We start from the raw sequence: 115343 nt of genomic DNA on the forward strand, positions 1-115343 counted from the left end.
ACCTTAGAAATAGATTTTAAAACATAAACAACCTTAATTAGCCAATAAGCCTTATTTATCTTCAATAATCAATTTTAACCGGACAACAGTGAATTTATTTCAGCATCTGTTAATTAAGATCCTGAAACAAGTTCAGGATGACGAGTTTAATTTATTAAATAGCCGAATAAAAATAATCGTAATGCACCAGGGCTTTTTGCTTTTTTTGCCCAATGCGTTCCCGGGCCTTATCTGATCCATATTCCGCGATACCCAATCCGATCAGGCTATTTTTTTCGTCAATGATTTTAATAATATCGCCTTTTAAAAAGTCGGTTTGTATTTCGATAATCCCTACCGGCAATAAGCTGGTTGCTTTGCCAGAGGTTAATACCGTTTTTGCGCCATCGTTTAACTTCACCACACCAGTTGCTGCAGTTTCAGAATGGGCAATCCATTTTTTCTTGCCCGATTTACTTTTTTCCGGCACAAAACGGGTGTGTACCAGATCATTATTCAACAAAGAAATCAGTACATTATCTTTCGTTCCATTGGCAATATGCACAGAAATGCCCAATTTAGCCACCTTTTGTGCCATGGTCGATTTGGTAATCATTCCGCCACGGCCAAATTGCGATTTACCCGTTTGTATAAAAGAAGCCAGATTAGCAACCGAGCCATTAATTTCCTCAATAACGGCCGAACCTGCAACTTTCGGATCTCCATTATAAATGCCATTTACATTCGATAAAATAATCAACGCATCAGCATTTAACATCGAGGCAATTAGCCCTGCAAGTTCATCATTATCCGTAAACATCAGCTCAGTAACCGAAACTACATCATTTTCATTCACCACAGGAATTACCTCATTTTGAAGCAAAATCTGTAAGCAGTTTTTCATATTTAAATAATGCGCCCGATCACGAAAATCTTCTTTTGTAACCAAAACCTGTGCGCACTGAATTTCATGGGTGGCAAAAAAATTAGCGTAGGTATTGATCAGTTTAACCTGACCAATGGCCGCCAATAGTTGTCGGGTAGTTACGGCATCTTGTTTTTCCGATACTTTGATCAAACTTCTGCCTGATGCTACTGCACCTGAAGACACTAAAATAACTTCAACACCCTGCTTTTTAATGTCTGACAATTGATTTACAAGGTGTTTTATCCTTGTTTCATCAGGCAAACCATTCGCCTGCGTAATTACATTCGAACCAACTTTAACAACTATTTTTTTGTACCCTAATTTCATTATTATTTTCAAGCAATTTGATGTGGCAATTTACCATCAATTTTTCTAATTCAGATGATTATCTATAGGCATAATGGATTTTTGCTAAAATGGCAATTGGTGTGGAGTTGGGGGTTTGGCGTTCAGAGCCGATTAACCGATTTAAACAGTTTATACCATTAACCATCTCACCACTAATGACTAATGACCACTGAACTATTGAACTAAATTATTTAAATTGCATTCAACCTAATTCAAACCACTATGAAACGTATCTTAACTGGCTTAATTGTACTTAGTACAGTTATGGCTTGCAACAACCCTCAAAAAAAAGAAATGAAAGCAATAAAGTGGCCTGATGCCAAAGCACCAGTAGCAGAAATTATTCCGCACCAACGAGTTATACACGGCGATACCGTGGTAGATAACTACTATTGGATGATTGATTACTTTAAAAAAGGTCCTGACAGTACAAAAGTTGTCGATTATTTAAAAGCCGAAAACAGCTACCTCAACACGATGATGAAAAGTACTGATCAATTTCAGGCTGATCTGTTTAAAGAAATGAAAGGTAGGATTAAAGAAAAAGATGAGTCTGTCCCTGTTTTCAAAAATGGCTATTTTTATTACACCAGAACCGAAGACGGGCAGCAATATTTTAAGTATTGCCGTAAAAAGGGGCGTTTATCAGCTTCGGAAGAGATATTATTAGATGTAGATAAACTGGCAAAAGGCCATGCCTATTACAGCGCAACCGGATTTAGTGTTAGTCCCGACAATAAACTTTTAGCCTTTGGTGTAGATCAGGTTTCTCGCCGCCAATATACCATCAATGTTAAAAATTTAGAAACTGGCGAAATGCTGAAAGATGCCATTACCAACACCGAGGGCGGGGTAGCATGGGCGAATGATAATAAAACACTTTTTTATACCTCAAAAAACCCAGTTACACTATTAAGCGAAAAAATCAAAAAACACACGCTTGGTACCGATGCTAAAACGGATATGGTTGTTTATGATGAAAAAGACAACAGTAATTATATCGGTGTAATGAAATCGAAAAATGGCCGTTTTATTTTCATTGCATCACAAGGGACATTAACTACCGAATATAGGATGATTGATGCCGACCATCCAGAAGCTGCTTTTAAAGTATTTTCGCCCCGCTCAAAAGATGTACTATACGATATTTTAACCGTAGATGATAAGTTTTACATCATAACCAACTGGAATGCCAAAAATTTCCGTTTGATGCAATGCCCGCTGGATAAAACAGAAAAAGAAAACTGGAAAGAGGTTATTCCGAACCGAAAAGATGTATTATTGGAATACGGAGAAGAATTTAAAGATCATCTGGTATTATCTGAACGTAAAAATGGCTTAACCGAGCTGCGCGTACTGAAAAAAGATGGTAGCGATTATTATATCAAGTTTGATGAACCTGTTTATGCTGTCGGTGTTGGCGCAAACCCAGAGTATAACAGCAAAACACTGCGTTATTCGTACACCTCTTTAACCACACCAAACTCAGTTTACGATTACGACCTGGAGAAAAAGGATAAAAAACTAATGAAACAGCAGGAAGTTGTTGGCGGTTACGATCCTAAAGATTACGCAACAGAACGTGTTTTCGCTACGGCAAAAGACGGTACAAAAATACCGATTGCCCTAGTTTACAAAAAGGGCTTCAAAAAGAGCAGCAACGCTCCATTATTACTTTATGCGTATGGATCTTACGGATCGAGCACGGATGCAAATTTCTCTTCACCTAGGCTGAGTTTGTTAAACCGCGGCTTTGTTTTCGCTATTGCCAACATCCGCGGTGGGCAGGAAATGGGGCGTCAGTGGTATGAAGATGGTAAACTGATGAAAAAGAAAAACACTTTCACCGATTTTATTTCGGCAGGGGAATATCTCGTTGATCAGAAATACACGTCAAAAGGCCATTTATATGCACATGGAGGTAGCGCAGGTGGTTTATTGATGGGCGCGGTTGCTAATATGGCACCCGATTTATGGAATGGTATTATTGCTGATGTTCCTTTTGTAGATGTAATTAATACCATGCTGGATGAAAGCATTCCACTAACCACCAACGAGTTCGATGAGTGGGGCAACCCAAAACAAAAAGCGGCTTACGATTATATGAAAAGCTATTCCCCTTATGAAAATGTAGAGAAAAAAGCTTACCCAAATATGTTAGTTACTACAGGCTTACATGATAGCCAGGTACAGTATTTCGAACCTGCCAAATGGGTAGCTAAATTAAGGGCTACAAAAACCGACAAAAATGTTTTACTGCTTAAAACTAATATGGAATTTGGTCATGGCGGGGCATCTGGTCGTTTTGACTACTTAAAAGATGTTTCTTTAAGATGGGCATTTTTGTTTGCGCTCGAGGGGATAACTAAATAAAATTTTAATCGGCTCGTCATTCCCAACCTGATTGGGAATCTTAATGCATAAACGCTTTAGGATTCCCACCTGCAGGGGAATGACACCCGTTTTTTTAAAACCATTAATCAATTATATATCACCCCATAATGAACACCAAACTAAAAACACTTCAAATTATCCACCTTGCTTTATGCTCTGGTGTTTTCCTCTTTGCATTAGTAACCATCTTTCTCAACCGTGAGATCATGTTTTTTGATGCGAACCCCAAAACCACTTCACCTTTTAATCCGATATTTCCAATCATGGGATTGATTACCATTTCGGCAAGCATCTTTTTTCACAGAAATTTAATGGCTAAAATCGACAAAAGCGCAACAGCTGAGACCAAGATCAATATGTATCAAAGTGCATTTATCATTAGCGCAGCTATGCTAGAAGGCGGAGCGCTCTTCAACATTGTTGGTTTCTTTATGACACATAATTCATTCTTTTTAATATTTGGTGCTGTTAATTTTATTTTTTTGATACTGAAGCGGCCAACTAAAGATAAATTGATTTCCGCTTTACAATTGCAATACCCGGATACAGAGTCATTGTAAGCAATTAGCCTTATCTTTGCCCCTCAATGGAATACAATGTTCACACTTTGCCAAACGGCATACGCTTATTGCACGTACCTTCAGCATCCGCCATATCTCATGCATGCATCATCGTTAATACAGGATCGCGGGATGAGCCTGAAGGCAAAGCGGGTTTAGCACACTTTATTGAGCATTTGATTTTTAAGCGTACCGAAAAACGGAGCACCAACCAGATTTTAAATCGTTTGGAAAGTGTTGGGGCAGATTTAAATGCCTATACCACGAAAGAATATACTTGTGTGCACGCTTCTTTCTTAAATCCATATTTAGATAGAACCTTAGATCTTTTCAATGATATACTCTTCCATTCTACTTTTCCTGAAGAGGAAATGGAAAAAGAGAAAAGTGTAATCCTGGATGAAATTTCTTCTTATCTCGATCAGCCCGAAGAAGCCATTAATGATGATTTTGAAGATATGCTTTTCGCTGGCCATGCTTTGGGCAACAATATTTTAGGCACAACAGCATCTGTTCAGCATTTTACCAGGGAGGATGTAATTAATTTTAGAAAAGCGAATTATCGTACCAACGAAATTGTGGTGGCCGTTTTAGGCAATTATACTTTAAATAGTGTTATAAATAAAGGAAGTAAACATTTTGCTGGCGTAGAAGAAAACAACCCAGATAAAGTAAGGGTAAAACCTAATATACTTCCGCAAAGCAATACGACTATTTATAAGCCGATTATGCAGGCACACTGCATTTTAGGTGCGCAGGCATATTCTACGCACCAATTGCAAAAGGTACCTTTAATGCTGTTAAATAATTACTTTGGCGGCAATGGTATGAGTTCGGTATTAAATCTGCAGATCAGAGAAAAATATGGCATTGCTTATACCATCGAATCTAATTTTTCGCCCTTAAGTGATACTGGTATTTTTTCTATTTATTTCGGAACAGATAAAGAAAAACAGACCAAAGCACTCGCTTTAATTTTTAAGGAGATCAAAAAGCTCAGAGAACACCCTTTAAATGACATACAGCTTCAAAAAGCCAAAAACAAATTTATCGGACAGATTGCTTTGGGTGAAGAAAACAGGATCGGTTTAATCATTTCAATGGCAAAAAGCCTGATCGATCACAACAAAATCGATTCTCTGGAAACTGTTTTTGAGAAAATAAATGCAGTTACAACCAAGCAAATGGCTGAAGTTACCGATGAGATTTTAAATATCGAGCAACTGAATATCTTTACTTTCTGCCCAATAGAGGAATAATTCTTATTTTTGTAAGTCAAATCTTCTTATTTGTCTTCCTGAGCTTATCGAAGGACTTAATAATGGGTCTTCGACAAGCTCAGACTGACACCATTTTACAATAATTAATGAGTTCAGGTTCGCACCTGAAAAAAATATAATACAATGAAATTACCAATAGTAGCTTACGGTGATCCTGTTTTAAAAAAAGTAGGAACCGATATTGATAAAGATTATCCAGAATTAAAACAATTAATCAGCGACATGTTCGACACCATGTATTATGCAAACGGTGTGGGCTTAGCTGCCCCTCAAATTGGTTTACCCATCCGTTTGTTTATTGTAGATACAGGTGATGACGAAGACGGTAAACCAGGCTATAAAAAAGTATTTATCAATGCCGAAATTCTGGAAGAAACCGGCGAAGCATGGAGCTTCAACGAAGGTTGTTTAAGTATTCCTGATATCCGCGAAAACATTATGCGCAAGCCGAACATCAAGATTACCTATTTCGACGAAAACTGGGTAGAACATACCGACGATGTTGACGGAATGCCAGCACGCGTAATTCAGCACGAATACGACCACATCGAAGGCAAGTTATTTACCGATAAAGTAAGTGTATTACGTAAAACCATGCTTAAAAGTAAATTGGATGCGATTTCGAAAGGAAATATCAAAACAGATTACAAAATGAAGTTTCCGAACAAGAGCAAAAAAAGATAATGTAATGAACCATTGTTGGCGGTTATTAAGTAAAGGTTGCCTCGTTATTTTGATGGGCATTAGCCTGATTAGCTGCCAACAAATTACTCCCTCAAAAATCCATTACAGTTATGATAATGGACCTGAAATCGATACCTCCTATATTGCTATATTTCCTTTCGAAAAAAAATCTGCTTTTCGAAAACCTGCGCAGTTGACCAGGACTGACCTAATAGAAATAGATAAAATCTTATTAAAATTTGCCGAAGATTATAATAAGCATATGTTAAGTTTTATTTCGCCTAAAGACGATAAAAGTAACTACCTCATAGATCTTAAAGATTACAAACGGCAATATACTCCAACAACTAATAGTAAGGGCGAAAAAGAGGTATTAATTTACTGCATTTGTAACAACTCTAACGCCAATTGGAAAAAGGAACGCATAGTTGTTCGTGATGGGGGCAAATGTTACTTCATGGTAAAAGTTAATCTCGTAACAAAGGGTTTCGAAAGCGCTGTTAACGGCAATGCATAGTTTTGATTAAAAAAGCAGTGCCTTGGCCGTGTATCCAAGATCCACTATCATAATGACAAAACTATTTATTCCGCCGCCAGTCTTTCCCCTTAAAGATCAGTTGCGGCTCAACCTTAAAAACAACATTTAGCGCTTTTCTGCATTCCTCACAATCAGATTTGAAACCAACAGTTACAATTAAATAACAAAACCCAAGCATGCCCAATGCGACTAATGAACCAAACGCCAGATTCGGCTCATGTTTCTTTATTGCCCCAAAAAGAAATATAATGCAAAAACTGTAGCAAGTGAACACCAAATCATTAAAAAACCTTTCACAAGTGGCATTAAACTTAGTTGAACATCTACTTTACAACCATTACCCTCTGTAAATATTTCTCCTGAAATCTCTGCCTGAAAAGAGTTTCTGTATGATAAATTTCTCTGAATGGTGAATGTAGACTGATAGATATAACCCTTAAACAGTTCAACCTCGGGATTTTTAGGAAAAAGAGTTGCAAAGATATTTTGATCTTTTGATATCGCTTTTGATAAATTATTCCAGGCTTCGGCAACTGAAATATCCGAATGTAATATAAATGATTGAGAGGGAAAAAATTTCATGTTATGATAGCACTATATTCTGAAATAATTTCGATAGCTATCGGATCAGGATGATGATTGTAGGGCCGCGTTCACAAGACTAAGGACTCGGGACTTAAGACTCCAGACTAATTATTCCGGCTCTTATCGCCATCAAAAATCTGCTGCATCAGCTTGCCCCAGGCGAAAGGATTAAGTAGGGGATTGGTTTGCACCATATTCTTATTAATCATCCTGTCAAAATTATACCGATAATTCTGACTTCCGATTTCCTGCCCATCACGCGGTAACGTTTGGATCAAGCCATCAATTGATGAACGCGAAAGGTTCTTTTTGGCAATAGCCATATCATCATCCGCCAGTTTCATGGATAAAAACTCGCGGGTAAACTCTTCTGTTGTCGCCCAAGGGAAAACACGCACCGATGGCAAATCGATTACATTGGCTTTCAACTTAACCATAATTGTGTACTTGCTGTCTGGCGTACTTTCTGGAATCACTGTAGAAAACTTCTTGTAACCAATGGCCGTGAACAAAATGGTATCGCCAGGATTAACAATAAATGTAAAATATCCTCTGTAATCCGCACCAACCCTTTTACTCTTGGCAGAAAGATTGGTGATAGTAACGTAAGGTATGACGTTTGAGCTATCGATATCGGTAATAATCCCAGAAAATTGGATGAGTTTATCCTGTGCCGGCTTTTGTTGTGCAAAAGCGGTAACAGAAAAAATTAAGCAAATCAGGGCAATACAATATCTCATTAAGACAAAAGTAATTTTATTAATAAAACTTCCTTGTTAAATAGTGTTAAAGCTTAATCTTGCTCGGCCATGTTAACGGCAACTACAGAAGTGATCTGTGGAACAGCTTTCATAATGGCTTGTTCGATACCAGATTTCATAGTCATGAAACTCATCGGGCAAGAACCGCAGTTGCCTAAAAGTTTAAGCTTTACTGTTCCTTCAGATGTAATTTCTTCAACAGAAACATCACCTCCATCAGCCTTTAAATACGGCCTGATAGTTTCCAATGCCTGTTCTACTTGTTCTGTTAAATTCATTATATATATTTTAATTTATAAAAATAGTAATTTTTTAGCAATTCACCATTTGCGCGTTATTGATGGATATCTGTTGTGCAATTTTACTTGCAATATCTCCAAATATAACATCCAGCAAAGGATTTTGATTCAGTGCCACCGGCTTCCCTTTATCTCCTGCCTCCGAAATACTTTGGATAATTGGAATTTCACCTAAAAATGGTACTTCAAAACGTGCCGCAAGTTCGGTGCCGCCACCTTTTCCGAAAATATAATATTTATTCTCCGGCAATTCTGCTGGCGTAAAATACGACATGTTTTCTATAACACCTAAAATCGGGATATTGATTCCTGGCATTCTGAACATTGCCAAACCCTTATGTGTATCGGCCAGTGCAACCTGTTGCGGTGTAGTAACCACAACCGCCCCTGAAATTGGGAAACTCTGCGTAATAGTGATGTGTATATCGCCCGTTCCCGGTGGAAGATCGACGATCAGATAATCCAGTTCTCCCCAATTGGTATCATTAAACAACTGTTTTACTGCATTCGAAGCCATTGGGCCACGCCATGGCACTGGCTGACCAGGATCTGCAAAAAAACCTAATGACAATAGTTTTATTCCGTATTTTTCGATCGGTAAAATTTTCGTTTTACCATCAGCAGTTTCTTCTGCGCCTGGCTTGGCATCAACCAGATCGAACATGGTTGGTACAGATGGGCCATAAATATCCGCATCAATAAGGCCAACTTTGGCACCATCTTTAGCCAATACAACGGCCAGATTACTCGCCACAGTAGATTTACCAACCCCTCCTTTTCCAGATGAAACCAAAATGATGTTTTTGATGTTATCTAATGATGATGAATTACTTGGTTGAGTAACCCTCGAAGTTACATTGATCATTACTTCTGCCGTTGGCGATACAAAATGCTTAATGGCATTTGTACAGGCATTTTTTAGCATTTCCTTCATCGGACATGCCGGCGTAGTAAGCTCTAATGTAAAATTGACCTGGTTATCTGTTATCTGTAAATCTTTAATCATGTTTAAAGTAACCAGATCTTTTTTAAGATCGGGATCTTCAACATTTTTAAGCGCATCTAAAACTTGTTGCGGGCTAATCTGCATGGTATTAATTTAAATTCAAAATTAACAAAACATAGCCACAAATACTTTTATTTAGGCTTTTTAACTGTAATTTTAACACGAAATAAACATTTAATTGTTACGTTTAAGCAATTAACCATTTTAACGACTATATGCAAATACCAAAAATTAAGATCCCCAAAAAATATTTAAAAATCGGAGCCTGGGTTTTAGGTGTTTTTTTAGTTGTTTGTATTGCTTTAGGTACGGTAGCCTATAGCAAAAGGGAAGCTCTTCTTAAAAAAATGGTGGCTAAAGCAATTGCCAAGGCCGATAAAGATTATGACTTGGAGGTTAAAATCGGATCGGTTGGTTTTACCGGGCTCAGCACCGTTAAAATGACCAACATTTCTGTTGTCCCGAAAGATCGGGACACACTTTCTAACATCGGTGAACTCAGCGTAGGCGTAAAACTTTTTCCGCTCATTTTTGGCAAAGTAAAACTCTCTGAAGTAAAACTGAACAATGGTTTTGTAGGCGTAGTGCTTAAAGATTCGACAACAAATATCGATTTCATCTTAAAACGTAAGAAAAAAGACAGCACTCAGACCAACCAAAAAGCCAACTTGCCAGAAATAGCGAGCAACATCTTAAATCAGGTTTTATATAAAATCCCTGACGATATGGATGTGAAAAACATGGTTTTTAAACTAAACGATCACGATACGGCCAAATTGAGTTTTGCAACGACAGCCACAATAGATGGCGGCGATTTAAAATCGACCATTGATGTGAACAATAACGAATCTACCTGGCATGTTAATGGTTATGTTAATCCAGGCAGTAAAGAGTTAAACTTTATGGCATATGCCGATGGAAAAAAGCTGGAATTACCCTACCTCAACAATAAACTGCATGCCAAGCTGAGCTTTGATACTTTGCAAACCGAATTAAAAAATGCCAAATACAGTGGCGATGATTATAAGATATCTGGCTCCTGGTCAGTTAAAAACATGCTGATTAATCAACCTCGCATTGCTTCAAACGATATTATTATCCAAAGCGCAAAACTGGACGCAGATATTTTAGTCGGACCTAATTACATTGCTTTAGACAGTACCTCAACCGCTTATCTAAAAAATGCACAGATCCACCCGTTTGTTAAATATACTTTAGGAAAAAATAAAATATACGAGTTAAAGCTAAGTGCCGAAGAGCAGGATGCTCAAGGGGTTTTAGATGCTTTTCCACAAGGCCTGTTTGAATCCCTGGAGGGCTTAAAAGTACAAGGCAAGGTTAAATACAACCTTAATTTTTACCTGGATACCAAAGTGCCAGATAGCGTGCGTTTCAACTCCACACTTACACCGGTTAACTTCAAAATTGTGCAGTGGGGCAAAACCAACCTGCAAAAAATCAATAATACTTTTGTATATACACCTTACGAGTACGGCAAACCGATGCGCGATATTACTATTGGCCCATCTAACCCGAACTTTACACCATTATCGGCCATTTCAAAGAATTTTATCAATGCCGTTTTAACTGCAGAAGATCCTTCGTTTTTTACGCACAATGGTTTTGTTGAAGAATCGATCCGCAAATCAATCGCCGTAAATTTTAAGGAAAAGAAATTTAAGCGTGGAGGCAGTACTATCAGCATGCAGTTGGTTAAAAATGTGTATTTGAGCCGTCAGAAAACGCTGGCCCGTAAAGCCGAAGAGATTTTGATTGTTTGGCTTATTGAACATAACCACCTGATTAGCAAACAGCGGATGCTGGAGGTATATTTCAACATTATGGAACTGGGACAGAATATTTATGGGATAGGGGAAGCATCAAGGTATTATTTTGGAAAACAACCTGCCGATTTAACCATTGGAGACGGATTGTTCCTGGCCAGTATTGTACCTAAACCAAAAGCATCGATGTATAAATTCATGGCTGATGGTAGCCTGAAGCCTTATATGTTCAACTACTTCAGGTTTATGGGTAATATTATGGCCAGAAAAGGCTTAACACCTAGCGATACCGCTGGTTATGGCTTTTACAATGTTCGCCTGAGAGAAGGACTCCGCCGTTATTTGGCGCCTGATACTGCTGTGGTTGATACCTCTGCATTTGACGACGATGGAGATGGCCTGCCGGTAGTAATTGTACACGATAAAAATAAGAATTTCTTCGAACGCCTTTTTGGTGGCGGATCTAAAAAAGACACAACAACCAAACAGACCACCACGCCTGCCGATACCACTAAAACCAAAAAACAATTGAGGCAGGAGCGAAGAGAAGAACGAAGACGCCAAAAGGAATTGGAGAAAAGTCAACAGTAGGCAGTTTTCAATTGACAGTTTACAGTTTTTAGTTAACCCAACGATTAACCAGTTAAAAAATTTATACAATTAACCGAAATCCGTTTTTAATTGGCGGTTAGCCGTTTACAACTTTCCAACATTTAAAATATTTAACATCAAAATGCACAAAATAAAAGTAGAGGACAAAGAGTTCGAGATATTTTTAGAGAATGATACCCTAAACAAAAGGATCCGTTTGCTGGGCATTCAGATGAACGTGGACTATGAGGGTAAATGCCCGCTATTTATTGGTATATTAAATGGAAGTTTCCTATTTATGGCTGATTTGATTAAAGAGATTAATGTACCTTGTGAAGTTGCCTTTATGCGTGTGGCTTCTTACCAGGGAACAGCAAGTTCTGGAAATATAAAAGAACTGATCGGATTACCAGATAACATCGAAGGCAGAGATATTATCATTGTGGAAGATATTGTTGATACAGGCTTAACCTTAACGCATATTTTAAAAACAATAACTGAAAAAAATCCGGCTTCAGTTAAAGTAGCGTCTCTTTTACTTAAGCCAAGTGCATTAAAACACGAAATTAAAGCGCTAGAGTACGTTGGTTTTGAAATACCTAACGAGTTTGTGGTGGGCTATGGCCTGGACTATAACGGCCTTGGCAGAAACCTGACAGATATTTACAGGGCAACTGGCGCATAATTTTTAGATTGGATTAATTTATTTTTCGCACCTTTGCCCAATAATTTCTAAAACAATGACCATACATAAAGAAGGCTACACCACCATTGCCTTAAGCATCTTGTTTATTTTCGTAATCAACGCCGTAGTCGATTATAAATACCATGATATTACCTGGTTACGCTGGTTCATTTATCTCTTTTCAGCTGCATTATTTATCATTGTATTGCAGTTTTTCCGCAACCCGAGCCGTAGCTTTTCTTCAGGCGAAAACCTAGTTATTTGCCCTGCAGATGGTAAAGTAGTGGTAATTGAAGAAACAGAAGAAGGCGAATACTTTAAGGATAAACGTTTACAGGTTTCAATTTTTATGTCACCTATAAATGTTCACATTAACCGCAACCCGATTTCGGGAGTGGTAAAGTTCTTCAAATATCACCCAGGAAAATATCTTGCTGCGTGGAATCCAAAATCTTCAACAGAAAACGAACGTACTACAACCGTTGTTGAACATAAAAATGGCACTCCTATATTGTTCCGTCAAATTGCGGGGGCCTTGGCGCGTAGAATTGTATGGTACGTAAAAGAAGGCGATCAAGTTGTACAAACAGAACAATTTGGTTTTATTAAATTCGGATCAAGGGTTGATGTATTTTTACCGGTAGGCACAAAAGTGAATGTAGAACTTAACCAGGTTGTAAAAGGTGGGATAACTACCCTGGCTACCTTGAGTTAAAAGAAAAATACAATTATAATAAAAGCCGATTTAGTTTATACTAAGTCGGCTTTTTCATTATAGTATACTTCTTTTCGAGATATCTTAGTTGTCTGCGAGGGCACGTACTACGGAAGATGAAATATTTTGAAACACAAAAAGGCGCCATATAAACCTCCTATGATAGTAACGAAAAGTCCGCATCCCAATTTTTCACCGGGAGGACTTGAAGTGGATAGCAGGAACAAACTTTAATCATTCCCACAGACTTTGATTTCCAAAAAAAGCAACCTTTTTACTTATCTAACGCACTTTCTTTATGGTACTTTCTTTAATTAACACTCACTCTTTGTCAGTCTGAGCTTGTCGAAGACCTTAAATGCGAAAAACCTAAAAAAGATTGTCCTTCAACAGGCTTAGGATGACATCCTTTTTGTTTTTCTACTAATAAAGTATTGAGCAACGTATAGACTGCATGACCACGGCACTTAACCGCTTTAATCCATACTGTCATTACCTACCTCTTCATGATTACCTGCCGAAGTAGGCTTATCGCTAATTAAACGTTGCGTTGGGTAAGCAAAATCTGATTTATTGCGAATAACGATATCCATAATTTCGAGATTGATTTCCTGCCTGATTTTAAGGAATTCAGCATATTCAAGTACGGTTACAAAATAGTTAACTTCTACATTTAGACCAGAATCTCCAAAGCTTTTAAAAGAGGCATTTCCATCGTTACTGGTACCCTGGTGTTGGTTAATATAATCCTGTATTTCGGAAATAATTTTTCTTAATGAATCAGAATTGGTTTCGTAGGTAAGCCCAATCACAAACGACACCTTACGCGAATTTCGCAAGGAAAGGTTTTCTAAAACCCCATCTATCATACCCCTATTAGGTAGGGTAGCCATGGTTTTTTCGGAAGTTCTGATCCTTGTACTCCTAAAACCAACCTTTTCAACCGTACCTTCCACGCCATCAACCTTTACCAGGTCGCCAACAGTAAAAGGTTTATCTAAAAAGATGGTGAATGATCCTATTAGGTTCTCTAAGCTCTCTTTAGCAGCCAAAGCAATGGCAATACCACCAATACCCAATCCGGTAATCAGCGTTAATACATTAACTTCGAAAACAAAACCAAGCAGAGTGAAAAAACCGATAAAGATTACGATCGTTTTAAACAGTTCTTTTAAAAAGGGTACCAATTGATCGTCGGCCTTATTATCCGTAAGCGAAGCTTTATACAGAAGCACATGGCTAATGAAGTCGATTATCCTTAAAATAATCCAAAAAATAGATAAGATGATCCCAAATAAAAATATCCGGTCTATACAATCGCCGATGGTTACCGGTATCAGCTCTTTAACTTTGCCTATTAATTTGCTGTAATGAAATACAGCCACCTCTAACGGGTGTTTTAACTGATTAATGGAAAGGTAAAGCGTAGTTAATAGAATAAAAACCTCAATGGGTTTTAGCAATAAGGCAACAAAAGCATCGTTATGCGATTGATTTGAAAAGTTTCTGAAAAGCTTAAACAGCAGCCTGCTTAGCAGCTTAGAAACGATATTCTTAAAAACTAAGCCTAAAAAAAGTATCCCTCCGAAAAGGAAATAGGCTTTTACGGTGTTGCCCCAAAAAACTTGGTCGAAAAAAGCAGAATTTAACATTTGATAAAGGTACAAACAAAAAAACCTCCACGAAATTAATCGTGAAGGCTATATCTTATAATAAAGAATATTATTTTCTCAAAGATTTGATACGAGCAGCTTTACCAGTTAAAGCACGTAAATAGAACAATTTTGCTCTACGAACTTTACCATAGCTATTCACTTCTACTTTCTCAATGTTTGGAGAACTAAAAGGGAAAATACGCTCAACACCAACGCCGTTGCTCATTTTACGAACGGTGAAGGTTTCGTTAGCACCTGCACTGTTACGTTGTATTACAACACCTTGGTAAATTTGAACACGTTCTTTATTACCTTCGCGAATTTTATAGTGTACGCTCACTGTATCGCCAGACTTGAACGCAGGAAAATCTTTTTTCGCGATGGCCTGCTCTTCAACAAATTTTACTAAATCCATGATTTTAAGCTATTAAACCAACTTTCTTTACCTTGAAAATCGGATTGCAATATTAGGGATTTTTTTTCATATAAAAAAACCTATTTTAATTTTTTCCACAATCTTTATGAATTCCACATTCGATTGGGCTAAATGCTTCTATTCCAAAAGATCAGGGCGGCGTGTTTTAGTTCGTTCTAAGGCCTGTTCATGCCTCCATTCGTTCACTTTAGCCTCATGGCCGCTTAATAAAACATCGGGCACTTTATGTCCACGCCAGTCTGCCGGGCGGGTATAAACCGGTGCATCAAGCAGCTCTCCCTGAAAACTATCGGATAGGGCCGAAGTTTCATCATTTAAAACCCCCGGGATTAAACGCACAACAGCATCCACCACAATTGCAGCAGGCAGCTCGCCTCCACTCAAAACATAATCTCCAACCGATATTTCCCTCGTTACAAAGATATCCCGTATGCGCTGATCTATACCCTTGTAATGGCCGCATAAAATAATGATATTCTTTTTAATAGAGAGTTCGTTAGCCGTGCTCTGGTTTAAAGTAACGCCATCGGGACTCATGAAAATAACTTCATCATATTCTCTCTCGGCTTGAAGTTTTTCGATACAGGTCGCAAAAGGCTCAATACTCATTACCATACCGCTACCACCACCATACTGGTAATCGTCTACACTTTTTTGTTTGTTGGTAGCATAATCCCTCAGGTTATGCACAACAATTTCGGCAATGCCTTTTTTTTGCGCACGTTGCAAAATAGAATGGGCAAACGGACTTTCTAATAAGGCGGGCAAAACTGTTATAATATCGAAACGCATGGTGCAAAGGTAAGTCTTTAGTCTGAAGTCTTTAGCCTGAAGGCAAACTTTTGGGGGAGATCACCAGTCTCCTTCTTCTAAATTGAATATTTCTTCTACCGGTTTATCAAAAACTTTGGCCATTTTTAACGCCAAAACCGTTGATGGAACATACTTGCCTGATTCGATGGTGTTAATGGTCTGCCGCGAAACCTGAATAAGATCTGCAAGTTCTGCCTGTGTAATGTTTTTTATGGCGCGTTGAACACGGATATTATTTTTCATCAGAAACCCCTTCTGTCCTTAAACGGTACAAACTAAAATTAAACTTTATAATGAAAACCAACAGCACAGTTAACATATTGTAAATCATAAAAGCCAAAAACATACCTCCGTAAATGGTCCACGTTGCAATAAATAAAACACCATAGGATATTAAAACCGACCATTGCCAGCTTTTTAACCGCAACAACGAAATATATTCGTCTTCGTTCTTTTCTTTCGAAAATGAAATTAATAAAAGTCCGATTATTACAAAACTCAAAATAATCTCATCCCACAAATTCCCATCCGACCAATTGAGTACCCTGGGTATTAACGTGAGCATAATTTTAGGAACTGGTAAATCGAAATAACTAATTACCCAGTAAGTACCTGAAGATAAAACAAAAACGATCCAACCAATTACTTTGAATTTGTTTGAGATCAAAAGCGAATTTTTCATATATCAAATATTTTTTACCAAATGTAAAGTATTTTTGATATTAATGTCAAGTATTTTTTACTAAAAGATTGTTTTATTTTACAAAAACAACCTGGATTAGACTAAAAATCAAGAAAATATTTTTAGCTTTCGAGATAAACATCCAGCAAACCTTCGGGTAAATCGAGGGTTAATGTTTTTTCATCCTCATCGTATTCTACAATAAAATCTTCGTTTAGCGGGAACAGGATTTCGGTTTCTTTATGCATCACGGTAGCCACAAATTGTTGCGGATATTCGTTTACTTCCAAAATTTCGCCTAATTCGCCCAAAGTTTCATCTATTGCTAAATAACCTTTAAAATCGGTATAGAAAAATTCTCCTTCTTCGCGTTCGGGCATTTGCGATAGGGGCAGGTATAATTTCTTTTTTAATAACGGTTGCACTTTATCGATGTGATCAGCATCATCAAAATTAAAGTAGCCCGTTTTATTGGCCTGTAGTTTTGCCGAGGCCACAAAATACGGAACAAGTTTACCATTCATATCGGCAAATACCACATCATATTCGAGTTGCTCGTATTCATCAAATTCGAAAAATACCTGAACTTCTCCCTTTAAACCCCTCGTTTTGGTAACGTAACCTATATAAAATGCTTCTTCGTGTTTCATAATCATCCCTAAATGTGCCTTTAAAAGTGTCATCCTGAATTTATTTCAGGATCTATGATAAGAAAGATGCTGAAATAAATTCAGCATGACGAACTGTAAATAAAAATAGCGTTCCGAAATTCGAAACGCTATTTTATGAGACCAAATAATTAAAATTATTCTGCTCCTTCTTCTTTAGTAGCTTCTGCTGCAGGAGCCTCTTCAGTTGCTTCAGCTTCAACAGCCGGTGCTTCTTCAGTAGCCTCTTCTTCAACAACTGGTGCATTTTTAGCTGCGATAGCTGCTGCTTTATCTTCTTTTTTCTTAGCTTCTGCTGCTAATGCTGCTTTACGCGCATCTGCTTTAGAAGTAGCTAAACTTTCTGATTTACCAGAAATTTTACCTGCTTTAGCATCTAACCAAGCTGCAAATTTTTCATCTGCTTGTTCTTGAGTTAAAGCTCCTTTTTTAACACCACCTTCTAAGTGTTTTTTGTATAAAACACCTTTGTAAGAAAGGATAGCGCGAGCAGTATCAGTTGGTTCTGCACCACTGTTAACCCAAGCTAAAGTTTTTTCGAAGTTAATTTCGATGGTAGCAGGATTGGTGTTTGGGTTATAAGAACCTAAACGCTCAATAAATTTACCATCACGTGGAGCGCGAGAATCTGCTACCACAACGTGGAAAAAAGGTTTTCCTTTTTTACCAAATCTTTGCAATCTGATTTTAGTTGCCATTTCTTTTTGTATTTATGTATTCAACATAGTTCCCGGAGCTTCATGCTGCGGGGCTGCAAAGATAACTAAAATACTGTAAATTAAAAACATAGTTTAATTTCTTTGTTTTCAGGATATTTACGCCAAAATATTTGCGGATACAAAATGGAGAGAATTGCGATTGATATGGACGAGGTGATTGCCGATGCCCTTGGAAAATTTATTAAACTATATAATCGAGACTTTAACATTCCTTTAGATTTAAAAATTGATGCCGGAAACGAAATCTACCACCATGTTCCACAAGCTGTTAACCAGAAGTGGTTCGAATATATAAATGAACCCGGTTTTTTTCGAGATCTCGAAGTTATTGCAGATAGCCAACGGGTAATTAAAGCTTTACAGGAAAAATATGATGTTTACATTGTTTCGGCAGCGATGGAGTTCCGTAACTCATTGGTTGATAAGTACGATTGGATGGCCGAACATTTTCCTTTCATCGATTGGCAACATATCATGTTCTGCGGAAATAAAATTGTGAATGTTGATATTATAATAGACGACCGCATTAAAAACTTTGTGAATTTTGCTGGCAGGCCACTATTATTTACCTCTCCTCATAATTTACTGATAACTGAATACGAGCGCGTTAATAACTGGGAGGAAGTAGCGGGATTATTGCTTTAAAGAACATAATAGAGATACCGTCATTCCCCTGCAGACGAGAATCTTAAAGCCATTGCATTAGGATTCCCAATCAAGTTGGGAATGACGATATTTCGCGCTATCACATCCTAAAAATTAAATTCTCCAACAAAATTTCCACCACCACTTCCGGCAGCCAATGGCAGTACAATTACTTTTCTTTGTTGTTTATGTGTTGCATATCGGGTATATATCTCAGCGGTAACAGTTGTTGGTCCACTAATATTAATCTGCCTATCACCATAATAATTCACTTCGATTTTATATTTTCCTTTAATAGCTTTTTTGATCATAAACTGTTCGGGGCCATAACCTGAAGTAAAATCGTTGCTAATCCTCCCGCCTATTTTTGTCCGTGAGTTTCCATAAAATCCTTTTTCGCCTGTCGGATCGGTTAACCACAGGTCTATATCAGTATCATTTTTATTCCAGTTTAGCACTACGCGCACGTCTACAGGCAATGGTTGAATTAGTCTTTTATCAATTCCCTTGGTACTTAAGTTATGGCCATGTTTTGCAATCAGGTTATTGATTTCGGATATCACAATCTCCTCAATTCCCTCGTCACGATCGGCAATCTGCGCATTATAACTTTGGGTGAGCACCTTATATAGATTATCTAATGCATTTTGATATTGCCCATTATCGGCCAAAGCTAAGGCATAATCGCGGTAACTTTGAGCATCCATTGGTCGCCATTGCAAAATCTTCTGAGTAATAAAAATTTCATCTTTATAATTACCGGTCTGTTTTAATTTATAAGCTAAAGTTTTATATAAATCGGCATTTTCGAGATCCAGATCGGCAATATTACTTAAAATAGTTAATGCTCTAACGCTATCTTTCTGCTGATAAAACCAATTGGCTACATCAAAATAAAACATTGGCGTACTCATGTAGCCAGAACGCATTTTTAAATAAGCCTGATAAGCACTATCTGTTTTTCCAACCAGATTTTTCATATAATCCTTATCACTTTTAAATTCAGGGATCACGATAGCTGGTTGTTGTGGTACTGCAGACGGCATTTTCATGGCATCTACATTTGCTACCTGAACACCCGCAACCCTTCCTTCAAGAGCGCTTGAAGCATTACCCCTAATGGTCTCGACCGATCCCGTTACAGAAGCCTTCCGCTGTGAAGCATAACCTACAACCACCACTTCATTTAATTGATTCGTTTCTTTATCCCTGCTTGCAGCCCCAGTAGCTGGAGTCAGCGTTGCCGCTTGTGGCATAGGTGGAACGACCATTTCAGCCACTTTCTCAACTTCTCTTCTCCGGCTCTCCCTGGCTGATTCAGCCATTACAATATTAGCACCAGGGTCTCCATGTACATCCCTTTGTCCCGGATCAGGGTATCTCTCTTTCGTCTTTCCTTGTTCTTTATAGTAAAAATCTGTATTCCACCAGGTTTTTAAATCTTTGGTCATAACTACTGCCGCATTGATCAAATCTTGCTTACGTTCTAAAATAGCGGCTCTTCGTTGCTTTAAACCCGCATTATAGGCCTGTTGCAATTCAATAGGAGGTACAATATCATAACGCAAATAATCATCAAGGTTTTCTAATACAATGAGGCTGGTATTGCGGGTAACAATGCCAAACTGTTTGCTCAGAACGCTAATATCATCTTTATTATCTTCATATTGAATATCCATTTCGGCAATTTTCTTCTGTGCCCAAACACGGCTAACATTAATACTGCTTAAAGTATGTTCAGTAGCATTTAACCGTACAACTTGTTCTGAAATAACCGTATTTCCAAAACCAAACTGTAAGGTAAATTGGGTATTAAACTCATTCATAATACCGGCCAAAGAGAAGTGTCCGTTTACATTCACCCTCATTGAAGGATAAGTCTGCCTTACATCTGCTCCGTTTTTAATCCCTAAAAACTGAAGATTTTGCTGGTTCAATTGTTTAAATGCTTCGGCAACTGAAGTGGAATTGAGGTTTACAAATTGCCCCCCAGTTTTCATACTGATAACTTTCAGCGTACTATAATCTGCCTTAAGGGCCGAATTGATACAATGAACTGGTTTATTTAAGCCTACCGTATTTTTCCCGAATGTAGATAACCCATCAGTAAACAAAATATATTCATCGGCCTGCAGGCTTTTAGTATTTATGGCACTGAAGTTTGTCCCTCCATCATATACAAGATTCTTCAGTTTATCTTTTAATTGAGTCCAATTACCATTCGAGATGACAAAAGTTCCTGCGTTTTTAAACCCATTATTAACTAAACCCAACTGTACGGTTAAATTTTGTTTTTGTTTAATAATCAAATCTAGCAGCTCCATTTCTTTCTCAGTATTGCGCTGAAGACCACTTAAAGAAACATCCCATATTAAACCTATTTGATTACTCCACTGTTTTCTGCGGCTTTCTGTTTTAGGGAAAACATTCACCAGAAAATAATACCCTGTTGATGCTTTTTGCATTTGCACCTCAGTCAGATCATTTCGTTTTGGCAGATTAATAGTCAGGCCGTTTTTAGGCAGGTAATTAGTTTTATTAATCTCTCCAACATAGGTATTCCCATTGGCCTTTAAATCAAAACTGCCATCGGGTTGTTCGCCAAGCTCTGGCTTGATAACGCTCTCGAAAACAGTAGTTTTTAGCGTAAAGTTTTCAATTGCCTGGTTGTAATCGAGTGGTAAATGGTATTTTAAAGCATGGTTATTATTAAATCCCAGTTCTTCTTCATAACCAACAATTATGGTTCTGCTACCATTGGCCGGCAACGGATAAATTCTGGTGCGGAAATTATTTCCTTCTACTTTCTCCAGCAAACCTGGATCAATTCTTCTCCGCTCTATACTTTCGAAAACCTCGATTGCTTTGGTTTTTTCTACCGGAACGGCTTCGCGCATTTTCCCATTAATATCTAAAGCATAACGGCTTATGCTAACGCCTTCTGGCATTGGAAATGTGAGTTCACCTTCTAAAATACGATTACTGCTATTGTGAAAAGTCATCGTCATCACTGTTGTGGCCACATTTCCTGTAATCTGCACATCAATATTTAACTTTTTAAGTTTAACAACATCTTTTTGATCAGTGCTTACCGCCTGTTGTACTTTTAGCACGGGCATTTGCGCATGAACAAAAAATACAATCAGTAATAAGGAGAAAAGGAGTAAGGTTTTAGATGGTTTCATAATCGTAATTTTAAATATTGATGCAAAAGCATAACCGATTACATAAATTTATTCGGGCAAAATGTATTTTACTTGATTTAACATGGGCCATTGGTTAGCATAAAAGCGAACTGGCTTTGGTAAAAAATGTAACATTTCGAAAAAAATTTGTTCTAATTATTAAAACTGAAGCTATGTTAGTAACCACAACGCCCACGGTTGAGGGCAGAAAAATTGTAAAATATATTGGTCTTGTTACCGGAGAAACGATTATTGGAGCAAATATTTTTAAAGATTTATTTGCCGGAATAACAGATATAGTAGGGGGTAGATCCAGTTCTTACGAACGCGTTTTAAGAGAGGGAAAAGATACTGCGGTTAATGAAATGCAGCAATATGCGGCCGCGCTTGGCGCAAATGCTATTGTTGGTGTTGATTTAGATTACGAAACCGTAGGCAGCGGAGGAAGCATGCTTATGGTAAGTGCAAATGGCACAGCTGTTATTTTAGAAGATTAAGAAATTTGCTTATAGCGAAACTAAGCAAAAACAAGAAAGTCTTTCCGGTGCGGGAAAGACTTTTCTTTTATATGCTATATTCGTTTAAAACGAAAGAATGTCGATTAGCTTTAACCATTTAGAGCTTACCTTCTCGGCATTGATGTGCTTTATCGCATGATCAAAAGGGGTAAAAATGATTTCCCGGTTAATCTGCCCAACCATTACGCCGCTTTCGCCATTAATTAATCCCTCTACCGCAGCTACACCTAAGCGGCTGGCCAGTACACGGTCCATACAGGTGGGTTTTCCCCCGCGTTGAATATGGCCCAAAACCGAAACCTTAGTGTCGTAATGCGGATATTTTTCCTGCAAAATTTCGCCAACCTTAAATGCGCCCCCTGTATCATCGCCTTCAGCAACAATAATAATTTTCGATGCTTTATCTTTACGGCTATGCTCTAACTTATGCAAGATATCGTCTGCATTCATATTTGCTTCGGGGATCATGATGGCTTCGGCGCCAACGCCAATTCCACTTCTTAAAGCAATTAACCCAGAGTCGCGGCCCATTACCTCTACAATAAAAAGCCTGTCGTGTGATTCAGCCGTATCTCTGATTTTATCTACGGCATCGATAACCGTATTAATGGCAGAGTCATACCCAATAGTAAAATCAGTACCCGCTAAATCGTTATCAATGGTACCTGGTAAGCCCACAATCGGAAAATCGAACTCTTTAGAAAAAATATTGGCACCGGTAAATGTGCCATCACCACCAATTACAACCAGGGCATCAATTCCATTGGCTTTTAGGTTTTCGTAAGCTGTTTTTCTACCCGCTACGGTTTTGAATGCTTCGCTGCGGGCCGTTTTTAAGATAGTACCTCCACGCTGGATGATATTCGCTACAGATTTGCGGTCCATAGGGATAAAATCATTGTGGATTAAGCCTTCATACCCACGGAGAAATCCGGTTACTTCAATGTCATAATAAATAGAGCCCCTAACTACAGCTCTGATTGCAGCGTTCATGCCTGGCGAATCGCCGCCAGAGGTTAAAACACCAATGTTCTTAATCTTATTCATTTGTTTGTTTCTTAGCAAATTCTGATAATCCATTATCCAGATATTGCAAATATTTATCTATATCAAATTCTACTCCAATAGGAGGCGAAACTAATTCTTTTTCATCAGTACCCAAAAGTACATAATATGGTTGCGAAATGGTATTAAATCTTTCGGCCTGCAAATGTTTGAACTTTTTACCAACAGTGTTCACTTTTGTGCCTAAAATTTTAGAGTCAAATTGTTCTGCGGCAGGTAAACTTGTTTTATCGTCTGTATAAAGCGATACCACAATATAATCTTCTTTCAATTTTTTAAGTACTCTTGGGTCAGACCAAACCCTGGCTTCCATTTCTCTGCAATTTACACATCCATGCCCAGTGAAATCTAAAAACAATGGTTTTTTTACCTCTTTAGCATAAGCGAGTGCTTCCTGATAATCGAAAAACCCATCAATATTATGGGGAATATGCAAGAAATCAGCATATTTACGTTTAGCGTGACTAGTTGTCGCAGTTTGGTTTGATCCACCACCACTATCCTGTCCGATTATAAAATCCTGGGTAGAAAGCGGAGGTACCAGTGCACTTACTGCTTTTAAAGGGGCTCCCCATAAGCCCGGGATGAGATAAATGGCAAATACAAAAGTAGCTGTTGCAATAAATAACCTAGGTACCGATACATAAGGAAGGTCGCTATCATGAGAGAACTTAATTTTTCCCAATAAATAAACGCCCAAAATTAAGGCAAGTACAATCCATATAGCTAAGAATATCTCACGGTCCAGTATTCCCCAGTGATAAGCAAGATCAGCTGTTGAAAGGAACTTTAATGATAACCCTAATTCTAGGAAACCAAGGAAAACCTTAATGGAGTTTAACCATCCGCCAGATTTTGGCAAACCTGTCATTAAACTAGGGAAAATAGCAAACATCGTGAAAATTACGGCTAACGATAAGGAGAAGCCGAACATTACCACCACTGGTGTTAGCAAATCGGTATTAATAGCAACCAATGAGGTTCCAATCAACGGTCCGGTACATGAGAAGGAAACAACAGCTAAAGTTGCAGCCATAAAAAATATTCCGCTTAAGCCTTTAGCATCTGATTTAGCATCAAGTTTATTTACAAATGAACTCGGCAACGTAATTTCGAAAGCACCCAAAAAAGATACGCCGAAAACAATTAATATAAGGAAGATGAAAATATTAAAAAATCCATCGGTCGATATTTCATTTAATGCACTAGCACCCCAAATTAAGGTAATAATTACACCTAGGCCCACGTAAATAACAATGATCGATAAACCATAAATAACCGCACTCCTGATTCCTTTAGCCCTGCTTTCTGCTCTTTTAGTAAAAAAGCCAACGGTAAGCGGAACCATTGGGAAAATACAGGGAAGGAAAAAAGCGGCAATACCTGCCAGAAGGCCTAAACCAAAGGTTACCCAAAGCGATTGCTTTGGAGCATCTTTGCCAGCTACCTTAGCTTTTTCTGCTTTAACTGTATCCTTTTTAAGGGTATCTTTTTCCGTTTTTACCTGCTTATTCGCAGCACTATCCTGTGCCGAACCTACTTCGGTAAAGACAATATCATCGGGAGGAGCGGTTGCCGTGGTATCTTGTGTTACAATGGCGTAACTTTTAACGGCCGGCAATGCAATAAACATTGTAGCCATTAACAACAATAATAAAACCTTTTTCATTTGTGCGTTTTGTGTGTGTATTTTGAAACCGTGAAATTAAGAATAATTTTAGAAACGATTTTTTTTTAACCACTACACCACGTAGATTTTACTTTAAAAAGAAACAGTCCCGAAAATTCGGGACTGTTTGTAAATATTTTGCTGTCAACTATTTAACCGGAATGCTAAACTCAACTTCTTCTGGTGGAAGACACTGTTTATCATTACAAACCATAAACTCTACTACACCTTTAACTGCCGTAGTTGCTTTGTTTAGTTTAATTTTTTGCTGAAAAATGACCACTTTTTCGAAATAACTTACATTCATTTTAAAAGTGCTTTCATATTTAACAATTGCTTTTGGCTCAATTGTTTTGCCTACCATGCTGAAATCTTTAGAAGGCGCGAAAGTAAAAGTAGTTTTTACCGGTCCTCCGTCTTTTACATTCTGAGAATAAATATGCCATCTGTCATCAATTGTAGCTTTTAAATAGACAATAGCTTCCGTTTTACTTACTTTCTTTGCAGAGTAGGCCCAAGTAACAGGCTTTTCAATTTGAGCAAATGCACCAGCGATGGTAAAAAGTACCATCGAAAGCACCAGGGTGATTTTTTTCATTATGTGTTTATTTTGTGTGTGTAAATTCTATTTCTTTAAAGTTAAAGACTTTTAAACCGTTTTTTGTATCAACGCTTAGTCTACCGTTATCTTCAACTCCTTTAATGATTCCTTCAAAAAACGCTCCATTTTGTACATATAACGCTGGAATGTTAAAGTTGTAAAGCCTTGAAAGGTAATCATTTTGTAAAATGCTATATTTTCCGGCCCTCAAAATTAAGTAGTATTTTTCCATAAATATGAACAATTTCTCCATAATATCCATTAAAGGCACATCTCTTTGTAAAATTTGAATGACGGAAGTAGCACGTTGGCTAATGTTATCTGAAAATTCTGATTGATTTATATTTAAACCAATGCCAATTACTGATGATTTAATAAAACTGCCTGTCAGTGTATTTTCGATTAATACCCCCCCTAATTTCTTATGATGGTAATACATATCATTAGGCCATTTTACTTTTATCCCCTCTGGTACAAAACAGGATAAAGCATCACTAACAGCCAAACTAACGGCAATATTTAAATAAAACTGTTTATCTAGCGGCAAAAAAGACGGCTTTAAATAAATACTTGTACTAATGTTTTTCCCTGCCTCGGTTTGCCAAACGCTTTCTTGCTGTCCTCTTCCGGCAAACTGATTATCTGCCATAATTACAGTCCCTTCGGCTAATGGCTCGGATTTTGACACCAAATTTTTTAAAAAGTTATTAGTAGAATCAACTTCTTTTAATTTGATTAAATTTTGACCAACAAATAATGTCGAAAAAGTGTTATTTTGCAAGTGTTGAATTTATAATATTGTAATTCCAAAATTAAAGCATTTTAATGGTAAAAAAGAAAATAGTAGCCCTTTCTACATACCTTTCGGAGTTAGCCGTTCACGGCATACAGGAGAAAAAAGGAGAAGATATAGTGCGGTTAGATCTCAGGAATATTCATACTTCAGTGGCTGATTACTTTATTATTGCGAGCGCCAACTCTGGTACTCAGGTAAAAGCTATTGCCGATAGTGTAGAAAAAGAAATATATAAAGCTACTCAGGCCGATCCAAGACATAAGGAAGGTTACGAATCAGCGGATTGGATCATTCTTGATTATTTCGATGTGGTTGTGCACATTTTTAAAACCGAAAAGCGCCACTTTTATGGCATAGAAGAACTTTGGGGGGATGCAGAAAGCACAAATTATCAAAGCGCATAACCTAATAGAACCATTTTGACAAAGACAAATGAACGACAATCAAAATACCAACGAAAAACAGGGTAAAAGAATTCCAAACATCCCTAAAAAACCACAAAAAGGATCAAAATTTAATATTTTCTGGGTGTATGCGGCCATTATTATAGCCATTATTGCTGCACAGTTTTTATTTACTACTGATGGCGGTAAAGAAGTAACCTACCAAACATTTGAACAACAGATGTTGCTGAAAGGTGACGTACAGAAGGTGGTTGCCTATAAATCAGACGATTTAGTTCGTGTAGAGGTTTATATTAAAAAAGATAGTTTAGATAAAAAGAAATTGTATGATGCATACAAGAGCAAAAGTACTTTTAATGTAAACAACGCAGGAAGCCCTGTTGTATATTTCAACGCTGGAACGATGGATGGGCTTGATAAACAACTTGCCGATTCGCAAAAGGATCTTCCTACTAACCAACCAAGGGTACTGGCAGAGAAAACCAGTCGCAGCAACCCGTTGGCTAGCTGGTTCTTAAGCATTATTTTACCTGTATTGCTCTTAATCGGTTTCTGGATTTTTATGATGCGCAGAATGGGCGGAGGTGCTGGCGGCGGCGGTCAGATCTTCAGTATCGGAAAATCAAAAGCAACTTTGTTTGATAAAGAAAGCCAGGTAAACATTACTTTCAACGATGTTGCCGGTTTAGAAGAAGCAAAAACAGAGGTAATGGAAATTGTAGATTTCCTTAAAAACCCTAAAAAATATACCGATCTGGGTGGAAAAATCCCTAAAGGCGCTTTACTTGTAGGTTCGCCTGGTACCGGTAAAACCTTATTGGCTAAAGCTGTTGCAGGCGAGGCCCAGGTTCCTTTCTTCTCTCTGTCAGGATCTGATTTTGTAGAGATGTTTGTTGGGGTGGGTGCATCTCGTGTACGCGACTTATTTAAACAAGCAAAAGATAAATCGCCTTGTATTATCTTTATTGATGAAATCGATGCTATTGGCCGTGCCCGTGGTAAAAACGGTGTAATGGGTGGAAATGATGAACGCGAAAACACCTTAAACCAGCTTTTGGTTGAAATGGATGGTTTTGGCACCAATACTCATGTTATTATCTTAGCCGCTACGAACCGTGCCGATGTTTTAGATAAGGCATTATTAAGAGCAGGTAGATTCGACAGACAGATTTATGTTGATTTACCAGATGTTATAGAGCGTAAACAAATTTTCGAAGTCCATATCACGCCGCTTAAAAAATCAGAAGAGCTTGATACCGAATTTTTAGCAAAACAAACCCCAGGATTCTCTGGAGCGGATATTGCAAATGTTTGTAACGAAGCGGCATTAATTGCAGCCCGTAAAAATAAATCGGCAGTTGATAAGCAAGATTTCTTAGACGCTGTAGATAGAATCGTAGGTGGATTGGAAAAGAAAAACAAAATCATTACACCAAGCGAAAAACGTGCTATTGCGATTCACGAGGCTGGTCACGCCACGGTAAGCTGGTTATTAGAACATGCGGCGCCTTTAGTTAAGGTTACTATTGTTCCGCGCGGCCAGAGTTTAGGTGCCGCCTGGTATCTGCCAGAAGAACGCTTAATTGTTCGTCCTCATCAAATGCTCGATGAAATGTGTGCAACTATGGGTGGTAGGGCAGCTGAAAAAGTGATGTTCGATACCATTTCTACCGGTGCACTTAGCGATTTAGAAAAGGTGAATAAACAAGCTAGAGCAATGGTTACTATTTATGGCTTGAACGATAAATTAGGAAACATTACTTATTACGACTCATCTGGTCAGAACGAGTATAATTTCTCTAAACCATATTCAGAAGATACTGCTTTAACGATTGATAAAGAAATTTCGGCTTTAATTGAAGGCCAATACCAAAGGGCAATTACTTTATTAGAAGAAAATAAAGATAAATTGATCCAATTGGCAGATATCTTGATTGAAAAAGAAGTTTTATTTAAAGACGATTTAGAAGTAATTTTTGGTAAACGATTATTCGAAAACCAAGGAGAAAGCGGCACTCCCGGACATATTACTCCGGTAGAAGCATAAATAAATAATTTCTATTATTACATTTGCTACCCTAGTTTAATTATTAGGGTAGCTTTTTTTTATAATGAAGGATAATACGACAGCGAAAGAACAAATACTAAAAAAGATAAGGAAAGCACTATTAGAGAAGCGCGAAAACCCTTATCCTAATTTAGAAGAGGGTCAACTGTATAAAAAAAATACAGATGAGCTAGAGGTATTATTTGCCGAACAGCTTACGGCTATATCCGGGAACTTTATCTTCTGCGAAGACGGGATCGATTTTTTTGAAAATATGCTGCAGCTGGCCGACAAATTTAAATGGCGGAAAATATATTGCTGGGAACCAGAACTTCAGCAGTTTTTAAGCAAATACGAATTTCCTTTTTACCAAACCGATAAAGATTTTGAACAGGCAGAAGTAGGTATTACGCTTTGCGAAGCCCTAATTGCCCGTAATGGAAGCGTAATGGTAACTAATCAAGGTGCTGCAGGAAGAAGGCTCAGCATCTTCCCACATCATCACATTGTAATTGCAAAAACAAGCCAACTGGTTCTGGATCTTAAAGATGCCTTTCATTTGTTGAAAAACAAGTATGGCAACCAGATCCCATCCATGATCAGCAATATTACCGGACCGAGCAGAACCGCCGATATTGAAAAAACATTAGTTTTAGGTGCACATGGGCCAAAAGAACTTTTTGTGTTTTTGATTGATGATTTTAGTTAATTGTAACGTGTCAATCATTTAAGTGCGTATGCACCTAAAATTGGACAACCATTTGCCGTTTTACAATGAAATTGACTTAATCTCTCCAAAGGTTCAATGCCTGTTTGGGTCCCATTAAAAAATTCATCATAATAACCATTACTGCTATATACAGCATGCGGGGCATTGTATAAAACAAGATTTGAATATTTTTTAATATTGCTAATGCTCAGATCATTAACAATAACCTTTTGCAAACCCAATATTTTATGTATTTCAGAGGCATTTTGTCCCTTGTTAAGTTTATCCACTCCTCGGTAAAAATAATTTGCATCATATCCCATTTCCAATTGTTTGGCCCTGCACATTACAGCAAAACAAAATGCAGCATAATCACTAATTTTTTTTGAAATAGCATCAGTTTGCGTTTTAATAAAAAAATGTTTTTTTGCGAAATTCAACCTATCAAAAGAAAGCACAATAATTTTATCATCTCTTCTTTTAATGTAAACCATTTTTGCTGTCGAGTCGGTTTTTACTTCTTTAAAAACACCATTAATTCCAAAAGTTCCAATTGATGCCTTTATGAGCGCCACCGAGGCGCAGTTACCTCCACCACCAAACCTGCTCAATATACCGGCAAAATGAACACGGTCTTGTTTAAATGCTTTATAAAGTTCTTGTGTGGTTACTTTTGTTATCTGGGCATTTGCCATCTGTATTATAAACAGGAGCAAAAAAGTAGTGAAGAAATTTTTCATTTTAAGTCGTTTAGTTTGATATAAAAGTAATTGATAGCAAAAGAGGTTTATATACCCTATACTCGGTATATTTAGTGTTTATTTTATATCTTATATTTATGAAATATTGATTGGTAGTTAAAGCAGCCACTAATTCTCTCATCAATGAATAAAGTTTTCTTGCTATTCTTATTTTTTATAAATCCACTGCGGGTGTGCTTTGCTCAACAGGGTAATCCAATTTTGATCGATACCGCCAAAAAATTTAACATCAGCAAGCATGGATATTTCTATGAAGACAAAAATTTAAACCTGAATATCGATTCCATCATAAAATATAAGCAGGCTCGTAAACTTACCCCACTAATACCAGGAAAAGTTTTTAGTAAAGGTTACACCCAATCTTATTACTGGGTTGCTTTTGATATCGAAAATACCCTAAATCAATCTGTGCACCTCATGTTTAAGGAGCAGAGCTCAAGCATTAACCAGCTCCAGCTGTTTAAAGTAGATCAGCAAGGAAAGATTTACCCCTTAGGCTTAACAGGCGATCATTTCCCTTTTAAACAACGCCCTTATCGCAATAGAAGCTTTATCTACCCAATGGTTCTTTTGCCTCATGAAAAGGCCACTTTTTATTTGTGGGCAGACAAACGCGGACAGAACATGTACATGCCAATATCTATCGGACGGGATGTTGATATTATTCAGGCGGAGATTCCGCAGCATACCCTATTTGGATTTTACACAGGCATTTTTGTTTTCGCAGTGATTTTTAACCTATTACTATTTGCCTCGGTTAGGGATAACATCCACCTATATTACGCGATTTACATTTTTTGCACCCTAATTTTTATCCTGGAAGAAGAGGGGTTGGCCTTTCAATGGTTCTACCCAAATTTACCTGGTCTTCAGGATTACATGCGGTTGATTATGGCATCACTGAGCTGTGGGCTGCTAATTCAGGTAATGCAGCTATTTGTTAACCAAAACAGCACCAACAGTCGATTATATCGTTTTACCAACTATTATAAAAGATTCTGCTGGGCCATGTCCATCATTCCGGTATTTATGCTTTTCAAATCGTTTATCCTCTTAGAAAAAACGGTTTTTTACATCAACAATTTTCTTGCACTCCTTACGGTAATCATTATAATTATCTGTGTAGTGGAAAGAATCAGAGCAGGCTACAAGTTGGGGTGGTATTATTTTATTGCGACCGTCATGTTGTTATTTGGGGTTTTTAACTATGTTTTTAACACATTAGGGCTTACCAATTTTAATTTATTAAAGCCAAATGGTTTAGTGGTAGGTTTAACAGCCGAAATCATTTTTCTTTCATTTGCATTAACACAGCGTTATAATTTTCTAAAAAAAGAAAAAGAAATCCTGTTGGAAGAAAAAAGTAAACACCAGGTAGACCTCGCCGATGGCATTTTTAATGCACAGGAAGATGAACGGACACGTTTGGCCCGCGATCTTCATGATGACCTCGGCGGCACACTTTCGATTATAAAACTAAACATCACCGCTTTTCAGCACAAAGTTTTAAAGCTTACTGAAAACGACCGTATATTTTACGACCAAACCATCAGTATGATCGAAAAGGCATGCGCCGATTTAAGGGAAATATCACACAATTTAATGCCAAAAAACTTTGAGCAACTGGGTTTAATTGAAACATTAAATGAGCATTTTAAAACCCTGAACCATTCAGGTAAAATCGCATTCGAATTTGTTTTTCAGGTAGAACACCCCATTGAAAGCGGAATGGAGATTACCATATACCGGATTGTTAACGAACTGGTAAATAACATCATCAGGCATTCTTTTGCATCGAAGGCAACCATACAGATTTTATCTTTCGATGAAAGAATTAGCATTATGGCCGAAGATAACGGCATAGGTTTTAATCCCGATATAGATAAAAAGGGTTTAGGTACACAAAATATTCTATCAAGGGTAAATTATCTTAACGGTAAAATCCAGGTAGACAGTAATCAAAACGGTACAACAACAGTAATTGATATCCCCTTAAAATAATGGACACGATTCAACAGAAACCCACCACGCTGATGATCGCTGATGATCATAAACTTTTTGCCGAAGGATTATCGGCCATTCTCTCTGAACAGCCCAATTTTAAAATAATCGGTATGGCATCGAATGGGAAGGAAATTTTGCACCTCTTGAACACCCAGACACCTGATATTTTAATTCTTGATCTGAACATGCCGGTTTTAGACGGTGAAATTGCCGCCGAAAAAATCAGGCAATTATTTCCCGCGGTTAAAATAATGGTCTTATCGATGTACTATACTGCTACCCTAGCCGCAAAACTCGAGGGCATAGGGGTAATGGCTTTTATTCAAAAGGATACCGATGCTGAAACACTATTCAAAATTATCTCCGGCCTACAGAACGGAGAAAAATATTTCCAAAAAATAAAATCCGATGTTCAACCGTCCTCTGTTTTTAATGACAGTGATCATTTCCAAAAAAGCCATAACTTAACAGCCCGGGAAATGGAAATATTGAAATTGATCAGTGACGACTATACTTCCCAGCAAATTGCTCAAAAATTATTTATAGCTTTAAACACTGTTGATACGCACCGTAAAAATATGGCGCAGAAGCTCAACGTAACAGGAAAAGCAGGATTATTAAAATTCGCACTTGAAAATAAGCTCCGCTAATATTTAATTTATTTTCGTTTATCGAATATAATTGATATTTTTATACTACATACCGTTTTAGTATGCGGTATTATAATTATGAGCAGAGCAATAAATACGGTAATAACCGGTACTGGAAGTTATATTCCACAGAATATCATTTCTGGTAATGAATTCTTAAATTCTACGTTTTTTGAGAATGGGAATCTATTGGAGAAAGAGAATTCAGAGATCATTGATAAATTCTCTGAGATTACGGAGATCGTAGAAAGACGTTACGCATGTCCCGATCAACTAAGCAATCATATTGGCGCAAAGGCGGCAGAAAAAGCCATTGAAAATGCTGGCATTGATAAAGAAACCCTAGACTATATTATATTCTGTCATAATTTTGGTGACATCCCTTCGGGTAGCAACCGCATTGACATTTTGCCATCTTTAGCCTCAAAGGTAAAACAACAATTGGGCATTGAAAATCCAGACTGCGTTGCCTATGATATCATTTTTGGTTGCCCAGGATGGGTTCAAGGTGCAATACAGGCAGACTACTATATTAAAAGCGGTGATGCGAAACGTGTTATGGTTATTGGTGCAGAAACCTTAAGCCGCATTATCGATCCACATGACCGTGATAGCATGATCTTTTCGGATGGTGCAGGTGCCGTAATTTTCGAGGCAGAAGAATCAGAAGAAAAAAGAGGAATACTAGCACATAAAACAGAAACGCATGCTGTAAACCATGGCAGTTTATTAACCATGGGCAAGAGCTCCCATCCTGATGAAACCAATGGAAACCTTTATTTAAAAATGAATGGTCGTAAGCTGTACGAGTTTGCGGTAGTTCAGGTGCCTCAGGTGATTAAAAAGGCCATTGATAAAGCAGGCTTAAGCGTTGAAGATGTAAATATTGTATTCGTCCACCAGGCCAACGGGAAAATGGATACGGCTATCATGAAACGTTTGTTTAAACTTTATGGTAAAGATACAGTCCCGGAAAACTTAGTCCCAATGACGATTTCATGGTTAGGGAACAGTTCGGTAGCCACTGTGCCAACCTTATTGGATCTGGTATTAAAAGGCGAAGTTAAAGACTATAAGGTTAAACCTGGTGATGTCGCTGTTTTTGCTTCAGTAGGAGCAGGGATGCATATTAATGCTTTTATACACCGTTTCTAATTTGCTAACCGCTTTAATCCGGCCTTAGCCTGGCTTTCAATACTGCTTTCAAATTCATGATTTTTCATGGCAATCGCCGTATTGAAAGCCTCTTTCGCTTTCGCGTTATTTTTCCTTCTTTCGTAAACCTTACCCATCTGCACCGCTGCATTGGCAGCAAAATAATATTTTAGATTTTTGCCTTCATTAATTGTCTCCTGATAAGCTGTTAATGCTTGATCGTCTTTCCCTAAATCATCATAAATCCTACCTAACCGGTAGTTCAGTTCTGTTTTGTCTTTATCGTTAGTGTAATCCGTTACTTTCTTGTCATCAAGTAGCTGTAAGGCCCTGCTTAAATAACCACCATCAAACAGTAACCGGGCTTTTAACAGGTCAATTGTTGGCGTTCCTGAGGCAGCTTCGGCTTTCGCCTGTTTATCTTTTTCCATGTAAGTGTATCCGTTTTTAACAGCCTTGGCTGCAAATGCCGTGTAAGCCGCTTTATCTCCCTTCAGAAGAGAGATCCAGCCCAAATGAAGGTAAGCGTCCTTCACAAAGTTTACGCCCTTGGTTGCCTGCAAAAAGCGGTTAAAATAGATTCCTGAATTAAGGTCCAATTTATTCAGGTGCGCAATACCTTCCAGATAATCTAAATAAGGGAAAGGCTGGTAAACCCCTCCTTCAGGCCGCTTGGCCAAAATAGCGATGGCTTCTTCGCTATGCCCGTTTTTAATGCATACATAACTCTGCAAATAACTTTTTAACAAACTGGTATCGGCAATCCGCTCGGTATATTTTATGGTTTTTGCATAGGCCTGCGGGCTATGCGCCACATCGGTTAATACATAGGCATAATAAAACACCACTTCTTCGTAAAAAGGCTCGTAGGACGATTTTGGCAGATTATCGGCCAGTTTTTCGAACATATTTAATCCGTTCTGAAGGTTGCCTTTTATTCCAAAAGTAGATAATGCCGTTTTTAATGCCCCATCCGGAAGATTGCCCAAAACCGCATTAATCAACCCTAAGCCTTTTAAGTTAAGATGAAAATTAGGAAACTTCTTATTGTTCTCCTGCAAAAGGCTATTGGCCTTTTTAACCTCCATTGCAGCATTAAAATATTCACCAAACCGCCCACGGATGAGTGCCCATTGCAAATTTATTTCGGCCTGTGCGTATAGATAATAGGGGGAATTTTTATCATCGTCACTTATTTGATCTAACCGTGTAGATTTATTTTCCTTCAGGCGGTCAAAATCAGCTTTGCTCTCAGATGTTAGGACTGTAAAATAATCTACATAGTTTTCTAAAAGTGGAATAATGGAATTATTGGGGTGCTGTTTTTTTTCGGTAGAGATATAAGCTCTTGCATTGCCTAATTTAAGTTCGAATATACTTTTATAGGCATTTAAGCAATTGTTGTTAAAATCGAAATTTGCAAATAAAGATGCCGGAAGCAGGAGAAGAGCAGAAAACGCAAAAACAGGGAATATTTTAGTCATTCGGGAATATATTTCAGTTTGATTCTGCGCTATAGCAACAGTAGTTCACATTAAACAAATATCTACAATAAACGCTAAAATCATATTCTTGTTTTGTGTAAACACCAGAAAATAGGTCTAAACAAAAAACGTCCCGATTAAATCGGGACGTTCTAATAATTTTATGATGCGGATTAAGCTTCTGCTACTTCGTGAGTTAAAGCTTCATCAACCAAAATACGACCGCAGTGCTCGCAAACGATAATTTTTTTACGTTGGCGGATATCTAACTGACGTTGAGGTGGAATCTGGTTAAAGCAACCCGAGCAAGAATCGCGGTCGATTGTTACTACAGCTAAACCATTTACAGCATTTTTGCGTAAACGTTTGTAGGCAACCAATAAACGCTCTTCGATTTGAGGCTCAGCTTTATCAGCTTTCTTTTGTAAATCCTGCTCTTCTTTTTCAGTTTCAGCAGTAATTACATCAAGCTCGCCTTTTTTAACTTCTAAATCTTTCTTTCTGCCATCTAACTCCGCTTTAGCAGCTTCGTAGATTTCAGTTTTAGAAGTGATTTCGAAACCGTGTTCTTTAATTTTCTTTTCAGAAACCTGAATATCTAAACCTTGAATCTCAATTTCTTTCGTTAAAGCATCGTATTCACGGTTGTTTTTAACTTCTTTTAATTGAGTATCGTATCTTTTGATGGCTGCTTGCGCATCTTTAATTGTATTTTTACGGGTTACGATTGCATCCTCAAGATCATCAAGTTCGCCTTTGATCTTTGCAATTCTAGTTTCTAATCCTAAAACGTCATCCTCAAGATCGGCAACTTCCATTGGTAATTCACCACGTACCTGGCGGATCTTATCAATTTTTGTGTGGATATTTTGTAATTCGTATAAAGCCTTTAGCTTTTGTTCTACGGTTTGTTCCATTAAAACAAGTAATTTATGGGGTTTGTATTTTGCTCCGTTAAACGGATTGCAAAGTTAGTAAATTTTTTCTGAATAATTTCAAGCAATAAATTTGAGGTAAATTGTTCAGTTTCAAAGTGTCCGATGTCGGCAATGATCAATTTTTCCTCTGCATCAAAAAACTCGTGATATTTAAAATCTGCGGTAATAAAAGCATCTGCTCCAGCCGCAATGGCCTCTTTCAACAGGAAGCTTCCTGAACCGCCACAAACCGCTACTTTTTTGATCCTTTTGCCAATTACCTCGGTGTGCCTAACCACTTTGGCCTGCATCCTATCTTTTACTAAATGTAAAAAATCATAGGCATCCATATCGTATTCCAGCCAACCTACCATACCCGAACCCACCAATTGATGTTTGTTTTCGAGTTTGTAAATATCGTAGGCCACTTCTTCGTAAGGATGGTTCTCGAACAAAGCAACCAGAATTTTGCGTTCGGCTTGTGTTGGGTACACCATTTCAATCCGCACCTCGGCCTCACGGTGGCGAACACCTCTTTCACCTACAAAAGGATCAGCATCTTCATTGCCTTTAAAGGTGCCGAACCCATCGGCATTAAAACTGCACTCGCTGTAATTGCCAATGTTTCCTGCTCCGGCATAAAACAATGCCGACCGCAATTGCTCAGCTTGTGCCTGCGGGCAATAGGTAACCAGTTTTTTTAGCAAACCCGTTTTTGGCGAAAGTACTTTGGTTCCTGTTAAACCCAAGCGCTCGCAAATCCTTGCATTTACACCAGTATGAATGCTATCAAGATTCGTATGAATGGCATAAAGTGCAATATTATTCTTAATTGCCTTAAGCACTACCCGCTCTACATAATTTTTACCGTTTAGCTTTTTTAAGCCTTTAAAAACAATGGGGTGGTGGGTAATAATCAGGTTGCAACCCGTTGAAATTGCTTCATCTACAATCTTTTCTACACAATCTAAAGCCACCAAAGCACCGTGGATTTCCATATTCGGATTACCTACAATTAAACCAGAATTATCATAATCTTCCTGATAATTAAGTGGCGCTATGCTTTCTAAATAGTTCGTTATTTCGGCTAATTTCATTTGATAAATATAGTTAAACCTCGCAGGTTTTAAAAACCTGCGAGGTTGGAATGTCAAACAAAAAGCCCGTCTCGATATAAAATCGGGACGGACTTGTCGTGTATGGCGGGACGAAGATTAATAATTGCGCTGTCTTTGCTTTCCAAAAAAATTATTAAGGATTCTAAAAATGAAAGGTTTACTGAAAACCGCCCATTCTTACCATCTGTAAGCTTTCGAAAACCATTTTCTGGTTATGTTCAAAGGCAAGAGTCTTGTGGTTTACCACATCAATGATCGATCCGATAAAACATAAACCTGCGGTTAAGAGGTATAAAATACCCATCCCGATCTGCCCGATGATAAACCTTTGCAATCCTGGTACAGCAAATAAACCGATTAAACAGAAAATGAGCATGTCTGATGGATTTTTCCTTTTGCTGCTGTAAACCATTAAGAAGTTACGCAACTGTTGCTCGGTTAATCCGGTGGTAGCCTGTTGTAAGTATGAAAATTCTTCTGGCGTTATGCCTGGTAACGACATTAGAGGTGATTGATATATATCCATGGTTTCTATGTATTTGTTGTTGAAATTTTAAACTTATTTTTATTTTTTATCAATGTGTAAATTCTATAAACTATAATCAAAAGTGCCGGAAACCCAAACCAATGTTCGGAAAAGCTTTCGGTAAACTCGCCATGTAAAATATGACTGATTGACCTGCCTATACCGCATCCCGGACACCAGTCTTTAAAGCCCAAATTAGCCAGCGGACAAAGTGTGAAGTGATGCTCGTGGCTATTCGCTGTTGCCAGTAATACTAAAGCTGCTACCCAGAAAAAAAGTTCTAGTGGAAAGCTTTTAATGTATTTCATTGTTTCACTTTTTATATGGTTTAGAGGTTATAGCGTACCCTTTGTTACATCAATTTGCCCCCTAATCGACGAATGGGGGATATATTTCGACAAAACGAGTAATGGAATCTAAGAATAAGATCTTATTTTTTTCCTTTTTTGATTTTTACCTGCAACCCAGCCAAAAATAGTTAAAAAAACCTTTACACAAATTGCAGGTTAATATTAAAAGATAAGCTTATTTTTGTGCCTTGAACATTCGCGATTTAATAAACAGATACAGAACCGACGATAGGGTAACCCAATTTACCAAAGCGTTGAACAGCAGCAAAAACCCAAAGATACAATTAAAGGGATTGGTGGGCTCGGCCGATGCTATTGTTGCCCTGTCTTCTTATTTTATATTACATAAACCCATAATGTTCGTTCTACCGGATAGGGAGGAAGCTGCTTATTTTCAGTCTGACCTGGAGAGCGTTTTGGATAAACAGGTTTTATTGTTTCCTTCCTCTTACCGTAAATCATTTGATTTTACGCAGGTAGATACCGCAAACGTTTTGGCCCGTGCAGAGGTTTTGAACGAACTGAACCACGATTCGGAATACGGAAAGATTGTGGTTTCTTATCCCGAAGCCATCGCCGAAAAGGTGATTGACCGATCTGCCTTAGAAAAAAACACATTAGAAATTAGTTTAGGCGCCAAGTTGGGTATCGATTTTATCAACGAATTTTTAATTGATTACGATTTCGACAGAAGAGATTTTGTTTACGAACCCGGCCAATTTTCTATCCGTGGCGGTATTGTAGATATATTTTCTTTCTCGTCCGATCTTCCTTACCGTATCGAGTTTTTTGGTGATGAAGTAGAAAGTATCAGGAGTTTTGAAATTGAAAGTCAGCTTTCCGTTGCCGATGTTAAGTCGCTTACCATTGTCCCAAATGTTCAGGCGAAATTTTTAACGGAAAGCAATATCAGTATCCTTGATTATATCGATCAGGATACACAGCTCTGGTTTAAGGATGTAGAGTTTACCCTCGATATTATCAAAGCGGGCTTTAAAAAAGCCGTTGAACTTTGGAAAGCTTTATCCATAACAGATAAAACTCAAAACCCCGAATGGATTGATCCGAAATTTGCCTTTACTGACGAAAAGTTACTGGGCGATCATCTTCAGGATTTTCCTTTGATAGAATTCGGAAAGCAGTTTTTTTATAAAACGGATAACCGTTTTGAGTTTGAAACCAAACCACAGCCATCGTTCAATAAAGATTTCAACCTACTCATTCACAACCTTAAGGAAAATGAAAAAGGAGGCATTGTTAATTTTATTTTTACCGATTCGCCAAAACAGATCGAGCGTTTATATGCCATTTTAGAGGATATTGATAAAACGGCCAAGTTTACGCCAATTAATAGCATGCTGCGCGAGGGTTTTATAGATCCGCAGATCCAGACGGCATTTTATACCGATCATCAGATTTTCGATCGATATTATAAATACAAGCTTAAAAAAGGTTATCAGAAAAGCCAGGCCATTACCCTGAAAGATCTTCGGGAACTAAAATCCGGCGATTACGTTACCCACATTGATCATGGCATCGGCAAATATGCCGGGCTTGAAAAGGTTGAGGTAAATGGCAAAACACAGGAAATGATCCGTTTAATCTATGCAGATAACGACCTGCTTTATGTAAACATCAACTCCTTAAACCGCATTGCGAAATACAGTGGCAAAGAAAGCGGAGTACCCAAGATGAATAAGCTGGGCACCGATGCCTGGGATAAGCTAAAAAAAACTACTAAAAAAAAAGTTAAAGATATCGCCCGGGACCTGATCAAGCTTTATGCTCTGCGCAAAACCCAGGCTGGAACGGCATTTTCACCAGACAGCTATTTACAAACTGAACTGGAGGCTTCTTTTATTTACGAAGATACCCCCGATCAGTTAAAGGCTACCCAGGATGTGAAAAAGGATATGGAATCACCGCATCCAATGGACCGTTTAGTCTGTGGTGATGTTGGCTTCGGAAAAACAGAGATCGCCGTGCGTGCTGCATTTAAAGCGGTAGCAGAAGGCAAACAGGCGGCGATCCTGGTGCCTACAACCATTTTGGCTTTACAGCATTTCAAAACTTTTTCGTCTCGTTTAAAAGATTTCCCGGTTACGGTTGATTATATTAACCGTTTTAAAACCAGTAAACAGATTAAAGATACCCTTGCCGAGGCCGCTGCCGGTAAGGTTGATATATTAATCGGCACACACCGTTTGCTGAGCAAGGATGTAAAGTTTAAGGATCTCGGCATCATGATTATTGATGAAGAGCAGAAATTTGGCGTTACCGCAAAAGAACGGTTAAAAGCCGTTAGGGTAAATGTTGATACTTTAACGCTTACGGCAACTCCTATTCCGAGGACGCTGCATTTTTCTTTAATGGGCGCAAGAGATTTATCCATCATCAGTACCCCTCCGCCAAACCGGCAACCGGTTAGCACCGAATTACATGTTTTTAATGATAAACTGATTCAGGAGGCCGTTCAGTTCGAATTAGACCGTGGCGGACAGGTTTTCTTTATCCATAACCGGGTAAACGACCTGATGCAATTGGGTGGACTGATCCAGAAACTGGTTCCAAAAGCCAGGATTGGGATTGCCCATGGGCAGTTAGATGGCGATCAACTGGAAGATGTAATGCTCGATTTTATTAATGGAGAAAAAGATGTTCTGGTTGCCACAACTATTATAGAAGCGGGTTTAGATATCCCCAATGCCAATACCATCATTATTAACCATGCACACATGTTTGGTTTAAGCGATCTGCACCAGATGCGTGGCCGGGTAGGCAGGAGCAACAAAAAAGCTTTCTGTTATTTACTTTCACCCCCATTATCTACTTTAACTTCTGAAGCCCGGAAGCGTTTAAGCGCCATTGAAGAATTTTCTGACCTGGGAAGCGGATTTAATGTGGCCATGCGGGATTTAGATATCCGTGGAAGTGGAAATTTACTCGGTGCCGAACAGAGTGGTTTTATTGCGGAGATCGGGTTTGAGATGTATCACAAGATATTGGATGAAGCTATTCAGGAATTAAAAGAAGCAGAATTTAAAGGCTTGTTCGAAAATGAACCTGCCCGTCCGTTTGTGGGCTTTACACAAGTAGATACCGATCTGGAATTGTACATTCCGGATGCTTACATCACCAACATTACCGAGCGTTATAACTTATACACAGAGCTTTCCAAACTTAATAACGAGGCTGAACTTGCCGTTTTTGAAAAACATTTGGCCGACCGTTTCGGCCCGGTTCCGCCGCAAGTAAAAACGATGTTAAGTGTGGTACGCTTGCAGTGGCTGGGCAAAAAATTGGGCTTTGAGAAAATTAGCTTCAAGAAAAACAGCTTAAGAGGATATTTCTTAAGTGATAAACAATCTGCTTATTTCGATTCGAATACCTTTACCAAGATTTTAACTTTTGCACAGAACCATCCACGTATGTGTAATTTAAAAGAGGTAAAAAACACCTTAAGGATTGCTTTCGATAACATAAGTACTGTTGAAGAAGCAATCGAAACTTTAGAGCTCATCGACTAAAAACCCAACCCTAAAACTAAATGTTAGATCCAACCTTATTGCTCGATTTAGTGAAAATGCAAATGCCTTACGGAAAATATAAAGGTTATCTGATCTGCAATATCCCTGAAAGTTATTTGCTTTGGTATAAGGATAAAGGCTTCCCCAAGGGTAAATTAGGCGATTTAATGGCTACGATGTTTGAAATACGGGTAAATGGATTAGAATATCTGTTAACGCCATTGAAGAATCAAAATCGGTAATTAAGTTCGGGGGTAAATCTGGTCATCTAATCCCTGCGATTGTCATCCTGAGCGGAGTCGAAGGACCTAAAACGATCGTATTCCTGAACTTGTTTCAGGATCTAATTCATCATTAACGTAATCGATGCTGAAATAAATTCAGCATGACGAATCGGATAAAAATCCCCGCAGATCAAATGATTTTCGCAGAAAAAATCTGCGTTGATCACCGTAATCTGCGGAAAATAAATCTATATCTCACAACCATTCTCATCACAAACTGCATCATCATTTTTATTTAATGAAGTCAGCGTAGTTTTTGGCTGAGTCTCTTTCCATTCCGTAAAACTTTGGGTAAGCGCATCGGTAAATGCCTGAACAGGCTGAGCGCCAGAAACACCGTACTTGCGGTCCATTACAAAATAAGGTACACCCCGGATTCCTAAATTCTGGCTTTCATAAATATCATAACGAACAGCTTCAGCAAACTCATTTCCATTCAAAACCGATTCAGCCTCGTCCTTATCTAAACCAATTTCTACGGCAAGATCTATCAAAACGCTTGTTTCACCGATATTTTTACTGTTTACGAAATGCGCTTCAAACAGTTTTTCTTCGGCTAAATCCTGAAGATTATGTTTTGCCGCCAAATGGATCAAACGGTGTGCATTAAAGGTATTGGCAGGGATATTCGTGTCAAAATCGATACTTAAACCTGCATTCGCAGCCATATCAACCACCTGTTTTGTCATTTGTTTAGCTTGCTCAATGGGCATTCCCTTGCTTCGCGAAAGGTAATCGTAAACGCTTTCGTTATTGGTATTGTGATATTCAGGATTGAGCTGATAGCTCTTCCAATCCACTTCAATTTCGTTTTTGAACGGCAATTTCTCTATCGCCTGCTCAAAATGTCTTTTCCCGATATAGCAAAACGGACACATTACGTCCGACCAGATTTCTACTTTCATAATACAAAATTAAGGTGATTACAGTTGGCTAAAGTAAGGCCAAAGTAAAAAGCCGCTATCGTTAAGGATAGTGGCTTTGATATTATTATAAAATTGTCATCCTGAGCCTGTCGAAGGATAAAACTAGTGCGCTTTTGAGCGTTTCGACAAGCTCAACGTGACAAATTCGAGTAATTATAGATCGGATGATTTGTACAACTGATTAAATATCAGCTTAAAAGTGCCATGCGTTTGTGCCCTGAAAGCAATTTCTGGTCCGAAAGCAAGCAGTTTTCCTTTACCAACCTTCGCTTCGAAGGCCGTTATACCATCTTGCAGGTAAGCCTGCCCCCAGGCCCAGCCGCTGCGCAGCGGTGTGGCATTTTCGAACCACATTAAGAGTTTAATCTTTCCTGCTGCAATAGCGTCGCCTGTGAGCTTAAAAACAGGGCTGTTATCAAAGTATACATCAGCCTCCTTTTCCATGCCCCAATTACTTGGCAAAGTTGTATCTACGCCAACATTTAAAACACTTCCCGGGACATAATATTTTTCAGCTGGCAATCTCTTTTCCTCTCCATTTACGATTTCAACCATTGCATTGCGAACAGGGAGATTTAAATGATAGGCTAAATTGGTACTGCTGCCAATAGTTACAATATTACCTCCAGCTTCTAAGAATTTCTTTAACTCAGGGATCGATTTATCAGCGGTAATCCTGCCCAAACGATTTCTAAATTCTTGAGGGATTTCTTCTGCTTTTGGTCCGAAAGATCTGTTTCCAAATCCTCCGCCCTGTACCGATGGTATGGCACCACCCACAAAAACAATTACATCGTATTTAGATTTTAAGTTCCCGGCATCGATATCCTGCGGATAAATTACTGTTGCATTATAGTGGTATTGCTCCATTAAAAAGCGCACCCACCCTGACGCCATAGAGCCTCCATAGGTATCCCAAAGCGCAATTCTGCCAGCGGAGACTTTAATTTTATTCTTTGGAGCGGATGCACTTTTGAGTTTGATGTTCGCTTTTTCCAGTATCGCTTTCCCCGCTGACGAAACATAAAAATCACCATTTTCAGTCGACCGGTAAACCTCAACCTTGTTTTTCAATAAGTCATTTACTGCGGTATAGGAATCATTTTGTGCCGCACTTAGCACATAAGCCGATCCTGAAGGCAATTTATGCTCAAACTTCAATAAAGCACCGTACGGATTTTTCTCAAACGGACCAGAAAAATCATCTAGAATCCGATCGAATTTCACATCCATTAAATAGGCTAACGTCCATCCGGCAGCGTCGTAGGGCGGAATTGGCGCACCTCCTTCATATTTAAAATCATTTGGGTGATCCTGAGGCTCGAACATATCCAAAACATGCGGACGGAAAGCCTGATCGGTTTTTACGACATAACTTCCGGCAGGATAATTTTTCCCTGCAACGGCAAATGAAGCTGTTGCTTTTTGAACCACAATACCCGTTCTGATCAAAGCGTTTAAAAATTTAACAGCAGAGTTAAAATCCGGCTGATCGGCACTTAAAATGTATCCGCGGGGATCTCTGTTCGCCGGAGCCTTCATCACCGTATCAAAAGCTTTCATACTGATCTGCCTCCTTGGCCCAAAATCTGCATCTCCTCCGGCAATTGGTGCACCTTTTTCACCTTTAGCAGCGTTATTAATGGCTTCTATTTTTTTAGGAGAAAAAGACCAGGTATCTTTTTTACCACGTTCTATCGAATTTCTGCCCATCTGGTAAATGTTGTACAACAATTCGTCGCGATAACGTTGTGCATAGTTTAAAACGGCATAGTTTAACGATACCGAATAGTCGATCGAGTTTTTAAAATACCACTTCCTCGGGGTAATCGGGTTTGGTGAATCGCCGTTAGGCAATAATCTCGAAGGAACTAACGGAATTTCGGAAGGTGTAGGGTTCCCGATAATTTCGGTCAGGAGCCCAATCATATTATGAAAATAAGTAGTGGTTCTTAAACCGCCATTGTACCAGGTAGAGTAAACCGATCCTCCACGTTGAGTATAACCAGGTTTGTTTTCTACATTCATGCGGTTGTGCATGGCCGCACCAACGGCATCTAAACTGGTTAATAATGTTGGGTCAAAAACATAATTGAAAGGATCGCGGTAGGGAGGCCCGGCAACAACGGTTCCTGCCGGGCCAGCCTGATGATGGTTATACATAATCTGCGGAATCCATTCTACAAAAAGCTGACGGCCGATATTCTGCGTTTCTTTAAGGTTTAACATAAAGAAATCGCGATTGTTATCATGACCTGCATATTTTTCATACAAAACAGGCAAACCTGAGGTTGTTCTTTTCTTTGGGTCTTTCTCCCTCATGTACCAATTGCCCACCAGTTCTTGCCCATCAGGGTTGGCATGGGTAAACAAAATGATTACGTTATCCAAAATGCGCAGGGTTTCAGGGTCTTTTCTGGAGGCAAACTCATAAGCGGTTTCGATCAGCTGATGTGCACCCACCACCTCGTTGGCATGCAGGCCACCATCAATCCAAACTACTGCTTTACCTTCCTGGGCCAATGCTTTTGCCTGCTCCGCTGTAATTTCTGCGTGTGCCAGCTGTTGCGAAATTTCCTTGTAACGATCTAATTTCTTGAGGTTTTCTGGCGAAGAAACGATTAACATGTATTGACTTCTGCCTTCTTCGGTTTTGCCAATATCAACCAGTTTAATGCGGTCAGAACTTGCCGCGAGTTTCTTAAAATAAGCTTCTGTCTGGGTATAATTGGCCAATTGGTAATCGTCGCCAATGTCGAAACCAAAATGCGATTTTGGCGTTGGTACATCCTGCGCCAGCACTGCACAGCTATTTACCATTAAAAAAGCAACACAAAGCCTTTTAAAGTAGATTTTTATCATAATAGTTTAGTTAGGTAATCAAATATAATAGAGAATAAGCGCCAAAAACAGCTTGCTGTAAATTTGTTACAAGTAATTCTATGAGCATAATGTTAACCACAGATAAAAAGGATACACACAGATATAGGTATTTGTATATGCTCAACCTAATTTATTAAAATGTTCTGAGGCACCATGCTGGCTTGCTTTGAAAAAATGAACAGGTTATACCGAAGAACGTGGTCAATCCCAAGTGGCGGAAGAATCAAAAAAACAGCTGCAGAACAGCAAAAACAGCACGACCTAACCTGAAGCGAAGTGGTTTTGTGTTCAAAAACGATAGTTCAAAAGCTATAAAGGAATTGAACACAAAACAAAGTGCCGCTGTTTTTTGATGAGCGTGAGACAGTGAGAAGCCACATTGCTGGATTGACAAAGCGCTTTGGGTACTTTGGCGCGTCAAAGTACCATGCCTCCGTGGCATAGAGCGGAAAAATAATTTATCATATATAACATAGTCATCTAACTAATGGGCGCTTGTATGGGAGTGATAAAATCAATGCTTACAAAAATACCTTAATCTTTAAATCCTAATCCATACATTTGTCCTGATGTAAGTTCTTAACTTTATTTTTCATCAACCGATACAGGTTCCCGGAATTACAACCGGGATTAATAGGGAATCGTGTGCAAATCACGAGCTGTCGCGCAACTGTAAATTCTGTCTTTAAAAAGACAACGGTCTTATCATTCATGCCACTGTGCCGTTTACCAGTATGGGAAGGCGATAAGATCGGGAATAAGTCAGGAGACCTGCCTATATTGAATTGACGGTGCTTTCGCGTTATAAAGTAATTGGTCAGGTCTGATTGTACACGGTAAAATTAATCATTTTATATGCTTGCTTTAAGCTTTTTGCTGATGAGTAGGCTGCTTGTGCGCGAACCTTTCCTTTTTATTTTTAACAGAAAACATTATAAAATATTGCTATGAGCTTTTAAACGATTTATTTACTTAATCTTTAAAAGAGATGCTAACGCAAAATCTGGGCTATCCGCGAATAGGTAGCCAAAGGGAATTAAAGAAAATCTGCGAAAATTACTGGGCAGATAAAACTGGGTACAAAAATGTGCTTCAGGTGGGAAAAAACATTCGCCACGAAAACTGGAACCTTCAAAAAGAAGCTGGAATTGATGTCATTCCTTCGAACGACTTTTCTTTTTATGATCATGTGCTTGATCATTCTTTAACTTTTGGGGCCATCCCGAAAAGGTACAACGAGGTGATCCTGAAAAAAGGAAATTCAGAGCTTGATCTCTATTTTGCTATGGCAAGAGGTTATCAAAAAGAGGGATTAGATGTAGTAGCGATGGAAATGACCAAATGGTTTGATACCAATTACCATTACATCGTTCCTGAATTTTACAAAGACCAGCCTTTTAAACTTTTCTCTACCAAAATTATCGATGAGTTTTACGAGGCAAAACAATTGGGCATTACTACAAAACCTGTTTTAATCGGCCCGGTTTCTTACCTTTTATTGGGAAAAGAAAAAGAAGCCGGCTTTGAAAAGATCGACCTGATCAAAAATCTCCTTCCGGTTTATATCGAGATTTTATCGCGCTTAGATGCTTTGGATGTAGAATATATCCAGTTTGATGAACCTTTTTTGACTTTAGACCTTACCGAAAAAGACAAGAAAGCTTACGAATATGCCTATAAAGAGATCAGAAAAGCTTTTCCTGGGTTAAAAATTGTTTTGGCTACCTATTTTGAAGGCTTGGGTAATAATTTAGCACTAACTACCTCATTACCGGTCAATGTTTTACATATCGACCTGGTACGTGCTGAGGGTCAATTGACGGATATTTTAGCTTCGTTAAAGGAAGATACCACTCTTTCGTTAGGTTTGGTAGACGGAAGAAACATCTGGAAAAATGATTTCGAAAAATCCGTTTCAATCATTAATCAAGTTGTAGAAAAAAGAGGCCCGGATAAAGTATGGATCGCCCCATCCTGTTCCTTAATCCACTCACCAGTTGATTTAGACAATGAAACCAATGAGCAAAATCTTTCGGCTGAAATTAAACAGTGGCTGGCTTATGCGAAACAAAAAATTGCGGAGGTAGCTACCTTAAAAAAGCTGATCACCAACGAAAGCCCTGCATCTACCCTGCAAAAACTTGAGGAAAATAAGATCGCGATTGCTAACCGTAAAGTTTCTAAAATCATCCATAATCCTGAAGTTAAACAACGTGTTTTAGGATTAAAAGAGCAGGATGCAGAACGGTTAAGTCCATTTCCGAGCAGAAAAATTAAACAACAGGAACTCAATCTGCCAAATTACGCCACTACTACCATCGGATCGTTTCCGCAAACTGCAGAAGTAAGAAGTTGGAGAGCAAAGCTTAAAAACGGAACTTTTACCATTGAAGAATATAATGACCTCATTGCAAAAGAAACCGCAAAAGCCGTAAACTGGCAGGAAGAAATCGATCTGGATGTTTTGGTTCATGGCGAATTTGAGCGTAACGATATGGTTGAATACTTCGGTGAGCAGCTAGATGGTTTTGCTTTCTCCAAAAATGGCTGGGTACAGAGTTATGGCTCACGCTGTGTAAAACCACCGATCATTTTTGGTGATGTTTCGCGTCCGAAACCCATGACTGTAAAGTGGACCGCCTATGCACAATCGCTTACCTCAAAATACATGAAGGGCATGTTAACAGGACCGGTAACGATTTTACAATGGTCGTTCGTACGCAATGATCAACCACGATCAGAAACCTGTACTCAAATTGCCCTGGCTATCCGCGATGAGGTTTGTGATCTGGAAAATGCAGGTATAAAAATCATTCAGATTGATGAACCAGCCATTAGAGAAGGTTTACCCTTGCGCAAAGCTGATTGGCAAAACTATTTGAACTGGGCGGTTAAAGCCTTTAAAATTTCGGCAAGTGGTGTGAAAGACGACACGCAGATCCACACGCACATGTGCTACTCGGAGTTTAACGATATCATCCAAAACATTGCCGATATGGATGCAGATGTAATCACCATCGAAACTTCACGTTCGCAGATGGAATTATTAGACGCATTTGCCGATTTTAAATATCCAAACGAAATTGGCCCGGGTGTATACGATATTCACTCTCCAAGGGTGCCTAAGCGGGAGGAAATGGTTCAGCTACTCAAAAAAGCAAAAGCTGTTATTCCCTCCGGGCAACTCTGGGTAAACCCTGATTGTGGTTTAAAAACCCGCGGATGGGATGAAACCAAAAAGGCACTAATAGAAATGGTCGAAGCCGCAAAAGAAATGCGTAAAGCCGAAGAGGTACTTGCTGCAGATCTTCAGGTGAATTAATTTTAATTTTGTCATAGAGAAAACCAATACTATTAAATTAAGAATTCGATTGTTGTCAGTCTGAGCTTGTCGAAGACCCTTATCGTGAAATAACTAAAAAGATTGTCCTTCGACAAGCTCAGGATGACATCTTTTTAGTTATTTCACTACTTAATAGCATTACCAAAATTACTGAGAGCACATTTTTTTACATTTTCAGTATCCATTTCTCAAGGGCAAATCTTTTACTTTGGCAATTTTCTACTAAAAATAACCAGAAAGCTGCCAAAGCTTTTTACAGCACCTATATTTAACCCATGACCCTAGAAGAAAGAATAGAAAATTCTAAAACCAGCATTTTTAAAGCCGTTTTCCCCAATACAACCAATCATTATGATACCCTTTTCGGCGGAACAGCCATGCATTTAATGGATGAGGTTGCTTTTATTACTGCAACGCGCTTTAGCCGCCAGATTATGGTTACTGTAAGCAGCGACAGGATAGATTTTAAAAAACCAATCCCCGCAGGTACAATTGTAGAGCTTATCGGCAAGGTTAACCATGTAGGGAATACCAGTTTAAAGGTTAATGTAGAAATTTATATCGAGCAGATGTATGCCGAAGGAAGAGAATTGGCCGTACATGGCGATTTTACCTTTGTGGCCATTGATGAAAATAAAAAACCTGTTCAGGTGATTAAATAATCATATAAGCTTTGGCCAAAAAGATGTAAAAATCATAACGCCTAAATCTTTAAATTTGATTATGGAACAGCAACTTTCCGAAGAAGACTTAAAAAATATTGCCAAACAATTGGCTTGTCCTGAAGGCGAACACGGCATTAAAACAGGTGAAATGATGCATGCCAATAATATCGGCATGACTACTTCTGCAATTGCAGCATTAGACCTTAAAAATAATGAAACTGTTTTAGAAATCGGCCATGGTAACGGCGGGCATATTGCCCAACTCTTATCAAAAGCCGAAAACCTCCATTATTTCGGTGCTGATATTTCTGCAACCATTATTGCCGAGGCCGAAAAGATCAATCAGGATTTCATAACAAAAGGAAAGGTTCACCTTCAGCTAACAGATGGCATTACATTGCCATTTGAGGATGGTCTATTTGATAAAATTTTTACAGTTAATACGATATACTTTTGGACAAATCCAAGCGAATACCTCAACGAAATTAAGCGGATATTAAAACCTAAGGGAACTTTGGCTATATGTTTTGCCGATAAAACTTTCATGCAAAACCTGCCTTTTACGCCTTATGGTTTTACACTTTACAATATAGAAACCGTAACAGAACGATTAGAAAAAGCGGGGTTTGCCATTAAAAATACGCTTAAAAAAATAGAGCAGATACAAAGTAAAACCGGCGAACAGATAGAACGAGAATATTACGTTGTAACGGCTACTGCTTAAGAAACAACATCATAATCCTCTTGTGCGTTCGTGTCTTTGTGGCTAAACGATTAATATAAAATCAAATACAGATAAGCATAAACTACTGGAGCAGACAATAACAATCCATCAAAACGATCTAACAAACCACCATGTCCCGGTAATAAACCACCACTATCTTTCGTATCCAAACTGCGTTTAAGCATCGATTCTACTAAATCGCCCAGTGTACCAAAACTAGCAATCAATACAGCCATACCGATCCAAACCCAGGCTGGACTTTCGGTAAACAGAAATGATAAACCAAAAGCGACCAAAACACTGGTGAACATGCCTCCGAAAAATCCTTCCCAGCTTTTCTTTGGCGAGTGGCGTTCGAACAACTTACGTTTACCGTATTTTACACCAAAAAGGTAAGCGCCTGTATCGTTTGCCCAAAGCATCAGTAAAAATGCCAGGGGAAGATGAAAGTTATATTCGTTCCAGTTTTTCAAAAAACCCAGGGCATGAAAAAAACAGAAAGGAATAGTTACATACACGAAACCAACAAAGGTGTACGAGATGTTGGCGAATGGAATTTTGTTCTTTTTATATAGCTCAGTAATAAAAACCGAGAAAATTAGCGGAATACAAAGCAGCAAATACTTCACATCATATTTGAGGTAGTGTAAGCCAGCCGCCATCAAAAATATTAATGAACCGGCTACCAAACCGATATTACGGTGTGGTCTTATTCCGGAGTTTTTAATCAGCTTGTAAAATTCAAACAATGCCAAAACACTTAAAACAAGATAAAAGATGGTAAAAGTGTAGCTCCCCAGAAGGATAGAGCCAAGCATTACAATGGTAAAAAAGAAAGCGGTTATTGCCCTGGTTTTCATTTAAGGTAAGCGATAAAGGGTGTAAGGTTTAAGATCATTTCTACTATTCAATTTCGTTTTCTACAATGTATTCTATGGCTTTATCGAAATCTACCTTATTCACCAAAACATTTATTTCGCCAATATTATATGCCGAGAGCTGTTTATTTATCGTTACTGCCAGAATTCCGGCTTCTGTTAATCCCTGTTTTAATACCTCGGCCGCAAAGGCATCGCTGGTGGTATATACTTTAACCCAATTTTCGCTCACGTGCTGCGTTATCTTTAAAAATTTTAAACAAAGCTATGGTAATTATTGCACTAATTAAATAGCCATACCATGGAAAACCGATCGGTTCATCCGCTTTATCAAGTGGCATATGGTGTTTTTGCATATAAAAAGCGGCACAAACTGCATAGGCATTGTTTATAAAGTGCGCGAGCATGGCATACCAGATGCTTCCGCTATAATAGTATAAATAGCCAAAACCCGCACCCAATAACATACGTGGCACAAAACCATAAAACTGAACATGGATAGCACTGAAAATAATCGCAGATAGCCAAATCGCAACATGGGGATTTTCAAAAGCCCTGTTTAACGATCGCTGTACCCCTCCACGGAACATCAACTCTTCGCCAATTGCAGGTATAACAGCAATCATGAGGAGGTTTACAATAAAATCGAAATTACTGCGTACGGTGATCAATTGAATTGTTATTTTCATTGCAATAGCCTCCTTTTCCTTCATCCACTGTTCTATCTTATGCAAAAAATCAGGCAAAACCATTTTTTGGTTCCATATCACGGTCCATTCCATAAATGGCATACTCAATATCATAATAGCGAGAACGAGCACAACCAATAAGAATTTTGGCTGTCTGAAAAGATAAAATTCTGTTACTTTCTTTCTTTCTGTTAAGGCCAGGGCAATTGGTGGTAAAATAAATGTTCCGATCGAACTTAGTATTTGTATCACTTTAAAACCTCCAATATACTTAGGGTCGCCTGCCAAGAGTAGATCTAAATTACTTACTATCCCCAAGCCATATATCATTAAAACGATAGCAACAGCCAGAAGTCCAAACACAAGTCCGCCTGCAACTGCGTAAAATAAAAGTAAAAGTAATTGTAAGAAAGGATTGATTTCCTCCTTGTTAGGTGTTACAAAATTCATTATTTGTACCTTTGTATGTTTTTATTAATCGTTGAAGATAGAAAATGTCTGTTAAGATAGGAAATATAGATTTAGGTGAGTTCCCGTTATTACTGGCTCCAATGGAAGATGTAAGCGATCCGCCGTTCCGTTATGTGTGCAAAAAAAACGGGGCCGATATGATGTACACTGAATTTATTTCTTCGGAGGGTTTGATCCGCGATGCTGCAAAAAGCATACAAAAGCTTGATATTTTCGAATACGAAAGGCCAATTGGCATCCAGATTTTTGGTGGCGATATCGATCACATGCGCGAAGCCTCAGAAATTGCTTCTGCAGCAGGGCCCGACCTGGTTGACATTAATTATGGCTGTCCGGTTAAAAACGTAGTGTGTAAAGGTGCAGGCTCCAGCCTGTTACAGGATATCGATAAAATGGTAAAAATGACAGAAGCCGTAGTTAAAGCTTCACATTTGCCTGTTACCGTTAAAACCCGCCTTGGTTGGGATGATAATACCAAAAATGTTTACGAAGTGGCCGAGCGGCTTCAGGACGTAGGCATTCAGGCACTTACCATTCATGGCAGAACAAGAGCACAGTTATATAAAGGCGAGGCCGACTGGTCACTTATCCGGGAGATTAAACGCAATCCACGCATTAAAATACCGATTTTTGGAAACGGTGATGTAGATAGCCCCGAAAAAGCAGCCAACTGGCGCATGGAATACGAGGTAGATGGCATTATGATCGGTCGTGCTGCCATTGGTTATCCCTGGATTTTCCGCGAAGTAAAACACTTTTTTAAAACGGGTGAACACCTTGCCGGACCAACTATTGAAGAACGTATTGAAGTTTGCCGTACACATTTAGATAAATCGCTTGAATGGAAAGGCCCTAAAACCGGAATTTTCGAAATGCGCCGCCATTATGCAAACTATTTTAAAGGCCTGCCAGATTTTAAACCTTACCGTATGCGGTTGGTGGCCGAGCCAGATATTAACAACATTTACAGCATTTTAGAAGAAGTGGCAGAGAAATTTGCCGACTATGATGCCACTAAAGTACTGGCTTGATTTTTGAAAGCTTTTTTATACATTAGTAAATCATCATGGTTACAGCTATTACAGACGGAGTTAAAGTTTCAGTAGAAACAGTATACCAGCCAGAATATTCAAATCCGGCCAACGAACATTATATGTTCGCTTATCGCGTAGAAATTTCTAATCTTTCTGATTATGCTGTGCAATTGATGCGCCGCCAATGGTTTATTTTCGATTCGAACAGTAGCAAAAGAGAGGTAGAAGGCGAGGGTGTGGTTGGTTTACAACCCATTATCCAGCCTGGCGAAACACATGTATATGTTTCTGGCTGTAATCTGAAAACCGATATGGGCAGCATGAAAGGTGCGTATTTAATGAAACGCGACATTGATGGATCTGAGTTCGAGGTTGATATTCCAGAGTTTCAGTTAATCGCGCCTTACAAACTGAATTAATTCTTTGAAAAATCGTCATTTCGACTGAAGTGAAACGAAATGGAGAAATCTCTGAAGCAAATTAAGTCTATATGTGCCTCAACAATGCTGTAAACAGCAACCAATCTCTTTTATCTATTCTTTAGAAAAGCAATTGCAGCATTCCATTTTAGTGTTAGTCCTGCTTTTTGTTTCAAGTCCTCGCTGCGCTGTGGGCTTTTCACGTCAATCAGGTTTAAAAAGCAGTGACATTGCAATTAAAGGTTAACTCATCATATAGGTAAAATCCTTTTTCTGCACCCGGCAACCTCAAATAGTACAACTAACCTACCTATCTAAACCCGATAGGAGCGAACACGAAGTAAAGCGGATAGCGGGACTGCATCAAACCGAAAAGCTTCCAAACCTGCTTTCCAAAAAAGAGAAAATAATTATTCTATTTTCCAAACCGATACAAACCAAAAACGGCCAGGATTAACCCGGCCGCTCTGTGTTTTTCATATTTAGATATCTCTTTAATCTCTGCTTCTTCCAAAAAGCATTGATGCATAATACAATAAGTTGGCTAATGCACCAACAGCTGCTACCACATAAGTCATGGCTGCCCACCAAAGTGCATCTTTAGCCTGTGCATTTTCTTCTTGCGTTTGCATTACACCATTATTGTTTTTTAGCCAGGCCAATGCGCGGTTACTGGCATCAAATTCGACTGGTAGGGTAATGATACTAAATATGGTTACCAGTGCTAAACCTACCACACCAATTGCCAAAACAATTGGATTTCCGGTAAAGCCTATTAACAATACACCAATTAATAATACCCATTGTAAAAGATTAGATGATATACTTACCACCGGAACCATGCTGCTTCTTAACTGTAACCAGTTATACGATTTCGCCTGTTGCACGGCATGGCCACATTCGTGTGCCGCTACGGCTGCTGCTGCTACGCTTCGGCTATAATATACATCTGTACTTAAATTAACGGTTTTATCTGATGGATTGTAATGATCTGTTAGTTGTCCTTCGGTACTCATCACCTTCACGTCGTATATCCCATTATCATGTAGCATTCTTTCTGCCACCTCTTTGCCCGATAAACCTGAGCTAAGTTGCATTTCGGCATACTTAGAAAATTTATTTCTAAACCGCCATTGTACAAACATGCTCAGCAGTAATACCGGGATGATTAATATTAAATAAACTCCCATTTTCTTCTGTATGTTTTTCGTGTAACACATATCAAAAAGCGTTCCCATATTATTTGACTGTTAAAAAATGCTACATTTATACTATGCCAACAGCGTTTTCATATTGGGAGAAGGAGTCGTTTTTTACTTACGATATCATTATTATCGGCAGTGGAATTGTGGGTTTAAATGCTGCCATCCGGCTTATAAAAACTGCTCCGGCTTTAAAAATTGCCATACTCGAAAGGGGCTTTTTACCAACAGGTGCCAGCACCAAAAATGCGGGTTTTGCATGCTTCGGAAGCATTTCTGAACTCATTGAGCAAGAAGAATGTGCCGGCTTGGATGGTCTGGCACTAATTATAGAAAAGCGCTGGAAGGGCCTACTTAAACTACGCAATTTATTAAGCGATAAAACCATTGATTACCAATGTTTAGGCGGGTACGAATTATTTAAAAATGATGAGGTTTTTCTGGCCGACACATGTGTATCCAAAATTGAACATTATAACCGTCTCATTAACGATATTGTTGGTGCCAATGCTTTTGCCCTTGCCAATAATAAAATTAGTTTATTTGGCTTTGAAGGTATCGGCACATTAATCGAAAACCGCTACGAAGCACAGATTGACAGTGGTAAAATGATGTTTGCTTTAATTCAATATGCGCAAAAACTCGGCATTAGTATATTTAATAATTGTGCGGTAGATCAGATCCGGGAAGAAAACAGGGGTACACAACTGGTAACCAAAAACGGACACTTTTTTTGTAAACAGTTAATTGTAACCACCAATGCTTTTGTAAAAGATTTATTCCCAGCTATTGACGTTAGTCCCGGCCGTGGTCAGGTTTTAATCACCAAACCCATTAAAGAACTAAAAATAGCAGGTACTTTCCATTACAATAAAGGTTATTATTACTTTAGAAATATAAATAACAGAGTTTTATTAGGTGGTGGCAGAAATATCGATTTTAAAGCCGAAGAAACCACCAAATTTGGCCAAACAGAGGCCGTTCAGCTAGCGTTAGAAGATTTATTAAAAAACGTAATCCTCCCTAAAGTAAATTATGAAATCGATTACCGCTGGAGCGGCATTATGGCTTTTGGAAAAAATCTGGAACCACTTATAGAAGAGATTAAGCCAAATATTTTTTGCGCCACCAGGTGTAACGGCATGGGTATAGCAATTGGTGCACAAACAGGAGAAGATGTGGCGAATCTGCTGCTGAAAAGCTTATAGTTTTTTTACCACAAAGAACACAGAGAAAAAACAACCACGCACGTTGAGTTCACTGAGTTGGTTTTAATTTAAAAGATCCTTCTAACGGTTACGTCATCTCGACTGAAGCACAGTCCCGACGTTAAGTCGGGAGAGAGATCTGTAAAATAGATTTAGCTTCGCTGAGCACTTCGTGGTTCTCGACTTCGTTGCACCCGATAGCTATCGGGTTCGCTCGAAATGACGATTTGTGGAATAACTCCTATCAGTTATTTAAACACAATCGTCTTATTCCCACTCACAAAAACGCGGTCTTCGAAAATAAGCTCCAGGGCTTCTAACAATACTTTTTTCTCTATTTCTTTGCCTGCCCGAACCATTTCCTTCACGCCAAAATTATGATCAATATGATTAGTATGCTGCGTAATAATCGGGCCTTCATCCAGGTTATCAGTAACAAAATGGGCAGTAGCACCAATAATTTTCACCCCACGTTCAAAAGCCTGGCGATAGGGGTTGGCACCTATAAAGGCCGGTAAAAAGGAATGATGGATATTAATAATTTTTCCTGCATAATCTTTTACAAAATCAGCAGAGAGGATTCGCATAAATTTAGCCAAAACTAAATAATCTACCTCAAACCGGTTTATAATCGCTTTAACTTCAGCCTCAAATTCACTTTTATCCTTATTGGTATGATCAACGTAAAAATAAGGAATACCCAATTTTTCGGTAAAATCTCTCAGGCTTTCATAGTTGCCTATTACACATTGTACATTGGCCCCTAAGGTTTTAAATTGGTTTTTGATCAGTATTTCTGCCAGGCAATGGTACTCCTTGGTCACCAAAACAGCAATCTGTTTTTCCTGTTGGGTAATTAAATTTACCGCTGCTGCATTTGGCAGGTTTTCTAAAAGTTTTTCCTTTAATTTTTCAGCATCCCCCAGATTTCCGGTACAGGCAATACGGGTAAAAAACGATTTATTCGCTTCGTCTACAAACTCGCGCATGGCAACAATATTCAATTGATGTGCAGCCAGTACACGGGTAATATTTGTAACTAAACCAACTTGATCGGGACAGGATATGAGGACTGTTAATGCGTTCATTTATAAAATACTAATGCCCAATTATAAAAATTTTTTTCCGTTATTTTCTGTTCATAATAACTAAAATTTTTTGGTATATCTATTTTAAATCTTCATTTTTGCTAAAATTTTTATCATTATGGAGATTGTGGGTATTGCTTTACTAATCGTTATTTTAATAGTCCTGGTTATTTTATTATTGAAGAAACCGCAGGCTGCTCTTTCTATTATCTCGGTAGAAGACTTCGAAAGAGCAAAAAGTGAAAATGAATCATTAAAAATCAGCCTGGCCAAAGCTGATGAACGTGTTTCTAATTTATCTGCCGAAAAAGAGCACATTACCACCTTACTTAAACAAGAGCAGCAACGCCTAATTGATGAATTACAGACGGAGCGCGACCAGCTTGCTGATGCCAACAGAGCGTTGGAAAGTACCAGGTCTTTTTACCTGGCCGAAAAAGAAAAACTTGCTGAACAAAAGCTAAGTTTTGAGCAGTCGCAAGAAAAATTAAACAAAGACTTTGAGTTAATTGCCAATAAAATACTGGAAGAAAAATCGAGCAGATTTATTGAACAGAACCGGACTAATCTGGATATCATCTTAAATCCTTTGAAAGAAAATATTAAAGCTTTTGAAGATAAAGTAGAAAAGGTTTACAAAGCCGAATCAGATGAAAGAAATACATTGAAAGGTGTAATTTCGCTATTAATGGATCAAAGTAAACAGATTCAGGAAGATGCCAACAATTTAACCAAAGCTTTAAAAGGCGATAGCAAAAAGCAGGGAAATTGGGGGGAAGTGATTTTGGAAAAGGTTTTGGAACGCTCGGGTTTAGTGCGCGATCAGGAATACCGCATTCAAGCCTCGCATATATCCGCCGAAGGCGGTCGGTACCAGCCCGATGTGGTAATTGACCTACCAGATAATAAACATCTTGTGGTCGACGCTAAAGTATCGTTGGTTGCTTATGAGCGTTCGGTATCTGCAGAAACGGATGAAGAGCGTGAAGGCTACGTAAAACAGCATCTCGCCTCAATCAAGAATCACATATTAGAGCTCTCTTCTAAAAACTACCAGGATTTATATAAAATAAATTCTCCTGACTTTGTTTTATTGTTTGTTCCGATCGAATCTTCTTTCAGTATTGCCGTACAAAAAGATGCCGAACTTTTCAATTTTGCATGGGATAGAAGAGTAGTAATTGTGAGTCCTTCAACCTTACTAGCTACCTTGCGTACCATTGCCAGCATGTGGAAACAGGAACGCCAAAACCGGAATGTAATGGAAATTGCCCGTTTAAGTGGAAGCATGTACGATAAGTTTGTAGGTTTTGTTGCTGACATGGAAAACATTGGTAAACACATCAAAAACGGACAGGATGCTTACGATAAAGCCATAAATAAACTATCAGTCGGCACGGGAAATTTAACCAACACTTCAGAAAAGATTAAAAAACTGGGTGCAAAAACCACCAAACAGATTGATATAAAATATTTGGATGCCAATGAGGATTAGTGTTTAAAGAGGTTTTTAAAATTTTGAAGTGAAGCCCCCGATTTTTAGAAAAGGTATTACTTAAAAAGTGATTGCAAAAACTTGTAAAGTTAGTGATTTTTTGTGAGACCCTTTGAACGATTTTTTATTTCTCAGTGAATACAGTAGTTGTTTTGATTGTTGGTAGCTACTAATATAGCCGACTAAAAATAAAAAAGTCGATCTTGCTAGAATACTTCATTTTTCTTAGCAAGGTCGACTGCAAAGTAAAATCGTCATCTCGACTGAAACGCAGTGGAATGGAGAGATCTGCCTACAAAGATTTCTCGACTACGTTGCACTTCGCTCGAAATGACGACCTATTTTTATTTCTTAAAAGCATTCCAGCCCTGGGCTTTCAGCTCGTGTACTTTTTCTGATTTTGAAACCATTTTACAGCCCGAGTTTTTATCAGTAACATGGCCGATCACTGTGATATCTACATCATGTTTCAGTTTTTTATAATCTTCCTGGCTAATGGTAAACAATAACTCATAATCTTCTCCACCACTCAAAGCACAAACCGTTGGATCTAAACCTAATTCACGGGCGGTTTCATAAGTCATTGGATCTAAAGGTATTTTCTCTTCATAAATGGTTATTCCTTTATCAGATTGTTCTGCCAAATGCAAAATTTCGGAAGCTAAACCATCCGAAACATCAATCATAGAAGTTGGTTTAATATTCATTTCATCTAAAAGCGCAACAATATCCATCCTTGCTTCTGGTTTCAATTGCCTTTCAATGATATAATCCTTACCTTCTAAATCTGGTTGGATCTGTGGGTTTTCCAGATAAATTAATTTCTCTCTTTCCAAAATCTGCAGGCCTAAATAAGCACCACCCAAATCGCCCGAAACACATAATAAATCATGTTCTTGAGCACCATTTCTGTACACTACTTTATCGGCATCGGCATAACCAATACTGGTAATACTAATCACCAAACCCTGCTTGCTTGATGAAGTATCTCCACCAATTAAATCGATGTTGTATTTGTTGCAGGCCAGTTCAATTCCTTTATAAATTTCTTCAACAGCTTCTAAAGGGAATTTGCTCGACAAACCCAGCGAAACTGTAATCTGACTTGCTTTCCCGTTCATGGCATAAATGTCACTCAAATTTACCTGAACAGCTTTGTAACCTAGGTGCATTAAAGGCACATAAGCCAAATCAAAGTGAATCCCTTCCAACAATAAATCGGTCGAAATTAAGATCTGCTTTCCTTTAGCATCTAAAACAGCAGCATCATCGCCAACACCTTTTACCGAATAATCGTTTTTAATTTTAAAATTAGTAGTGAGGTGTTTAATCAACCCAAATTCACCTAATTCATTAATATCTGTACGCTCTTTATTTTCAAACATATGCAATAGTTAGGGGCGAAGCCCCAGATTTTTATTTTTTAAAATCAACTGTCATTCTGAGCATAGCGAAGAATCTTTAACTACACCAGCTGGTATTTCATAGCTAACAGATCCTTCCTGCGTCAGGATGACAAATTATTATTCTCCATCCAATTTTTACCTTCCGTAAACCTGGCAATTAACATGGCCGCTACATTATCGCCAGTTGCATTTAACAAAGTAGCCATCGGATCAACCAAAGTTCCTATAATCATAGCTGGCGGTAGCGCTTCAGGTGGCAATTGGTAAGCCGAAATCATTAATAACTCGCCAATATAACCTCCATTTGGTATTCCTCCCTCCACTATACTCACTAAAATAGTAATGCCTAAGGCCAAAATAATGGTATCAACATGTACTAAATCCTTTCCAAAAATGGCAAAAACAACCGCAATTTTAACAATAGAACTGATACTCGAACCATCCTTATGCAAGGTTGAACCTAATGGAATGGTCACGTTGGTAATGTAATCGGGTACGCCCATTTTTCGCGCGCCATCTAAATTTGCAGGAATGGTGGCAATACTGCTACAGGTTCCGATTGAAGTTAAAGACGGCACAATGTTATTTTTCCAAAATACTTTTATTGCTTTAAACCCACCTGCAACAAAAGCATATAAGGTAAAAAAAACGATAAAATAAAATGCGCCTACACCGTAGTACAAACCTAAAGCTTTTGCATAGGTTCCGAAAAGCTGTGGACCGAAAACCCCAACCTGATAGGCAAAATATGCACCTAAACCAATCGGTCCTAGTTTCATAATCAAAATGATGAGTTTTTTCATCACTTCATTACCCGAAACCAAGAAGTTCTTGAATCCATCGCCTTCTTTACCAGCATATAGCGTAGAAAAACCAACCAGTACCGAAAAAATAATTAGTGCAAGCATGTTTTTTCTGCTCCCGATCTCGAAAAATTCTCCAACGGTTAAAAGTTGGGTCATTTGTTCGCCAAACGACTGTATTTTTTCAGGTTCAGTTGGTAAAGGCGCATTTCCTAATTGCTGATGAATCGGAAAAACCCATGTAGCTACCAAGGTTAAAACCGCAGAAATGAGTATGGTAGAAAGAAAAACCAAAACCATAATGGTTAATAATCTTCCTAACTTTTTGGTTCTGTCTATATTCGCAATTGCTGATGAAACCGCAAAAAATACCAATGGAATAACTGCAGTAAACAACAGGTTTAAAAATATATCTCCTAACGGCTTTATACTTTCAACGTTTTTCCCAAAAATTAAGCCTACAATACTTCCAACAGTTATTCCTGCCAAAAGCCATAATAAGCCCGAGTAATTTTTAAGAATGTTGTTTTTTTTCATAAATATTTAAATAAACCTTACAGGTTTTAAAAACCTGTAAGGTTTGATCTATTTTATAACCCCAGCTCCGCTGAAATATCCAGCATTCTTTGAATCGGTTTACGGGCAAGCTCAATAATATGCTCAGGTACAGTTACTTCTGGCAAACCATTTTTAATACATAAATATAGTTTTTCTAAAGTATTTCTTTTCATGTATGGGCAATCGTTACAAGCACAGCTGTTATTCGGCGGTGCCGGAATAAATGTTTTTGTTGGATTTGCCTTCTCCATCTGGTGGATAATGCCACTTTCGGTTGCTACAATAAATTCCGTTGCCGGGTTGGTAATGGTATATTTTAAAAGTCCGGTTGTTGAACCGATATAATCGGCCATTTTCAAAACCACTTCTTCACATTCCGGGTGTGCAATAAACTTAGCATTCGGATGGCGTTCTTTTAGCTTTGTAATTTTCTCCTGCGAAAAAATTTCATGTACCATACAGGCACCATTCCACAATACCAAATCGCGTCCGGTTTTCTTTGCTACATAAGCACCTAGATTTCGATCGGGACCGAATATTATTTTTTGGTCTTTAGGTAAACTCTCTACAATTTGAACCGCATTCGTACTTGTACAAACAATATCACTTAAAGCTTTTAATTCGGCCGTACAGTTTACATAAGTGATAACCAGGTGATCTGGATATTTTTCTTTAAACTTTCTAAACAGATGGGGCGGACAACTATCTGCTAATGAGCATCCTGCTTTTACATCCGGTAATAAAACAGTTTTATCAGGCGATAAAATCTTTGCTGTTTCGGCCATAAAATGCACGCCGGCAAACACAATTACATCAGCATCTGTTTTTGCCGCTTCTTGCGATAATCCTAAACTATCGCCAATATAATCTGCAATATCTTGAATGTCAGGCTCTTGGTAGTAATGTGCAAGAATAATGGCATTCTTTTCCTTTTTTAATTTCTCAATCTCGGCAAAAAGATCAAGCGTAGGATCAATTTCTTCTTCTGCGAAACCTTTTTTATTGATTTCTTCTAAGACATCTATGTTCATTTTAAAATTTTCCTTTTTTGAATTTTGACGTTGGTCAAAGATAAAGCTTTCAACGTCTCAATAATTAATAAGTATTTTTAAATAAATAAATCTTGTTTGTTTATTAGTGTGTTAGTATTGTTGGCAAGTTTCGAAAAAAAGTTCTTTTATATAAGTTGTTAATCGTTTACTAACATTTAGATTACATTTCTCTAATATCATGAGTTTGATTTTCAGCACTATCGAAAAGTCGCTCAATTTTTATCAATACTCGAATGTTAATTGTTTATAAGTGGGTAAAAAGTTAATTACTTGTACAAAGGTGCTCAAAAATTACTTAAAAGATTGTGGCAAATTGTCTTTTTAGAGTAGCTTTAAACATTCAAATTTATTTGTTAGGATAATTTAGACACAGAGTTAACATTTATCAACTAGTTGTTAACATCGTGGATAAAGTAAATGTTTTTATTAATGAGGAAAGTAGATTTTCTGGTAATTGGTTCAGGTATAGCGGGTTTGAGTTTTGCGCTTAAAGCAGCAAAGTTTGGTAAGGTTTTAATTGTTACCAAGTCGAACGAAGACGAATCGAATACAAAATACGCTCAGGGCGGTGTTGCAGTCGTGGTAGATAAAGGTGATTCTTTTGAGAAACATATTGAAGATACTTTGATTGCCGGTGATGGATTATGTGATGAAAAAATTGTGGAAATCGTTGTAAAAGAGGGGCCTCAGCGTATTCAGGAGATCATTGACTATGGTATAAACTTCGATAAGGATAACTCAGGTTTTTATGATTTAGCGAAGGAAGGCGGGCACTCTGAACACCGTGTTTTACACTATAAAGATATCACCGGATATGAGATTGAACGGGTGTTGCTGAATGAAATTCATGAGAATAACAACATAGAGATATTAACACATTACTTCGCGCTCGAGTTAATTACACAGCATCACCTGGGTGAGTTTGTGGATAAACGTACCGAAGATATTAACTGTTATGGTATATATGCCTTTAACACAGAGCTTAACGATGTGGAAAAGATTGTGGCAAATGTGACTGTAATGGCTTCGGGTGGTGCCGGACATGTGTATTCGGCCACAACAAATCCGGTTATTGCAACAGGCGATGGTATGGCAATGGTTTACCGAGCAAAAGGAAAAGTGAGGAATATGGAGTTCATTCAGTTCCATCCAACAGCTTTGTACCATCCCGGAGAGTATCCATCGTTCCTGATATCGGAAGCTGTTAGGGGCTTTGGTGGTGTTTTAAGACGTAAGAATGGCGAGGAGTTTATGCATGAATATGATGAACGTAAATCGTTGGCACCACGCGATATTGTTGCCCGTGCAGTAGATAATGAAATGAAGAAATCAGGCGATGAATTTGTTTACCTGGATATTACGATGCGTAAGAAGGCTGATATTTTGAAACACTTTCCTAATATATATGCCAAGTGTTTATCAATAGGAATAGATATGACGAAAGATTATATTCCGGTTACGCCTGCCTCTCATTATATGTGTGGTGGCATTCTGGTTGATGAATATGGTCGCTCTTCGATTAAAAATTTATATGCCTGTGGTGAGTGTTCTTCAACAGGTTTGCATGGTGCTAATCGTTTGGCTTCCAATTCTTTATTAGAAGCTACGGTTTTCGCTCACCGCATTTATCAGGATGCTATCGAGAACTTTAAAAATAATATTATTCCAGATCATATTCCTGAATGGGATTCGAAAGGGGTTACCCAAAGCAATGAAGATGTATTGGTTACGCATAACCTTAGGGAATTGCAAAAAATTATGGGCGATTATGTAGGTATTGTCCGGTCTGATTTCCGTTTGGAAAGAGCACATCGTCGTTTATTTTTAATCTACCAGGAAACGGAGGAATTTTATAAAAAGAATAAAGTTTCAGTTAAACTTTGCGAATTGCGTAATGTAATTCAAACGGCTTATCTGGTGATCAAATCTGCGATGCAACGGAAGGAGAGCAGGGGGTTACATTACACTACCGATTATCCTGAACATGCAAAAGAACTGGTAGATACTGTTTTTTAGCTATTGTCAGTCTGAGCCTGTCGAAGACCTTAATATAGTGCTTCGATAAGCTCAGCATGACATCATAAAACTTACTTTTACATTATCCATAAACTATATTACATCTGACATGCCTTTAATACTACCAGTAAAAGATAAATATCCTGAGATTGGAAAAGATAATTTTATTGCAGAGAACGCCACAATAGTGGGAGATGTAATAATAGGTGATAAATGTTCCGTATGGTTTAATGCTGTAATCAGAGGCGATGTAAATGCCATTACAATCGGAGATGAATCAAACATACAAGATGGTGCGGTAATTCACGCAACTTACTTAAAAGCCTCCACACACATTGGTAATAGGGTATCTGTTGGGCATAATGCCATTGTACATGGCTGTACCGTTCAGGATAATGTTTTAATCGGTATGGGTGCCATTGTAATGGATCATGCGGTTATAGAAGAGTATTGTATTATTGCAGCTGGATCTGTAGTATTAGAGAATACCATTTGCGAAACGGGTTATTTATATGCCGGCACGCCTGCAAAAAAAATAAAGCCCATTACTGAAGAGCAAAGGGCTTTATTGAATAAACTGCCTGATAATTATATCATGTATTCGGGTTGGTTTAACCAATAGTTTCCGTCATGCTGAACTTGTTTTACAAGTAGAAGTAGCTATTAGGCCTTTAACAATATAAAAACTGCTAATAAAATAAATTTACTGCGTTCCAGTCGAGATGACAGTTTTTTTACTTAGTTGGAGGTGGAGGTATCACCAGTGGATCTTCGCGTTCCCAATTCGGTTTTAAATCCATTAAAGCTTTTAAATACCATACTTTTTCAGGTTGATATCCTGCTTTAACATTTCCTGTATCCCAGATTCCGTTTTTATTATCATCGTAAATTACCCTGAGCATATATTTTCCGGCTGGATATTTAGAAAAAGTAACTTTCGAATTTTTGCTAACCGGAAAAGATTTTATGATATCTTTTTTTTCATTTAAAAACTGCACAACATATCTTTTAGTGGTATCTGGAAGAGTTACATTTAATACCAGGGTGGTATAAGCATCCGCACTTTCGAGTGAAAAACGTTTGGTTACATCTTTATTCTTAGCATTGAATATAGCAGTAAATGCACCGGCAGCTAATTTTAAATCATAAGTTCTTTTATTTTTCCAGGGGTATTTAATGTAATATTTAAGAAAATCTACACTGTCTTTTACCACCTCAAAAGTTGTTCGTTTCACAGAATCTTCTAAAAGGGTGATTTTAGATGGATCTGCCGCAGTCATCGGAAAAGGAAAGGTCAGTGTTAACTGCTGGAAAGGATTTAATTTACCGCCCGATAAATTATCAGAAATCGTTACATCACGTGTGTAAGTGTCTTTTTTGCCCCTGGTAAAATTTAAAGTCTGTAAAACCTTACCCTGGTCTTGTATGGCAACTTTAACCGAATCGAAACTTAAATCCTTTAACCAGATTTTGGCAGTATCATTGTTTTTAGAGAAATGGACAAACTTACCTACATCTACAGCTGGTGGGTCTGTAATGGTTATTTTAGGGCTTTTAAGCTGCTGATTTAAACTTATTGATATACTTCCGTCGTTATTTAATTTTCGGTCTAATACGCGGAATTCTGGAGCTAATTCTTTAAATATCTGCAGATCTACGTTCTCTATATTTTTATCTATTACAATAGGTTCTTTTACAAATCCAACTTCATCCGAAATCTGCTGGTATATTTTATCTCCTCCTCCGCTACTTTCTTTAACCGCATATACTTTATAAGTACCTTTTCTTAGGTTATTTAATTTGTACGTTCCGGCACTGTCTGTAGTGGTATAAATTGATGGGCGTTTTTTTCCAAAAATGGAATCTCTTTCTAAAGGCAGAATAAATACAGTAACTTCCTTCTCAGGTTCGTCTGTTAGTGAATTGATGACCTTACCACTTAACGATAACGAATCTATTTCCGGGCCGGTAGAAAAAACATAAGATAAATTTTTAACTACGTTTCCCTCATTAACATCGGCCACAGATTTTCCGAAGTTTAAGGTATAGGTCGTATTTTTTTCTAAAGAATCCTTAAGATTAATTTCTAATCTTTTTTGCCTCTTTTTTAACTCAGGAATTTTTTCCTGATCCGGTGAAATAGAAAATTCTTTAAACTCATCTTTAAGATTAAAATATTCATCAAACTCGATCACAATTTTTTTAGCATTAAAATTCCTCGTTTGATTTTTTGGAGTCATGCTTAAAACTTTTGGTGGTTTGGTATCTTTTGGTCCACCTTGGGGTGTTTGTATACTTGCACAACCAAAAAATAGGAGCAAGGTTGTTACAACCGCTAAATTTTTAAGGTTAAAATACTGAGCTTTTAAATTTGGCATATTTTAAACGTTCTGACGAATTTTTATACTTTTTGGAACTGTAACATTAAAAAATCTTTTTTTTAGCTTATATCGCTTTATTTTAAGTCTGTTTTAAAATACGTAAAGTTCTGATAATCAGTTACTTATTGATGTAAACCATTAAAACTGATATATCTGAAGGTGAAACACCCGAAATCCGTGAAGCCTGACCTAAAGTACGTGGTTTGATCTTAAATAATTTTTCTCTGGCTTCTTTTGAAATGGAAACAATTTTATTGTAATCGAAATCCGGTTTAATTTCTTTGTCTTCCATCTTCAGCATTTTAGCTACAATCTCATTTTCCTTTTCAAAATAACTTTCATATTTAATTTTGATTTCGGCTTGCTCAATCGTCTCGTTGTCTAAATCTTTTGTGGCTTCCGCAAGCGCTTTGCTTACTTTGATCAGATCGGGTAAACCAACATGAGGTCGGCCAACCAAACTGTGTATTTTTACATTTTGATTTAAAATGCTTGACCCTAAACTTTCAAGCATAGGATTTGCATCGCTCATTTCAATACCCTGGTTTCTGGTAAACTTAACCAAGGCATCTGCATTTGCAATTTTCTGATTTACCTTTTCTAAACGTTCATCAGAAATTAAACCCAGTTCATGGCCGATGGGAGATAGGCGGATATCAGCATTGTCTTGTCTCAATAACAAACGGTGTTCCGCTCTCGATGTAAACATACGATAAGGCTCTTCCGTTCCTTTGGTTACCAGGTCATCAATTAAAACACCAATGTAACTGTCTGATCTTTTCATGATCAGTTCATGTTTGTCAGTGATTTTTTGGTGTGCATTTATACCCGCCATGAAACCTTGGCAAGCGGCTTCTTCATAACCAGTAGTTCCATTAATTTGTCCTGCTAAAAATAAATTACTGATCAATTTAGTTTCTAATGTTAAAGACAATTGGGTAGGTGGGAAGAAATCGTACTCGATCGCATAACCTGGTCTGAACATTTTTGCCTGCTCAAAACCTGGTATTAATCTTAATGCTTTAAATTGTACATCTTCCGGAAGAGAAGTCGAAAATCCATTTACGTAAATTTCGCATGTATTCCATCCTTCAGGTTCAACAAAAATCTGATGTCTGTCACGCTCCGCAAAACGGTTAATTTTATCTTCAATAGATGGACAGTATCTCGGGCCTAAACCTTTAATTCTTCCAGTAAACATTGGCGACTTTTCAAACCCTTCTTTTAAAGTTTCATGAACATCTCCATTGGTATAGGTGATCCAGCAACAACGCTGATCGGTTGAAACTTCGGTATCGGTATAGGAGAATTTACCTGGGTTTTCGTCTCCCCATTGTTCTTCCATTTTGGTATAATCCAAACTTCTTCCATCTACACGTGGGGGAGTACCGGTTTTCATTCGGCCTGCTTCCATGCCTAGCTCTACCAGTTGTTCGGTAATTCCTGTTGATGCTCTTTCTGCTGTTCTGCCTCCTCCAAATTTCTTTTCTCCTATGTGCATTACACCATTTAAAAAGGTTCCGTTGGTAAGCACTACTGCAGTGCTTTCTATCTCGATACCTAAAGATGTTTTAACCCCATACACCGTATTATCTTTTACCAATAGGCCTACAACACTGTCTTGCCAGATATCAAGGTTTGGTGTTCTTTCCAATGCTAAACGCCATTCTTCTGCAAAGCGCATCCTATCAATTTGTGCCCTTGGGCTCCACATTGCAGGGCCTTTTGATTTGTTTAGCATTCTAAATTGAATAGTCGATTTATCAGATATTATGCCTGAATAACCGCCCATAGCATCAACCTCCCGAACGATCTGTCCTTTAGCTACGCCACCCATAGCGGGGTTACAACTCATTTGGGCAATGGTGCCCATATTCATTGTGATTAATAAAACAGATGATCCTAAATTGGCAGCAGCGGCTGCAGCTTCGCAGCCTGCGTGTCCGGCACCAACAACAATCAAATCGTATTTTGAAAACATTTTATTTTGTATTTCTTTAATTGTTCCACGTGAAACAATTCGTTTTTATTTAACTTTCTATTGAGATGCTGGAATAAATTCAGCATGGTGATATTATGATGTTCCACGTGAAACATAACGTAGAAAACATCTTTGAATTGCAATCGTTTATTCTGAAAGTTCAAGCCAGCGCATGGTGAATTCGTCAAGCTTGGCCTGAAGCGATTCTATCTCGTTGGAAACTTCCTGGATTTTTACATAGTCGGCCGCATCAATTTTAACCAGGCTTTCATTAAGCAAAGCTATTTTGTTTTCTGTTTCTGTGATACCTTTTTCACTATCTTCTAATTCTTTCTGCTCCTTGAAACTTAATTTTTTTACCGCTTTAACAGATACTTGTTCTGTGGTTGGGGCAGGGGTTTTCTTAGTTTCTGCTTTTGCTTTTGGTTGCTCTAAACTTAAACGATACTCAGAATAATTGCCGTTATAAATTTTAACTACACCTTCGCCTTCCATGATAAATAGTTGATCGCTCATTTTATCGAGCAGGTACCTGTCGTGAGAAACGAGCATTAATATGCCAGGAAAGTTTTCTAAAAATTCTTCAAGAACATTTAGTGTGTCGATATCCAGATCATTTGTTGGCTCATCCAAAATTAAAAAGTTTGGATTTTGCATCAGTACTTTCATCAGGTTCAAACGCTTCTTTTCTCCACCACTTAGTTTTTCAACCATGCCGTGTTGTTTCTTTGGCGGGAAGAGAAATAGGGTTAATAGGGCAGAGGCTGTAATTACAGAACCATCAGCCATTTTGATATATTCAGCATCAGATTTTACAATATCAATTACCCTTTCCTTTGGATCGAAAGTTAAACCGCCTTGTTTGTAGTAACCGAAAACAGTAGTTTCACCGGTATCTACTTTACCAGCATCTGGTTTCAATTGGCTGGTAATAATATTTAACAGGGTCGATTTTCCTGTTCCGTTTTTTCCGGCTAAACCAATACGGTCGCCTTTTTTAAAGGTATAACTAAAGTCGTTGATGATCGGACGTCCGTCAAATGCTTTTTTAATGTGTTCCAGTTCAATTATTTTCCCACCTTGGCGAGACATCTTCATTTGGAGGTTAATACTCTGATTATCAGTCTTTTTCTTGGTTTTTTCCTCTAAATCGTAAAAAGCATTAATTCTTGCGTTAGATTTCGTCGCCCGGGCCTGTGGCATACGTCTCATCCACTCTAATTCTTTCTTTAATAGCTGTTGGTTCTTATGTAAAACCGTTGCGTCTAAGGCCTCCCTTTCGCTTTTCTTTTCTAAGAAGTAAGCATAATTTCCGTTATAGTTAAATATTTTTCCTCTATCTAACTCCACAATGGTATTACAAACATTATCCAAAAAGTATCTATCGTGGGTAACGAGTAAAATTGTTTTTTGTCCGGTAGTTAACAATTTTTCCAGCCATTCAATGGTGTCAATGTCCAAATGGTTGGTTGGCTCATCAAGCACCAAAATTTCCGGATCTTCGATTAAAAGCTTAGCCAGGGCCAAACGTTTCTTTTGTCCACCAGATAGGGTAGATATTTTCTGTTGAAGATGAGTAATACCCATTCTGTTTAAAATGGTTTTAATCTCATGTTCATATTCCCAGGCATTGTGTTCGCTTAATTCTTCATACAACCGATTAAGCGTTTTTTCGTCTGGATTAGGGTTTTCAATTAATTCTTCATATTCCTTAATCAACTGTTGTTGTTTATTCTCAAGAGAGAATATGTGGTCGCTAATAGAAAAACCTTCTGTAAATTGTGGTTCTTGATCGAGAAAACCGATTTTAACAGCTTTATTTTTAACAATTTTACCTTCGAGCGGAGGGAACCTTTCTGCCAATAATTTCAAAAGTGTACTCTTACCTGCACCATTAATTCCAACCAACGCCACGCGCTGACCAGAGTTAATACCCAAGGTTAAATTTTTAAATAGCCATTCGTCATGATAACCATGCCCTAAGCCTTCTGCCGCAATTAGTGTGCTCAATTTTTTTGTATTTCGGATTTATAAAGGAAAATTAGTGCAAAAGTAAGTATAAAATATTTGGAACGGCATAATCAAATTGTAAAGGGCTTCTGTATCAGCTAAAAATGGCAGAATATTGATGTATTGGATTATCTGTTCAGTAGTTCATATGCCATTTGCTGCATCATTTCAGTAAAAAGAAAACAGCGGTCGGACTCGCTCCACCGCTGCTTCAATCATTAACTAAAACTAAACTTTATCTTGATATAATGCACAGGGTATAAATTCTAGCGCACTATGTAATTGCCGTTTTTTGAATATAAGACTGCAGTTGGTTGAAAATGTTGCAGGGAATTTCGGTGTATTATACCAGTATAGTCTAATTGTCGACGAACGCCCATAACTATTAGACGAACGGGAACCAAGCGCAGGAAGGTATTCCAAACAAATTGATAACAATAGATTTAAAATAGCTGTTAAAATGTACTATACAGCAAAGTCTGATTGAAAGAGCTGGCAAAAAACTTAAGGAAAATTAAGGGTTGAGACGGGTTTGGTTCGGAGTTGGTTCGGACTTAAGACAGAGTTGTGACAATGGTACCCGAACAAAGCCCGTTTAAACTCCGAAATTTATGCATTAAAAAATGCTAGTAATGGTTTACTTGAATAAAAGTAAATAACAGGGGAGTCAAGTGCTGTGGTTAGTTGGTTCTGCCATGCAAATGATAAAGGCTAGTAGATAACCTGAAAATGAATGTAATGCGTAACTAAAAAGAAGCTTAGATCAGGCCAACTTCTGCTCTATAGCTTAAATATTCATCTTCTTTCTGCGTCATAAGGCTTTTAGCGGCTTTTCCTTTGTCTTTGTAACCCAGTAAATGGAGCGTACCATGGATCATAATGCGGCAAACCTCATCAAACTCCAGTGTTTTGAAGGTTTTGGCGTTTTCTTTAACGCGCTCAATGCTGATGAAAATATCGCTTACAATCTGTTTTTCTTCTTCTGAGTTATCGAAAGTAATGATATCGGTATAAGTATCATGGTTTAAATATTGCTGGTTGATACCCAGCAGGTATTCGTCGCTACAGAAAATGAAATTAAGTTCCTGCAATTTAAAGCCTTCTCTTTCGATGGTAGCCTTAATCCACTTCTTCACCTTAAGTTTCTGAGGAAGATTATAGCTAACTGATTCTGTGAAAAATGATATTGCAGGCATGTTATTGTGTTTATGGCCGCAAATTTAATTAAAAATTTAAAGTGGTGCGTAGAGGCGGCATCATAAATATAGATTTGTCATCCTGTCCAAAGGACTCCTACGGAGAGCCTGTCGAAGGACCTCTTGAATGTCTTGCAAAGCGTTTCGACAAGCTCAACGTGACAAATTCGATGGGAATCAAGTTCAGCATGACGAAGCACCTGGTATCATCGTTCCATATTCAACGACTTTAAATATTCAGCGATCTTGTTTTTATAGTAATAATTTAAACTAGGAGGCGTTTTTTGCAGCATATCATTACCGTTTTGTTGCTGTTTTTTAAACTGATCGACCATTTTTTGATAAGATGGGGGGAACTCTTTAGCGGCTTTACTTTCCCGTTTAGCATCTTCTTCCTGATCGCGTTCGGCTTTTTCTGCCTCTAATAACTTTGTTAAGAGATCTTTTTGCCTGTTTAGGGTTTCTTGTTGCAAACGCTTGTTAACCAGATCGCTCTCGGTTTGTTTCATTTCTTTAATGGCTTCGTTTAGGTTGCCCATTTTACCGGTTCCATCTTTGTTCTCTTCACGGTTAATCTTTTCGAGCGCCTGACGGATCATCTGTTGCTGCTGGGCCATTTTGCCAAACTCCTGGCTCATTTGTCCTTTGCCAACTGTACCCTTATTGTCACCTGATTTTTGCATTTGCTCCCGGGCTTTTTGCATGCTTTTGTTCAACTGTTCCTGCATCTGCGAAAGCTGCTTCATCCCTTGCTTTTGTTTCTTTCCACTGCCACCTTTACCATTTTTCTGCATGTTTTGCAGCTGACTTAGCGCTTCACTTAACATCAAGGTTAGATTATTGATAGAAGTCATGGTAAACTGCTGAAAACGATTAGCCTCAGGCGTTCTTCTATCACCCAAACTTTCCAAACTTTTATCCAGGTTGAAATTGATCTTGTTCATCTCCTCGTTAACCGTCGATTCTATCTGCGGAACACGCTTGCTTAAACTGTATAAGCTATCGGCAATGGTTTTAAGGTTATCTTTAATGCTGCGTTGTTTCTGAACATTGATGGTATAAGAAGGATCGGCCGCAGTCATTTTCTTTAAAGCAAGCATTACTTTTTCCTGATCGAAAGAGGTAGTTAGTAAGTTTTCCAAGAGGCGACGCAACTCTTTTGCATTCAGGTTGTTTTCCATTTCTTCACCCTGCTGCTGCATATCGCTCATTTTTTTTGATAACTTTTCCATCTGCTCGCCAGCTTTTTGCTGTTTTTGGCTTGCATTTTTCGAATCCTTTTTATCTAAAGCATCTTTACTGTCCTGTTGTTCTTTTTGTATATCCTGTACCTCTTTTTCAGGATTTTCGAAAGGATTTGGCCTTTCAAGTGATTGATTTTTTTCTTCCAGTTTTTTCAGATCGTCTTTCAGGTCTTTCATCTCCTTGTTAAGTACATCCTGTTTTTGCTTTAACGATTCATTGTCCTGTTTTTTATCTTTGGTTTGCTCAGCAAGTTCCTTTTGCGCTTTAGCCAGTTCATTTAAACGATCGATATCGGTTTGAAGGTTTTGTTCGAATTCTAGTTGTTTGTAGAGTTCTAAGATCCTGTCGAGTTCGTTTTTGAGGGTTTTATTGTCCAATTGCATTTTTGAGAGTTCGTTCTGCGTTTGGTCTTTATTTTTCTCATTCATCAGATTTTGCAGCTTTTGCAAAAGTTCTTTTGTTTTCTCATCCAGTACATTATCAAACAGGTCTTTAATCTGCTTCTGTTTTTCCAGCAGCTCTTCAGTTTGCTTTTGGTCTTCCTGTTGCTGAATATTTTTATCGTTCTGTTCTTTTATTTCCTTAACAACTTCATCAAGCTGTTTTTGCTTGTCTAAAAGGGCTTCAATCTGTTTTTTATCTTCGAAAGAAATCTGTTTTTTATCGATGAGGCTTTCTGCCACTTTTTTACTTTCTTTTTCGATGGTATTGGCTAAACGTATGGCCGATTGCATTTTCTGTTTTAATGCCTGGTTGCTCGCATTTACTTGTTCGGCGGTTTCTTTTTTGGTAGGTTGTTTAAAGGTTTTAATTTCCGATCGGGTAACTTTTGCCCCATTTACGCCATCGTTATCGGCTACTTCAAAATAATATTCAATTTCCTGACCAGGTTTGGCAGCGGCTGTTTTTAAATCCCAGAAATAGAAAAAGCTATTTTCAGTGGCATTGCTTTTAATGGCAATATTTTTGGTAACCGTACCCACAATGCGGTTATTTTCTTTGATATTGTATTTAAAACTTAAGCGGCTAAAACCATAATCGTCAGTTACTTGTCCGCTAAAATATAAAGCTTTATTACTCGCAGAGTCAGGCTTTTCTTCAACGTTGATACCCGGTGCCTGATCTTTAACAACGGTAATTTGGTGTGAAAGCGAATCCCTGATGGTTACATATTGGTTTTTAGGCGTGATGCTATATTTTGAATTATTCCTGATGGTTGCATTAAAAGCCGATTCGTTATCCTCAACTTTTAAAACGTTTTCGGTTCCATTTAAAATGAACAGCAGTGAACTGCTCTGGCCGGTTTTAAAGTTCCAGGTAACTTTTGTGCCTTCGGGCAGGAGCATATCGCCAACATTGGCAATCAGTTCCTGTTTTTTACCCAGATAAGCAGGGTAATTTAAAGTTGCGGTTGCATTTAGTAGTTCAGGGCGTGGTTTAACCGAAACTGTAAAAACAGCTGAACTAAAGCCACCACCTTTAAAAACCAATTTTTTATCGCTCTGTATATTTTTGATGCTGTAATTAAACTTGCTGATATTTTCTTTTTCGAGTTTATAGGTATTTTTTCCGTCTTCAACGTAAATTTCGGCAGGGAGTTCGTCGCCGGCCAGTTTAACGTTTAGGGTTACATCATCACCCTGAGTAACGGTTAAACTCTTATTTAAAACCGTGAAACTGAAAGGCGCTTTAGGTGCAATGTATTCGTCATACTTAAAAAAACTGTTTGTGCCCTCGCGTAAAATAGCAGGTGCGATAATGGCAATTAGGAGAATAATAGAAAGGGGAACAAAAAGATATTTTAAATATTTCCGGTTATCATTAATGCTAACGGCGTTGTAAAAGGGGACAGGTTTAAGCTCCAGGATCTTTTGATCGATACTGGCAAGAATGAGACGGTTGTTTTCGGGGTGATTTTCGGATAAATGATGAAGTTGCAGCGTATTGAGCAATTTATCTTTAATATCGGAAAAGTGATTTCCGATGATAACCGATGCTTCGACGAAAGTAAGGTGTTTGCCTAATTTGAGCATCGATAGCAAGGGTTTGATGATTAGAAAGCCAACAAGTAAGGCCCCAACAAGTAAATAAGCAAAAAATACAAAGGTTTTAAAACCTGCAGTTGGATTGAGGTAATAAAGACTCAAAAAAACAATCAGATACAGGCCTAAAAGTATGGCTGCGGCATAAATACTCCCACGCAAAATTTTATTCAGGTAAAATTTGCGGATAAACTCATCAATCTTCCGTAATAAATCGCTGTAGTTATTGCTCACCATATCACTGTAAATGTAAAAATAGTTCTAATCAATTGAAAGAAATCTGATATTAGCATAACGTGTTTATTACAAATCGGTTATCAATTTTGATTATTTACTGGTTTTTTATCGAAACTCTCTTAAAATAATGAAAACGGTAAAAATAAGACAAACGTTTGATTAGTTGCATTGAGCTGGATTTTGCATCAAAATGCGTTAAAAGATCAACAATGGGTTGATTCTTATTTAATGAAAAAATATCTTTGGCCTATCATCCGCTCCGAATAACTAACAAAATCACCCTTTTTATTTTCTTAGGAATTCCTATTAATGGACTATGTTGTTGATTTAACGTCGGGTTGTTTACAAACTTTTCAAACAGTTTACCGTTTGTTCAACCAAAAACTTTATGCCTATGTACTGAAAAAAACAGGTTCAGTTTATATGGCTGAAGAGGTGGTGCAGCTTACTTTTATCAGGCTTTGGGAAAAGAGGGAAAATCTTTCTTCGGAATATAGTTTATCAGCTCAGATTTTCCGTATTGCTGGAACTATCCTTATCGATCAGCTTAGGAAAGAGGCTGTTGGCAAAAAACATTTAACGGTGGTTGAAAATGATTATGCCCTGCAGAATGAAGTTGATCAACCAGAAATGCATCATGCGCTTGAGCAGGCCATCGAACAAATGGCCCCTGTTAGGAAAAAAGTTTTCAAATTAAGTAAAGTAGAGGGATATTCTTATAAAGAAATTGCAGAAATGCTTTCTATTTCTCCAAAAACTGTCGAAAATCACATATCGCAGGCATTAAAACAGTTAAGAGCAGCATTTTCTTCTATTATTTCTTTGGCTATTATCATGTCGGCCATTATTAATAAATAATTATAGCTTTTTTGACCGTCATAACCGCTATTTTAAGAAATAATATAAAATAATTTCAGCCTAATAGGGGTAAAGTACTTTCAAAAACGTAATGTAGTTATGCAAATCAACCAAAAGCTTGTTGAGAAGTTTTTTGCCGGCCAGTGTACTGCCGAGGAAGCCCGCATGGTAAGTAAATTTTTAGCTGATGGAGACAACCGTGAAATTTATTTAAACAGCGAGGAATGGGAGCATTTTGAACCGAATGAAAAAGTTGATGGCGAAGTATCAGACCGGATTTATGTAAATGTATTAGACCATATCCACGATACTATAGAAGTGAAGAGAAGCCGGCTACGTTATTTAGCTTATGCCGCCTCGATTGCATTGATTGCTACCATAGGATTGGTGGTTTATAAATTTAACAGTAATCAGGTTTCTACCGCTAATGTTACTGCTTTAACTAAAGCGAGAGTGCCTGCCAGGGTTGCTAAGTTCATAACCAATACATCTTCTATAAAACAGACGCACACACTTCCGGATGGAACCATTGTTGAACTAGATCCAAACAGTGAGGTGAGTTATTTTCCGTTTGATCAGGGAAAAAGAGATGTGGTTTTGACAGGACAGGCATTGTTCAGGGTACATAAAGATAAGACAAAACCTTTTACGGTTTTTGCCAATAACCTTGCTACTACTGCTTTAGGTACCGTTTTTAAAATTACAGCCTTCAAAAAAGGTCTTTATACCAAGGTGAAGTTAATTGAAGGAAAGGTGGTGGTTAAACCCCAGCAAAAACTTTTATCGGCAGGTGTTAAAACCGTTTATTTATTACCGGGGAAAGTATTTACGGTAAATATGCAAACCTATGTTGCAAATGTGAAAGAGGTTAATATCCTGCCGGCTAAGAAACTGGAAGTTTTAGATCAGAATAAGGCTATTGTTACCGAAAATGCCATTATTTTCGACAATGAATCTTTAGCCGGCGTTTTTGATGCACTTGAAACGAAATTGAACATTAAAATAAAATATTCTGCGGGTCAGTTAAACAAAAAAGTATTTACTGGACAATATGAATTCGGACGCGATGACATTGACTCTTTCTTAAATATGCTTTGTTCGCTCAATAACCTGACCCCAGAAAAAACAGCCGTGGGATATAATATAAAGAAGAAGTAAACAAAAACCCTAAACACAACTAGACCAAACTAACTAACTTCATGATTAAAATTTTTACTAAAAGGAACGTTCCAAAACGTGTCTTACTGCTACTGCTTTGCCTTTATCTGGGGTTAAGTGCTTATGCACAAACGCCATCTGTTAAAGGGGTTATTAAAGACGCAAAAGAAACCATTGTAGGCGCAACTGTTATCGCTCAAAATGTACAAACGGGGGTTAAAACAACAACCTCATCTGATAAGAACGGTGTATTTAGCTTTCCAAGACTAGTGGCAGGGCCATACAGGTTCACCATCAATTTTATTGGTTACGAAACAAAAACAGTTACCGGCCAAGTTAAAGACGGAGGAACTTTCTCGCTTTCTATTGAACTACGAGAAAGTAATACGTTGCTTGATAAAGAGGTCGTTGTAACAGGTACAGGTATCAATAGGAATAGAAACACCTTTACGGGGAGTACAGCCACATTTTCTGGTGATGACTTAAAAATGGTTGGGAATAACAACATTATCCAAAGTTTAAGAACATTAGATCCTTCTTTTTTATTGATAGAAAATAATTTAGCGGGTTCTAATCCAAATGTTTTACCTGTTATTGAGGTAAGGGGTAAAAGTAGTGTACCAAGTGCCAGTTTAAGAGATCAGTTTGGAGGAGATCCGAACCAGCCATTATTTATTTTAGATGGTTTCGAATCAACTTTACAAACCATTGTGGATTTGGATATTAACAGGGTGGGATCGGTTACGATATTAAAAGATGCGGCATCAACAGCTCTTTATGGGGCCAGGGCATCAAACGGCGTGGTTGTTATTGAAACCATCAGACCAAAATCGGGAGAACTTCAGTTTACTTATTCAAATGATTTCAGGGTAGAAAGTCCTGATTTATCTGGATACAATATGATGAATGCAACCGAAAAGCTAGAATTCGAAAGGTTATCGGGAAGATATTCTGCAGCAGACGGAAACCCAACGCAACAGGTTTATTTAGATCAACTGTATAATTCGCATTTAGCCAAAATTAAAAGAGGGGTTGATAGTTATTGGCTAAGCGAACCTATACAAACTGGCTACAGCAACAACTCATCCGTTTTTGTACAGGGTGGGGATAATACTTTTACTTATGGCGTAGGGATGAATTATAAAACCCAAACCGGTGCGATGAAAGGCTCAGGAAGAGATAGCTATAGTGGAAGCATTAATCTTACTTACCGGAAAAACAAGTTAAACGTTAATAATATTACCTACATCAGGGGTTATTCTGCTTATAATTCTCCTTATGGCTCCTTTTCAGATTATGTAAATGCAAATCCATATTTTGAAAAGAACTACACCGACCGATATTTAGAGATTTCGAGACAGTCAAACGGTGTGGAGATTAAAGTTAGGAATCCGTTGTATGATGCCACTCTTCCGCAATACGACAATACTAAAAATTTAGAGGTTCAGAACAATTTAAATATCAATTATGATTTAACGCCCGATTTAAGATTAAATGGTGCGGTTCAAATTACAAAGGGTAATAAAAAAGGAAAGATTTTTAGGGCACCAGAAAGTAGTGATTTTGAAGATGTTACTTTATTAAGAAAGGGAACTTATCAGGATAGTAGTTCGAATAATTTATCTTATCAGGCAAATCTGTTGCTTACCTACTATAAAGCAATTGCCCAAAAGCATGTTTTGAATGCAAATTTTAGGGCAACAATTAATGAAAAGCAGGATGATAGTTTTATCACCCTTTCTGAAGGTTTCCCGCAAGGAAGCAATGGGAATCCGCGGTTTGCCTATGGTTATGCCGAGAACGGAGCGCCTAAAGCTGCATCTAGTATTTACAGAACACTAAACGGAACTCTTTCTGCAAACTATGCTTACGATAATAGATTTTTGGCGGATGCTTCTTACCGTTTGGATGGTTCGACCGCTTTTGGAAGAAATAAGCAGTTTTCGCCATATTATTCGGTTGGTTTAGGCTGGAACATTCATAACGAAGAACTTTTTAAAGGAAAAAGTTGGATAAACAGATTAAAGCTATTCGGGAATATTGGAGTAACGGGTAATCAGAATTACGGAAATGTAACCTCTGTATCCGTTTATAATTACAACAGTAATAGCAATTACAATCAATTTGGACAAGGCATTGATTTAAGCACTCTTGGAAACCCAGATTTAGCCCCACAAAAAACAAGACAAATTAGTGGAGGATTGGATTTTATGCTTTTTAACACCAGGTTTACGGGTTACATTAATGCCTACACTAAAAAAACAGACCCATTAGTGGTAGCGGTTGATTTACCCTCATCAACAGGTGTTTTTAGCTATCCTTTAAATGCGGGTACCTTAACTTATAAAGGGGTAGAAGTGAAATTAAATTATTCGCCCATTTATAATACCGCAAAAAGAGTTGTATTGATGCTTGGTCTTACGGGCTCGATGTTTAAGAGTAAATATGCAGGCTTTGGAAACACATTGAACTCATTAAACAAACAACAGGAGTTAAGTAAAAGTATTTTGAGATTTACAGATGGGTATAGTGCTGAAACCATTTGGGCTGCCAAGTCTTTAGGTATCGATCCGGCAACAGGAAGGGAAGTATTTTTAACACCAAGTGGCCAATACTCATTTGATTATAATGCCGCTAATATATTGCCGGTAGGAAATACAACACCAACGGTTGAAGGCGTATTTACCACAAACCTAATGTTTAAAGGATTTACTTTTGGCGTTAATGTAAGGTATAAGCTCGGGGGAGATGTATTTAACAAGGTTTTATTTGATAAGGTTGAAAATATCAGCTTTTCGAATATAACGCTTAACCAGGATAAAAGAGCCTTGTATGACAGGTGGCAAAGCCCTGGAGATGTGGCACAGTTTAAATCTATATCGCAAACCGCTACCACTCCGATTTCTTCAAGATTTGTACAAAAGGAAAATATAATAACTGGTGAGGCCATCAATATTGGCTATACTTTCGACAATAAAACCTGGGTTAAAAAGTTGGGCATGCGCTCTTTCGCCGTTAATGCACTGGCAAACGATATTTTCACCGCATCGACCATTAGGCAGGAGCGAGGTATAGATTATCCTTTTGCCAGAACCGTATCATTTAGTTTTAGGGCCTCATTTTAATAAATATATAGATGAAAAAGAATTGTATAAAATTATCTGTAGCAGCAATTGTATTGACGCTGTTATTGGGCGCTTGCAAAAAATTCCTTAACGTTCAACCAGAAGATAAGGTTATAGAAGCGCAGGTATTTTCAAGCAAAAGCGGAATTAATACGGCATTAAATGGCTTGTATATAAACCTGGCTAAATCTAATCTATATGGAGAAAACCTTACCCTTTCTACAGTGGAGATTTTAGCACAGCGATATAATGTGCCATCAACGCATAGTTTATATAAAATTGCCTCTTATGCCTATGGGGATAAACCGGCAACCACCAAATTCGATGCCATTTGGACTGACGCCTATTCTACGATTCTAAATATCAATAGTTTTTTAGAAAATCTTGAGAAATATACTGGCGTATTGGATACGAAAACGGAATCTCTTTATAAGGGAGAGGCTTTGGCCATGAGGGCTTTACTTCACCTGGATCTTTTAAGACTATATGGCCCTAAATACAATTCAGCAGATTCGACCAAACAATCTATTCCATATTACGAAAACAGTCAATCGAAAATTAATCCGCTTTTGCCCGCAAATCAAATCATGCAAAAGGTTTTGAGCGATCTTCAGCACGCAGAAGAATTACTCAAAAATGATATCATTATTACTGCGGGGATTAATCCTCCCGCTGCAAATGCGGAGGTTGATTTTGTTAACAATAGTCGCAACTACCGCTTAAATTATTATGCTGTTAAAGGTTTATTGGCCAGAGCCTACCTATATCGCGGAGACAAAGTATCGGCACTCGCGGCAGCGAAATCAGTTATTCAGCAGGCCGATAAATTTAAGTGGACTACCACCACCAATGCCTTAAGTGAGAAAGTAAATCCTGACCGTGTATTTTCTACTGAAATGATATTTGGGACAATGAATACCCAGCTTTACAACAATTACCTTGCGCTGTTTGATCCGGCGGTTACAGAGGGCAACATTTTGGCGCCTGCACCAGCAAGATTAACAGCCGTTTTCGAATCTAACGAAAGCGATTATAGGTATAACTTAAATTGGCAGATCCCATCAACTGGTATAAAAAGCTACAGAACCTTTTATAAATATGCAGATGTTGTAGATAAAACCAAAACTTTCAGGTTTACCATTCCGCTTTTAAAAATTAGTGAGATGTACTACATCGCTGCTGAATGTGAACCAGTTGCTGCAGATGGGATTAACCAATTAAATGTGGTGCGTCTTAACAGGGGCTTAGCTAACCTATCTACTACCGTGAATGTAAATACCGAACTACAAAAAGAATATCAAAAGGAATTTTTTGGAGAAGGACAGCTGTTTTATTACTACAAACGCCGGAATGTAACCTCGGTAGGTAACGGAACCGGCAGTGGCAATATTACCATTGTTCCGGTAGTGCCATTACCATTATCAGAAAGTCAATATCGTTAACCAAAAAAAATTAATCCAATGAAAGAAATTAAATTTTATACTGCAGGTTTACTGATATTGATATTGGCAAATTCTTGCAAAAAAAACCTGGAAACCTACAGTGGTAAAAACAATATCTATTTTAATGAAGCTGGGAGATTGCCCGCTTTTACTGGCGAAGTAATTAGGGATTCGACCGTGATGTCTTTTTCCTTGGCGAAAAGTACAGATTCAGTTGTAAATATGATAATCAAAACAACTGGTACAGTAAGCGATAAAGACCGTTCTTATAAACTGATAATCGATCCGGTTTCGACGGCCATAGAAGGAAAACATTACGATGCTTTACCTCAAACATTCAGTATCAAAAAAAATAAACTTCAGGATACCGTTAAGATTAAATTTCATAGATCTGTTGATATGCAGGCACAGAATTTTACACTGTTTTTTAAGCTCGAAGCCAACGAAAACTTTAGTGCCGATATGGTAGATAAATTAATTAATGCTACCACGGGGCAAAGACTAAGCTTTATCAGATACCGGTGGTTTATAAATGATATTATTAAAAAACCAGGTAGGTGGTTAGATGGGTACCTAGGTACTTTTACTAGGAAAAAGTTGAGTTTGATTGTTCAGGTATTGGGGATAGACCCGGCCTACATGGACACCTCGATGTCGATTGCTGAGCTTACTGCATATGGAAAATTTATGCAGCGTTATTTGAACGATCAAAAAGCAGCAGGAAAAACCATTTACGAAGAAGACGGATCAGAAATGATTATGGGTTCTTCTGTTCAATAAATCTATCTCTTAAATTAATTGATTATGACTTTCAAGAAATATATATTAATAATTGCGCTTTGCATTACAGGAGGGTTTAATGCCTGTAAAAAAGACCTGGGCAATTACAATTATAATGATATAAATGAATTATCTGCTGTTGGGGGTATTGCGCCAGATTTAACTGCAATATATAGTAAACAATTCGTTTTAAAACCTGATTTGAAGTTTACACAGGATGCCGGAGCAGACGAATCCAAATACAGTTACGAGTGGTCTTACATTGGGCCGAATGGATTAGGCGGCTCAAAGCTTTTTACATTGGCCACAACAAGGAACCTCGATTTAAAAATGACAATTATTGCTGGTACTTATCAGTTCTATTATTCTGTTACTGATAAAAATACCGGAGTTAAATTCAGGTATCCTTTTACATTAAAAGTGGTAAATGAGATCAATGAAGGCTGGATGCTGATGTGTGATGTATCGGGAAAAGCCAGAGTAGATATGCTTTCGTTAAATACCAACAATGCCTTCGACTTGATTATAGATTTATTGGCCACAACTGGCTCAGACCTAAAACTAGATGGAAAACCCGTAATGGCTTATACCTATAACACGGGTCTTTTACTTGGCCCCGATCAAATTAGTTATGGTGTTTATTTCGGTACTGATAAAAGCACTCAAAAGGTCGACCCTAATACATTTAAATGGACAAAAACCATGGGGTTAACATATGAGATGTATGGAAACATTCCTGAGGGTTTTTATGCAGATGTTATTAAACAACGCGCAGGAAGCGCCGCATATATGATTGGAAATCAGGATGCTTATTATTACGAGCGAGTACAAAGCATATATTATTCTGCGCCCATAAATTATATAACAGCCGAGCAAAAAGGATTTAAGGTTGCTCCTTTCATTGCAGGAAATCCGGCTATTGTGAGTAACGCACATGCTATATTTTACGATACCACCAACCGTAGATTTGTAAAACATACTGGTTCAGCGGCAACTTGTACAACATTGCCAAACCCTCCGGATGCACAGAAGTTGTTCAATTTTACTACCGGAATGGATTTGGTTTATATGCAATGGGTAGCCTTTAATGGCGGTGAGGTATTTAGTGTGCTCAAAGATCCCAGCTCATCAAAACGCTACCTGGCCCGATTTAACAGCGGTAACAATGCCCAGTCTTACTATGCCGAGATTTTAGCAACAGATTTTGCCAATGCGGAATTCTATGCGGTAAGCCCTGATTTAGGTTATATTTTTTATAGCGTTGGCGGTAAAGTTTACGAATACGATATGTCTTTAAAATCGACCAAACTGATGCTTGATATGGGAACGAAGAAAATCTCTTTCTTACAGTTTTATGAGTTTAAGAATACCACAAAATACAAAGACTCAAATAAGTTAATGGTTGCATCATACGATCTGGCATTACCTGAAGGTCAAAACGGAAGCCTTAACGTTTATACTGTTCCACCTGTAAATGGCGATTTGATACCATATAACAATTATAGCGGCTTCGGAAAAATTAAGAGTCTAACTTACAGAGAGCGTTAATCAAAATTCTTCAACATACAAATTAAACCAATGAAAATTAAAGCATTATTAAGCACCGTTTTGTGCATCATTACACTTACCGCAATGGCGCAGGCGCCAGTTGAAGTAAAAGGTCTTTTAAAAAAGAAAAGATCATCAGCCGTTAAACTATTTAAGGTGAAATACGGAAAGAGTATAGAAATTGCGAATGCCAGTCCAAGTGCCAATGGCCAGTTTGGTTTTTTGTTCTATCCGGAGTACGAAGGTTTATATGTAATCGGTACAGGTAACGAAAACAGCCCGAACGATAATTATAAATTCTATTTTAAGGGAGGCGAGCAGTTATCAATAAGTCTGTTGGATTCGAGTTACGTATTAACCGGAAAACTAAACTCAAAAGAAAATGTGGTATTAACGCAGTGGCATGATTTAACTTTTCCATTGGAGCAAAAGGCCATCAACTTTATGAAAGTGCAGAGTACTTTTGTTGATTATTTCCCTCAACAAGAAGAAATTGTAGCGAAAAGTAAAACGTTCTTAAACGGAAAAAGCACAGGTAACGCAAAATTTGATAAACAGATTAAAGATATTATGGCTTTAGATCTGGCCAGTTATGCGACTAACTTTTTAAATACACCCCGTTCTGCACATCCTTCGGTTGAAGAGTACAGTAATTTTTACAGCAGTTTAAAAGCAGTAGATTTCGCAAAAACAACCGATAAGGTGTACAATTATCCATGGGGTTACCGCACCCTTTTGGGCATCATCAGTGTAAATATGCGTCAGGATGGCAAAGCCTATAAAAGAGGAGTAGAGGGAGTAGATATTTTTGCTTCTTATCTTCCAAATGACACTTTAAAGGGTGATTTGGCTTTAGAAAATGCTGCCGGTTATAAAGCAATAGGCGATTATCAAACCTTAATGGCAAAATATGATAAATACGTGATTACCAAAGCACAAAAAGAGCGTAGCAGCAACATTATGAACCCCTTATTAACCTATAAACCAGGTACCGATGCTTACGAATTTTCTTATGCAGACAACAATGGTAAAATGCATAGCTTGAAAGATTTTAAAGGAAAGGTGGTATTGGTTGATACCTGGGCAACCTGGTGCGGACCTTGTAAGGCTGAAATTCCATTTCTAAAGAAGCTGGAAGAGGAGATGAAAGGGACAGATGTGCAGATCATCAGTTTATCTACCGATGCTGAAAAGGATAAAGAAAAATGGCTTAAAATGATCAAAGATGAAAATTTGGGCGGCTTACAGCTTTTTGCAGGCGGACCAGCTAATGAGTTTTCTAAATACTATAAAATTAATACCATTCCCCGTTTTTTGGTTTTCGATAAACAGGGCAAAATTGTAACCGTTGATTCACCCCGTCCTTCTCAGCCAGAGTTAAAAGCTTTATTGCAAAAAACGCTAGCCAATTAGGTTATTGCTTTGCCGCTATCTCGGCGGCAAAGCTTTTTACATTTTCTTTTACCAAATGATAACAATAAAAAAACTATTGCTGGCTACGCTTTTGCTCTTTTTTTTACCCAGGGCATATTGCCAGAATGATAGCATACAAATTAGCGGGCGATTAAAAGGCCTGGGAAATAAATCGGTTTGGATTTCTTTTGCTGATGATGCTGGTGTATCCAGAAGTTACAGGGCAAATGCCAGTAACGATGCCTTTTCTTTAAAGGTGCCCCGTTTGCAAAGACCTGCCATTGCCCGGTTTGATGTTTCGATATCAAGGGGTTTAAATGCGACAAACGACAACAAAACCGTGTCGAATCCGGCGCCCGTTCTCGATCTGTTTGTTTTTGATAAAAGCATACAAATAACTGGCGATGCCTTATTGGTTCAGTTTGCTAAAGTAAGTGGAGATGAAGAAAACCATGTGTTTGACACCTATAAACAGCTGGTAAAAAAAGATGAAATGCGTAATTACGAAATTATGCAGTTGCTTTTTAATGGAGAAAAAAATACGAATGCGGCGCAATCAAAGGCGCTTAGTGCTGAGGCTACTGCAATAAACAGAAAATTGGTTAACGTAAAGCGCGACTTTGTTAAAAACCATCCGGATGCCTTTGCTTCTGTATTTTTATTAACCCGAATGCAAAACCTGTATACCGCAGGCGATTTTATTTCCACGTGGAACAGTTTATCATCCAAATATAAAAACCATCCTATTGCAGAGAGGATCAAGGCATACATCAAAAAAATAAGTGCTACACCTGAAGGATCGGATGCCATTGGTTTTCTGAAAACCGACAATCATGGCAAAACCATCAATTTGGCTGATTTTAAGGGAAAGACTGTACTGCTCGATTTTTGGGGCAGCTGGTGCGGGCCTTGCCGGGCCAGTAACCCACATCTTAAGGCATTATACGCAAAATACCAATCCAAAGGTTTTGAAATTATAGCCATAGCACAAGAGCAGAAAAAATTACTTAGCGAGGCACGCACAGCCTGGCTTAAGGCTATCGAAGAAGATGGGCTCACCTATATCAATGTGCTTAATAATGAGGATATGGATAAGCAGAATTTGGTAAAAGACTATAACATTATGGCTTTCCCAACCAAGATACTGCTCAGCAGCGAGGGTAAAATAATACTTCGTATTACCTCGAGTGCTACTGATGATATTGACCTGGCCCTCGAAAAAATTTATGGATTTTAAATCCACCTACTCAGATAAAATGAAAATTAAAGCAATACTGTTTTTGAGCGTCTTGGGATCGGCGCTAAATGTGCAGGCACAAAACGCCAAAACGATAATAGAAAGCATGAATAAAATGTTTGCTCAAAAATCTATCGACCCAATAATGGAGAATTTAAGCAGCAATTTTTCTATTGCCGCTTACTCCAGACCATCGACCGATAACATGTTAAAAGCGATTTTGGAACGTTATGCCTGCGATTCGCTTCAATTGAAAAACGAGGTAAAACAGAACGAAAATGTTCAACTTACCGTGATACCGTTTAACAAAGCAAAAGCAGGTAAAGAAAGCACCATTTACACCGATGCGCAGTACAAAATCCTTTACACCGATATTTTCGATCAGTTTTATGGCATGAACCGGTATAAAAAATCGGTATTAATTGCTAAAATCCCCTTCGAAGTGAAAGATGGCGCTATCATTTTAACGGTTAAGGTAAACAATAGCCAGCGACCGCTAAAACTACTTTTTGATACAGGTGCAGATGGAATGGCCATTACCAAAGCCCTTGCCGATTCTGTAGGTATAAAAGCTAGTCGCCAACAAAACACCTCGGTTGTAGGGGGCAATATGCAGATCTCGGTTTCAGAAGGAAATACCATTCAGCTGGATACTTTTAAGCTAAAAAACCAAAGTTTTGCCATTTTTCCCGAAATGCATAAAGGAAGTGACGGTATTATCGGAAACAGCATTGCCAAAAACTACATCACCAAAGTAGATTTCGATAAAAAAGAACTTTCGCTTTATAATTTTGGCTATTACGAGTACCAAGACCAGGGGAAATCGGTTCCGGTTACCGTACCTGCAGGGTTATTTATTATTCCGGGTGAGGTAAGCATAATGCCTGGCCAGGAACATGCAGGCGAATTTGTTTTTGATACTGGCGCAGCATACAATCTCATTTGTTTCAGGCCATTTGTAAAAAAGAATAAACTATTGGTAAGTGGTTTTAAACCTGAATATAACGGTACCACAACAAGTATGGGCATCAGCACACCTACCTACAGCGGAAGGGCTGCGGCATTCTCTTTTTCCAACATGCCTAAACTCACAAATTTTCCCGTTACCCTCATGGCTGGAGGTGGCCAGAGTGAAAACTGGAATCCGGGCTTTGATGGATCAATCGGCATCAGAACCATAGAGCGTTATAATTTCACCATTAACCTACAGAAAAAGGAAATCCATTTCGTCCCGAACCATACACTAAATTTCCCTAGCGATTTTGTTTTGGGTGCTTATCTGTTCGGTTTTGATCAGGATGGAAAATTAAAGTTATTAAGTGTGGTTGCTCCGGTAGAAAGCGAGACGATAAAAGCAGGACAGATAATTGAAAGTATTGATGGCATTGCAGCCCCAGTTTTGCTTAAAGACAGCAAAAAAATGCTTACGATTTTAAGTGCTCCGGCAGGTAAAATCTTCAAAATTGCCTACACTGTAAATGGAGAAAAACAAAATATCTCAATAACCAAAAAATAGATTTATGAAAAAAATAATCCATACCATTTGCCTGATGTTCGCTGTTATAGGCTGTCTGGCACAAAATCAATCCTTAAACAGCGTATTGAAACAAGCCAAAAAAGAGAACAAACTTATTTTTGTCGATTGTTATTTCACAGGCTGTATCCCATGTGCTCAAATGGATGAAAATGTTTTTCCGAACGAGCTGGTTAAAGCAGAAATGGACAAAAATTTCCTGATGCTCAAAGTGGATATCTTTAAGGATAAGCTTGGCGATACCTTAAAAGTGCAGCATATTTTAAATGGATTCCCAACTTTCCTGGTGTTAAATGGTGATGGAAAATTAATCAGCTCGTCATCTGGCTACAAAGATCCGGGGAATTTGCTCGCATTGTTTGCCGATGCGCGCCAAAAAGCAAACCAACAGAAGTTTTTAGCTGGTTTTTCTACGCGATATGATGAAAAAAAATACCCGCCGTTTTATGTAGAATTCTGTAGAACCCGAAAGGGAATAACCCCAGCTATCTTAGCGAACTATAGCGATACTTTAAAAAACTTTAAAGCCGAGAATGCCTTGTTGCCTTATCTGGTTACCAGATCGGCTGATGAAAAGGCTATTGAAACCATTTTTGCCGATTATAATGGTTTTGTATCGCTTTATGGAGCCGATGTGTTGCAGCCGGTGATAGATTATGGTTTAAACCTAAAGTTGGCCAAAGCACTAAAGGCAAATTTAAATGATGTTGCTTTTGAAGACTTTTTGGCGAGTCAGAAAAAATATTTCGCAGAAAAAACATGGAAAATATGCCTGCAAATTTTGGGAAATAAATACTTCCTGGCGATGAAAAAAGATACCTTAGGTTTTCTGAAATTCGCTATAAAAAATCCTGTTTTATATCAATATCACTTCAATGCGCTTTATAGCACATTATTGGTTAAGAATGGTTTTACTCCAGAAGTTTTGAAGCTCTTTTGTAAATGGGCTGATGCCATTGTTACAGATGATAGTGGGCTTGAGTTTATGAAAACTGCTGCGGCAGTAAATAAACGCGCTCAGGATGAAGCAGCTTATAACAGGTTTGTGAAAATGGCTGCTACCTATGCCAGTAAGTATAAAATGAAAACAGAACCCATTAATGAAACTGGTTCCAAATAAATAAGAATTACACCTTGTAGAAGGGGTGGAATGTTTAATAGTTAATGAACGAAAAGCTTATCTGGATGGATAAGCTTTTTTGTTTTTGTTCATATAATGGTTACATTAACTTTATTTTGTTTTCGGGCTAAAAATCTACTTTTGATCTTTCATCCCATAAAATTGTTTTCAATTGAGATGGAACGATCATGATTTTCAGATCAATCATCATAAAACCAAAATATGAAACGAATATTTATTTCTGCACTAATGTTGTTCATTTTTACCGCCTCTTTTGCTCAAAAATTTAACTGGAACAAAAACCAGGTAATTGCCCACCGTGGCGCTTGGAAGAAAAATAATTTCCCCCAAAATTCTATCGCTTCATTAAACGAAGCCGTAAAGCTGGGTTGTTATGGATCGGAATTCGATGTGTGGATGACCGCAGACAATGTTTTGGTCATTAATCACGATCCCGAATTTCAGGGTTTGGTTATCGAGAAAGTAAATTATGCAGATTTATTGACCAAAACGATGAGCAATGGCGAAAAAATCCCAACGCTCGAAGCCTATCTATTGGAAGGTAAAAAGCAAAGAACAACTAAACTGATTTTAGAGATCAAACCTTCGTTAATTAGTAAAGAACGTGGAATTGAGGTGACCAATAAATGCGTTGAAATGGTTCAGAAACTTGGCGTAGTGGATTGGACAGAATATATCAGTTTTGATTATGATTACTGCAAGCGGATTTTAGCGCTCCTGCCAAAAGCAAAAGTAGCCTACTTAAAAGGTGAAATCAGTGCCGAACAAATGAAAGCAGATAAATTAACTGGTGTTGACTATCATTTTAGCGTTTACCAAAAAGATGGGTGGATTGAAAATGCCCACAAATTAGGATTAACGGTAAACGCCTGGACCGTAAATACAGTTCCTGAAATTCAATGGCTTTTAGCACATCAGGTTGATTATATCACCACTAACGAACCAGAGTTAACTTTCGAAGAACTCAAAAAAACACCTGTTGCAAAGGGCTGGAAGCTGAAATGGGCTGATGAATTTAACGATGCCGGATTACCTTTAGCAAAAAACTGGAGTTACGATGTAGGCGGAAAGGGCTGGGGCAATAATGAGCTTCAATATTATACCGATGCAGATAGCACAAATGCAATTGTAAAAAAAGGGAATCTGAATATTACTGCGGTAAAAGCAGACAAAGAAAACAACCATTATACTTCGGCCAGATTGGTAACGAAAAATAAATTCGATTTTAAATACGGAAGGGTAGAAGTTCGCGCCATGTTGCCAAAAGGCAGGGGCTTATGGCCTGCCATATGGGCTTTACCAACCGAAGGGAAATACGGAGGCTGGCCAAAGAGCGGCGAAATTGATATTATGGAACATGTAGGTTATGATCCGGATAGCGTTCATGGAACGGTACACACCGAGAAGTTTAACCACGTAATCAAAACGCAGATTGGCAAGGCTTTAAAGGTTGATAATCCTTATACCGAATATCATATTTATGCTATAGAATGGTTTACCGATAGAATAGATTTTTTTATTGATGACCAAAAATACCTCACCTTTAAAAATACGAAAAAAGGATCTGGCGACTGGCCATTCGATCAAAACTTCCATATTATTTTAAATGTAGCAGTAGGCGGTGGCTGGGGTGGAAAAAAAGGCGTAGATGACGCTGTATTCCCTGCAAGTATGAAAGTAGACTATGTGAGGGTGTTTCAGAAGTAATTTGTTCGTTCAATAGTTGATTAGCCATTAGTCAATGGTCATAATTAAATTGACTAAGAACCTTCATACTGATTAGCGCCATAAATTAACTGTCAACTGAAAATTGCTAATTGACTACTGAAATTATAACTTGCGGTATCTAAGCTATATTGTATAATTTATGGACTCACGTAGAGAATTTCTAAAAAAAGCGGCCTTGTTTGCCGGAGCCACTGGTATGGCCAATACCTTGCCCAGTTCGGTGCTAAAAGCCATGTCGATTAACCCTGAACCGGGTAGCACATTTTACGATGCAGAACACATTGTTTTTCTGATGCAGGAAAACAGATCGTTCGATCATATGTTCGGTAAAATGAAAGGTGTGCGGGGGTTTAATGATCCCCATCCACACATTCAGCCTGATGGAAACAAAGTTTGGTTGCAGAAAGACGGGCAAGGATATACCTATGCCCCTTTTCATGTAGACATTAACAAAACCAAAATCACCTGGCAAGGCGGTTTACCACATTCGTGGAATGACCAGGTTGCTGCGCGAAATGGTGGCCGTTATGATAAATGGCTGCCCGTTAAAACACCAATGACATTGGCTTATTATGATCGGAATGATATTCCTTTCTATTATGCCATGGCCGATGCTTTTACCATTTGCGATCAGCATTTTTGCTCATCGCTAACCGGTACAACGCCAAACAGACTGTTCTTTTTTACAGGAACTGTTCGCGGAGAAAAAAGTGCAAACCGGGTTGCGGTGGTCAATAACGATCAGGCCGAATCGCAAAATAATGTATTCGTAGATTGGCCAACCTTTCAGGAAACATTAGAAGATAATGGCATCGATTGGCGCATTTACCAAAACGAATTGTGGACCTCCAAACTTCCGGCAGGCGAAATAGATGATTGGTTGGGTAATTACGGCGATAATCCTGTAGAATACGTCAGCAGGCACAACGTTAAATTATCTGCTTACTTTCGAAAAAATGGCGATAATACCGTTAAACCGGCTTTAACCGCAAAAGAGGTTCAGGAGAAATACGATAAATTATCCCAAAAGGAAAAAAACTTAGTAGATAAAGCATTTACGACCAACATTTCTCAAAAAGATTATCTTGATCTTGAACCATTTACTTTTAAGAATGACCAAGGGAAGTTTGAAACGATTAATGTGCCTAAAGGCGATATTTTTCATCAGTTTAGAAAAGACGTAGACAGCGGAAAATTACCAACGGTTTCGTGGTTGGTTGCGCCTCAACGTTTTTCTGATCATACCAGCTCGCCTTTGTATGGAACCTGGTATGTAAGCGAAGCCCTGGACATTTTAACCAAAAACCCAGAGGTATGGAAAAAAACAATTTTTGTTTTAACGTACGATGAAAATGATGGGTACTTCGATCATCAGCCTCCTTTCGTGGTACCAAACCCTGATGATCCAACCAGCGGAAAGGTATCTGAAGGAATAAACTATGCCACTGATTTTGAAGCAAGAAAGGGAAGTCCGATCGGCTTGGGCTATCGTGTACCATTGGTTATTGCCTCACCCTGGAGCAAGGGTGGTTTTGTAAACTCGCAGGTTTTCGATCATACTTCATCATTAATGTTTATGGAAAAATGGCTGGCAAAAAAAACAGGTAAAACCATTAAAAGCAACAACATTAGCGATTGGCGAAGGAATATTTGCGGCGATTTAACCTCAGTATTTAGGCCATATAATGGAGAAGAAATCAAATCCCCGGAACCGCTAAAACGTGATGTTGTGGTAACCAATATCGGTAATGCTAAAAATAAGCCTGCCCAGGTTGGTCCTACTGCACTCAATAAAACTGAAGTTGCAAAAATAAATAAATTCGAAGCCTTTTCTTCTGAAACATCTAGTCATGCCCCTAAGCAAGAGCATGGAACCAAGCATGCTTGTGCCCTGCCTTATCATTTAACGGTTGATGCAAATCTGGTTAACAATGAATTAGCACTTACTTTTCAATCGGCAAAAACCTTGTTCGGTAGCGAAATAGAAACCGTTGGCGCACCTTTCAACATGAGTACCATTTCCAAATTTAAAGGTGTTGCGGGCAAAACATGGGCTTATGCGGTAAAAGCTGGCGATGTGTTAAAAGACAGCATTAAACTGGATGATTTTGATAACGAAGTTTATGATCTTACAATAAGTGGTCCGAATGGTTTTTACAGGCATTTTACAGGCAGCAAAAAAAATCCTTCCGTTATTGTAAAAGCACATCCGGAGCAAGCTGGTTTGGTAACCAAAAAACTTACAGGTACCCTGGTTTTCGCTATCGAGAACAAGGGCGCCAGTTTAGTTACGCTTCAAATTGTAGATAACAAATACAAATCGGGGAGCAAAACGGTAACAATCAGACCAAAATCGAGTGCAAATATTTCATTTAACCTGGTTAAAAATGCAAATTGGTACGATTTCAGTATTGTGCAGACCGGCAATACCACATTTAAACACCGTTATGCAGGTAAAATAGAAACAGGAGAAATTACCCAAACCGATCCATACATGGGCAACGCATCATAAATATCCCCCCAAAAGGGGGATGGCTTTTGAAAGAAATTATGCTTATTTTGTATTACATGTGCAGTAAACTGTCTATAATCAAGATAAATTTCATAGTTTCTTTCATTTTGCTTTTTAGCCTTAAGCTATCGGCCCAAAGCTATAATTTTACCAATTACAGCTTAAAGGATGGCTTACCTCAATCGCAGGTTATGGTAATTTATCAGGCAAAAGACAGGACGCTTTGGCTTGGCACATTTGGCGGGGTAAGTAATTTCGACGGCAGGCAATTTACATCGTACAGCAAAGCTGATGGGTTAGGATCGAACTCAGTAAACTGTATTGCAGAGGATAACCAGAGCCAAATGCTTTTTGGTACCGAAACAGGCATCAGCATCCTTAAACGCGGAAAAATAAGCACCCTGTTTTCGGGCAAAGGAGTAAGCCACCTGCTTAAAGACATGCATGGTGTTATTTGGGGAATAAGTGAATATAAGCTTTTCAAAATTGAAAAGGATAAAATTGTTTTTTATTCCATCGCCGGTAAAAAAATTCATACCATAAACAGCGATAGCGCTGGAAATCTATATGCTGCTGTATCAGAAAAGGGTATTTATCAGCTAAAGAATGATAACTGGGCAATCTACCAGGAGTTGCCGCCAGCCATTAATACTTTATCTATCCGGAAGATTTTATTTGATAAAACCGTAAGGAATAAAGCCTATCTCTTAACCGACCATAGCGGAATTTACGCGCTGGAGAACGGAATAGTTAAAACGTTTTTTAAAAAAGAGGGCATTGATACCTATTATTCCATCGCACAGGATCACCGTGGAAATATGTGGGTAGGTTCGGAAAAAGGGGCTTATTTTATCAATAAAAACGGCCTGATCATCAATTTTAACGGAGAAAATGGATTAAGTGATAACCAGGTTAACGAAATATTTAGCGATGCTGAAAACAATATCTGGATATCTTGTTTTAGTGATGGTATTTACAAATATGAAGGCGATGCTTTTATTCGCTACAATAAGTTTAAGGGCAAGAACCTGGCTTATCCGATAAGTGGAATAGCGGCAGATAAAAATGATAATCTATGGTTTGGCACTTTTAACAAGGGCGTTTTTAAGTATGATGGGAAAGATGTACAAAACATTGATATCCCCGCCTTTAAGGATAAAAAAATCTATTTCGTTTATGCCGATAAAGCAAAAAATATCTGGTTTTCCACCTATGGTAAAGGCATCTGGAAATACGACGGACAGAAATTTAGCCAGGTACTAAAGCCAGAGCGATTTGATAACAGCTCGATAGCTGAAGATGAGGAAGGGGGGATCTGGATAAACGGACTCAGGTCATCTAGTTATTTAAAGGATGGAAAAACCGAAAGAATAAGCGGATTTGATGGCTATCTATCGTGTATTTACCCATTGGGGAAGGATAGCGTATTTCTTGGCACCTCAAATGGCGTTACACTTATTAAAAATAAAAAGATAGATAAAACATTTCGTATCAAATCGCTCACCAATATTTACGTACTGAGCATTATAAGACAGGAGGATAATTTAATTTTTGCTACGCTTGGTGATGGGATCATCATCTGGAATTTAAAAACGAAAGCCATTAAACGTTATGTTGTTACTGATGGGTTAAATTCAAATGATATTTATAGTCTTGCAACCGATAAGCAAAATAATTTATGGGCCGGAACAGGGCGGGGGATTAACAAATTAACTTTTAATAAACAGCAACAAAATTATGAAGTTTTTAGAGATCATCCGCTAATTGTAGAGTGTAACCAAAACGCAATTATCAATTACAGAAACAGCATATTGGTGGGCACCATAGATGGACTTATTCAATGTAAAACCAATGTGCTTACGGAGAACAAAAAAAATCCTTTTATTCATATTCAACAGGTAAGTGTTTTTCATAAAAATGATCGGGCTGAAGATCTTTCGATCGATCTGAACGGAAAAGGTGATAAATTTTATAAGCTTAACTACAGTCAAAACCACATTTCGATAAGTTTTAAAGGAGTTTACCTCACCAATCCAGAAAGCGTATTTTACCGTTACAAACTGGTTGGGATAGATAATGATTTCAGTAAACCTGTACCCAACACGGAGATCGAATACTCGGCCATAAGGCCAGGTAGTTATACTTTTCAGGTTTATGCTATCGCAAATGGACAACAATCGAATATAGAACAGTTTAGCTTTACCATTGTGCCACCGTACTATGATACCGTTATATTTAAGATTGGTGCATTCTTGGTGCTTATATTTCTGATATGGCTTATCTTTTACCTCATTTTTAAAACCAGGGAACGCAAAAAACATCGGTTCGAAAAGTTAAAATTAAAAGAACAGGAAAAAATAAGAAAGCAAACTGCTGAAGATTTTCACGATGATATTGGCAATAAACTAACCCGGATTAATGTTTTATCCGAAATTTTGGATAAAAAGGTAGCCGGAACCGAGAAAGAGCAAAAAGAACTGATTAGGCTAATCAGAGAAAATGCCAGCCTGTTGTATACCGGAACTAAAGATATCCTTTGGGCGTTAGATCCACATAGCGATAATCTTTTTGAGATACTGATGCACATTAAAAATTTTGGAATCGATCTTTTCCAAAATACGGGCGTTACATTTAAAATGGAAGGCGTATTAAGCAAATACCAAAAGCTACACCTGTCAATGGAGTTTAACCGAAACCTAACGTTAATTTTTAAGGAGATGTTAAACAATGTGTTAAAGCACGCAAAAGCAAGCCAGGTTTTAATTATGGTTATTGAAACCGATCATGATACCGTTAACATCTTAACAACAGACGACGGCGAAGGTTTTGATATTGAAACAGTACAGAAAGGAAGAGGGCTAAACAATATTCAAACGCGCTGCAAGCGTATAAAATCGACCTTTCAAATTTCTTCTATTAAGGGGAAAGGCACCACTACAACAATTTCTACCAGAATTCCTGTTACAAACTAGTACTAAAAGCGTCTTAATTAAAAAACAACCACAAAAATGAGCCAGAATTTACGAATTGTTCTAATCGAAGATGACGATATTTTAAGAATGGGTTATGAATCGTTATTAAGCGATGTTGAAGATTTTGTAGTCGTTAACGCTTATGCATCCTACGATTTGGCCAAAAAACACTTAGATGCCGATCATCCTGACGTGATTCTGCTGGATATCCAGATGCCTGGCACCAATGGGTTGCAGGCTTTGCCATTTATCAAAAAAACTTTACCCAACGCGAATATTATTATCCTCACCGTTTTCGATTCGCCTGAATTGGTTTTCGAAGCCCTGACCATGGGCGCAGGGGGGTACCTCACTAAAAACTCAAGCGCATCGAAAATTATAGATGCTATAAGAGAGGTGAGCACAGGCGGAGGTGCCATGAGTACAAATGTGGCACGCATTGTAATGCATTCTTTTCAGAAAAACCTGAATTCTCCTTTAACTAAGCGCGAAACCGAAATTTTAGACCGGATTGCAAATGGACAAACAAAATCTCAAATCGCAAACGATCTGTTTATTGATCAGGAAACGGTAAGAAGCCATGTAAAAAATATTTACATCAAACTCGATGTGAATTCCAAATCAGAAGCGATTAAAACAGCCAAAGAAAAGCGCTTTATTTGATCTATGCCTGCATTCTGCTAAAAAATAATGCGAAAATCACCCTTTTTGGGTGATGCTTTGGGTTCAATTTCGGTTTAATTTTACATCATACAATTAAACAAGGAAATGAACCAATCTGCAAAATTCTTTTATGTGCAAGTAACGCAACTAAATGATGCAGATGCATTTTATGCCAACTGTTTAGGGATGCCTACAGAATCGACAATGATTTCTGAACAGGAGAAAGGAATCATGGTTAAGGCAGATCATGAGACCAATATTTTGCTATCGGAACAAAAGCATCAAAACCAAACCAATAAAATTGTATTAACCAGCGATGATTGTTTGGAGGATTATTGCAGGCTAAAATCGAGAGGGGTTATTTTTAAAAATAGACCAGCTTACTTAAGTGAGGGTTTAAGTATCGAATTTTCTGATCCTTATGGTAATCATTTTATCATATTGGAACAACGTAACTATAATGAGGATTAATGTTATGAAGTACGTTAAAGAATTAAGCAATAGAAATAAAATTATAAGCGAAAGCACCTGCGAAGCCCTTTACGAGCAACAGAACGATGCTTATACCATTAAATTTGTTTTTAACGGAACTGAGGATTGTGAAATTAACAAACGTAAATTTAGCATTTACCCCGATACTTTTGCGGTAGTAAACGCAGGAACAAATTTTAGCAGCAAAATAGACTCAATAAGTCCTGTAAATACATTTTCTGTTTCTTTTGGCGAAAATTTTATTAAAGATTTTTATCATACTTTTTCGAGTAGTAACGAAAGTTTACTCGATGGAAAAGAAGCACAGGAAACGCCTTCGTTTATGGAATCGCTATATCCGTTTTCTGGCGATATGCGTTTTAACGTACTGCATTTAAAAAGCCAGCTAGATAAGGGTTTGAAAGATGAAATGCTGATTAATGAATATCTGTACCACTGCCTTCTAAATTATTATAAAATTTATGATAAAGAGGTGGCGCAGAAATTAGATAAACTCAGCTTTATCAAAGCAAAAACCCGCGAGGAGGTTTTAAAAAGATTAACACTAGCTAAAGAATACATTAGCAGCAATTACAATCAAAATATAACATTAGAAAATATTGCCGAACAGGCATGTTTATCGGTTAACCATTTGCTAAGAACATTTAAAGAAGCATATGAAATTAGCCCATACCAATTTTTGGTGCATTTAAGATTAAACAGAGCTAAAAAACTGTTGCAAACCACCACTTATTCCTTAAATGAGATAGTAGGTTTAGTAGGGTTCGAATGCCCAAGCTCATTTATCAGGTTATTTAAACACACGTTCAATATTACCCCGCTAAAATATAGAAAGAGTAGGTTGAACTAAGGTATAAATAGTGATTTCTGCATATTTTGTATATCAGGATGAAACTATTTTTGAAGCTCTTGCAGGACAATTTGTAGAAGTTTTTTCCTGTTTAGGTTAATAATGATTAAAAAAGCAAACTGCCAGGATTGGGGTTTGCTTTTTTGCGTTTAAGGCCTATTCTGTCCAGAATGGTGATTTTCGCACATTTTCAGATTTTCACAGCACCTAAATTGCTTATTGATTTGGTTTCTCGCTCATCTGCCAAAAACCTATTGAACTAATTAATTACTAACTATTTATTCCCAAACATGAAACAAAAATTACTATTGATTTTAATGGTGGCGGTTTTGTCTTATTTTGATGCCCTTGCGCAAAATAGAACAATTACCGGAAAAGTGGTTGATGCCGATGATGGCTTGCCATTGCCAGGCGTATCTATAAAGATAAAAGGAACCACACAACTAACTCAAACCACCGGGCAAGGAACCTTTTCAATATCGGTACCAGCAAACGCACAGAGTTTAGTGCTAAGCTATGTTGGCTACACCGAACAGGAAGTAAAAATAACAGGCGAAACGCTAAATATTCGCATGGTCTCATCTTCTAAAAGCCTGCAGGATGTAGTTGTTGTGGCCTATGGAACAAGCAAGAAAGAGGCCATTACAGGCTCCGTTGCTACTTTGAGTGCCAAGCAACTGGATAATCGGATTATTACGAATGTTACCAACGTTTTATCAGGTGTTGCGCCTGGAGTAGTAACAACTTCCGGAAACGGTCAGCCAGGTAGTAGTTCGGCCATCCGTATCCGTGGATTTGGTTCTATATCGGCATCGAATAGCCCACTTTTTGTATTAGACGGTTCAGTTTATGATGGCGAGCTTGGCGACATTAATGCCAATGATATAGAAAGTATTTCTTTGCTAAAAGATGCATCTTCATCAGCGCTTTACGGTTCGAGGGCTGCTAATGGTGTGGTGATTATTACTACAAAAAAGGGTAAATCGGGTACACCAACATTAAATGCAAGCTACAATCAAGGTTTTTCTAAACGGGGCATACCAGAATACGATCGGGTTGGCGCATTAGATTATTATCCTTTGATGTGGCAGGCTTTAAAAAATAGTCTGGTTTATCCAGCCACAGGAACTGGCTTAAGCGAGTCGGCGGCAGCGACACAAGCATCTAATACCATTCAGGGCCAATTGGTATATAATCCGTTTAATGTGCCCAATAACCAGATAGTAGGTGTAGATGGCAAATTGAACCCTAATGCACAATTGCGGTACAATGATTTCGATTGGTTTAAACAAGCTTCTCGTGTGGGAAAGCGGACCGAGTTTAATGTTAATTCGAGCGCAAAAAATGAAAAAACAGACTATTATTTCTCTATGAATTATCTGAAAGATAATGGTTATTTAATTAAAACTGATTTTGAGCGGTTTAATGCCCGTGTTAATGCCAATACCCAATTACGGCCATGGTTAAAAACAGGGGTAAACCTTTCAGGAAGCTTATCGAACGGAAATTTAGCACAAGATGCCTCGACTGGCAGTGCAACAGCTTTTGTAAATGTTTTCAATTTTGCCAGAACTATTGGCCCCATTTACCCAATACATGCTTTTGATGCCAATGGCAATCCGGTATTAACCACAACAGGCGAGCAATGGTATGATTACGGAGGAAATCCGGGTGCCGTGAACAGGCCACAGGGCGCTTTAGCCGGTCGAAATGTAATTTACGAGACTTTGCTAAATGATGTAACGAGCCGTAGACTGGCCTTAAATGGTAGAGCATATGCCGAGATCAAGTTTTTAAAAGATTTTACTTTTAAACCGACTTTTAGTATCGATTTTATAAATGCCTATAGCAGCGAATACCGAAACCCGATTGTGGGTGATGGAAGTACTGTTGGAGGTTCATCTACCAAACGGAGCACACCAACGCAGAGTTATACATTCAATCAGGTATTATCGTACAGCAAAACATTTAGCAATCATAGTGTAAATGCTTTGGTCGGACATGAAAACTACGATTACGATTGGCGCAGATTAAGTGCAACTAAACAAAGCCAGATTTTAGATGGAAATACAGAATTCCCGAATTTTGTAACCCCTAGTGATGCAGGAGGATATAAAGATACTTACCGTGTGGAGTCTTATTTTGGTAAAGTGGGCTACAACTATTTGGAGAAATACTTTGTAGATGCCTCGATCCGCCGTGATGGAACATCACGTTTGTCTTCGCAATCAAGATGGGGAACATTTTTCTCTGCGGGAGCATCATGGGCAGTTAACAAGGAAAATTTCATGAAAAACATCGATTGGATCAGTGATTTACGCTTGAAGGCTTCGTATGGTGAGGTAGGGAATGATAATTTAATTGATGCAAATCTTGTTGAGCACAACAGCCTTTACTACAATTACCAGGCTTTTTACGAGTTAGGCTGGAACAATGGTAGCGAGCCAGGTTTATTATTGGCCACAGCGGCTACACCCGATTTAAAATGGGAATCGGTAAATACTTTTAATACCGGGATCGCTTTTGGTTTATTTAGAGGCCGCCTGAGAGGTGAGATTGAGTATTTTAAACGTGGCTCATCGAATTTATTGTTTGCAGTACCACAACCACTGTCAGATCCAATCACTTCTATCCGTCGTAATATTGGTTCGATGTACAATACGGGGATCGATCTGCAATTAAGTGGCGATATTTTTAAATCTGAAAACTTTAACTGGACTTTATTAAGTAATTGGTCTTGGTTAAAAAATAAAATCACTAAAATGCCTGCAGAAACGCCGACCGTAACCAGCGGAACGAAAAGACTTGAAGTTGGGCGCGACATTTATGCTTATTATCTGCGTCAATGGGCCGGAGTAGATCCAACAGATGGTTCGGCTTTATTTGAACCTAATGCTGGTGTAACAACCAACTTGCGTACGGTTAACGGACGTGTTTTAACCACCGATATTAACAATGCCCGTTCTGATTATTCAGGCTCAGCTATTCCAGATTTATATGGATCGGTTACCAACACTTTTAATTATAAAAACTTCGGACTATCATTTCTAATTACGTATCAGATAGGAGGTAAATTCTACGATCAGAACTATCAGGGCCTAATGGCTACTACCTATGGTTCTGCGCTGCACGTTGATGCATTAAACTCATGGATGACACCTGGTCAGGTTACCGATATTCCACGATTGGATATTGGTCGTTCTGGCCAGTTTAACGGTACCTCGAGCCGTTGGCTGGTTGATGCCTCTTATATTGCTTTCCGTAATGTAAATCTATCTTATACTTTGCCACAAAGCTGGATTAAAGGTGCAACTCTAAGCAGTGTTAGGGTGTTTGCAGCCGGAGAAAACCTAGGTTTAATCTCAAAACGCAAAGGAATGGATCCGACCGAATCGTTCACGGGTTTAAATACAACTAATTACGTGCCTTCGAGGATGATTAGTTTCGGAATCAATGTTTCACTTTAAAAGATACGATCATGAAATATAAAAAATATTTACTTTTTGCAGGTTTTAGTTTATTAAGTATTACAGCCTGTAAAAAAGATTATCTCGATACAAAACCAACAGATCAGGTTGATAATTCAGCTTTATTTACCTCTGCCGCAAATGCAAAGAATGCCTTAAATGGTGTTTACAGATACATGTTTGAGCGTTCTACCACCGTACCAGATAATGCGCAGCAAAACAAGCCTGGTGTAGGTGGTATCATGTTGTACATGGATTTTATGGGAGAAGATCTCGGTATATCCTCCTCAAACTGGTATACTTCTGATGGAGGATCGTGGATTAGTCCGCGCACCGATAACAGTACCATGTTAACGTATATGTACCGAACGTATTACCGTATTATCGGCAATGTGAACTACATTATCGATAATATTGATCAGGCCTCGGGCGCAGCTGCTGATAAAAACACAGTGAAAGCCGAGGCGCTAACCTTAAGAGGATATGCTTATTTTGGTTTGGTACAACTTTTTGGTAAACGTTATGATGCGGGAGCGAAACCGAACAACCAGCTTGGCGTACCGCTTTTATTGGCCTCAACCGATACCAATAAACCCCGCGCAACTGTAGAAAGTGTTTATTCGGCCATTGTTAGCGATTTAGAAACTGCTATTTCGCTTAATGCAACAGCCTCAAATAAAAGCCATGCAGGTGTTGCGGTAGCCAAAGGCATTAGAGCCAGAGTTGCTTTGGTGATGCAGGATTATCCTAATGCCATTAAATATGCTAAAGATATTGTAGATGCAAACCAATATCCGCTATTGTCTGTTACTGATTACCAGGCGGGCTTTAATAATGCTACATTAGGGGAGTTTATGTGGGCCTCTATGCCAACATTAGACCAGGGAGATACATTTGGGTCTTATTTTGCGCAGATCGCCTACAACGCCAATACAAGCTTTATGCGTGGAAATCCAAAAAGGATTAATTCGGCATTATACGATCAAATATCAGTTACAGATGTTCGGAAAAAGATGTGGGAACCTGTACCAACTACAGTAAATTTTCCGCTACCGGCTACAAATTTTGCCCGTCAGCCCTATATGAGCCGTAAATTTTCAGTTAAAGAAGTGGGAGGCCCATCCTTAGGCGATGTTCCTTTAATGCGGACTTCAGAAATGTACCTGATTTTGGCCGAGGCTTATGCAAAAACTCCTGGAAGTGAGGCTGCGGCCAGAACAGTTTTATTTAACCTGGTTAAACAGCGAGATCCAAGTGCGGTAATTTCTGTAAATACAGGGCAGGCGCTTATTAATGAAATTCTTTTTAACAGAAGAATAGAACTTTGGGGAGAGGGCCACAGGTGGTTAGATTTAAAACGTTTAAATCTGCCGCTGGATAGAACGGTTGTGCCTAACTATGTTTCTGCTTCTGTTGCCGGAACCTTAACTATACCTGCCGGAGATCTTAAATGGCAATTTTTAATACCTAGAGCAGAAATGGAAGCTAATTCTGGCCTCGCCGGACAGCAAAATCCGTAATAATTTAAAGTCCGAAGAAAGGTGGGGTTACCGTTTAATTAAGCAAATGATAACCTAACCTTTTCTTTTTATCACATTTTAGTTACCTCGGTATTATGGTGTTATCGGCATATTATTTTTCTTTATTCCAGCCGACATTTAATAAAAAAACACAGATAGTTATGAGACTAAAAGCTTTAGTGATTTTATTACTAGGTATTACAATCACAAATAATGTTTTTGCAGCTGAAAAACCAACTGCAAGCCACAAATCGGTTATCAATTATTATATGGACAGCTACATGAATTCTGATTATAAAAAGTTAAAAGCTGTTTTAAGTGAGGATGCCGTTTTTACCTCAAATAGGGATGTAAGGGTAATTAAACATAAAGCAAGTGATGTATTAAGCCAAATGAAAAAAAATGAAGGCGTAATTCAGCGAGATTGCAATATCAGTTCTACAATCGTTTCTGAAACCGACGCCCTGGTAATTGCACGCATCGATATTAATTACGAATTATTTGATGGTGCACAACAAAACTTTGTGATCATTGAGAAAGATAAAGAAGGCGAATGGAAAATTACCCAGGTATACAAAGTCTTTATAAGTAGCGATAGTGAGGCTAAAAAACTCGTTTCAAATTAGCATTAAAGCCCTTTTTCGCGTTAGGCCAGTTTCGATTAAAGAGCAAAAAAGGGTTATCGAATAAAGTCCTCAATCAGCATAGTTCAAAGATTTCTCCATTTCACTGCGCTTCAGTCGAAATGACGACTGATTTTCATAATTTGTTTAATGGGGCCAGAGGAAAAACGATTAAAACAATAAAGTCCCGGCAATAGCCGGGACTTATATTTTTCTTTCTTTTCGACTTAAAAGTTAATTGGTAATTCTACCTGCGTTCTATCCCAGCCAATAACCAGATTAGCACCGCCGGTAATTTCGGTAAAGGTTAACGAGAAATACTCGATCGGTTTAGCCAGGGTTTTAACCGGAACATTTACACGAACAATATCTTTAGCCTGATTGTAGGTAAAAGCACCCCATTTATCGGTCTCGCTATTTACAATAATCGTCCAGGTATCTTTGTTTGGGATAGCGAATAAGCTATATGTGCCCGCTTTGATTTTTTTACCGCCAATGCTTACTTTTTTGAAGAAACGAACCTCTGTACTTTCGTTGGCTCCAAAACGCCACACGTTTCCATACTGTTCTAAAACGCCAAAAATATCACGTCCTTTTTTCTGTGGGCGCGAATAAACGATCTTTATAACAGGTTTTGTCGGGTCTCCAGCCTTTACCTTTGGGGCATTAAGTGGAAAATAAACAATATCTGCAGGGCTTGGGTCTGCAACAGGAAATTTTACTTCAGCAGCAGGGGTTTGTTGGGCCTTTGCGCTGAAACAAAGAAGAGCGAAAACAACAATGAAGATATTTTTCATCTGTAGGTTTTTGTTTTCAGTAGCAATGAGCCATCATGATTTTACAGTTATTTGTAAAATCATGATGGCCTTATTTGCTGTGGAATTATTTTTTAATCCTTAAAAGGATTTAGTTGTATAAAGGGACTAAAAACTAGTATTTTCTTCCTTTTACGATAGCATTTAAAAATAAGCCTGCTGTTAACAAACCTAAAACACCACCTAACAAAGCAAAAATATAGTTTTGCGTAATGATTGCTCCAGTTAAAACTCCGAAGAATAAACCTAAAGCATAATATAACCAGTTGAAATTATTGCTGCTGTTCTCTTGTACACTCATGTTTTTTGTTATTTGGAAGCAAAGTTAATATTTATTTTAAATTTTAATTTGTCATTATGCCCAAATTCTAATTAATTATCAATCCTAGCCAATTTATAATCAGCCTTTTTCAGATAAGTAATCAATTCTGCCAACCTGTTGTAAAATTTATCAGTTCTTCTGGCATCTGTACCAATGTGCAGTAATAAGATAAAACCATTTAAACCACTGGGCTTTGTTTCATTAAAAGTAATAATCGATCGATATATTTCATCGCTCGACCGATAGCTTTTCCCCATTTGGGGATAGGTATAATCAGCGTTAGATCGTGTGCCGGGAGTGAAGTTAATTAATTGTAAGCCCAGGGCCTCGGTCCAGCTGGAGATGGTTTGATTATACCATTCGTATGGGGGTAAAAAATAGTGTGCCGTTTCTTTGTGAATTCCAAAATCTGCCACGGCCTGATAGTTATTATTTAAATCTTTTTCGAACTCCGTTTTGGTAACCAAGAGGCTGTCGCGTTTATTCCAATCGCAGTACAATAAATGTTTGTCAGAATGCGGACCGAGGTAATGGCCATCATTTTTTAGTTTTTTAATCAATGAATGAAATTTTGGGTTCCGATAAAAATTTCCGGTAAGAAAAAAAGACGCTTTAACTTTTTCCTGCGCCAGTAATTTGCTTATTTTTTCACCCCCGTCAGCATATTCATCACCCGTAAAAACCAGGTAGATTTTCTTTTGGGTAGAATCACCTCTGATGTTGGCACCAAGGCTATAGGTTTTATGAGTGGGTAGGGGATTAGCCTGCGCTTCTTTCGCTGCTAATAAATAAATCAGAGACGCTGTTCCATCCATTGTAGGTTCATTGGTACTATAATCGCCATAATCATCATGATAAACGGCCAAATCGCTCTGAAACTCGGCATATTCATCAGCATCATTTAATTTGATCCCAATTAAACCTTTATAAATATTGGTGTAAACCGGACCGTCAACCAGTCCGCCATTTATTGGATAATTCTTTAAATGGGAAAAAGCCGAATGCGGATCCGTTGGTGTATCACCCCATTTAGGCAAACCATAAACCATACTCGTTCCCCATGGATTACAGCCAAAAAGCCAGTCGAAATTGGCCTGTTCAAGCTCAGCGTAGGCTTTATCGCCACTTAAGGCTGCATACCAGTTGCATTGCATAGCAAAGGAAACAGTTAAATTGTTGCTACACCAGATAAAAGGAACGCCACGATAAAAGGCATTGTTTTGTGCACGGTTCCAAACTTGTTTTATTCCCTGCAGATAATAGTTGATAGCTGTTTTGTCCTTTAAATCTTGTTTGGCAATTTCGTAATGACCAAGGTTGATGAAAGGATAATATTGATAGTGCGCTGCTGTGTCTTTTTGTAGCCAAGGCGTGACACGTTCTTGCTGAGCATAGTTTAAGGCCAACATTATTTTCTTTTGGTCGATCTTTTCTCTTCCAAAATTGAATGATGTTTCAGCCAGTTCCATATCGTCAACCCAATTGTCTTCAGCATAAATGTACGGCGATTTTACGGAAGCCGTTTGCGTTACTCCAGGTTTTTGTAAGGCAAATTTATAGGCCGTTTTGGCTTTTTTAGCAAGCGTTTGTGCATAATGCCGATCACCTTCTTTAAATAAAACAGCCCCCAGATTAAAAGCACTGGTAAATTTAGCAGCAGTAGAGCTGGTTCCCGTGGTATTGTTCATAAATTTACCGCGTTGCTGCGGTTCTCCGGTAATAAAATAAAGCGGGCGCTCAAATCCTTTACCATATTGGCTGTCTTCTTTTGGTATTCGCATGCTAATGTGATCGCGGTCATCAGCCAATTGGTTAAACATGATGTTTTTTTTAGGGTGCATTTTCACCAGCCAATCCAATCCCCATTTGGCCTCGTCTAAAATATCTGCTCTGCCATTTTTTCCATCCAAGCCGTTTGCCTGTTGCTGATCGCCAAAAACCTGGGGGAAATCGCGGTAGGCCATTAATAGGTGATAAGTCGCATTAGCAGATGTTGTTGAATATTGCAAATAATCACTTGCATCGTGCCACCCACCAGAAGCATCAAAATGTGTACTGTCTTTAATGCCTGCTTTTGCACCATATAATACAAAGCCATCGTGGGTATGGCAACTGTCTTTAAGGTATGGGTTAAAGCCACTCCGTTGCTGGCGCATATACTGCAGGCAGAAATCAGCAGCACCTTTATATACATTATCACTGATCAGGAGCAGGGGCGAAGTAATGCCATTTGCCCGGATATAAAAATTCCCCAGCTTTTTAAAATCGCTAAAGTTCAACCTGGCTGTTTGCTTAAAAGGGCCGTAACGCCCAAAACTTTTAATATTAGTTGAGGTATAAACAATTTTATTGGTTTCCTTCTCTACAATTTCAAATTGGGCCGGCATTTCATCTGTTTTACTCGCCCATACTGCAACTTTAATACCATTGGTAGGGTAGCCCAGTAGATTAATCCTAATCCAGCTCTGCTGGTCACTTCTTGTAGTGCCGATAAATGAACACAGGAGCCATAGGGCAAGGATAAAAGTCGTTACTGTAAAGAACTTGTTTTTCATTATCAAGGATGATTATTTCATTTAAAATTAGGGTTTTATCAAGATAATGTAAAAGAAGTACTAAAACATTTGGAAATTAATCAATCGTTTGATTAATTTTGTGCCGTCAAAAAGAAATGAAAACAGAAAAAGTAGATAAAAAACAAGCCATTCTAGATGCAGCTGAAAAGTTGTTTTGCGAAACGGGTTATGAGGGAACTTCTACCCGTCAGATTGCTAAAGAGTCTGGGGCGAACATGGCCATGATAAATTATTATTTCGGTTCGAAAGAAGGTGTTTTTGTAGAGATTATGAACGAGCGGATTGCAGGTTTTGCATCTCAGCTCAAAATTATCAATGAAGATAAGATTTCGGCGTTGGAAAAATTACACAAAGTTATAGAGGGCTATGTAAATAGGATTATGAATAACACTGCATTTCACAAAATGATGCACCGCGAACTGTCTTTAACTCAAAGGCCCGAAATGTACGATAAGATTAAGGACGCCATGAGCCAGAACATGCAGCTTATCGACAGGATTATTACAGGCGGTATTGAAGATGGTAGTTTTAATAAGGTAGATGTGCGGATGGTAATTGCAACCATTATGGGTACCATAACCAATATTGTTATTGCGCCCCATAAGGTAATGTCGTGCTCTAATTTCGACCTGAACAATCCGAAGGATAAAAAAATTATTAAAGAGCGGGCAATAGCTCACTTACAAGATCTAACAACAGTTTATTTAACAACAAAAAGATGATACCCAAATCGATTAGATTAATGCTTGCGGCATCATTAATTCCGGCTGCTTTATTTGCACAGAGTAGTAAGGAATTAAATATTAACCAGGCAATAGAACTTGGCATAGCCAATAGTAAAAACTTAAAACTTTCTCAAAACAAAATTGATCAGGCTGCCGCACAGCTGGCGGTTGTAAAAGACAATGCATTACCAACCGGAAGTGCGAGTTTTATATACAACCACGCTGAAATACCAACCACTACCTTTGCTTTGCCAGGTAGCGAATCATCTTTTCACCTGCCTAAAAGAGCCGATGCTTTTGTAGGTACAGCAGCGGTGCAAGAACTTGTTTATGGAGGCGGTAAATTAAAATATGCAAAAGAATCTACCAAATTATTGGCCGAGGTTGCACATTTAGATGCCGATAAAAACAAAGAAGAGATTACGTATGCAGTAATCAATACCTATTATGCTTTATACAAGGTTTTACAGAGCAGAAAAGTGGTTGATCAGAATTTAGAATCCATCGCGGCTCAGATTAAACAGGCACAACGTTTCTTCGAACAGGGTATTGTAACCAAAAACGATGTACTGCGTTTCCAATTGCAGCAGGCAAATGTTACGCTAACGCAAATGGATATTGAGAGTAATAGTAAAGTGATCAACTACAATTTAGATATTCTTTTGGGTTTACCAGAAGATACCGAAGTTAAAATTGTTGATCCAACCATTGGCTTAAAAACACCAGGTTCGTTAAATGAATATATTGGGCTGGCAATGGCCAACCGTCAGGAGTTAAAACAACTTGATGTACAGAACAAAGTTGCTGATTTTAACATTAAAACCATCAAAGCAAATACGTTGCCTACCGTTGGCGTTGGTGCAAACTTATATTACATTAACCCAAGTGGCAATTTTATCCCGCCAACAAACCAATACTTAATGCCCATTACGTTAGGCGCAACGGTTTCCTGGAATTTCGGCAACCTTTGGACAAACAAGAACAAGGTAAGCGAAGCGAAAATTCAGCAGAGCGCAATTATCATTCAGAAAGATATATTATCTGATCAGGTAAAAACAGATATAAACAAAAACTTTCAAGGTTATCAGGTGGCCATGAACAAAATCCAGGTTTTGGAAACTTCAATTGCACAGGCTACTGAAAATGATAAATTATTGGCATCTAAATACAAAAACAATGTGGCTTCTGTTACCGATCGTATTGATGCAGAAACTTTATTGTACCAGGCAAAAATAAACTTAGAGATAGCTAAGGCAGACGCAGGTTTGGCTTACTATACCCTATTAAAATCAACAGGAAAAATAACGCAATAAATACAGCAATGACAACTGAAAAGAAAAAAAAGAACATAGTAGTACCCATCATTTTAGGTGTTTTACTAGTAATAGGTATAATCTTCGGGATTACAGAATGGAATTATTACAGCAAACACGTAGATACGGATGATGCACAGATTGATGGCGATATCAGCCCTGTTGTTGCCCGTGTTGGTGGTTATGTAAAAGACATTAATTTTGAAGAAAATACACATGTAACCGAAGATCAGGTTTTGGTTAAGCTTGATGATAACGATTACAAGGTGAAATTAGAGCAAGCACAATCTGGTCAGAAAGGTGCAAGTGCAGGTGTTGGTGTTGCACAATCGCAAATTGCAGCTACCCAAGCCAATACTGGTACAGCAAAAGCAAATGTTGATGCAGCAAGATCAAATCTTCAGGCTGCAAATGTTAAAGTAAATTTAGCACAAAAAGATTATAACCGTTACGAAAACTTAGTGAAAGATGGTTCGATAACACAACAAGCTTTTGATCAGGCCAAGGCCAATAAAGAGTCTGCAGAAGCAGCCAGGCAATCTGCTCACGCAGCATATCAGGCGGCGCAAGACCAGTACAATGCCGCAGTTAAACAGGTTGGTACCACACAATCGCAATTGGCGGTGAGCAGTAATGTAATTAGTCAGCGTCAGAGTGATATCGATTTTGCAAAGCTTCAGTTATCTTATACCGATATTAAAGCACCTGCAAGTGGTATCGTTTCTAAAAAGAATGTTCAAAAAGGACAATTGGTTCAGGCAGGCCAATCTTTATTCTCTATTGTGAATGATGGAAGCATTTATGTAACTGCAAATTTTAAAGAAACCCAGTTGGAGAAAATTAAAGAAGGTTCTAAAGTAGAAATCGAGGTTGATGCTTATCCAAATGAAAAAATTGAGGGAGAGGTGTATAATTTCTCTCCAATTACTGGTGCAAAAGGATCTTTATTACCTCCTGACAATGCTACCGGTAACTTCGTTAAGGTTGTGCAACGTGTTCCGGTAAAAATCAAAATCCATCCATCAAAAGAACTGTTGGCTAAGTTACGCCCAGGAATGAGCGTTAAAGCTTCAGTATCTACTAAATAATATTTAAAATGGCCGAAGTAGGTTTAAAAAAGTGGATTATTACGTTTACGGTAATCACAGCTTCACTGTTGGAGCTGATTGATACAACCATCGTAAACGTGGCAATACCACAGATACAGGGGAACCTGGGCGCCACGCTGGAGGATGTGGCCTGGCTTTCCACCGGTTATGCGGTAGCAAACGTTATCGTGTTGCCAATGTCGGGCTGGTTGGGTAACCGGTTCGGCAGAAAAAATTATTTTCTTACCTCCATTATTGTTTTTACACTTGTTTCCTTTTTGTGCGGAAATGCCACCTCATTGGGCGAACTGGTTCTTTTCAGGATTATCCAGGGTTTGGCTGGTGGTGGCTTAATCTCAACTGCACAGGCAATTTTAATTGAAACCTGGCCACGTGAAGATGTGGGTATCGCAACAGCTCTTTTTGGTTTGGGTGCGGTAGTAGGACCAACTGTTGGACCAACCATTGGCGGATATATTTTGGATATCAGTTCATGGCCATGGATTTTTTATGTGAACATTCCCGTCGGAATAGTCGCGGCCTACTGTACATACACCTTTGTGCGGGCCACTCCGAAAGAAGGGCAGGGTCAACCTGTCGATTGGTGGGGTATCGCATTATTGGCTATTGCAGTAGGTAGTTTGCAAACGGTATTGGAAAAAGGAGAGAGCGAAGATTGGTTTGCTACCCCATACATTACAGCTTTGGCGGTTGCATCGGTATTCGGATTATTGCTTTTCATCTGGAGAGAAATGAGTACCGACCACCCGATCGTAAACTTTAAAATTATGCGTCACCGGAGTTTTGCAGTGGGGATGTTTACTTCCTTTGTGCTGGGATTTGGGTTGTACGGTTCGGTATTTGTATTCCCTGTATTCTGTCAGAACCTGTTGGGCTTTTCGGCCCTGCAAACAGGAGAACTACTTTTTCCAGGAGGATTGTGTACCATTGTAATGATGCCTTTTATTGGTATTATGCTTAAGAAAGGTATCCCTGCACAGTTTATGGCTACTTTTGGTATGATCGCATTCTTTATTTTCTGTTGGATGCTGAGTAACTCCACCCTGCAATCGGGCACAGGCGATTTCTTTCTGCCTTTGGTAATCCGTGGTGTAGGTATGGCGCTTTTGTTCGTGCCGTTAACTACCTTGGCTATCCAGGATCTGAAAGGACCAGAAATTGGTCAGGGTTCGGGTTTGAACAATATGATGCGCCAATTGGGCGGCTCATTTGGTATTGCAGCTTTAACTACTTTAATACATATCCGTTCGGGTTTCCACAGGAGTGTTTTATTGTCAAATGTGAACGATTATAACCAGCCATTTATTGACCGTTTTAACGGTTTGATTAAAGGATTTATGGCAAAAGGACAAACTTTGTTTGATGCCAAAATTATGGCGGCAAAAGCGATGGAAGGAATTGTAACCAGACAAACGATGTTACTTACATATGATGATGCATATTGGGTAGCAGGATTAATTATGTTGTTCTCAATTCCGTTACTTTATCTGCAAAAGTTTAAGAAAAACGCAAACATTCCTGCAGATGTGCACTAAAATTTGCAAAGAAATGCCTTAAAAAATGGCAAAAAACAAAAACAGCCGGTGTATTTTATTACATCGGCTGTTTTAACCCAAAAAATTAACAATCAATGCAATGCCCTTAAACATTGCAAATGTTCTTACTTAACCACATCGTGGCCAAATAAGATTCTAAAATTAAAATTTATTCTACAATTTTCCAAATTGTAAGCCTTAGAATTTTAATACCTTATGCATTTTTTGTAGTATTACGGTATACAAAACTATTGCATAAGCCATGCCCAAACTTCGTTTAACTACGCAACGAGAATCTATTTTTAACAATGAGGTAATCTCAAAATTCGAGCTATTTAACAGTTTATTTCTCACCTTGCCTTTTTACAAAATTAAAGATACCGGAACACTGCTTCCGTTGTTTTTTAAAAGCTGTGAAGAAGGCATCGCAAACGGAGAAAAACCTGCACAGATTATCGAAGAGTTTTTTGCCAAGTATACCAGTTATACCGAGCGAAAGGATATTGTTGACCTGCTTTTCCGTTTTATCCAGTATATCGAACGTCAGGTGGTACTTTTTGATGCCGTAGAAGACGCTTCTTTTACCAAGTTAAATACTACTGATGAGCAGAGTACATTGGCATTTATTTTAAAGAAGAATGCAGATAACAAACCAATGTTATCGAAAATTGAGAAATTGATTGACGAACTTTCGCTTCGCTTGGTTTTAACCGCACATCCAACCCAATTTTATCCTGGAAGTGTATTGGCCATTATTACCGATTTAACCAAGGCCATTAGGGATAACGATCTTACCTCGATGAACTCGCTGTTACAGCAACTAGGTAAAACGCCATTTTTCAATAAAAAATCGCCAACACCGGTTGATGAGGCCTTAAACCTGGCTTGGTTTTTAGAAAATACTTTTTATTTTGCTGCGGCCAATATTCAGGAAGAAATAGATCAGAACCTGGATGAATACAATCTGGAAACCAAGAAAATTTTAGAACTGGGTTTCTGGCCAGGGGGAGATAGGGATGGAAATCCAAATATCCATGCCGATACGACCTTAGAAGTTTCTAAAATGTTGCGACAGATCCTTTTCCGCTGTTACTACCGCGATTTTAGGGTAATTAAACGCCGCATCACTTTTAGAGGTGTTGAAGAAAATATTGCAAAACTGCACGATGTACTGTATTTAAATGCCTTCGATCAAACTTGCGAGCTTCATGATATTTCTAGTGAACTTAAAGAAAACCTGAACCAGATTAAAGATACACTGTTGGCAGAACACGAAGGGCTGTTTGTTGATCTGGTTAATGATCTGATCCGCAAAATAGATTTATACGGTAATTACTTTGCGTCGTTAGATATCCGTCAGGATAGCCGTGTGCTGCGAAATGTGCATGCCTATTGCCGAGCCAATAAG

Annotated in this window: 92 protein-coding genes and 1 riboswitch (1 of these 93 running past the window's edge); of the genes, 51 read left to right on the forward strand and 41 right to left on the reverse strand. The window is 38.2% G+C overall.

What is annotated here, in order from left to right; genetic code table 11:
• Positions 1-154: 154 nt before the first annotated feature.
• Positions 155-1234, reverse strand: coding sequence for a glutamate 5-kinase (gene proB / locus HDC90_RS10430; RefSeq protein WP_184466062.1), 1080 nt, complete (start codon positions 1232-1234; stop codon positions 155-157).
• A 243-nt stretch (positions 1235-1477) separates the two neighbouring features.
• Here proB and HDC90_RS10435 point away from each other — a divergent pair, with 243 nt between their 5' ends.
• From HDC90_RS10435 to HDC90_RS10455, 5 genes are all read left to right on the forward strand, one after another.
• Positions 1478-3628 (forward strand): S9 family peptidase, encoded by a 2151-nt coding sequence (locus HDC90_RS10435; RefSeq protein ID WP_184466064.1) that lies wholly within the window; start codon positions 1478-1480, stop codon positions 3626-3628.
• Positions 3629-3756: 128 nt separating this feature from the next.
• Positions 3757-4209, forward strand: a complete 453-nt coding sequence (locus HDC90_RS10440; RefSeq protein ID WP_184466066.1) for a hypothetical protein — start codon at positions 3757-3759, stop codon at positions 4207-4209.
• 26 nt (positions 4210-4235) lie between these two features.
• A complete protein-coding gene (locus HDC90_RS10445) occupies positions 4236-5468 on the forward strand; it encodes a pitrilysin family protein (RefSeq protein ID WP_184466068.1) in 1233 nt (410 codons plus the stop codon).
• Between the two features lie 144 nt (positions 5469-5612).
• On the forward strand, positions 5613-6173 hold the full coding sequence (gene def / locus HDC90_RS10450; protein WP_184466070.1) for a peptide deformylase: 561 nt from the start codon (positions 5613-5615) through the stop codon (positions 6171-6173).
• Between the two features lie 4 nt (positions 6174-6177).
• On the forward strand, positions 6178-6690 hold the full coding sequence (locus tag HDC90_RS10455; RefSeq protein WP_184466072.1) for a hypothetical protein: 513 nt from the start codon (positions 6178-6180) through the stop codon (positions 6688-6690).
• A 246-nt stretch (positions 6691-6936) separates the two neighbouring features.
• Here HDC90_RS10455 and HDC90_RS10460 read toward each other — a convergent pair whose 3' ends face one another.
• From HDC90_RS10460 to HDC90_RS10475, 4 genes are all read right to left on the reverse strand, one after another.
• Positions 6937-7293, reverse strand: coding sequence for a hypothetical protein (locus tag HDC90_RS10460; RefSeq protein ID WP_184466074.1), 357 nt, complete (start codon positions 7291-7293; stop codon positions 6937-6939).
• A gap of 107 nt (positions 7294-7400) precedes the next feature.
• Positions 7401-8036 (reverse strand): carboxypeptidase-like regulatory domain-containing protein, encoded by a 636-nt coding sequence (locus HDC90_RS10465; protein ID WP_167295865.1) that lies wholly within the window; start codon positions 8034-8036, stop codon positions 7401-7403.
• 53 nt (positions 8037-8089) lie between these two features.
• Positions 8090-8335, reverse strand: a complete 246-nt coding sequence (locus tag HDC90_RS10470) for a NifU family protein (RefSeq protein ID WP_029274884.1) — start codon at positions 8333-8335, stop codon at positions 8090-8092.
• 34 nt (positions 8336-8369) lie between these two features.
• A complete protein-coding gene (locus tag HDC90_RS10475) occupies positions 8370-9446 on the reverse strand; it encodes an Mrp/NBP35 family ATP-binding protein (RefSeq protein ID WP_184466076.1) in 1077 nt (358 codons plus the stop codon).
• Positions 9447-9577: 131 nt separating this feature from the next.
• On the opposite strand from HDC90_RS10475, the gene HDC90_RS10480 reads away from it, so the two are divergent.
• The 3 genes from HDC90_RS10480 to HDC90_RS10490 all read left to right on the forward strand — a co-directional run bounded on the left by HDC90_RS10480 (position 9578) and on the right by HDC90_RS10490 (position 13137).
• Entirely contained in the window at positions 9578-11737 is a 2160-nt protein-coding gene (locus HDC90_RS10480; RefSeq protein WP_184466078.1) for a transglycosylase domain-containing protein, read from the forward strand.
• Positions 11738-11879: 142 nt separating this feature from the next.
• Positions 11880-12422: a hypoxanthine phosphoribosyltransferase gene (hpt, locus tag HDC90_RS10485; protein WP_184466080.1), complete on the forward strand. Its 543-nt coding sequence runs from the start codon at positions 11880-11882 to the stop codon at positions 12420-12422.
• A gap of 55 nt (positions 12423-12477) precedes the next feature.
• The gene (locus HDC90_RS10490; protein WP_184466082.1) at positions 12478-13137 is read left to right on the forward strand and encodes a phosphatidylserine decarboxylase family protein; all 660 of its coding nucleotides are present in this window, start codon (positions 12478-12480) and stop codon (positions 13135-13137) included.
• 476 nt (positions 13138-13613) lie between these two features.
• Here HDC90_RS10490 and HDC90_RS10495 read toward each other — a convergent pair whose 3' ends face one another.
• The 7 genes from HDC90_RS10495 to HDC90_RS10525 form a co-directional block, all read right to left on the reverse strand.
• Positions 13614-14789 (reverse strand): mechanosensitive ion channel family protein, encoded by a 1176-nt coding sequence (locus HDC90_RS10495; RefSeq protein ID WP_184466084.1) that lies wholly within the window; start codon positions 14787-14789, stop codon positions 13614-13616.
• Between the two features lie 70 nt (positions 14790-14859).
• Positions 14860-15207 (reverse strand): 50S ribosomal protein L19, encoded by a 348-nt coding sequence (rplS, locus tag HDC90_RS10500; protein ID WP_057930964.1) that lies wholly within the window; start codon positions 15205-15207, stop codon positions 14860-14862.
• Positions 15208-15345: 138 nt separating this feature from the next.
• A complete protein-coding gene (gene trmD / locus HDC90_RS10505) occupies positions 15346-16020 on the reverse strand; it encodes a tRNA (guanosine(37)-N1)-methyltransferase TrmD (protein ID WP_184466086.1) in 675 nt (224 codons plus the stop codon).
• A 60-nt stretch (positions 16021-16080) separates the two neighbouring features.
• Positions 16081-16284, reverse strand: a complete 204-nt coding sequence (locus tag HDC90_RS10510; protein ID WP_184466088.1) for a helix-turn-helix transcriptional regulator — start codon at positions 16282-16284, stop codon at positions 16081-16083.
• Positions 16274-16723: a hypothetical protein gene (locus HDC90_RS10515; protein WP_184466090.1), complete on the reverse strand. Its 450-nt coding sequence runs from the start codon at positions 16721-16723 to the stop codon at positions 16274-16276. Before HDC90_RS10515 ends, HDC90_RS10510 begins: the two co-directional genes overlap by 11 nt.
• 122 nt (positions 16724-16845) lie before the next feature.
• A complete protein-coding gene (gene rimM, locus HDC90_RS10520; protein ID WP_184466279.1) occupies positions 16846-17373 on the reverse strand; it encodes a ribosome maturation factor RimM in 528 nt (175 codons plus the stop codon).
• Between the two features lie 155 nt (positions 17374-17528).
• Entirely contained in the window at positions 17529-18089 is a 561-nt protein-coding gene (locus HDC90_RS10525; RefSeq protein ID WP_184466092.1) for a 30S ribosomal protein S16, read from the reverse strand.
• Positions 18090-18233: 144 nt separating this feature from the next.
• Between HDC90_RS10525 and HDC90_RS10530 the strand changes: the two genes are divergently transcribed.
• Positions 18234-18755, forward strand: a complete 522-nt coding sequence (locus HDC90_RS10530) for a 5'(3')-deoxyribonucleotidase (protein WP_255497587.1) — start codon at positions 18234-18236, stop codon at positions 18753-18755.
• A gap of 107 nt (positions 18756-18862) precedes the next feature.
• Here the strand turns inward: HDC90_RS10530 and HDC90_RS10535 are convergent, their stop codons facing one another.
• Positions 18863-21940 carry a VIT domain-containing protein gene (locus tag HDC90_RS10535; protein WP_184466094.1) on the reverse strand — a complete coding sequence of 1026 codons (3078 nt, stop codon included), beginning with the start codon at positions 21938-21940 and terminating at the stop codon, positions 18863-18865.
• A 173-nt stretch (positions 21941-22113) separates the two neighbouring features.
• On the opposite strand from HDC90_RS10535, the gene HDC90_RS10540 reads away from it, so the two are divergent.
• A complete protein-coding gene (locus HDC90_RS10540) occupies positions 22114-22437 on the forward strand; it encodes a heavy metal-binding domain-containing protein (protein WP_025141635.1) in 324 nt (107 codons plus the stop codon).
• An 84-nt stretch (positions 22438-22521) separates the two neighbouring features.
• On the opposite strand, the gene pfkA is transcribed toward HDC90_RS10540, so the two are convergent.
• The 4 genes from pfkA to HDC90_RS10560 form a co-directional block, all read right to left on the reverse strand.
• On the reverse strand, positions 22522-23505 hold the full coding sequence (pfkA, locus tag HDC90_RS10545; protein ID WP_184466096.1) for a 6-phosphofructokinase: 984 nt from the start codon (positions 23503-23505) through the stop codon (positions 22522-22524).
• Positions 23498-25192: a protein-disulfide reductase DsbD gene (locus tag HDC90_RS10550; protein WP_184466098.1), complete on the reverse strand. Its 1695-nt coding sequence runs from the start codon at positions 25190-25192 to the stop codon at positions 23498-23500. Before HDC90_RS10550 ends, pfkA begins: the two co-directional genes overlap by 8 nt.
• A 148-nt stretch (positions 25193-25340) precedes the next feature.
• Positions 25341-25790 (reverse strand): protein-disulfide reductase DsbD domain-containing protein, encoded by a 450-nt coding sequence (locus tag HDC90_RS10555; protein ID WP_184466100.1) that lies wholly within the window; start codon positions 25788-25790, stop codon positions 25341-25343.
• Between the two features lie 7 nt (positions 25791-25797).
• The gene (locus HDC90_RS10560; protein ID WP_184466101.1) at positions 25798-26574 is read right to left on the reverse strand and encodes a biotin--[acetyl-CoA-carboxylase] ligase; all 777 of its coding nucleotides are present in this window, start codon (positions 26572-26574) and stop codon (positions 25798-25800) included.
• Between the two features lie 44 nt (positions 26575-26618).
• Here HDC90_RS10560 and rsfS point away from each other — a divergent pair, with 44 nt between their 5' ends.
• The 3 genes from rsfS (at position 26619) to HDC90_RS10575 (ending at position 29749) form a co-directional block, all read left to right on the forward strand.
• On the forward strand, positions 26619-26993 hold the full coding sequence (rsfS, locus tag HDC90_RS10565) for a ribosome silencing factor (protein ID WP_184466103.1): 375 nt from the start codon (positions 26619-26621) through the stop codon (positions 26991-26993).
• Positions 26994-27021: 28 nt separating this feature from the next.
• Entirely contained in the window at positions 27022-29040 is a 2019-nt protein-coding gene (ftsH, locus tag HDC90_RS10570; protein ID WP_184466105.1) for an ATP-dependent zinc metalloprotease FtsH, read from the forward strand.
• A 64-nt stretch (positions 29041-29104) separates the two neighbouring features.
• Entirely contained in the window at positions 29105-29749 is a 645-nt protein-coding gene (locus HDC90_RS10575; RefSeq protein ID WP_184466107.1) for an LUD domain-containing protein, read from the forward strand.
• Between the two features lie 14 nt (positions 29750-29763).
• Here the strand turns inward: HDC90_RS10575 and HDC90_RS10580 are convergent, their stop codons facing one another.
• Positions 29764-30489: a hypothetical protein gene (locus HDC90_RS10580; RefSeq protein WP_184466109.1), complete on the reverse strand. Its 726-nt coding sequence runs from the start codon at positions 30487-30489 to the stop codon at positions 29764-29766.
• A gap of 144 nt (positions 30490-30633) precedes the next feature.
• On the opposite strand from HDC90_RS10580, the gene HDC90_RS10585 reads away from it, so the two are divergent.
• From HDC90_RS10585 to HDC90_RS10595, 3 genes are all read left to right on the forward strand, one after another.
• Positions 30634-32511, forward strand: coding sequence for a 7TM diverse intracellular signaling domain-containing protein (locus HDC90_RS10585; RefSeq protein ID WP_184466111.1), 1878 nt, complete (start codon positions 30634-30636; stop codon positions 32509-32511).
• Positions 32511-33164: a response regulator transcription factor gene (locus HDC90_RS10590; RefSeq protein WP_184466113.1), complete on the forward strand. Its 654-nt coding sequence runs from the start codon at positions 32511-32513 to the stop codon at positions 33162-33164. The genes HDC90_RS10585 and HDC90_RS10590 overlap by 1 nt, the downstream gene beginning before the upstream one ends.
• A 78-nt stretch (positions 33165-33242) precedes the next feature.
• Positions 33243-34319 carry a 3-oxoacyl-ACP synthase III family protein gene (locus tag HDC90_RS10595; protein WP_184466114.1) on the forward strand — a complete coding sequence of 359 codons (1077 nt, stop codon included), beginning with the start codon at positions 33243-33245 and terminating at the stop codon, positions 34317-34319.
• Here HDC90_RS10595 and HDC90_RS10600 read toward each other — a convergent pair.
• From HDC90_RS10600 to HDC90_RS10620, 5 genes are all read right to left on the reverse strand, one after another.
• Positions 34316-35803 carry a tetratricopeptide repeat protein gene (locus HDC90_RS10600; protein WP_184466116.1) on the reverse strand — a complete coding sequence of 496 codons (1488 nt, stop codon included), beginning with the start codon at positions 35801-35803 and terminating at the stop codon, positions 34316-34318. The two genes, HDC90_RS10595 and HDC90_RS10600, sit on opposite strands and share 4 nt — an antisense overlap.
• 173 nt (positions 35804-35976) lie before the next feature.
• A complete protein-coding gene (locus HDC90_RS10605; protein ID WP_184466118.1) occupies positions 35977-36720 on the reverse strand; it encodes a zinc ribbon domain-containing protein in 744 nt (247 codons plus the stop codon).
• Complete coding sequence (locus tag HDC90_RS10610; RefSeq protein ID WP_057930983.1) at positions 36720-37817, reverse strand: Nif3-like dinuclear metal center hexameric protein; 1098 nt, start codon at positions 37815-37817, stop codon at positions 36720-36722. The genes HDC90_RS10605 and HDC90_RS10610 overlap by 1 nt, the downstream gene beginning before the upstream one ends.
• Positions 37818-37995: 178 nt before the next feature.
• Positions 37996-38364: a TM2 domain-containing protein gene (locus HDC90_RS10615; RefSeq protein WP_057930984.1), complete on the reverse strand. Its 369-nt coding sequence runs from the start codon at positions 38362-38364 to the stop codon at positions 37996-37998.
• Between the two features lie 5 nt (positions 38365-38369).
• A complete protein-coding gene (locus HDC90_RS10620) occupies positions 38370-38672 on the reverse strand; it encodes a DUF2752 domain-containing protein (protein ID WP_057930985.1) in 303 nt (100 codons plus the stop codon).
• 230 nt (positions 38673-38902) lie between these two features.
• On the opposite strand from HDC90_RS10620, the gene mfd reads away from it, so the two are divergent.
• Both mfd and HDC90_RS10630 read left to right on the forward strand, forming a co-directional pair.
• Positions 38903-42241, forward strand: a complete 3339-nt coding sequence (gene mfd, locus HDC90_RS10625; RefSeq protein ID WP_184466120.1) for a transcription-repair coupling factor — start codon at positions 38903-38905, stop codon at positions 42239-42241.
• 20 nt (positions 42242-42261) lie between these two features.
• Positions 42262-42483 (forward strand): DUF3820 family protein, encoded by a 222-nt coding sequence (locus HDC90_RS10630; RefSeq protein WP_029274918.1) that lies wholly within the window; start codon positions 42262-42264, stop codon positions 42481-42483.
• Between the two features lie 230 nt (positions 42484-42713).
• On the opposite strand, the gene HDC90_RS10635 is transcribed toward HDC90_RS10630, so the two are convergent.
• Together HDC90_RS10635 and HDC90_RS10640 are read right to left on the reverse strand one after the other, a co-directional pair.
• A complete protein-coding gene (locus HDC90_RS10635; protein ID WP_184466122.1) occupies positions 42714-43430 on the reverse strand; it encodes a DsbA family protein in 717 nt (238 codons plus the stop codon).
• Positions 43431-43604: 174 nt separating this feature from the next.
• Positions 43605-46313 carry a M14 metallopeptidase family protein gene (locus HDC90_RS10640; protein WP_184466124.1) on the reverse strand — a complete coding sequence of 903 codons (2709 nt, stop codon included), beginning with the start codon at positions 46311-46313 and terminating at the stop codon, positions 43605-43607.
• A 610-nt stretch (positions 46314-46923) separates the two neighbouring features.
• A riboswitch (cobalamin riboswitch) is annotated at positions 46924-47128 on the forward strand.
• 194 nt (positions 47129-47322) lie between these two features.
• Between HDC90_RS10640 and metE the strand changes: the two genes are divergently transcribed.
• The 3 genes from metE (at position 47323) to HDC90_RS10655 (ending at position 51066) form a co-directional block, all read left to right on the forward strand.
• A complete protein-coding gene (gene metE / locus HDC90_RS10645) occupies positions 47323-49656 on the forward strand; it encodes a 5-methyltetrahydropteroyltriglutamate--homocysteine S-methyltransferase (protein WP_184466126.1) in 2334 nt (777 codons plus the stop codon).
• Between the two features lie 296 nt (positions 49657-49952).
• The gene (locus HDC90_RS10650) at positions 49953-50339 is read left to right on the forward strand and encodes an acyl-CoA thioesterase (RefSeq protein ID WP_025141655.1); all 387 of its coding nucleotides are present in this window, start codon (positions 49953-49955) and stop codon (positions 50337-50339) included.
• Positions 50340-50400: 61 nt separating this feature from the next.
• On the forward strand, positions 50401-51066 hold the full coding sequence (locus HDC90_RS10655; protein ID WP_184466128.1) for a class I SAM-dependent methyltransferase: 666 nt from the start codon (positions 50401-50403) through the stop codon (positions 51064-51066).
• Positions 51067-51116: 50 nt separating this feature from the next.
• Here the strand turns inward: HDC90_RS10655 and HDC90_RS10660 are convergent, their stop codons facing one another.
• Genes HDC90_RS10660 through HDC90_RS10670 form a run of 3 tightly spaced genes read right to left on the reverse strand, consistent with a single transcriptional unit; the run spans position 51117 to position 53083 of the window.
• Positions 51117-51926, reverse strand: a complete 810-nt coding sequence (locus HDC90_RS10660; RefSeq protein WP_184466131.1) for a phosphatidate cytidylyltransferase — start codon at positions 51924-51926, stop codon at positions 51117-51119.
• Positions 51927-51969: 43 nt separating this feature from the next.
• Complete coding sequence (locus tag HDC90_RS10665) at positions 51970-52176, reverse strand: putative signal transducing protein (protein WP_184466133.1); 207 nt, start codon at positions 52174-52176, stop codon at positions 51970-51972.
• Positions 52157-53083, reverse strand: a complete 927-nt coding sequence (locus HDC90_RS10670; protein ID WP_184466135.1) for a CPBP family intramembrane glutamic endopeptidase — start codon at positions 53081-53083, stop codon at positions 52157-52159. Before HDC90_RS10670 ends, HDC90_RS10665 begins: the two co-directional genes overlap by 20 nt.
• 44 nt (positions 53084-53127) lie before the next feature.
• Between HDC90_RS10670 and dusB the strand changes: the two genes are divergently transcribed.
• Positions 53128-54135, forward strand: a complete 1008-nt coding sequence (gene dusB, locus HDC90_RS10675) for a tRNA dihydrouridine synthase DusB (protein WP_184466137.1) — start codon at positions 53128-53130, stop codon at positions 54133-54135.
• A 35-nt stretch (positions 54136-54170) separates the two neighbouring features.
• Entirely contained in the window at positions 54171-54557 is a 387-nt protein-coding gene (gene apaG / locus HDC90_RS10680; protein ID WP_184466139.1) for a Co2+/Mg2+ efflux protein ApaG, read from the forward strand.
• 494 nt (positions 54558-55051) lie between these two features.
• Here apaG and HDC90_RS10685 read toward each other — a convergent pair whose 3' ends face one another.
• On the reverse strand, positions 55052-55747 hold the full coding sequence (locus HDC90_RS10685; RefSeq protein ID WP_057930995.1) for a zinc metallopeptidase: 696 nt from the start codon (positions 55745-55747) through the stop codon (positions 55052-55054).
• Between the two features lie 83 nt (positions 55748-55830).
• Here HDC90_RS10685 and HDC90_RS10690 point away from each other — a divergent pair, with 83 nt between their 5' ends.
• The gene (locus HDC90_RS10690; protein ID WP_184466141.1) at positions 55831-56967 is read left to right on the forward strand and encodes an FAD-binding oxidoreductase; all 1137 of its coding nucleotides are present in this window, start codon (positions 55831-55833) and stop codon (positions 56965-56967) included.
• 248 nt (positions 56968-57215) lie between these two features.
• On the opposite strand, the gene purU is transcribed toward HDC90_RS10690, so the two are convergent.
• The gene (gene purU, locus HDC90_RS10695) at positions 57216-58055 is read right to left on the reverse strand and encodes a formyltetrahydrofolate deformylase (protein ID WP_184466143.1); all 840 of its coding nucleotides are present in this window, start codon (positions 58053-58055) and stop codon (positions 57216-57218) included.
• 118 nt (positions 58056-58173) lie between these two features.
• Between purU and HDC90_RS10700 the strand changes: the two genes are divergently transcribed.
• Positions 58174-59550 carry a DNA recombination protein RmuC gene (locus tag HDC90_RS10700; RefSeq protein ID WP_184466145.1) on the forward strand — a complete coding sequence of 459 codons (1377 nt, stop codon included), beginning with the start codon at positions 58174-58176 and terminating at the stop codon, positions 59548-59550.
• A gap of 344 nt (positions 59551-59894) precedes the next feature.
• On the opposite strand, the gene thiL is transcribed toward HDC90_RS10700, so the two are convergent.
• The 3 genes from thiL to nadA all read right to left on the reverse strand — a co-directional run bounded on the left by thiL (position 59895) and on the right by nadA (position 63390).
• A complete protein-coding gene (thiL, locus tag HDC90_RS10705) occupies positions 59895-60935 on the reverse strand; it encodes a thiamine-phosphate kinase (protein WP_184466147.1) in 1041 nt (346 codons plus the stop codon).
• A gap of 122 nt (positions 60936-61057) precedes the next feature.
• Positions 61058-62296: a dicarboxylate/amino acid:cation symporter gene (locus tag HDC90_RS10710; protein WP_184466149.1), complete on the reverse strand. Its 1239-nt coding sequence runs from the start codon at positions 62294-62296 to the stop codon at positions 61058-61060.
• Between the two features lie 53 nt (positions 62297-62349).
• Positions 62350-63390 (reverse strand): quinolinate synthase NadA, encoded by a 1041-nt coding sequence (gene nadA / locus HDC90_RS10715; protein WP_280739777.1) that lies wholly within the window; start codon positions 63388-63390, stop codon positions 62350-62352.
• 408 nt (positions 63391-63798) lie between these two features.
• Here nadA and nadB point away from each other — a divergent pair, with 408 nt between their 5' ends.
• Both nadB and HDC90_RS10725 read left to right on the forward strand, forming a co-directional pair.
• Positions 63799-65385, forward strand: coding sequence for an L-aspartate oxidase (gene nadB, locus HDC90_RS10720; protein WP_184466151.1), 1587 nt, complete (start codon positions 63799-63801; stop codon positions 65383-65385).
• A gap of 109 nt (positions 65386-65494) precedes the next feature.
• Positions 65495-66007, forward strand: coding sequence for a gamma carbonic anhydrase family protein (locus HDC90_RS10725; protein ID WP_184466153.1), 513 nt, complete (start codon positions 65495-65497; stop codon positions 66005-66007).
• Between the two features lie 112 nt (positions 66008-66119).
• Here HDC90_RS10725 and HDC90_RS10730 read toward each other — a convergent pair whose 3' ends face one another.
• The 5 genes from HDC90_RS10730 to HDC90_RS10750 form a co-directional block, all read right to left on the reverse strand.
• Positions 66120-67763, reverse strand: a complete 1644-nt coding sequence (locus tag HDC90_RS10730) for an Ig-like domain-containing protein (protein WP_184466155.1) — start codon at positions 67761-67763, stop codon at positions 66120-66122.
• Positions 67764-67884: 121 nt separating this feature from the next.
• Positions 67885-69747 (reverse strand): tRNA uridine-5-carboxymethylaminomethyl(34) synthesis enzyme MnmG, encoded by a 1863-nt coding sequence (mnmG, locus tag HDC90_RS10735; RefSeq protein ID WP_184466157.1) that lies wholly within the window; start codon positions 69745-69747, stop codon positions 67885-67887.
• Positions 69748-69894: 147 nt separating this feature from the next.
• Positions 69895-71757, reverse strand: coding sequence for an ABC-F family ATP-binding cassette domain-containing protein (locus HDC90_RS10740; RefSeq protein ID WP_184466158.1), 1863 nt, complete (start codon positions 71755-71757; stop codon positions 69895-69897).
• A 758-nt stretch (positions 71758-72515) separates the two neighbouring features.
• Positions 72516-72953 carry an rRNA maturation RNase YbeY gene (ybeY, locus tag HDC90_RS10745; RefSeq protein ID WP_184466160.1) on the reverse strand — a complete coding sequence of 146 codons (438 nt, stop codon included), beginning with the start codon at positions 72951-72953 and terminating at the stop codon, positions 72516-72518.
• Between the two features lie 206 nt (positions 72954-73159).
• Entirely contained in the window at positions 73160-76477 is a 3318-nt protein-coding gene (locus tag HDC90_RS10750) for a DUF4175 family protein (RefSeq protein WP_184466162.1), read from the reverse strand.
• Positions 76478-76786: 309 nt separating this feature from the next.
• Between HDC90_RS10750 and HDC90_RS10755 the strand changes: the two genes are divergently transcribed.
• The 19 genes from HDC90_RS10755 to HDC90_RS10845 all read left to right on the forward strand — a co-directional run bounded on the left by HDC90_RS10755 (position 76787) and on the right by HDC90_RS10845 (position 105543).
• Positions 76787-77335 carry a sigma-70 family RNA polymerase sigma factor gene (locus HDC90_RS10755; protein WP_184466164.1) on the forward strand — a complete coding sequence of 183 codons (549 nt, stop codon included), beginning with the start codon at positions 76787-76789 and terminating at the stop codon, positions 77333-77335.
• A 99-nt stretch (positions 77336-77434) separates the two neighbouring features.
• Positions 77435-78493 carry a FecR family protein gene (locus HDC90_RS10760; RefSeq protein ID WP_184466166.1) on the forward strand — a complete coding sequence of 353 codons (1059 nt, stop codon included), beginning with the start codon at positions 77435-77437 and terminating at the stop codon, positions 78491-78493.
• A gap of 41 nt (positions 78494-78534) precedes the next feature.
• Positions 78535-81618: a SusC/RagA family TonB-linked outer membrane protein gene (locus HDC90_RS10765; RefSeq protein ID WP_184466168.1), complete on the forward strand. Its 3084-nt coding sequence runs from the start codon at positions 78535-78537 to the stop codon at positions 81616-81618.
• Positions 81619-81629: 11 nt separating this feature from the next.
• Positions 81630-83060: a RagB/SusD family nutrient uptake outer membrane protein gene (locus tag HDC90_RS10770; protein WP_184466170.1), complete on the forward strand. Its 1431-nt coding sequence runs from the start codon at positions 81630-81632 to the stop codon at positions 83058-83060.
• Positions 83061-83078: 18 nt separating this feature from the next.
• A complete protein-coding gene (locus tag HDC90_RS10775) occupies positions 83079-83840 on the forward strand; it encodes a DUF4843 domain-containing protein (RefSeq protein ID WP_184466172.1) in 762 nt (253 codons plus the stop codon).
• Between the two features lie 24 nt (positions 83841-83864).
• Positions 83865-85388: a PKD-like family lipoprotein gene (locus HDC90_RS10780; protein WP_184466174.1), complete on the forward strand. Its 1524-nt coding sequence runs from the start codon at positions 83865-83867 to the stop codon at positions 85386-85388.
• Between the two features lie 30 nt (positions 85389-85418).
• Positions 85419-86801, forward strand: coding sequence for a TlpA disulfide reductase family protein (locus tag HDC90_RS10785; RefSeq protein WP_184466176.1), 1383 nt, complete (start codon positions 85419-85421; stop codon positions 86799-86801).
• A gap of 55 nt (positions 86802-86856) precedes the next feature.
• A complete protein-coding gene (locus HDC90_RS10790; protein ID WP_184466178.1) occupies positions 86857-88038 on the forward strand; it encodes a TlpA disulfide reductase family protein in 1182 nt (393 codons plus the stop codon).
• A gap of 19 nt (positions 88039-88057) precedes the next feature.
• Positions 88058-89554 (forward strand): retropepsin-like aspartic protease, encoded by a 1497-nt coding sequence (locus HDC90_RS10795; RefSeq protein WP_184466180.1) that lies wholly within the window; start codon positions 88058-88060, stop codon positions 89552-89554.
• A 4-nt stretch (positions 89555-89558) separates the two neighbouring features.
• Positions 89559-90692, forward strand: a complete 1134-nt coding sequence (locus HDC90_RS10800) for a thioredoxin family protein (protein ID WP_184466182.1) — start codon at positions 89559-89561, stop codon at positions 90690-90692.
• 222 nt (positions 90693-90914) lie between these two features.
• Positions 90915-92420, forward strand: a complete 1506-nt coding sequence (locus HDC90_RS10805; RefSeq protein WP_184466184.1) for a family 16 glycosylhydrolase — start codon at positions 90915-90917, stop codon at positions 92418-92420.
• A gap of 160 nt (positions 92421-92580) precedes the next feature.
• A complete protein-coding gene (locus HDC90_RS10810) occupies positions 92581-94953 on the forward strand; it encodes a phosphocholine-specific phospholipase C (protein WP_184466186.1) in 2373 nt (790 codons plus the stop codon).
• 107 nt (positions 94954-95060) lie between these two features.
• Complete coding sequence (locus tag HDC90_RS10815) at positions 95061-97925, forward strand: two-component regulator propeller domain-containing protein (protein ID WP_184466188.1); 2865 nt, start codon at positions 95061-95063, stop codon at positions 97923-97925.
• 36 nt (positions 97926-97961) lie between these two features.
• On the forward strand, positions 97962-98588 hold the full coding sequence (locus HDC90_RS10820; RefSeq protein WP_184466190.1) for a response regulator transcription factor: 627 nt from the start codon (positions 97962-97964) through the stop codon (positions 98586-98588).
• Positions 98589-98693: 105 nt separating this feature from the next.
• Positions 98694-99059 (forward strand): VOC family protein, encoded by a 366-nt coding sequence (locus HDC90_RS10825; RefSeq protein WP_184466192.1) that lies wholly within the window; start codon positions 98694-98696, stop codon positions 99057-99059.
• 4 nt (positions 99060-99063) lie between these two features.
• Positions 99064-99930 (forward strand): AraC family transcriptional regulator, encoded by an 867-nt coding sequence (locus HDC90_RS10830; RefSeq protein WP_184466194.1) that lies wholly within the window; start codon positions 99064-99066, stop codon positions 99928-99930.
• Between the two features lie 290 nt (positions 99931-100220).
• Positions 100221-103397 (forward strand): SusC/RagA family TonB-linked outer membrane protein, encoded by a 3177-nt coding sequence (locus HDC90_RS10835; RefSeq protein ID WP_184466196.1) that lies wholly within the window; start codon positions 100221-100223, stop codon positions 103395-103397.
• Positions 103398-103408: 11 nt separating this feature from the next.
• Positions 103409-104917 carry a RagB/SusD family nutrient uptake outer membrane protein gene (locus tag HDC90_RS10840; RefSeq protein ID WP_184466198.1) on the forward strand — a complete coding sequence of 503 codons (1509 nt, stop codon included), beginning with the start codon at positions 103409-103411 and terminating at the stop codon, positions 104915-104917.
• A 161-nt stretch (positions 104918-105078) separates the two neighbouring features.
• Positions 105079-105543: a nuclear transport factor 2 family protein gene (locus HDC90_RS10845; protein ID WP_184466218.1), complete on the forward strand. Its 465-nt coding sequence runs from the start codon at positions 105079-105081 to the stop codon at positions 105541-105543.
• 224 nt (positions 105544-105767) lie between these two features.
• On the opposite strand, the gene HDC90_RS10850 is transcribed toward HDC90_RS10845, so the two are convergent.
• The 3 genes from HDC90_RS10850 to HDC90_RS10860 all read right to left on the reverse strand — a co-directional run bounded on the left by HDC90_RS10850 (position 105768) and on the right by HDC90_RS10860 (position 109232).
• On the reverse strand, positions 105768-106337 hold the full coding sequence (locus HDC90_RS10850) for a DUF2911 domain-containing protein (RefSeq protein WP_184466220.1): 570 nt from the start codon (positions 106335-106337) through the stop codon (positions 105768-105770).
• 133 nt (positions 106338-106470) lie between these two features.
• The gene (locus HDC90_RS10855) at positions 106471-106656 is read right to left on the reverse strand and encodes a hypothetical protein (RefSeq protein ID WP_025141696.1); all 186 of its coding nucleotides are present in this window, start codon (positions 106654-106656) and stop codon (positions 106471-106473) included.
• 71 nt (positions 106657-106727) lie between these two features.
• Positions 106728-109232 (reverse strand): glycoside hydrolase family 9 protein, encoded by a 2505-nt coding sequence (locus HDC90_RS10860; RefSeq protein WP_184466222.1) that lies wholly within the window; start codon positions 109230-109232, stop codon positions 106728-106730.
• Positions 109233-109348: 116 nt separating this feature from the next.
• Here HDC90_RS10860 and HDC90_RS10865 point away from each other — a divergent pair, with 116 nt between their 5' ends.
• The 5 genes from HDC90_RS10865 to HDC90_RS10885 all read left to right on the forward strand — a co-directional run.
• Positions 109349-109975: a TetR/AcrR family transcriptional regulator gene (locus HDC90_RS10865; protein WP_184466224.1), complete on the forward strand. Its 627-nt coding sequence runs from the start codon at positions 109349-109351 to the stop codon at positions 109973-109975.
• On the forward strand, positions 109972-111291 hold the full coding sequence (locus HDC90_RS10870; protein WP_184466226.1) for a TolC family protein: 1320 nt from the start codon (positions 109972-109974) through the stop codon (positions 111289-111291). The genes HDC90_RS10865 and HDC90_RS10870 overlap by 4 nt, the downstream gene beginning before the upstream one ends.
• Before the next feature lie 8 nt (positions 111292-111299).
• Complete coding sequence (locus HDC90_RS10875; protein ID WP_184466228.1) at positions 111300-112379, forward strand: HlyD family secretion protein; 1080 nt, start codon at positions 111300-111302, stop codon at positions 112377-112379.
• 8 nt (positions 112380-112387) lie between these two features.
• Positions 112388-113935, forward strand: coding sequence for a DHA2 family efflux MFS transporter permease subunit (locus tag HDC90_RS10880; protein WP_184466230.1), 1548 nt, complete (start codon positions 112388-112390; stop codon positions 113933-113935).
• Between the two features lie 262 nt (positions 113936-114197).
• On the forward strand, positions 114198-115343 hold the 5' end (the start) of the coding sequence (locus tag HDC90_RS10885; protein ID WP_184466232.1) for a phosphoenolpyruvate carboxylase. It continues 1440 nt past the right edge of the window; only the first 1146 of its 2586 coding nucleotides appear in the window; its start codon is at positions 114198-114200; the stop codon falls past the right edge of the window.

Source organism: Pedobacter sp. AK013, assembly GCF_014205835.1.
Lineage (GTDB): Bacteria > Bacteroidota > Bacteroidia > Sphingobacteriales > Sphingobacteriaceae > Pedobacter.

Coding starts and splice junctions, on each gene's coding strand:
- HDC90_RS10655 (WP_184466128.1), top strand. CDS start 50,401: ATGGAACAGCAACTTTCCGAAGAAGACTTAAAAAATATTGCCAAACAA.
- HDC90_RS10700 (WP_184466145.1), top strand. CDS start 58,174: ATGGAGATTGTGGGTATTGCTTTACTAATCGTTATTTTAATAGTCCTG.
- HDC90_RS10555 (WP_184466100.1), bottom strand. CDS start 25,790: ATGAAAAAAATCACCCTGGTGCTTTCGATGGTACTTTTTACCATCGCT.
- HDC90_RS10865 (WP_184466224.1), top strand. CDS start 109,349: ATGAAAACAGAAAAAGTAGATAAAAAACAAGCCATTCTAGATGCAGCT.
- rplS (WP_057930964.1), bottom strand. CDS start 15,207: ATGGATTTAGTAAAATTTGTTGAAGAGCAGGCCATCGCGAAAAAAGAT.
- metE (WP_184466126.1), top strand. CDS start 47,323: ATGCTAACGCAAAATCTGGGCTATCCGCGAATAGGTAGCCAAAGGGAA.
- mnmG (WP_184466157.1), bottom strand. CDS start 69,747: ATGTTTTCAAAATACGATTTGATTGTTGTTGGTGCCGGACACGCAGGC.
- HDC90_RS10850 (WP_184466220.1), bottom strand. CDS start 106,337: ATGAAAAATATCTTCATTGTTGTTTTCGCTCTTCTTTGTTTCAGCGCA.
- HDC90_RS10800 (WP_184466182.1), top strand. CDS start 89,559: ATGAAAAAAATAATCCATACCATTTGCCTGATGTTCGCTGTTATAGGC.
- HDC90_RS10495 (WP_184466084.1), bottom strand. CDS start 14,789: ATGTTAAATTCTGCTTTTTTCGACCAAGTTTTTTGGGGCAACACCGTA.
- HDC90_RS10880 (WP_184466230.1), top strand. CDS start 112,388: ATGGCCGAAGTAGGTTTAAAAAAGTGGATTATTACGTTTACGGTAATC.
- HDC90_RS10830 (WP_184466194.1), top strand. CDS start 99,064: ATGAAGTACGTTAAAGAATTAAGCAATAGAAATAAAATTATAAGCGAA.
- HDC90_RS10465 (WP_167295865.1), bottom strand. CDS start 8,036: ATGAGATATTGTATTGCCCTGATTTGCTTAATTTTTTCTGTTACCGCT.
- HDC90_RS10535 (WP_184466094.1), bottom strand. CDS start 21,940: ATGAAACCATCTAAAACCTTACTCCTTTTCTCCTTATTACTGATTGTA.
- HDC90_RS10480 (WP_184466078.1), top strand. CDS start 9,578: ATGCAAATACCAAAAATTAAGATCCCCAAAAAATATTTAAAAATCGGA.
- HDC90_RS10690 (WP_184466141.1), top strand. CDS start 55,831: ATGCCAACAGCGTTTTCATATTGGGAGAAGGAGTCGTTTTTTACTTAC.
- HDC90_RS10620 (WP_057930985.1), bottom strand. CDS start 38,672: ATGAAATACATTAAAAGCTTTCCACTAGAACTTTTTTTCTGGGTAGCA.
- HDC90_RS10550 (WP_184466098.1), bottom strand. CDS start 25,192: ATGAAAAAGGTTTTATTATTGTTGTTAATGGCTACAATGTTTATTGCA.
- ybeY (WP_184466160.1), bottom strand. CDS start 72,953: ATGCCTGCAATATCATTTTTCACAGAATCAGTTAGCTATAATCTTCCT.
- HDC90_RS10530 (WP_255497587.1), top strand. CDS start 18,234: ATGGAGAGAATTGCGATTGATATGGACGAGGTGATTGCCGATGCCCTT.
- HDC90_RS10725 (WP_184466153.1), top strand. CDS start 65,495: ATGCCTTTAATACTACCAGTAAAAGATAAATATCCTGAGATTGGAAAA.
- HDC90_RS10765 (WP_184466168.1), top strand. CDS start 78,535: ATGATTAAAATTTTTACTAAAAGGAACGTTCCAAAACGTGTCTTACTG.
- HDC90_RS10440 (WP_184466066.1), top strand. CDS start 3,757: ATGAACACCAAACTAAAAACACTTCAAATTATCCACCTTGCTTTATGC.
- HDC90_RS10840 (WP_184466198.1), top strand. CDS start 103,409: ATGAAATATAAAAAATATTTACTTTTTGCAGGTTTTAGTTTATTAAGT.
- HDC90_RS10640 (WP_184466124.1), bottom strand. CDS start 46,313: ATGATAAAAATCTACTTTAAAAGGCTTTGTGTTGCTTTTTTAATGGTA.
- HDC90_RS10875 (WP_184466228.1), top strand. CDS start 111,300: ATGACAACTGAAAAGAAAAAAAAGAACATAGTAGTACCCATCATTTTA.
- purU (WP_184466143.1), bottom strand. CDS start 58,055: ATGAACGCATTAACAGTCCTCATATCCTGTCCCGATCAAGTTGGTTTA.
- HDC90_RS10810 (WP_184466186.1), top strand. CDS start 92,581: ATGGACTCACGTAGAGAATTTCTAAAAAAAGCGGCCTTGTTTGCCGGA.
- HDC90_RS10630 (WP_029274918.1), top strand. CDS start 42,262: ATGTTAGATCCAACCTTATTGCTCGATTTAGTGAAAATGCAAATGCCT.
- HDC90_RS10455 (WP_184466072.1), top strand. CDS start 6,178: ATGAACCATTGTTGGCGGTTATTAAGTAAAGGTTGCCTCGTTATTTTG.
- HDC90_RS10580 (WP_184466109.1), bottom strand. CDS start 30,489: ATGAAAAATTTCTTCACTACTTTTTTGCTCCTGTTTATAATACAGATG.
- HDC90_RS10795 (WP_184466180.1), top strand. CDS start 88,058: ATGAAAATTAAAGCAATACTGTTTTTGAGCGTCTTGGGATCGGCGCTA.
- HDC90_RS10635 (WP_184466122.1), bottom strand. CDS start 43,430: ATGAAAGTAGAAATCTGGTCGGACGTAATGTGTCCGTTTTGCTATATC.
- HDC90_RS10470 (WP_029274884.1), bottom strand. CDS start 8,335: ATGAATTTAACAGAACAAGTAGAACAGGCATTGGAAACTATCAGGCCG.
- thiL (WP_184466147.1), bottom strand. CDS start 60,935: ATGTTTGAAAATAAAGAGCGTACAGATATTAATGAATTAGGTGAATTT.
- ftsH (WP_184466105.1), top strand. CDS start 27,022: ATGAACGACAATCAAAATACCAACGAAAAACAGGGTAAAAGAATTCCA.
- HDC90_RS10595 (WP_184466114.1), top strand. CDS start 33,243: ATGAGCAGAGCAATAAATACGGTAATAACCGGTACTGGAAGTTATATT.
- HDC90_RS10750 (WP_184466162.1), bottom strand. CDS start 76,477: ATGGTGAGCAATAACTACAGCGATTTATTACGGAAGATTGATGAGTTT.
- HDC90_RS10460 (WP_184466074.1), bottom strand. CDS start 7,293: ATGAAATTTTTTCCCTCTCAATCATTTATATTACATTCGGATATTTCA.
- trmD (WP_184466086.1), bottom strand. CDS start 16,020: ATGCGTTTCGATATTATAACAGTTTTGCCCGCCTTATTAGAAAGTCCG.
- HDC90_RS10845 (WP_184466218.1), top strand. CDS start 105,079: ATGAGACTAAAAGCTTTAGTGATTTTATTACTAGGTATTACAATCACA.
- HDC90_RS10835 (WP_184466196.1), top strand. CDS start 100,221: ATGAAACAAAAATTACTATTGATTTTAATGGTGGCGGTTTTGTCTTAT.
- HDC90_RS10780 (WP_184466174.1), top strand. CDS start 83,865: ATGACTTTCAAGAAATATATATTAATAATTGCGCTTTGCATTACAGGA.
- HDC90_RS10685 (WP_057930995.1), bottom strand. CDS start 55,747: ATGGGAGTTTATTTAATATTAATCATCCCGGTATTACTGCTGAGCATG.
- HDC90_RS10820 (WP_184466190.1), top strand. CDS start 97,962: ATGAGCCAGAATTTACGAATTGTTCTAATCGAAGATGACGATATTTTA.
- HDC90_RS10860 (WP_184466222.1), bottom strand. CDS start 109,232: ATGAAAAACAAGTTCTTTACAGTAACGACTTTTATCCTTGCCCTATGG.
- HDC90_RS10770 (WP_184466170.1), top strand. CDS start 81,630: ATGAAAAAGAATTGTATAAAATTATCTGTAGCAGCAATTGTATTGACG.
- HDC90_RS10650 (WP_025141655.1), top strand. CDS start 49,953: ATGACCCTAGAAGAAAGAATAGAAAATTCTAAAACCAGCATTTTTAAA.
- def (WP_184466070.1), top strand. CDS start 5,613: ATGAAATTACCAATAGTAGCTTACGGTGATCCTGTTTTAAAAAAAGTA.
- nadB (WP_184466151.1), top strand. CDS start 63,799: ATGAGGAAAGTAGATTTTCTGGTAATTGGTTCAGGTATAGCGGGTTTG.
- HDC90_RS10855 (WP_025141696.1), bottom strand. CDS start 106,656: ATGAGTGTACAAGAGAACAGCAGCAATAATTTCAACTGGTTATATTAT.
- HDC90_RS10805 (WP_184466184.1), top strand. CDS start 90,915: ATGAAACGAATATTTATTTCTGCACTAATGTTGTTCATTTTTACCGCC.
- HDC90_RS10790 (WP_184466178.1), top strand. CDS start 86,857: ATGATAACAATAAAAAAACTATTGCTGGCTACGCTTTTGCTCTTTTTT.
- pfkA (WP_184466096.1), bottom strand. CDS start 23,505: ATGAATAAGATTAAGAACATTGGTGTTTTAACCTCTGGCGGCGATTCG.
- HDC90_RS10575 (WP_184466107.1), top strand. CDS start 29,105: ATGAAGGATAATACGACAGCGAAAGAACAAATACTAAAAAAGATAAGG.
- HDC90_RS10515 (WP_184466090.1), bottom strand. CDS start 16,723: ATGAAAAATTCGCTTTTGATCTCAAACAAATTCAAAGTAATTGGTTGG.
- HDC90_RS10590 (WP_184466113.1), top strand. CDS start 32,511: ATGGACACGATTCAACAGAAACCCACCACGCTGATGATCGCTGATGAT.
- HDC90_RS10610 (WP_057930983.1), bottom strand. CDS start 37,817: ATGAAATTAGCCGAAATAACGAACTATTTAGAAAGCATAGCGCCACTT.
- HDC90_RS10540 (WP_025141635.1), top strand. CDS start 22,114: ATGTTAGTAACCACAACGCCCACGGTTGAGGGCAGAAAAATTGTAAAA.
- HDC90_RS10600 (WP_184466116.1), bottom strand. CDS start 35,803: ATGACTAAAATATTCCCTGTTTTTGCGTTTTCTGCTCTTCTCCTGCTT.
- HDC90_RS10775 (WP_184466172.1), top strand. CDS start 83,079: ATGAAAGAAATTAAATTTTATACTGCAGGTTTACTGATATTGATATTG.
- HDC90_RS10870 (WP_184466226.1), top strand. CDS start 109,972: ATGATACCCAAATCGATTAGATTAATGCTTGCGGCATCATTAATTCCG.
- HDC90_RS10755 (WP_184466164.1), top strand. CDS start 76,787: ATGGACTATGTTGTTGATTTAACGTCGGGTTGTTTACAAACTTTTCAA.
- HDC90_RS10585 (WP_184466111.1), top strand. CDS start 30,634: ATGAATAAAGTTTTCTTGCTATTCTTATTTTTTATAAATCCACTGCGG.
- HDC90_RS10605 (WP_184466118.1), bottom strand. CDS start 36,720: ATGGAACAAACCGTAGAACAAAAGCTAAAGGCTTTATACGAATTACAA.
- rimM (WP_184466279.1), bottom strand. CDS start 17,373: ATGAAACACGAAGAAGCATTTTATATAGGTTACGTTACCAAAACGAGG.
- HDC90_RS10445 (WP_184466068.1), top strand. CDS start 4,236: ATGGAATACAATGTTCACACTTTGCCAAACGGCATACGCTTATTGCAC.
- HDC90_RS10825 (WP_184466192.1), top strand. CDS start 98,694: ATGAACCAATCTGCAAAATTCTTTTATGTGCAAGTAACGCAACTAAAT.
- HDC90_RS10435 (WP_184466064.1), top strand. CDS start 1,478: ATGAAACGTATCTTAACTGGCTTAATTGTACTTAGTACAGTTATGGCT.
- HDC90_RS10525 (WP_184466092.1), bottom strand. CDS start 18,089: ATGGCAACTAAAATCAGATTGCAAAGATTTGGTAAAAAAGGAAAACCT.
- HDC90_RS10670 (WP_184466135.1), bottom strand. CDS start 53,083: ATGAATTTTGTAACACCTAACAAGGAGGAAATCAATCCTTTCTTACAA.
- HDC90_RS10475 (WP_184466076.1), bottom strand. CDS start 9,446: ATGCAGATTAGCCCGCAACAAGTTTTAGATGCGCTTAAAAATGTTGAA.
- HDC90_RS10730 (WP_184466155.1), bottom strand. CDS start 67,763: ATGCCAAATTTAAAAGCTCAGTATTTTAACCTTAAAAATTTAGCGGTT.
- rsfS (WP_184466103.1), top strand. CDS start 26,619: ATGGTAAAAAAGAAAATAGTAGCCCTTTCTACATACCTTTCGGAGTTA.
- HDC90_RS10710 (WP_184466149.1), bottom strand. CDS start 62,296: ATGAAAAAAAACAACATTCTTAAAAATTACTCGGGCTTATTATGGCTT.
- dusB (WP_184466137.1), top strand. CDS start 53,128: ATGTCTGTTAAGATAGGAAATATAGATTTAGGTGAGTTCCCGTTATTA.
- HDC90_RS10660 (WP_184466131.1), bottom strand. CDS start 51,926: ATGAAAACCAGGGCAATAACCGCTTTCTTTTTTACCATTGTAATGCTT.
- HDC90_RS10615 (WP_057930984.1), bottom strand. CDS start 38,364: ATGGATATATATCAATCACCTCTAATGTCGTTACCAGGCATAACGCCA.
- apaG (WP_184466139.1), top strand. CDS start 54,171: ATGGTTACAGCTATTACAGACGGAGTTAAAGTTTCAGTAGAAACAGTA.
- HDC90_RS10490 (WP_184466082.1), top strand. CDS start 12,478: ATGACCATACATAAAGAAGGCTACACCACCATTGCCTTAAGCATCTTG.
- proB (WP_184466062.1), bottom strand. CDS start 1,234: ATGAAATTAGGGTACAAAAAAATAGTTGTTAAAGTTGGTTCGAATGTA.
- HDC90_RS10760 (WP_184466166.1), top strand. CDS start 77,435: ATGCAAATCAACCAAAAGCTTGTTGAGAAGTTTTTTGCCGGCCAGTGT.
- hpt (WP_184466080.1), top strand. CDS start 11,880: ATGCACAAAATAAAAGTAGAGGACAAAGAGTTCGAGATATTTTTAGAG.
- HDC90_RS10785 (WP_184466176.1), top strand. CDS start 85,419: ATGAAAATTAAAGCATTATTAAGCACCGTTTTGTGCATCATTACACTT.
- HDC90_RS10510 (WP_184466088.1), bottom strand. CDS start 16,284: ATGAAAAATAATATCCGTGTTCAACGCGCCATAAAAAACATTACACAG.